Origin of the sequence: Thermohalobaculum sediminis (genome assembly GCF_023487995.1) — a bacterium.
Classification (GTDB): Bacteria; Pseudomonadota; Alphaproteobacteria; order Rhodobacterales; family Rhodobacteraceae; genus Thermohalobaculum; species Thermohalobaculum sediminis.
Genome location: NZ_JAMFKN010000011.1, coordinates 1 through 111375, shown reverse-complemented (window position 1 = coordinate 111375; position 111375 = coordinate 1). Strand labels below are relative to the sequence as shown.

General features: G+C 68.2%; 114 protein-coding genes, 2 tRNA genes and 5 pseudogenes. 67 read left to right on the top strand and 54 right to left on the bottom strand.

Annotated features, from left to right (window positions below; translation table 11 throughout):
* Both M1105_RS18560 and M1105_RS18555 read left to right on the top strand, forming a co-directional pair.
* Positions 1-117, top strand: a 117-nt coding sequence (locus M1105_RS18560) for a transposase (protein WP_249581878.1), incomplete at its 5' end; no start/stop codon positions are given.
* A gap of 112 nt (positions 118-229) precedes the next feature.
* On the top strand, positions 230-649 hold the full coding sequence (locus tag M1105_RS18555; RefSeq protein WP_249581870.1) for a nuclear transport factor 2 family protein: 420 nt from the start codon (positions 230-232) through the stop codon (positions 647-649).
* 117 nt (positions 650-766) lie between these two features.
* Here M1105_RS18555 and M1105_RS18550 read toward each other — a convergent pair whose 3' ends face one another.
* The gene (locus tag M1105_RS18550) at positions 767-2383 is read right to left on the bottom strand and encodes an adenylate/guanylate cyclase domain-containing protein (RefSeq protein WP_249581869.1); all 1617 of its coding nucleotides are present in this window, start codon (positions 2381-2383) and stop codon (positions 767-769) included.
* Between the two features lie 875 nt (positions 2384-3258).
* Between M1105_RS18550 and M1105_RS18545 the strand changes: the two genes are divergently transcribed.
* Positions 3259-4149: a methyltransferase domain-containing protein gene (locus M1105_RS18545; protein WP_264759719.1), complete on the top strand. Its 891-nt coding sequence runs from the start codon at positions 3259-3261 to the stop codon at positions 4147-4149.
* A gap of 240 nt (positions 4150-4389) precedes the next feature.
* On the top strand, positions 4390-5232 hold the full coding sequence (locus tag M1105_RS18540; RefSeq protein WP_249581868.1) for a HalD/BesD family halogenase: 843 nt from the start codon (positions 4390-4392) through the stop codon (positions 5230-5232).
* A gap of 199 nt (positions 5233-5431) precedes the next feature.
* Here the strand turns inward: M1105_RS18540 and M1105_RS18535 are convergent, their stop codons facing one another.
* Positions 5432-6112 carry an IS6 family transposase gene (locus M1105_RS18535; protein ID WP_249581867.1) on the bottom strand — a complete coding sequence of 227 codons (681 nt, stop codon included), beginning with the start codon at positions 6110-6112 and terminating at the stop codon, positions 5432-5434.
* Positions 6113-6562: 450 nt separating this feature from the next.
* Between M1105_RS18535 and M1105_RS18530 the strand changes: the two genes are divergently transcribed.
* From M1105_RS18530 to M1105_RS18500, 8 genes and pseudogenes are all read left to right on the top strand, one after another.
* Positions 6563-6760, top strand: coding sequence for a hypothetical protein (locus M1105_RS18530; protein ID WP_249581866.1), 198 nt, complete (start codon positions 6563-6565; stop codon positions 6758-6760).
* A 177-nt stretch (positions 6761-6937) separates the two neighbouring features.
* Positions 6938-7495 carry a dTDP-4-dehydrorhamnose 3,5-epimerase gene (rfbC, locus tag M1105_RS18525; protein WP_249581865.1) on the top strand — a complete coding sequence of 186 codons (558 nt, stop codon included), beginning with the start codon at positions 6938-6940 and terminating at the stop codon, positions 7493-7495.
* A complete protein-coding gene (rfbB, locus tag M1105_RS18520) occupies positions 7495-8538 on the top strand; it encodes a dTDP-glucose 4,6-dehydratase (RefSeq protein ID WP_249581864.1) in 1044 nt (347 codons plus the stop codon). Before rfbC ends, rfbB begins: the two co-directional genes overlap by 1 nt.
* A pseudogene (locus M1105_RS21015) lies at positions 8535-8747 on the top strand (sugar nucleotide-binding protein); the annotation flags it as partial. The gene rfbB and the pseudogene M1105_RS21015, both read left to right, overlap by 4 nt.
* A 4-nt stretch (positions 8748-8751) precedes the next feature.
* A pseudogene (locus M1105_RS18515) lies at positions 8752-9420 on the top strand (SDR family oxidoreductase).
* The gene (gene rfbA / locus M1105_RS18510) at positions 9417-10307 is read left to right on the top strand and encodes a glucose-1-phosphate thymidylyltransferase RfbA (protein WP_249581863.1); all 891 of its coding nucleotides are present in this window, start codon (positions 9417-9419) and stop codon (positions 10305-10307) included. Before M1105_RS18515 ends, rfbA begins: the two are co-directional and overlap by 4 nt.
* Positions 10308-10326: 19 nt before the next feature.
* Positions 10327-11841 carry a flippase gene (locus M1105_RS18505; protein ID WP_249581862.1) on the top strand — a complete coding sequence of 505 codons (1515 nt, stop codon included), beginning with the start codon at positions 10327-10329 and terminating at the stop codon, positions 11839-11841.
* A gap of 7 nt (positions 11842-11848) precedes the next feature.
* Positions 11849-12898 carry a class I SAM-dependent methyltransferase gene (locus tag M1105_RS18500; protein ID WP_249581861.1) on the top strand — a complete coding sequence of 350 codons (1050 nt, stop codon included), beginning with the start codon at positions 11849-11851 and terminating at the stop codon, positions 12896-12898.
* A gap of 43 nt (positions 12899-12941) precedes the next feature.
* Here M1105_RS18500 and M1105_RS18495 read toward each other — a convergent pair whose 3' ends face one another.
* The 6 genes from M1105_RS18495 to M1105_RS18470 all read right to left on the bottom strand — a co-directional run bounded on the left by M1105_RS18495 (position 12942) and on the right by M1105_RS18470 (position 18488).
* The gene (locus M1105_RS18495; protein ID WP_249581860.1) at positions 12942-13748 is read right to left on the bottom strand and encodes a rhamnan synthesis F family protein; all 807 of its coding nucleotides are present in this window, start codon (positions 13746-13748) and stop codon (positions 12942-12944) included.
* A gap of 77 nt (positions 13749-13825) precedes the next feature.
* Complete coding sequence (locus tag M1105_RS18490) at positions 13826-14905, bottom strand: glycosyltransferase (protein ID WP_249581859.1); 1080 nt, start codon at positions 14903-14905, stop codon at positions 13826-13828.
* A 428-nt stretch (positions 14906-15333) separates the two neighbouring features.
* Complete coding sequence (locus M1105_RS21010; RefSeq protein WP_406600643.1) at positions 15334-16272, bottom strand: glycosyltransferase; 939 nt, start codon at positions 16270-16272, stop codon at positions 15334-15336.
* 651 nt (positions 16273-16923) lie between these two features.
* Positions 16924-17628, bottom strand: coding sequence for an IS6 family transposase (locus M1105_RS18480; RefSeq protein WP_249581858.1), 705 nt, complete (start codon positions 17626-17628; stop codon positions 16924-16926).
* A 31-nt stretch (positions 17629-17659) separates the two neighbouring features.
* Complete coding sequence (locus tag M1105_RS18475) at positions 17660-18016, bottom strand: hemerythrin domain-containing protein (protein WP_249581857.1); 357 nt, start codon at positions 18014-18016, stop codon at positions 17660-17662.
* Between the two features lie 16 nt (positions 18017-18032).
* Positions 18033-18488, bottom strand: coding sequence for a group III truncated hemoglobin (locus M1105_RS18470; protein ID WP_319936806.1), 456 nt, complete (start codon positions 18486-18488; stop codon positions 18033-18035).
* Between the two features lie 87 nt (positions 18489-18575).
* Between M1105_RS18470 and M1105_RS18465 the strand changes: the two genes are divergently transcribed.
* The 10 genes from M1105_RS18465 (at position 18576) to M1105_RS18420 (ending at position 26268) form a co-directional block, all read left to right on the top strand.
* A complete protein-coding gene (locus M1105_RS18465; protein ID WP_249581856.1) occupies positions 18576-18995 on the top strand; it encodes an RrF2 family transcriptional regulator in 420 nt (139 codons plus the stop codon).
* 12 nt (positions 18996-19007) lie between these two features.
* A complete protein-coding gene (locus tag M1105_RS18460) occupies positions 19008-19181 on the top strand; it encodes a DUF6522 family protein (RefSeq protein WP_249581855.1) in 174 nt (57 codons plus the stop codon).
* A 363-nt stretch (positions 19182-19544) separates the two neighbouring features.
* Positions 19545-19724, top strand: a complete 180-nt coding sequence (locus M1105_RS18455) for a hypothetical protein (protein WP_249581854.1) — start codon at positions 19545-19547, stop codon at positions 19722-19724.
* A 16-nt stretch (positions 19725-19740) separates the two neighbouring features.
* A complete protein-coding gene (locus M1105_RS18450) occupies positions 19741-20295 on the top strand; it encodes a cupredoxin domain-containing protein (protein ID WP_249581853.1) in 555 nt (184 codons plus the stop codon).
* A gap of 12 nt (positions 20296-20307) precedes the next feature.
* The gene (locus M1105_RS18445) at positions 20308-22038 is read left to right on the top strand and encodes a cbb3-type cytochrome c oxidase subunit I (RefSeq protein WP_249581852.1); all 1731 of its coding nucleotides are present in this window, start codon (positions 20308-20310) and stop codon (positions 22036-22038) included.
* 15 nt (positions 22039-22053) lie between these two features.
* Positions 22054-22938 carry a heme o synthase gene (gene cyoE, locus M1105_RS18440; RefSeq protein WP_249581851.1) on the top strand — a complete coding sequence of 295 codons (885 nt, stop codon included), beginning with the start codon at positions 22054-22056 and terminating at the stop codon, positions 22936-22938.
* Positions 22926-23756: an SCO family protein gene (locus M1105_RS18435; protein ID WP_249581850.1), complete on the top strand. Its 831-nt coding sequence runs from the start codon at positions 22926-22928 to the stop codon at positions 23754-23756. The genes cyoE and M1105_RS18435 overlap by 13 nt, the downstream gene beginning before the upstream one ends.
* Complete coding sequence (locus M1105_RS18430) at positions 23753-25330, top strand: cytochrome b N-terminal domain-containing protein (RefSeq protein ID WP_249581849.1); 1578 nt, start codon at positions 23753-23755, stop codon at positions 25328-25330. Before M1105_RS18435 ends, M1105_RS18430 begins: the two co-directional genes overlap by 4 nt.
* Positions 25327-25848: a hypothetical protein gene (locus M1105_RS18425; protein ID WP_249581848.1), complete on the top strand. Its 522-nt coding sequence runs from the start codon at positions 25327-25329 to the stop codon at positions 25846-25848. Before M1105_RS18430 ends, M1105_RS18425 begins: the two co-directional genes overlap by 4 nt.
* 15 nt (positions 25849-25863) lie before the next feature.
* A complete protein-coding gene (locus M1105_RS18420; protein WP_249581847.1) occupies positions 25864-26268 on the top strand; it encodes a bacteriohemerythrin in 405 nt (134 codons plus the stop codon).
* 126 nt (positions 26269-26394) lie between these two features.
* Here the strand turns inward: M1105_RS18420 and M1105_RS18415 are convergent, their stop codons facing one another.
* From M1105_RS18415 to M1105_RS18405, 3 genes are all read right to left on the bottom strand, one after another.
* Positions 26395-26559, bottom strand: a complete 165-nt coding sequence (locus M1105_RS18415; RefSeq protein WP_319936807.1) for a helix-turn-helix domain-containing protein — start codon at positions 26557-26559, stop codon at positions 26395-26397.
* Positions 26560-26895: 336 nt separating this feature from the next.
* Positions 26896-27603, bottom strand: coding sequence for an IS6 family transposase (locus M1105_RS18410; protein WP_249581845.1), 708 nt, complete (start codon positions 27601-27603; stop codon positions 26896-26898).
* Positions 27604-27916: 313 nt separating this feature from the next.
* Positions 27917-28279, bottom strand: a complete 363-nt coding sequence (locus tag M1105_RS18405) for a nuclear transport factor 2 family protein (protein WP_249581844.1) — start codon at positions 28277-28279, stop codon at positions 27917-27919.
* Positions 28280-28584: 305 nt separating this feature from the next.
* Between M1105_RS18405 and M1105_RS18400 the strand changes: the two genes are divergently transcribed.
* Positions 28585-30441, top strand: coding sequence for a tetratricopeptide repeat protein (locus tag M1105_RS18400; protein WP_249581843.1), 1857 nt, complete (start codon positions 28585-28587; stop codon positions 30439-30441).
* 412 nt (positions 30442-30853) lie between these two features.
* Here M1105_RS18400 and M1105_RS18395 read toward each other — a convergent pair.
* Positions 30854-31366 (bottom strand): annotated as a pseudogene (locus M1105_RS18395) (IS6 family transposase); the annotation flags it as partial.
* Between the two features lie 160 nt (positions 31367-31526).
* A tRNA-Ser gene (locus tag M1105_RS18390) sits at positions 31527-31617 on the bottom strand.
* A 473-nt stretch (positions 31618-32090) separates the two neighbouring features.
* On the opposite strand from M1105_RS18390, the gene M1105_RS18385 reads away from it, so the two are divergent.
* The gene (locus tag M1105_RS18385; RefSeq protein ID WP_249581842.1) at positions 32091-32360 is read left to right on the top strand and encodes an acylphosphatase; all 270 of its coding nucleotides are present in this window, start codon (positions 32091-32093) and stop codon (positions 32358-32360) included.
* Between the two features lie 66 nt (positions 32361-32426).
* Here M1105_RS18385 and M1105_RS18380 read toward each other — a convergent pair whose 3' ends face one another.
* From M1105_RS18380 to metC, 3 genes are all read right to left on the bottom strand, one after another.
* Positions 32427-32981: a copper chaperone PCu(A)C gene (locus M1105_RS18380; protein WP_249581841.1), complete on the bottom strand. Its 555-nt coding sequence runs from the start codon at positions 32979-32981 to the stop codon at positions 32427-32429.
* 125 nt (positions 32982-33106) lie between these two features.
* Positions 33107-33439, bottom strand: coding sequence for a hypothetical protein (locus M1105_RS18375; RefSeq protein ID WP_249581840.1), 333 nt, complete (start codon positions 33437-33439; stop codon positions 33107-33109).
* 105 nt (positions 33440-33544) lie between these two features.
* Complete coding sequence (metC, locus tag M1105_RS18370) at positions 33545-34723, bottom strand: cystathionine beta-lyase (protein ID WP_249581839.1); 1179 nt, start codon at positions 34721-34723, stop codon at positions 33545-33547.
* A 493-nt stretch (positions 34724-35216) separates the two neighbouring features.
* Between metC and M1105_RS18365 the strand changes: the two genes are divergently transcribed.
* The 4 genes from M1105_RS18365 (at position 35217) to M1105_RS18350 (ending at position 40022) form a co-directional block, all read left to right on the top strand.
* On the top strand, positions 35217-36236 hold the full coding sequence (locus tag M1105_RS18365; RefSeq protein ID WP_249581838.1) for an amino acid ABC transporter substrate-binding protein: 1020 nt from the start codon (positions 35217-35219) through the stop codon (positions 36234-36236).
* 122 nt (positions 36237-36358) lie between these two features.
* Entirely contained in the window at positions 36359-38080 is a 1722-nt protein-coding gene (locus tag M1105_RS18360; protein ID WP_319936805.1) for an amino acid ABC transporter permease, read from the top strand.
* A 3-nt stretch (positions 38081-38083) separates the two neighbouring features.
* A complete protein-coding gene (locus tag M1105_RS18355) occupies positions 38084-39202 on the top strand; it encodes an amino acid ABC transporter permease (RefSeq protein WP_249581837.1) in 1119 nt (372 codons plus the stop codon).
* 28 nt (positions 39203-39230) lie between these two features.
* Positions 39231-40022 (top strand): amino acid ABC transporter ATP-binding protein, encoded by a 792-nt coding sequence (locus M1105_RS18350; RefSeq protein ID WP_319936804.1) that lies wholly within the window; start codon positions 39231-39233, stop codon positions 40020-40022.
* A gap of 339 nt (positions 40023-40361) precedes the next feature.
* On the opposite strand, the gene M1105_RS18345 is transcribed toward M1105_RS18350, so the two are convergent.
* From M1105_RS18345 to M1105_RS18310, 8 genes are all read right to left on the bottom strand, one after another.
* Positions 40362-40883 (bottom strand): SixA phosphatase family protein, encoded by a 522-nt coding sequence (locus M1105_RS18345; RefSeq protein ID WP_249581836.1) that lies wholly within the window; start codon positions 40881-40883, stop codon positions 40362-40364.
* A 32-nt stretch (positions 40884-40915) separates the two neighbouring features.
* On the bottom strand, positions 40916-41611 hold the full coding sequence (locus M1105_RS18340) for a ferredoxin (protein WP_249581835.1): 696 nt from the start codon (positions 41609-41611) through the stop codon (positions 40916-40918).
* A gap of 61 nt (positions 41612-41672) precedes the next feature.
* Positions 41673-42578: an acetylglutamate kinase gene (gene argB, locus M1105_RS18335; RefSeq protein ID WP_249581834.1), complete on the bottom strand. Its 906-nt coding sequence runs from the start codon at positions 42576-42578 to the stop codon at positions 41673-41675.
* Between the two features lie 83 nt (positions 42579-42661).
* The gene (gene yihA / locus M1105_RS18330; RefSeq protein ID WP_249581833.1) at positions 42662-43327 is read right to left on the bottom strand and encodes a ribosome biogenesis GTP-binding protein YihA/YsxC; all 666 of its coding nucleotides are present in this window, start codon (positions 43325-43327) and stop codon (positions 42662-42664) included.
* Positions 43324-44082 (bottom strand): MOSC domain-containing protein, encoded by a 759-nt coding sequence (locus M1105_RS18325; RefSeq protein WP_249581832.1) that lies wholly within the window; start codon positions 44080-44082, stop codon positions 43324-43326. The genes yihA and M1105_RS18325 overlap by 4 nt, the downstream gene beginning before the upstream one ends.
* 24 nt (positions 44083-44106) lie before the next feature.
* Positions 44107-46170, bottom strand: coding sequence for a membrane protein insertase YidC (yidC, locus tag M1105_RS18320; protein WP_249581831.1), 2064 nt, complete (start codon positions 46168-46170; stop codon positions 44107-44109).
* A 54-nt stretch (positions 46171-46224) separates the two neighbouring features.
* Positions 46225-47118, bottom strand: a complete 894-nt coding sequence (ttcA, locus tag M1105_RS18315) for a tRNA 2-thiocytidine(32) synthetase TtcA (RefSeq protein WP_249581874.1) — start codon at positions 47116-47118, stop codon at positions 46225-46227.
* Between the two features lie 104 nt (positions 47119-47222).
* On the bottom strand, positions 47223-49094 hold the full coding sequence (locus M1105_RS18310; protein WP_249581830.1) for an AAA family ATPase: 1872 nt from the start codon (positions 49092-49094) through the stop codon (positions 47223-47225).
* 203 nt (positions 49095-49297) lie between these two features.
* On the opposite strand from M1105_RS18310, the gene M1105_RS18305 reads away from it, so the two are divergent.
* The 3 genes from M1105_RS18305 to M1105_RS18295 all read left to right on the top strand — a co-directional run bounded on the left by M1105_RS18305 (position 49298) and on the right by M1105_RS18295 (position 52427).
* Positions 49298-49702 carry a DUF2177 family protein gene (locus tag M1105_RS18305; RefSeq protein WP_249581829.1) on the top strand — a complete coding sequence of 135 codons (405 nt, stop codon included), beginning with the start codon at positions 49298-49300 and terminating at the stop codon, positions 49700-49702.
* Positions 49703-49794: 92 nt separating this feature from the next.
* A complete protein-coding gene (glpK, locus tag M1105_RS18300) occupies positions 49795-51279 on the top strand; it encodes a glycerol kinase GlpK (RefSeq protein WP_249581828.1) in 1485 nt (494 codons plus the stop codon).
* Positions 51276-52427 carry an iron-containing alcohol dehydrogenase gene (locus tag M1105_RS18295; protein ID WP_249581827.1) on the top strand — a complete coding sequence of 384 codons (1152 nt, stop codon included), beginning with the start codon at positions 51276-51278 and terminating at the stop codon, positions 52425-52427. The genes glpK and M1105_RS18295 overlap by 4 nt, the downstream gene beginning before the upstream one ends.
* A gap of 21 nt (positions 52428-52448) precedes the next feature.
* Here the strand turns inward: M1105_RS18295 and M1105_RS18290 are convergent, their stop codons facing one another.
* The gene (locus M1105_RS18290; protein ID WP_249581826.1) at positions 52449-53138 is read right to left on the bottom strand and encodes a sugar transferase; all 690 of its coding nucleotides are present in this window, start codon (positions 53136-53138) and stop codon (positions 52449-52451) included.
* Positions 53139-53875: 737 nt separating this feature from the next.
* On the opposite strand from M1105_RS18290, the gene flgA reads away from it, so the two are divergent.
* The 4 genes from flgA to M1105_RS18270 all read left to right on the top strand — a co-directional run bounded on the left by flgA (position 53876) and on the right by M1105_RS18270 (position 57114).
* Positions 53876-54262, top strand: coding sequence for a flagellar basal body P-ring formation chaperone FlgA (flgA, locus tag M1105_RS18285; RefSeq protein ID WP_249581825.1), 387 nt, complete (start codon positions 53876-53878; stop codon positions 54260-54262).
* Positions 54259-55002, top strand: coding sequence for a flagellar basal body L-ring protein FlgH (gene flgH, locus M1105_RS18280; RefSeq protein ID WP_249581824.1), 744 nt, complete (start codon positions 54259-54261; stop codon positions 55000-55002). Before flgA ends, flgH begins: the two co-directional genes overlap by 4 nt.
* 14 nt (positions 55003-55016) lie before the next feature.
* Complete coding sequence (locus tag M1105_RS18275) at positions 55017-55664, top strand: hypothetical protein (RefSeq protein ID WP_249581823.1); 648 nt, start codon at positions 55017-55019, stop codon at positions 55662-55664.
* 280 nt (positions 55665-55944) lie between these two features.
* A complete protein-coding gene (locus M1105_RS18270) occupies positions 55945-57114 on the top strand; it encodes a nucleotidyltransferase family protein (RefSeq protein WP_249581822.1) in 1170 nt (389 codons plus the stop codon).
* Positions 57115-57141: 27 nt separating this feature from the next.
* On the opposite strand, the gene M1105_RS18265 is transcribed toward M1105_RS18270, so the two are convergent.
* Together M1105_RS18265 and M1105_RS18260 are read right to left on the bottom strand one after the other, a co-directional pair.
* Positions 57142-58188, bottom strand: coding sequence for an NAD-dependent epimerase (locus M1105_RS18265; protein WP_249581821.1), 1047 nt, complete (start codon positions 58186-58188; stop codon positions 57142-57144).
* Positions 58189-58200: 12 nt separating this feature from the next.
* A complete protein-coding gene (locus M1105_RS18260; RefSeq protein WP_249581820.1) occupies positions 58201-59505 on the bottom strand; it encodes a UDP-glucose dehydrogenase family protein in 1305 nt (434 codons plus the stop codon).
* 273 nt (positions 59506-59778) lie between these two features.
* Between M1105_RS18260 and M1105_RS18255 the strand changes: the two genes are divergently transcribed.
* Together M1105_RS18255 and M1105_RS18250 are read left to right on the top strand one after the other, a co-directional pair.
* The gene (locus M1105_RS18255; RefSeq protein WP_249581819.1) at positions 59779-60609 is read left to right on the top strand and encodes a cobalamin B12-binding domain-containing protein; all 831 of its coding nucleotides are present in this window, start codon (positions 59779-59781) and stop codon (positions 60607-60609) included.
* A 225-nt stretch (positions 60610-60834) separates the two neighbouring features.
* The gene (locus M1105_RS18250; protein WP_249581818.1) at positions 60835-62079 is read left to right on the top strand and encodes a Coenzyme F420 hydrogenase/dehydrogenase, beta subunit C-terminal domain; all 1245 of its coding nucleotides are present in this window, start codon (positions 60835-60837) and stop codon (positions 62077-62079) included.
* 102 nt (positions 62080-62181) lie between these two features.
* Here M1105_RS18250 and M1105_RS18245 read toward each other — a convergent pair whose 3' ends face one another.
* On the bottom strand, positions 62182-62883 hold the full coding sequence (locus tag M1105_RS18245) for a flagellar hook assembly protein FlgD (RefSeq protein ID WP_249581817.1): 702 nt from the start codon (positions 62881-62883) through the stop codon (positions 62182-62184).
* Between the two features lie 18 nt (positions 62884-62901).
* The gene (locus M1105_RS18240; protein ID WP_249581816.1) at positions 62902-63450 is read right to left on the bottom strand and encodes a flagellar hook-length control protein FliK; all 549 of its coding nucleotides are present in this window, start codon (positions 63448-63450) and stop codon (positions 62902-62904) included.
* Positions 63451-64626: 1176 nt separating this feature from the next.
* Between M1105_RS18240 and M1105_RS18235 the strand changes: the two genes are divergently transcribed.
* The 6 genes from M1105_RS18235 (at position 64627) to M1105_RS18210 (ending at position 68526) form a co-directional block, all read left to right on the top strand.
* The gene (locus tag M1105_RS18235) at positions 64627-64902 is read left to right on the top strand and encodes a hypothetical protein (RefSeq protein WP_249581815.1); all 276 of its coding nucleotides are present in this window, start codon (positions 64627-64629) and stop codon (positions 64900-64902) included.
* Positions 64886-65272 carry a hypothetical protein gene (locus M1105_RS18230; protein WP_249581814.1) on the top strand — a complete coding sequence of 129 codons (387 nt, stop codon included), beginning with the start codon at positions 64886-64888 and terminating at the stop codon, positions 65270-65272. The genes M1105_RS18235 and M1105_RS18230 overlap by 17 nt, the downstream gene beginning before the upstream one ends.
* A 207-nt stretch (positions 65273-65479) precedes the next feature.
* Positions 65480-66772 carry a flagellin N-terminal helical domain-containing protein gene (locus M1105_RS18225; protein ID WP_249581813.1) on the top strand — a complete coding sequence of 431 codons (1293 nt, stop codon included), beginning with the start codon at positions 65480-65482 and terminating at the stop codon, positions 66770-66772.
* Positions 66773-66864: 92 nt separating this feature from the next.
* On the top strand, positions 66865-67236 hold the full coding sequence (gene flaF / locus M1105_RS18220; RefSeq protein WP_249581812.1) for a flagellar biosynthesis regulator FlaF: 372 nt from the start codon (positions 66865-66867) through the stop codon (positions 67234-67236).
* Between the two features lie 13 nt (positions 67237-67249).
* A complete protein-coding gene (locus M1105_RS18215) occupies positions 67250-67690 on the top strand; it encodes a flagellar biosynthesis repressor FlbT (protein ID WP_249581811.1) in 441 nt (146 codons plus the stop codon).
* Entirely contained in the window at positions 67690-68526 is an 837-nt protein-coding gene (locus M1105_RS18210) for a DUF1217 domain-containing protein (RefSeq protein WP_249581810.1), read from the top strand. The genes M1105_RS18215 and M1105_RS18210 overlap by 1 nt, the downstream gene beginning before the upstream one ends.
* A 249-nt stretch (positions 68527-68775) precedes the next feature.
* Here the strand turns inward: M1105_RS18210 and M1105_RS18205 are convergent, their stop codons facing one another.
* Positions 68776-70098, bottom strand: a complete 1323-nt coding sequence (locus M1105_RS18205) for a FliI/YscN family ATPase (protein ID WP_249581809.1) — start codon at positions 70096-70098, stop codon at positions 68776-68778.
* 93 nt (positions 70099-70191) lie between these two features.
* On the opposite strand from M1105_RS18205, the gene M1105_RS18200 reads away from it, so the two are divergent.
* From M1105_RS18200 to M1105_RS18160, 9 genes are all read left to right on the top strand, one after another.
* Complete coding sequence (locus tag M1105_RS18200; RefSeq protein WP_249581808.1) at positions 70192-70575, top strand: FlgB family protein; 384 nt, start codon at positions 70192-70194, stop codon at positions 70573-70575.
* Between the two features lie 11 nt (positions 70576-70586).
* Positions 70587-70979 (top strand): flagellar basal body rod C-terminal domain-containing protein, encoded by a 393-nt coding sequence (locus tag M1105_RS18195; protein WP_249581807.1) that lies wholly within the window; start codon positions 70587-70589, stop codon positions 70977-70979.
* 58 nt (positions 70980-71037) lie between these two features.
* Positions 71038-71346 carry a flagellar hook-basal body complex protein FliE gene (locus M1105_RS18190; RefSeq protein ID WP_249581806.1) on the top strand — a complete coding sequence of 103 codons (309 nt, stop codon included), beginning with the start codon at positions 71038-71040 and terminating at the stop codon, positions 71344-71346.
* A 10-nt stretch (positions 71347-71356) separates the two neighbouring features.
* A complete protein-coding gene (locus M1105_RS18185) occupies positions 71357-71623 on the top strand; it encodes a flagellar biosynthetic protein FliQ (RefSeq protein ID WP_249581805.1) in 267 nt (88 codons plus the stop codon).
* Positions 71623-72534 (top strand): lytic transglycosylase domain-containing protein, encoded by a 912-nt coding sequence (locus M1105_RS18180; protein WP_249581804.1) that lies wholly within the window; start codon positions 71623-71625, stop codon positions 72532-72534. The genes M1105_RS18185 and M1105_RS18180 overlap by 1 nt, the downstream gene beginning before the upstream one ends.
* A 9-nt stretch (positions 72535-72543) precedes the next feature.
* Positions 72544-74622 carry a flagellar biosynthesis protein FlhA gene (locus M1105_RS18175; RefSeq protein WP_249581803.1) on the top strand — a complete coding sequence of 693 codons (2079 nt, stop codon included), beginning with the start codon at positions 72544-72546 and terminating at the stop codon, positions 74620-74622.
* Positions 74623-74625: 3 nt separating this feature from the next.
* Positions 74626-75405 carry a flagellar biosynthetic protein FliR gene (locus tag M1105_RS18170; protein WP_249581802.1) on the top strand — a complete coding sequence of 260 codons (780 nt, stop codon included), beginning with the start codon at positions 74626-74628 and terminating at the stop codon, positions 75403-75405.
* The gene (locus M1105_RS18165; RefSeq protein WP_249581801.1) at positions 75402-76529 is read left to right on the top strand and encodes an EscU/YscU/HrcU family type III secretion system export apparatus switch protein; all 1128 of its coding nucleotides are present in this window, start codon (positions 75402-75404) and stop codon (positions 76527-76529) included. The genes M1105_RS18170 and M1105_RS18165 overlap by 4 nt, the downstream gene beginning before the upstream one ends.
* Positions 76530-76635: 106 nt before the next feature.
* Positions 76636-77055: a hypothetical protein gene (locus M1105_RS18160; protein ID WP_249581800.1), complete on the top strand. Its 420-nt coding sequence runs from the start codon at positions 76636-76638 to the stop codon at positions 77053-77055.
* Between the two features lie 219 nt (positions 77056-77274).
* Here the strand turns inward: M1105_RS18160 and M1105_RS18155 are convergent, their stop codons facing one another.
* The gene (locus M1105_RS18155) at positions 77275-77484 is read right to left on the bottom strand and encodes a DNA gyrase inhibitor YacG (protein ID WP_249581799.1); all 210 of its coding nucleotides are present in this window, start codon (positions 77482-77484) and stop codon (positions 77275-77277) included.
* A 131-nt stretch (positions 77485-77615) separates the two neighbouring features.
* Here M1105_RS18155 and M1105_RS18150 point away from each other — a divergent pair, with 131 nt between their 5' ends.
* Together M1105_RS18150 and M1105_RS18145 are read left to right on the top strand one after the other, a co-directional pair.
* Positions 77616-78878 (top strand): efflux RND transporter periplasmic adaptor subunit, encoded by a 1263-nt coding sequence (locus M1105_RS18150; protein ID WP_249581798.1) that lies wholly within the window; start codon positions 77616-77618, stop codon positions 78876-78878.
* Entirely contained in the window at positions 78875-82003 is a 3129-nt protein-coding gene (locus M1105_RS18145) for an efflux RND transporter permease subunit (RefSeq protein WP_249581797.1), read from the top strand. The genes M1105_RS18150 and M1105_RS18145 overlap by 4 nt, the downstream gene beginning before the upstream one ends.
* A 106-nt stretch (positions 82004-82109) precedes the next feature.
* On the opposite strand, the gene M1105_RS18140 is transcribed toward M1105_RS18145, so the two are convergent.
* The 6 genes from M1105_RS18140 to hisD form a co-directional block, all read right to left on the bottom strand.
* On the bottom strand, positions 82110-83141 hold the full coding sequence (locus tag M1105_RS18140) for a ribonuclease E/G (protein WP_249581796.1): 1032 nt from the start codon (positions 83139-83141) through the stop codon (positions 82110-82112).
* Positions 83138-83722: a Maf family protein gene (locus M1105_RS18135; protein ID WP_249581873.1), complete on the bottom strand. Its 585-nt coding sequence runs from the start codon at positions 83720-83722 to the stop codon at positions 83138-83140. Before M1105_RS18135 ends, M1105_RS18140 begins: the two co-directional genes overlap by 4 nt.
* Positions 83723-83829: 107 nt before the next feature.
* The gene (gene infA / locus M1105_RS18130; RefSeq protein ID WP_200606710.1) at positions 83830-84048 is read right to left on the bottom strand and encodes a translation initiation factor IF-1; all 219 of its coding nucleotides are present in this window, start codon (positions 84046-84048) and stop codon (positions 83830-83832) included.
* 192 nt (positions 84049-84240) lie between these two features.
* The gene (locus M1105_RS18125; protein ID WP_249581795.1) at positions 84241-84705 is read right to left on the bottom strand and encodes an arsenate-mycothiol transferase ArsC; all 465 of its coding nucleotides are present in this window, start codon (positions 84703-84705) and stop codon (positions 84241-84243) included.
* Between the two features lie 8 nt (positions 84706-84713).
* Positions 84714-85211, bottom strand: coding sequence for a UPF0262 family protein (locus tag M1105_RS18120; protein ID WP_249581794.1), 498 nt, complete (start codon positions 85209-85211; stop codon positions 84714-84716).
* Positions 85208-86515: a histidinol dehydrogenase gene (hisD, locus tag M1105_RS18115; RefSeq protein WP_249581793.1), complete on the bottom strand. Its 1308-nt coding sequence runs from the start codon at positions 86513-86515 to the stop codon at positions 85208-85210. Before hisD ends, M1105_RS18120 begins: the two co-directional genes overlap by 4 nt.
* A gap of 153 nt (positions 86516-86668) precedes the next feature.
* On the opposite strand from hisD, the gene cysQ reads away from it, so the two are divergent.
* From cysQ to M1105_RS18095, 4 genes are all read left to right on the top strand, one after another.
* Positions 86669-87469 carry a 3'(2'),5'-bisphosphate nucleotidase CysQ gene (gene cysQ / locus M1105_RS18110; RefSeq protein WP_249581792.1) on the top strand — a complete coding sequence of 267 codons (801 nt, stop codon included), beginning with the start codon at positions 86669-86671 and terminating at the stop codon, positions 87467-87469.
* Positions 87466-88263, top strand: coding sequence for a 3-deoxy-manno-octulosonate cytidylyltransferase (locus tag M1105_RS18105; RefSeq protein ID WP_249581791.1), 798 nt, complete (start codon positions 87466-87468; stop codon positions 88261-88263). The genes cysQ and M1105_RS18105 overlap by 4 nt, the downstream gene beginning before the upstream one ends.
* Positions 88264-88383: 120 nt before the next feature.
* Entirely contained in the window at positions 88384-89283 is a 900-nt protein-coding gene (locus M1105_RS18100) for a UTP--glucose-1-phosphate uridylyltransferase (RefSeq protein ID WP_249581790.1), read from the top strand.
* Positions 89284-89396: 113 nt separating this feature from the next.
* The gene (locus M1105_RS18095) at positions 89397-90614 is read left to right on the top strand and encodes a glycosyltransferase (protein ID WP_249581789.1); all 1218 of its coding nucleotides are present in this window, start codon (positions 89397-89399) and stop codon (positions 90612-90614) included.
* 145 nt (positions 90615-90759) lie between these two features.
* Here M1105_RS18095 and M1105_RS18090 read toward each other — a convergent pair whose 3' ends face one another.
* Entirely contained in the window at positions 90760-92256 is a 1497-nt protein-coding gene (locus M1105_RS18090) for a phosphomannomutase/phosphoglucomutase (protein ID WP_249581872.1), read from the bottom strand.
* 32 nt (positions 92257-92288) lie between these two features.
* A complete protein-coding gene (gene kdsA, locus M1105_RS18085; RefSeq protein ID WP_406600642.1) occupies positions 92289-93152 on the bottom strand; it encodes a 3-deoxy-8-phosphooctulonate synthase in 864 nt (287 codons plus the stop codon).
* A 126-nt stretch (positions 93153-93278) separates the two neighbouring features.
* Here kdsA and M1105_RS18080 point away from each other — a divergent pair, with 126 nt between their 5' ends.
* The gene (locus M1105_RS18080) at positions 93279-93722 is read left to right on the top strand and encodes a tellurite resistance TerB family protein (RefSeq protein WP_249581788.1); all 444 of its coding nucleotides are present in this window, start codon (positions 93279-93281) and stop codon (positions 93720-93722) included.
* A 17-nt stretch (positions 93723-93739) separates the two neighbouring features.
* Here the strand turns inward: M1105_RS18080 and M1105_RS18075 are convergent, their stop codons facing one another.
* The 10 genes from M1105_RS18075 to M1105_RS18030 are packed head-to-tail and all read right to left on the bottom strand — an operon-like array spanning position 93740 to position 101407.
* Positions 93740-95422 (bottom strand): Na(+)/H(+) antiporter subunit D, encoded by a 1683-nt coding sequence (locus tag M1105_RS18075; protein ID WP_249581787.1) that lies wholly within the window; start codon positions 95420-95422, stop codon positions 93740-93742.
* Positions 95415-95738 carry a hypothetical protein gene (locus M1105_RS18070; protein ID WP_249581786.1) on the bottom strand — a complete coding sequence of 108 codons (324 nt, stop codon included), beginning with the start codon at positions 95736-95738 and terminating at the stop codon, positions 95415-95417. The genes M1105_RS18075 and M1105_RS18070 overlap by 8 nt, the downstream gene beginning before the upstream one ends.
* Positions 95735-97252, bottom strand: coding sequence for a monovalent cation/H+ antiporter subunit D family protein (locus M1105_RS18065; protein ID WP_249581785.1), 1518 nt, complete (start codon positions 97250-97252; stop codon positions 95735-95737). The genes M1105_RS18070 and M1105_RS18065 overlap by 4 nt, the downstream gene beginning before the upstream one ends.
* Positions 97249-98751, bottom strand: coding sequence for a monovalent cation/H+ antiporter subunit D family protein (locus tag M1105_RS18060; protein ID WP_249581784.1), 1503 nt, complete (start codon positions 98749-98751; stop codon positions 97249-97251). Before M1105_RS18060 ends, M1105_RS18065 begins: the two co-directional genes overlap by 4 nt.
* Positions 98748-99125: a cation:proton antiporter subunit C gene (locus M1105_RS18055; protein WP_249581783.1), complete on the bottom strand. Its 378-nt coding sequence runs from the start codon at positions 99123-99125 to the stop codon at positions 98748-98750. The genes M1105_RS18060 and M1105_RS18055 overlap by 4 nt, the downstream gene beginning before the upstream one ends.
* The gene (locus M1105_RS18050; protein ID WP_249581782.1) at positions 99122-99544 is read right to left on the bottom strand and encodes a Na(+)/H(+) antiporter subunit B; all 423 of its coding nucleotides are present in this window, start codon (positions 99542-99544) and stop codon (positions 99122-99124) included. The genes M1105_RS18055 and M1105_RS18050 overlap by 4 nt, the downstream gene beginning before the upstream one ends.
* A 3-nt stretch (positions 99545-99547) precedes the next feature.
* Positions 99548-100090, bottom strand: a complete 543-nt coding sequence (locus M1105_RS18045; protein WP_249581781.1) for a DUF4040 domain-containing protein — start codon at positions 100088-100090, stop codon at positions 99548-99550.
* The gene (mnhG, locus tag M1105_RS18040) at positions 100090-100614 is read right to left on the bottom strand and encodes a monovalent cation/H(+) antiporter subunit G (RefSeq protein ID WP_249581780.1); all 525 of its coding nucleotides are present in this window, start codon (positions 100612-100614) and stop codon (positions 100090-100092) included. The genes M1105_RS18045 and mnhG overlap by 1 nt, the downstream gene beginning before the upstream one ends.
* Entirely contained in the window at positions 100611-100904 is a 294-nt protein-coding gene (locus tag M1105_RS18035) for a monovalent cation/H+ antiporter complex subunit F (protein WP_249581779.1), read from the bottom strand. Before M1105_RS18035 ends, mnhG begins: the two co-directional genes overlap by 4 nt.
* Positions 100901-101407: a Na+/H+ antiporter subunit E gene (locus M1105_RS18030; RefSeq protein WP_249581778.1), complete on the bottom strand. Its 507-nt coding sequence runs from the start codon at positions 101405-101407 to the stop codon at positions 100901-100903. Before M1105_RS18030 ends, M1105_RS18035 begins: the two co-directional genes overlap by 4 nt.
* A 190-nt stretch (positions 101408-101597) precedes the next feature.
* Here M1105_RS18030 and M1105_RS18025 point away from each other — a divergent pair, with 190 nt between their 5' ends.
* From M1105_RS18025 to M1105_RS18000, 6 genes are all read left to right on the top strand, one after another.
* The gene (locus M1105_RS18025) at positions 101598-102197 is read left to right on the top strand and encodes a uracil-DNA glycosylase family protein (protein WP_249581777.1); all 600 of its coding nucleotides are present in this window, start codon (positions 101598-101600) and stop codon (positions 102195-102197) included.
* Positions 102194-103225, top strand: a complete 1032-nt coding sequence (locus M1105_RS18020) for an alpha/beta fold hydrolase (protein ID WP_249581776.1) — start codon at positions 102194-102196, stop codon at positions 103223-103225. Before M1105_RS18025 ends, M1105_RS18020 begins: the two co-directional genes overlap by 4 nt.
* 13 nt (positions 103226-103238) lie before the next feature.
* Positions 103239-103955 carry an SseB family protein gene (locus M1105_RS18015; RefSeq protein WP_249581775.1) on the top strand — a complete coding sequence of 239 codons (717 nt, stop codon included), beginning with the start codon at positions 103239-103241 and terminating at the stop codon, positions 103953-103955.
* A 127-nt stretch (positions 103956-104082) separates the two neighbouring features.
* Entirely contained in the window at positions 104083-105300 is a 1218-nt protein-coding gene (locus M1105_RS18010) for an argininosuccinate synthase (RefSeq protein ID WP_249581774.1), read from the top strand.
* Between the two features lie 87 nt (positions 105301-105387).
* Positions 105388-106278 carry a hypothetical protein gene (locus tag M1105_RS18005; RefSeq protein ID WP_249581773.1) on the top strand — a complete coding sequence of 297 codons (891 nt, stop codon included), beginning with the start codon at positions 105388-105390 and terminating at the stop codon, positions 106276-106278.
* Positions 106271-106912 carry a VOC family protein gene (locus M1105_RS18000; RefSeq protein ID WP_249581772.1) on the top strand — a complete coding sequence of 214 codons (642 nt, stop codon included), beginning with the start codon at positions 106271-106273 and terminating at the stop codon, positions 106910-106912. Before M1105_RS18005 ends, M1105_RS18000 begins: the two co-directional genes overlap by 8 nt.
* Before the next feature lie 33 nt (positions 106913-106945).
* Here M1105_RS18000 and M1105_RS17995 read toward each other — a convergent pair whose 3' ends face one another.
* Together M1105_RS17995 and M1105_RS17990 are read right to left on the bottom strand one after the other, a co-directional pair.
* Positions 106946-107266 carry a DUF167 family protein gene (locus tag M1105_RS17995; protein ID WP_249581771.1) on the bottom strand — a complete coding sequence of 107 codons (321 nt, stop codon included), beginning with the start codon at positions 107264-107266 and terminating at the stop codon, positions 106946-106948.
* A 4-nt stretch (positions 107267-107270) separates the two neighbouring features.
* Complete coding sequence (locus M1105_RS17990; protein WP_249581770.1) at positions 107271-107564, bottom strand: YggT family protein; 294 nt, start codon at positions 107562-107564, stop codon at positions 107271-107273.
* A 138-nt stretch (positions 107565-107702) separates the two neighbouring features.
* On the opposite strand from M1105_RS17990, the gene M1105_RS17985 reads away from it, so the two are divergent.
* A tRNA-Ala gene (locus tag M1105_RS17985) sits at positions 107703-107778 on the top strand.
* A 1-nt stretch (position 107779) separates the two neighbouring features.
* Here the strand turns inward: M1105_RS17985 and M1105_RS17980 are convergent.
* Together M1105_RS17980 and M1105_RS17975 are read right to left on the bottom strand one after the other, a co-directional pair.
* Entirely contained in the window at positions 107780-108373 is a 594-nt protein-coding gene (locus M1105_RS17980) for a site-specific integrase (RefSeq protein ID WP_249581769.1), read from the bottom strand.
* Between the two features lie 8 nt (positions 108374-108381).
* A pseudogene (locus tag M1105_RS17975) lies at positions 108382-108675 on the bottom strand (integrase core domain-containing protein); the annotation flags it as partial.
* A 137-nt stretch (positions 108676-108812) separates the two neighbouring features.
* Between M1105_RS17975 and M1105_RS17970 the strand changes: the two are divergent.
* Positions 108813-110072 carry an IS110 family RNA-guided transposase gene (locus M1105_RS17970; RefSeq protein WP_249581768.1) on the top strand — a complete coding sequence of 420 codons (1260 nt, stop codon included), beginning with the start codon at positions 108813-108815 and terminating at the stop codon, positions 110070-110072.
* 233 nt (positions 110073-110305) lie between these two features.
* Here M1105_RS17970 and M1105_RS17965 read toward each other — a convergent pair.
* Positions 110306-111156, bottom strand: a pseudogene (locus tag M1105_RS17965) (IS3 family transposase); the annotation flags it as partial.
* Positions 111157-111375 lie beyond the last annotated feature (219 nt).

Here is a 111375-nt window from a genome sequence, read left to right as displayed (position 1 = left end):
CTGATCGAACAATGGCGCCGCCACTACAACACCGTCCGGCCGCATAGCACTCTCGCATACCGGCCGCCAGCGCCGGAAGTCATCACTTCAATCGACCGAGCGCCTGCCATGCACTAACAATCAACTTGGACCGACCAATCTGGGTCACTCACAGGCGTTGGAAACTGCAAAGTAACGGATAAGGGATTCCAAGAACTTCGGCACGAACTCTCACAGGGGGGAAAATGATATGGATGATGACGCGGAAATCCGTGCGCTTATTGGGTCGCATTTCGAGGCAATGAAATGGGGAAGCGAGGCGGCGCCAGACTGGGACCGCTTTCGGGCGGATTTCCTTCGAGACGCCATTCTGTTGGGAGCCGCGCGTCCTGTCACGGCGAGATCGTTGGAAGCCTTCATCGACCGTATGGAGACTGTCGCGCGAAAGAACCTTCATTCGTTTGAAGAACACACCCGCGGCATGAAGATCCTTCGCTTCGGCAACGTGGCGGTAGTGCTTGCCATGTCAGAATTGCTTGAGAACGGCGAGGACGTGAACCACGATATAAGCGGATACCTTTTGGTGAAATCGGAGGGGCGCTGGTCGATCGCCGCGCACGCATGGGATCAGGCCGGGGACGAAAACCCGGTTCCGGACGACCTGCGCTGACTAATGAAAGGCGTTTGGGGCAGCGTTATCGGGACGCAAGCGTTTGGGTCAGGCCACTAGGAGTGGGTCTTCGCTGCCATCTGGCGAACTCTTAATTCAGCGCATCAATTCCGCACTTCATGGTTTTGGTGTCAGAAGGTCGTGCAGCCTCTCTTCACGCCCTCGCACCGGAACGCGCAGAGCCAAGATCGACGGTGCGGGCGATAGTTTCTCGGCATGGGCTTCACACTCGATAGCGGCCTGATTTTCCCTAAGACGCCTCAGACAGTCTGCCCGCAATCGATGGTAAGCCCAGACCGATGGACGGATCTGGATCGCTTCATTGATCGCGCGGAGTGAGGAGTGTGCGTCGCCTGCACTCAGATGTGCGATGGAAAGAAGGAAATATCTGTAAGGCAGGATCGGATCTGTGTCCGTCAGTTCTATCGAACGCGCGAAGTGATCGATCGCTGCCGCGACATTGCCCTCCGCGAGTTCGACGAGGCCGATCAGGTCGATCCCGTGCGTGTAGGACGGGCTGAGGGAGAGCACGCGCCGCAGATCTCCACGTGCTCTCGCAAAGTCCCGCGTCACATAGAGGTCGAAGAATGCCCGAGCCCAGATGACATAGTCGCTGCGCGGTGCGGCCTCCACCGCGCGATCGAGGTCTTCGGCGAGCCGAGACGCAACATCCGGCGGAACGTCGGTGTAGTACGCCTGAGCAAGCGCGACGATGGTCTCCGCATGCATCGCGTTGGCCATCGGATCGTCCGGCGCGAGCATCCGCGCTCGCGCCATGAGCCTTCGTGCCTCGTCCCAAGCTTCGACCGTGTAGCCGTGGAGAACGGTCGCCGCACGCGATCGCAACTCGGAAACACTCAGTTGATCCTCGGGCAAGTGCGCGACGCGGTTACCATCGAAATAGTTGATCTGAACACGAAGATCCGTGTCCGCCCTATCGATCACGCCATCGCAGAACGCGAAGATGTCGCTAGGGTCGCCGTCATACGCTTTCGACCAGAACGGCTCCGCCGAGTCACGGAGGATCATCGAAAGACTGACCCTACCCTTCCTGCCAGCGAGGCGGATGCGCCCTTTCAGTCGATAGACCGCGCCTCCTGCCCCGCCCACAGCGTCGTCAAAAACGCGGATGCCCGTGCGTCTGATAAGACGCTGGATCAGTTGATCCCGCAGATCTTCGGCCGCAGCGCGCGTTTCACGATCGTCAGGTGCTGCCACGAAAGTCTCAACGCCGATCGTGGGAACTTCGTCCTCCGCGCTGTCCCGGCGCTCGGGGCGCCAGTGCAGCAGCTTGACCGGCAGTGCGATGTTTTTCAGTCGAAAGCTTCCGGCATCGCCGAACAACTGCGCGACGGGCGTTGGCAACAGTCGCGCAAGCGCTTCGGAGATCATCACTCCGCCCGGAGGCGCCTCGACCTGAATGCGGCTCGCGAGGTTGATCGCAGCCCCATAAACGTCCGCATCGTCCTGAACGAGTTCGCCGTGATGAATGCCAATTCGCAAACTCAATCTGCTCTCGGCGGCAAGCTGAGACTGAATGCGCAGCGCGGCTTCAATAGCCTTGCCGGGCGCATCGAAGACGATGATCCAGCCGTCCCCAAGTCGCTTCAGGACGCGGCCGCCATGATCCCGCACGACTGGTTCGAGCCAGATATCACGAAATGAGCGGACTGCTTCGATCGCAGCGTCACGGTTGCTCTCCATCAAACTGGAAAAGCCAACCATGTCAGCCATGAAAACAACCGACGAAGTCTCTTTCACAACTCTGCCCATGAATGTCCGGACGCGACGGGAGCTTATTTAGTCAATTCGGGAATGCAAGCGCGTGTGCTTGATTTGATTGGCATCGACTTGGCAACGAATTGCGCCAGCGGGTCCGCTTTGGGTCAGGCGTCGTCATTTGAGCAGAACAGTCTGATGACTGGTTCGTCCGCGTTCCGGACCGAATGTGCATGCGCAGCGGACGGCCGCTTCCGATCAGGCCGATCGAGGCCCACGCGAATGACCGGTAACGGGAAAGCGTGCGGCATCGCAGCATGAGCGTTCCCGATCACCTGCCTTCTACTGTCGCTGGTGCGGCTGTTCGTGCTGCGCGTGCACGGGTCCGGAAAGTCCCGCATCTGAGACACCCTGCGGCGGCGCAACGAATGGCCGGTGCTGAACAGGCCCTTCGGAGGTGCTGGGAACGGCCGCTTCTGGAGCGGCCCGCGGCAGTGCAGCAAAAATGACGCTCGTCGCGTCGGCCCCGCATTCGGTTTGGGGCGGATCGTGCCGCATCTGCTAACGGCGGCTTGGTCCGCATCTGAGACACCCTGCGGCGGCGCAACGAATGGCCGGTGCTGAACAGGCCATTCGGAGGTGCTGGGAACGGCCGCTTCCGGAGCGGCCCGCGGCAGTGCAGCAAAAATGACGCTCGTCGCGTCGGCCCCGCATTCGGTTTGGGGCGGATCGTGCCGCATCTGCTAACGGTGGCTTGGTCCGCATCTGAGACACCCTGCGGCGGAGCAACGAATGGCCGGTGCTGAACAGGCCCTTCGGAGGTGCTGGGAACCCGGCCCCGCCGCGACCGTCCAGCGGATAAGACATGTACAGAAGACACCTTCATCGACATGATTCAGCGGAGTTGCGAGGGCGTGAAGTTCCGGCACGGCCTGCCCTTGGACACACTTGCCCCAGCTGCTACCGTTTGGGATCTCGAGCGCCATCGGGCCTTTCAGGCGGCCGTTATGTCGAAGGACTTCTACGACGAGGAGATGAGCCGAAAGCAGGAGGCTCTTGCCGCTACGCCCGACATGAGGGGGCAACGGCGGGCCATCCTAGCAGCGATGGAGCTTGGTCCCGGAGAAGCTGTGCTCGACCTCGGCGCCGGCAATGGCATCATGGCCCGGGAAATGCTGGAAATTGTTGACCCCTCCGGTTCAGTCACCGGCCTTGACGCAGCGGCACCCATGGTTGCGATGGCCCGCGAGGTGTGCCCGAGGGCTTCATTCGTCCAGGGTGATGCGTCTGAGCTGCCGTTCGAAGATGCATCTTTCGACGTCGTGACAGCCGCACAACTCCTGTGCTTCCTGCCCGAGCAGGACAGGGCCCTTAAGGAGATTCACCGCGTGCTGCGACCTGGCGGGCGGATTGTTGTTCTCGACACCGACTGGGGTTCGCTGGTCTGGAACTCCTACAAGCCCGATCTGATGGCGAAGGCCGTGGACATCTATACTCGACCATATGCGGATGCCTATGTCCCGCGGACCCTGTCGCGGCGCCTTAGAGCAGCAGGTTTCGGAAACATATCCTGCAACACGATGACCGTGCTCAACTGGACGCCGGGCCCGGATAACTATGCCGAGTTGACGACAAGTTTTCTGCAATCGATCGCAGCCGCCTCCGATGACTTTTCGGATGACGATTGGCAACGCTGGGTCGCGGACCAGGAGGCAGTGGCGGCTGCCGGCGAGTATATGTTTTCCCTCAACCGTTATATCTTCAGCGCCCAAAGACGCTGATGAAATCGGCGTTCCTCAGAGGCGTTCGCGTTTCCATCCGACCATGACCATCCAGTGTAGACCGTTCTGCCCGCTCGCCGTTCGGCCGGGACGGGTGAAGAGTAGGTCTGGCGAAGCCGGGACAAGAACGCCTTCGGCGGCGTTCGGCTCGTTTCGACCTCGTCTGCGTCGCATCCGCGAAAGACGGGATCGCGAAAATATACTCTCGTGGGGCCAAAGGCTGAATGAAGGGGCGGCGCGATGCATTACAGGGACCTCATTGACCTTGGACGCTATCCGATCGACCGCCCGGGTCCGGACCTCGACGAGAGGATTGCCGTGGTGCGGGAGGCGTTGGAGCGGGACGGCTGCGCCGTGCTTCGCGGTTTTCTGACGGAGCGCGGCGTCGCGGCCCTCGCCGAGGAAGCGGAGCGCAACGCCGTCCACGCCCACCGGAACTTCACGCGCACGAACGCCTATTTCACTGGTGACGATCCCGGCCTGCCCGTCTCTCACCCCAAACGGCGCTTCTTTGATCGCTCGAACGCATTCGTGCCAGCCGATCATTTTGCGCGCAGCGGCGCGCTGAGAACGGTCTACGACGCACCAGGCTTCGACGCCTTCGTCCGCGACTGCCTGCAGGAGGACGCGTTCTTCCGATACGCTGATCCTCTGGCCGATGCCATCGTCAACGTTGCCGAGGAGGGGCCGGGCTTTCCCTGGCATTTTGACACGAACAATTTCACGGTGACGCTCGCCATCCAGAACGCGGAGGATGGAGGCGCGTTCGAATACGTGCCCGGCATCCGGGATGCCGGAGGTAACGAAAACTTCGACGAGGTCGGGCGCGTTCTCGACGGCGTTTCGGATCGGGTACGGACGCTTCACCTTCAGCCCGGGGACCTCCAGCTCTTTCGCGGACGCTACAGCCTGCATCGGGTCGCGCCGCTCTCCGGGCCCCGCCCGCGCTACGTCGCGATCCTGTCCTATGTCGACAAACCGGGCATGGTGGCGACGCCGGAGCGTGCGAAGCAGCTCTATGGCCGGGTCCTGCCGATCCACTTCGAACGGGCCGGACAGCGGTCCGACACCCTGCTGGATTGAAGATCAATGATCGCGGGCGAGCACTGATCGATGTGAGCGCCTGTACGGTCCATTACGCTGAGCGGCCTGATCTGACTGTTCCATGTTGTTTGTTAGTGCATGACCGGGTCACTCCGCGGCGGGGTGGTGTCAGACGAATGCGAACCAGTCTCAGTTTGGCTGGGGCAGGGGTCTTTCAGGCCTCGCCGAGCTGACGCCACTACTCGAGAGCAGCGGCTCTGTTGACCTTGAAGATGTGCCGGCTTGAAAGGCTGCGTTCCTGATTGAAGTGGTTCGAGACGGAGGCGTGGACGGCGGCGAACTTCTGCAGACTTCGCATGCGCCGGAACCGGAGCATGGCCCTCTCCCGTCGTCGCAAAGGCAGGTGTGAGTTCTCCGCCCGATTGTTGCGCCAGCGACCGGTGTCCTGTCGGCCGGCAGCACCGACCGCCTTGAGGGCGGCACCGTAAGATCGCAGTCTGTCAGTGGCGATCACCTCAGGCGGGCCGTGGCGCCGCATTGCTTTCCTGAGGAATTTCAACGCGGCCTTCCTGTCGCGGGTCTTCGTGACGAAGCTTTCCAGGACCTCACCTTCATGATCCACCGCTCGCCACAGATAGTGCATCTCGCCGTTGATCTTCACGAACATCTCGTCGAGGTGCCACCGCCAGCGGCTTGACCGCATGCCCTCGACGCGTCGTTTCCGGATCTCGGCGGCGAACATCGGGCCAAATCGGTGCCACCAGAACCGCACTGTTTCATGGCTGATGTCGATGCCCCGCTCGTGCAGCAAGTCCTCCACATTTCGAAGCGACAGAGGGAACCGCACATACATCATCACCGCCAGGCGGATGATCTCGGGTGACGTCTTGAAGTTGCGGAAAGGGCTGCGTCTGCTCATGCCGCGAGGGTAGGGAGGGCGGCATCCCGCCTCAAGCGGGATTGCCCTGACAGAACCGCCTACCAGGACAAGCGGAACCTCGTTCCGATGCACAAGCGATGCAACAGCAGCAAGGGCGGAACCCAGGGCAACGACACGATCACCCCGATCAAGGTCGGGGTGTGCTTCGGAAACTGTTCCCTCGAGAAGGCGACCTGACGCCCGGAGATGCCCGTTCTGTGATCGGCTGCCAGACGCCAGCGGCGTATGCCGCCCGTTGCTCCGTCGGCGCGACAGCTCCAGAGTGACGCCCCGGGTTCGGCTTCGGCTGGATGATCTTCGGGGGTCACAACAAAGAAGCGTTGAACCTCTCTAATCGTTGTGACGTAAATGGGGATCAAAAGTGAGAATCGTCCTTCCGGTCGCACTTAGGAAGCGTGCGACTCTAAGACGCTCGGTGGGGAAGAGGCTTTGAGCGTATTAATTATAGATCCAGAAATCCACAGAATCTTCCACGATGAAATTGGTTGGAAGGTTGCTCAGCTTTCTGGGGCGTTATCCGAGTCTGCCGAGGAAGAAAAAATATTAAAAATCAAAATATCAGATGGATCTAAGCTGGAGGTAAAAATTTCCGACGGGATGATACTTGTATCATATAATAATGATTGAATAATTCGATAGAGAAGGATTCGATCGTGATAAATCCATTATATGACTCTGGATTCAAATGAAGATGAGGCGGACGGCGCCGCTTCAACGGCACGACCCCATCTGGTAGGCTTCGCGACGCTGTAGCAAGGGGAGCTCCAAGGCTTGGGTGGGCGAATATGGGCGGACGAGCAGGCAATGTTCGAGGCATTGCCGCTGGGTGGGCTTGTTTTGATCCATCCGATTCGCCTCGAGGACGAGCGAGGCTTCTTTTCGGAGGTCTGGTCGCGTCGACTGTTCCGCGAGGCGGGTATCGACTTCGATTGGTGCCAGGACAACCACTCACTCTCCCGAGAAGCGGGGACGCTACGTGGACTGCACTACCAGGCGCCTCCGGTCGGGCAGGCAAAACTGGTGCGCTGCACGCGCGGGCGCATCTGGGATGTTGCGGTAGATGTGCGGCGTGGTTCGCCGACCGAGGGGCAGTGGTACGGCGTCGAGCTTTCGGCGGAGAACTGGGCTCAACTTCTGGTGCCGCAGGGGTTTCTCCATGGCTTTCTTACGCTCGAACCCGACTGCGAGGTGGTCTACAAGGTCGATCGCCCCTATGACGCCGTGGCCGACGGAGCAATCGCCTGGAACGACCCAGAGCTGGCGATCACGTGGCCGCTCGACGGAGCGCCGCGGTTGTCGGAGAAGGATCGTAAGGCGCCAACGCTCGCGGACTGGTCGAGCCCGTTCAAGTGGGAGACGTGATGCGCATTCTGGTGACAGGAGGCGCGGGCTTCATCGGCTCCGCATTCATTCGGCGGCTCATCCGCGAGACCGACGCCGACATCGTGAATCTCGACAAGCTGACCTATGCCGCGACCCCGGACGCTCTGGGGGAGGCCGCCGAGAGCCCGCGTTATCGGTTCGTCAGGGGCGACATTTGTGATCGACCCCTTGTGGACGCCCTGATCGAGGAGACGACGCCCGACGCGGTCGTGCACCTCGCCGCTGAGAGCCATGTTGATCGCTCGATTGATGGACCAGCCGCGTTCCTCGAGACGAACGTGCACGGGACATTCACATTGCTCGAGGCCGTGCGGCGATGGAGGGCGGGCCGTCGGAACGAATTTCGCTTTCACCACGTTTCGACGGACGAGGTCTATGGCAGCCTCGGGCCTGACGAGCCCGCCTTCACCGAAGACTCGCCTTATCGGCCCAATAGCCCGTACGCGGCGTCGAAGGCGGCGTCGGATCATTTGGTCCGCTCATGGGGAGAGACATACGGCCTGCCGGTCATCGTCACGAACACCTCGAACAACTACGGCCCCTGGCAATTTCCCGAGAAGTTGATCCCGGTCATGGTGATCGCGGCTCGCTTGGGGCATCCGATGCTCGTCTACGGCGCGGGCGAAAATGTGCGGGATTGGCTGCATGTAAGCGATCACGCGGCCGCGCTCTGGCGAGTGCTGACGCGCGGCACCCCCGGGCGCTCCTACAACATTGGGGGCAATTCCGAACGGCGCAACATTGACCTCGTCCGTCACATCGCGGCAATCATGGACCGCCTCAATCCTGGCGGAGCGCCCCATGACCGGCTGATCACTTTCGTCGCCGATCGTCCTGGCCATGACAAGCGATATGCCATAAATGGTGACCGCATATACCGGGAACTCGGGTGGCGGCCGGAACTCACTTTCGAGGAGGGTCTGGACAGCACCATCGCATGGTATCTCGAGCACGAGACGTGGTGGCGGGCGATCCGTGAGCGTCGCTACGGCGGCGAACGTCTCGGAGTGCTTGGCTCGTGACGGTGCTGGTGATCGGCAAGACCGGCCAGCTTGCCGTGGCATTGTCGGACCTCTTCAGGTGGCGCTTCGTCGATCGTGCCGAGGCTGATCTTACCGCGCCGGGAATGGCGTCCCGCGTTGTGGCACGCGTTCGGCCTTCTTGGGTCGTCAACGCGGCCGCCTATACCGCCGTCGATCGCGCCGAGACCGAGGCGGCGCTGGCCGAACGCATCAATGCGGACGCCGTCGAGGAACTCTCTGCCGCCGCTGCGGATGTGGGAGCAGCTTTTTTTGCACGTCTCGACGGACTACGTCTTCGATGGGGTCGGCATGCACGCAAGGCGGGAGAACGACCCCACAAGCCCCCTCGGCGTCTATGGTTCGACCAAGCTGAACGGAGAGCGCCTCGCGCTTTCGGCCAATCCGCGCACCGTCATCATTCGCACTGCCTGGCTCTACGCGCCTTGGGGAAAAAACTTCTTGCGCACCATGTTGCGCCTCGCCGCAGGGAAGCAGAAACTTCGGGTCGTCGACGATCAACGCGGCAATCCGACCTCTGTGCTCGATCTCGCCCGCGCGTGCGGTCGGGTGGTTGCGACACTCGATGGGGCATCGGCGAATGATAGCCGATAGGGGATCTACCATTATGCGGGGCACGGGGACGTGAGCTGGGCGGGATTTGCAGGCGAGATACTGGCAGGTGCGGAAGCACGACGGCTGATCGGCGGGACACCCGAGATCGAAAAGATAGGCACCGCGGACTACCCGACCGCGGCGCGCCGCCCAGCGAACTCAAGTCTCGATTTCACCAAGTTTGAAGCGACCTTCGGTTTCCCGGCGCGCCCCTGGCGCGAGGCGCTGGCCGAGGTCCTGGACCGGATCGGCAAGGAGGCCGCGCAGTGAAGGGCATCATTCTTGCCGGCGGCTCCGGCACGCGCTTGCACCCTCTGACCCTCGCGGTTTCGAAGCAGCTCCTGCCGGTCTATGACAAACCGATGATCTACTATCCGCTCTCGGCCCTGATGCTGGCCGGGATCCGGGATATCCTGGTGATCACCACGCCGCATGACGCGCCGCTCTTCCGGCAGCTGCTCGACGATGGCGCGCAGTGGGGCATCAGGCTCACCTATGCAGAGCAGCCGCGCCCTGAGGGGCTGGCGCAAGCATTCATCATCGGCCGCGAGTTCGTTGGCGGCGACCGCGTCGCGCTGATCCTCGGCGACAACATCTTTTTCGGCGAGGGCCTCTACGATCTTCTGGCCACCGCGATGGCGCGCGAGCAGGGGGCGACGATTTTCGCTTACCAGGTGCGCGACCCCGAGCGGTATGGTGTGGTCAGTTTCGACGATGACGGACGCGCCACTGCAATCGAGGAGAAGCCAGAGCGGCCCCGGTCCCGCTTTGCCGTGACGGGGCTCTACTTCTACGACAACGACGTCCTCGACATCGCTGCCGCGGTCCGCCCCTCGGGGCGGGGCGAGCTGGAGATCACGGATGTTAATCGCGCCTATCTCGAGCGTGGTCGCCTACACGTCGAGCAGATGGGCCGGGGTTTCGCCTGGCTGGACACGGGCACGTTCCACTCGCTCCTCGAGGCCGCGCAGTTCGTGCAGACGCTAGAGGCGCGCCAGGGCCTGAAGATCGCTGCGCCAGAGGAGATCGCCTGGCGCAAAGGCTGGATCGACGACGCGGAATTGACCCGGGCAGCCGAGCGATTGGCGAAGTCGGGCTACGGGGAATACCTGCTGGGCCTGCTCGGCGAAGGGCCATCCCGGGCCTCGGTGCGGTAAGGGGGGAGGCCGCCCACCGATGGAGCGCGCGCCCGACGAAGCTACGGACACCACCGCCAGCAGGCCCGTGCTCGCCGCGGGGGCGCTATGGAGCTTTCTCGGTCAGGGTGTGCCGCTACTCGTCGCCCTTGTCACAATCCCGGTTCTCGTGGCCGAATATGGCACTGAGAGATTCGGCGTCCTTGCGCTCGTATGGGCGGCAGTGGGCTACTTCACACTTTTCGATCTTGGCTTGAGCCGCGCACTAACACAGTGGGTGGCTGGTCGAACCGATCGGGCCGAAGGCTCGAGCCTAGGGTCTACCATCTGGACCGCGCTTCTCCTGATGGGGCTGCTTGGCCTCCTGGGCGGCGTCGCGCTCGCAGCCGCGACCCCCTGGCTTGTCGAGACGGTTCTGACCATGCCGCAGGAGCTCGTCGGCGAAGCCCGGACAAGCTTCCTTCTCGTCGCGGCCTCGGTCCCGTTCCTCACTTTCAGCCAAGCCCTCAGAGGTATCCTTGAAGCTCACCTCAAGTTCGCGATTGTCAACGCGGTCAGGATCCCACTGGGTTCCTTGACGATGCTCGGCCCGCTCTTCCTCCTTCTATTCTCCGACAGCCTCGTTCCAGCGGTGGTGGTGGTCGTTCTGAGCCGCGTGGCCGACGGCGCGCTTTATCTTTGGTTCTGCCTTGGGGTGCAGCCCGAGCTCCGCGAAAGGATCCGCATTCAGATTCCGGCGGTGGTCCCGTTGATGCGGTTTGGGGGCTGGATGACCGTCTCGAATATCGTAGGCCCCATGATGCTGTTCCTCGACCGCTTCCTAATTGGGTCGCTCGTGTCTGTTGCAGCGACGGCATTCTACGCGACGCCTTACGACATCGTGACCCGCCTCCTGATCGTACCGGCCGCCATTTCCGCCGTGCTCTTTCCTGCGTTCGCGGCCGCTGCAAAGTCCTCCGATCCGCGCCGGACGCTACGTCTCTTCGTCAGCGGCCTCAAATATGCGTTTGCCGCGCTTTTCCCTTTTGTCTTCCTGATTGTCGTCTTTGCAACTGAGCTGCTGGACGTCTGGATCGGCGAAGAATTCGCGCGCGAGAGTGCAACGGTTCTTCGCATTCTCGCTATCGGCGTTCTGGTTAATTGCTTGGCGCAGATTGCTTTTGCCTTAATCCAGGGGTTGGGTCGCGCCGACATCACGGCCAAGTTCCACCTTGCCGAGGCCCCGTTCTACCTGGTCCTGTTATGGTGGAGTGTCTCCCGCTTCGGGATTGAGGGCGCTGCCGCTGCATGGACAATTCGCGTGACTGCAGATGCGGTCCTCCTGGCAATAGCCGCAGCGCGTGTGGCCGACTGTCCAGCAGCACCGCTCGTCCGCGCCGCCGCAATTCTCGCGTTTGGAACAACATTGGCCGTGCTCGTCGCAAGCGTTGACAGCGGCAGCATTCGGATCGTTCTTTCCGGGGCTGTCGTCGGGCTTTGCGTCGTGCTGACATGGATGTTCGCCCTGTCGGTCGAGGACCGGCGATTCCTGAGCTTTCGACAGGCGCTGAGATGAGAAGCCAATGCCCACCTGCGACGCTGAGTTGAGCGTTCCGGCAGATAGCGCCGGATCAGTTCGCACGCACTCCGAGCCCAGGTGCCACGTTTGCGACAGCGTAGGCGATATCCTTTATTCAGGACTGCGCGACAGACTGTTCGGGGCGCCGGGAGAATGGACGCTCCGACGATGCCAGAACGCAGGATGCGGCCTCCTCTGGCTCGATCCCATGCCGGTCGTGGAGGATCTGCCCAAGCTTTACCAGACCTATTACACGCACTCGACTGGTGATCAGCCGACGCTGACTGGCTCAGTGCGCGAGGCGATGAAGCGCGCGTACTGGCGCGCTACCTATGGTCCCAACGGCTCGCGGCTGCCGGCGATGCTTCTGACGCTTGCGCCCGGTTTTCGCGCGCAACTCGCGCTCCAAGTGTTCGATCTGCAACATGTCGAAGGCGGCCGGCTCCTCGATGTCGGATGCGGCAGCGGCGCAGCACTTGAGCGGATGGCGAGACTTGGATGGGAATGCGAGGGAATCGACTTCGACGAAAAGGCCGTCGACGCGGGTCGCGCGCGCGGACTGACGATCCAGGTAGGGAGTCTCGAGCACCAACGTTATCCCGACCAATCATTTGATGCTGTCGTCATGAACCATGTCCTCGAACACGTTCCCGACCCGCGCTTACTGATCCGCGAGTGCTATCGGATCCTGAAACCGGAAGGGCAGTTCGTTTGCATCACGCCGAACGCGGCGAGTTGGTGTCATTCACTATTCGGTACTGACTGGCGCGGCTTGGAGCCGCCGCGGCATCTGCACATCTTCACGCAAAGCTCTGCACTGCGTCTAATGCGCGAGATCGGCTGGGATAATGTCGAAGCTCGATCGAGCATCGCGAACTCCCACGGAATTGGCTTGGCGAGCTGGAATTTGAAGCGCTACAGTCGCTTGGACATGCTGCCGAAGCGGAATGTGTGGCAAAGTATTTTGGCAAGGCTGTTTCAGATTTCTGCATCTCTGCGTCTTTCGATTATTTCGACTACGGGCGAGGAGATATTGTTGCGAGCTAAAAGATGATTTTCGACGTCATTCCAATTTATTTTCTATAAATATTAATTTTTTAAAATACAATTTCGCTCCACGGGTATTTTATTCCCGAAATTTCCTTAATTCTATTGATGCATTTCATCCGATAGATGTCTTTTCCCCAGAGCAGCGACGCCTTGAGATACGGCATGCCGGCCTTGATCATTTCTTCATGCAGTTCCACGGTCTTGTTCACATAGTTCACGTTCATCGGCACACGCAGTCTGCTCCTGAGGCGGTCGATATGAACCAGCCTAAGCGACTTCGGAAACTGCGGATCATCGATTAGATGGCCGAAGGAGAAGCCGGCGTCGCGCAGCATGGGGGTCAGTCCGACCTCGTAGCGGCGGATCACCTGCCGCTTGTCCCGCAAGTCCTCGACGCCTTCCCAGAACCTTCGCCACGTCTCCGACCGGATTACTTGCGGGCTGAAGGCGAGAAAGTAGCTCTGCAGATGCGAGCCCATATGGCGTGAATGAACCATTCCCCAGAAGTCGCTCCCGCGCGCCTCCATTGCCTCGACAATCGGATCAAGCGGGAACAACGGGCCGACGATGCTGGAATTGGTGAGAATCACGCCATCCCATGCCTGCATGTCCTCGGTCGTGAGTGCATCGCGCCAGCCGGCAAAATCCCACCCGATGTTATCGCGCAAGATCACCTTGTCGCAGATGCTCTCGGCACGTAGCCGGGCGTCGCTAGTCATTGGCGAATTCGACACCAGGACAAGGCGAGAGGCGACGGGCCGCAATCCCTCGAGATGAATCCTGACGAAGGCAGGAAGCCCGCCCCCGGGGTCGTACTGCACCAGAATGACGAGGCGTCGCTTTGGGCTCAACATTCATGCTCCTTCCGGAAATCGGGGCGCGCCTAGCTAACTCACCATGCCAGGTTCCTGCGCGATAACCGCTCGCCGCCTCATGCCTCCGCAGGTTCGCGGCCGACCTCCTGCAGGATCGACAGCCACGCCGCGCCCAGCGCCGGCAACGCGAACCGCTCGCGTGCGGTGGCGTGCAGTTCCCCGCCCGCAGCGGCGATCGCCGACCGATCTGCGCGGAACCGCTCGATCGCATCGAGCAGCGCCTGCGGGTCGGCCGGCGGCACAAGGTAGACGCCCGGAATGGGTTCTGACAGCAGCTCGCGGATCGCGGGCGAGTCCCGCGTCACCAGCGGTTGGCCGGCCGACAGGATCTGGAAGACCTTGTTCGGAATGACGCGGGACGCCTTGCCCGTGTCGCCGAAAATCCCGAGACATAGGTCTGATCCAGTGATCCAGTTGATGAGATCGCCATAGGGAACCCAGGAGATCCACTCGAGGTTCAACCTTGGACCCGTATCGATCAGGGCGCGAATCCTCGCTTCCTCCTGGCCACGGCCGATCAGCACCCACCGGTACGGTCGACCTATAGCGCGCTGCGCCGCCCTGACGATCGTGTCGATCCCGTGGAGCGGGATGAATTGACCATAGAACAGGATCGTCAGCTCATCCCCGGCAGATGGCCGTTGAATCGCGACGCCGGCGCCTTGGGCGGCCTCCCTGTCAAAGGAGAGCGTCTCGGCGCCGACCAGCGCCACGGCGGTCCGTCGAGCCGGAAGCCTGTAGAGCCCCGTGAAAAGCGCCGCATGGGCGGCGGTATCGAGGACCACTCGGGTGGAGGCGCGGCATGCCAGCCATTCCCAGGCCCACACGAACCAAGCGATAGGATGCCCTGGGCCGACCAGTTTCCGGTCCTGGACGATCGTGTCGTAGAGCGAAAGGAAGGCATCCCAAACGATCGGCTTTCCCTTGAGTCGGGCCAACGGCCAAAGGATCAACACGTCAAGGTGGCCGAGATAGCCAACGACGACGGCATCGTGCTCTGGTGCCCGCGAATACCGCAGCACGAGACGCGGATAGGAGCCGATCCAGGTCAAGAGCGACTTCAGCTTCGCTCCAAGCCCTTTGACTTGACTCTTGTCCTCGATGCCGCTCCAGATATCTGAGTGTATCTCGATCACTTCGATGCCGCCCTCGCTCAGTGCCGCCCTAAGTATGCGGTTTCGCGGCTTTCCCGTGTCGTAGGTGCCCCACAGTATTACTCTCAATTTTTCACTCCCGGCGTGGAGATATATTTTTTGAACCGATAAATAATGTAATTAAGATAATTAACTTCTTTTCCATTCAGAATTGTGCAACAGTCTTCACTCCCATCATGAATTCGCATAGTGGATTGACGAGCGAGTGGCGCGCTCTTGGCGCTCAAAAATCGCATATCTGTGACAATGCCGGTTATTTGGTGACGATACTGGCCAAGCCTTGCCATAAGCGTTTCTCTCTCAGATCCGCAATTTGAGTAGCCATTTCAGCCGCGGCATTGCGGCTCACTTTATCCTCCAATAGCCGGCTCAGTGCCTCCGGATCGCCAGCTGAAAACAGCCATCCTGTTCTACCGGGGATCACCGCCTGTGCGAGGGTCGGCAGATCGCATGCGAGCACCGGTCGCCGATGGTTGTGGCTCAGCGTGACTATTGCCAATCCTCCCCCCGGATGGTTCCGGGGTGAAAACCGCATCGCAGCGCTCAAAGTGGTCGGTGACCTCAGTGCTGGACAGTTGGCGCGGCACGAACTCGACCCGGCTTGTGATTCCGAGCTCGGAAATCAAGGTGTCAGTGGCCTCCCTTGCCCACTGCAAGTCGCCAACGATCGAAAGATGGATGTCCGTTGAACGCATGCCCGCTATGGCTCGCAGAAGTACGTCAAGCCCGTTGGGTGTATGTTTCGACCCGAAGGCAAGGATCTCGCGATATGCCCTCCGCGGAAGAGCGCCACGTGGCTGTGGGAAATGGTCATGTGTGGGAAGCGGCGCGATCATCGCCGGTATACCCGGAAAGCGACGCCCCAATTCGACCGCCAGCGCGGCTGTGTGGGTAACGAAGCGCGTCAACGGCCGTGCCTGCATTGCACTCAATAGTGCTCGCACCGCCCCAGCGCCGAGGTCGTCAAGATTGTGGACGATCGTGACGACTGGGATCCCCCGCCGACGAAGTGCTCGCGTGACATGACCCAGAGCCGGGGCAGCGCGAAAAGAGCACAGTGGAATAATCGCAAGATCAGGCCGGTCGTTTAGCGCCCTTCTTGCTGCGCGAAGCCAGCTGAACGGATTTGCCACGTCCAAGCAATATGACGTCCGGATGCCTTTAGGCGCAGTGCACGCTAGATCGCCGCTGCTCTGAGCGCCATAGGTCGAGTTCGGAGTTCGCTTTGAGAACGAAACGATTGAGACATTGATCCCTTGGCGTGATGCGAGTTCCAGTGCAAGAGCAGTCGTATGACGCGCGATATCGCCCCAAAGGGGCGAAACAGGACCGATGATGCAGATATTCATTCTAAGGCCTGGCAGCGTTCCATGGATCCCTATAACCCATTGATATGATGCGTAGGCGTAAGAGACGTCGTTCGCAAGCAAGCTTTTGACTGTATTGGGCGGGTTCACTCCTGCCAGGGTCGCCATGAAATGTTTCTAAGCGCAATGCCTTGTGCCCAGAAATTGTTATGTGCCATGCACCCGGGCTAGGGACTCTCCGGTTTGGCTCCCGGGCATGAGCACAACAGCGTCTGTGCCATGGATCTACTCAGAGGTTTGCCCGAAAATCGGATGCTGCTGGCCGACAAGGCATGTGACGCGGATGCTATCCGTAAATCGGTATCGTTAGCGGGGGGGGCTGAGCGAACATTCCGCCCCGGCGAAACCGGCGAGATCCGATCTGCTTTAGCCCGGTCCTCTATCGGGATCGGAACTTGCTCGAACGGTTCTTCAACCGAATCAAGCGCTGCATCCGTATCGCGACCCGATACGAGAAGCGAGCCGCGAACTTCCTCGCCTTCGTCAAACTCGCATCGATCCGCCTGTGGCTCGGTGTTTACGAGTCCACGGCCTAGAACGCGAACGGCAGATTAGGCCGAGGCCCGATAGAACGCGGGACGGTGGTGTCAGACGAATGCGAACCAGTCTCAGATTGGCTGTCAACGTCGGCCTTCAGGCTGCGCCGAGCTGACGCCACTCCTCAAGTGCGGCGGTTCTGTTGACCTTGAACATGTGCCGGCTTGAAAGGCTGCGTTCCTGATTGAAGTGGTTCGAGACGGAGGCGTGGACGGTGGCGAACTTCTGCAGACTTCGCATGCGTCGGAACCGGAGCATCGCCCGCTCGCGTCGTCGAAGTGGCTGGTGTGAGTTCTCCACCCTGTTGTTCGCCCAGCGACCGGTGTCCTGTCGGCCGGCAGCACCGACCGCCTTGAGGGCGGCACCGTAAGATCGCAGTCTGTCAGTGACGATCACCTCAGGCGGGCCGTGGCGCCGCATTGCTTTCCTGAGGAATTTCAATGCGGCTTTCCTGTCGCGGGTCTTCGTGACGAAGCTTTCCAGGACCTCACCTTCATGATCCACCGCTCGCCACAGATAGTGCATCTCGCCGTTGATCTTCACGAACATCTCGTCGAGGTGCCACCGCCAGCGGCTTGACCGCATGCCCTCGACGCGTCGTTTCCGGATCTCGGCGGCGAACATCGGGCCAAATCGGTGCCACCAGAACCGCACTGTTTCATGGCTGATGTCGATGCCCCGCTCGTGCAGCAAGTCCTCCACATTTCGAAGCGACAGAGGGAACCGCACATACATCATCACCGCCAGGCGGATGATCTCGGGTGACGTCTTGAAGTAGCGGAAAGGGCTGCGTCTGCTCATGCTGCGAGGGTAGGGAGGGCGGCATCCCGCCTCAAGCGGGATTGCCCTGACAGAACCGGCGGCGGATCTCGGCCACGTCGGCGGCATGGTCGTCGTGATTGGCGCGCATCACCGCGATCGGATGCTCGATGCCGGGCATGCCGCCCTTGCGAATGGCGGGAAAGAGGATCAGTTCCTCCTTCTTCATATGTACCTCCAGCTCGCCGATCATTCGGCGCAGGATTCCGGACAGGCCGGCTGGCACGTCGGCGTCGCCGGCGTGGACGCTCTCGACCCTTTCGGCCATCGCCGCGAGTTGGGGCAGCTGCTCGCGGTGGAGCGCGTGGTAGCGCGTCTCGATGTACTGGGTCAGCGCAGCGGTATCGTGGATGGGCGCGGCGTCGGTCATGATCGGCATCCTTTCGTCAGCGAAGAGCCGGGATCGTGCCGGCGTCGGCGCGGGCCTCGGTGACCGCGAACTGCAGCGAGCGCGCGATCCGCTCGGCCCGTTCGATGACGAGCGCGGCGCCTTCGGGTGTGCAGATTTCGTGCGCCGTCTCGCGGAACAGGGCGAGCCAGCGCTCGAAATGCTCCGCCGTGAGCGGCAGGGGCGTGTGCGCGGGCACGGGGCGGCCGTGATACCGCCCGGTCATAAGCGCGACCGACGACCAGAAGGCGATCATCCGGTCCAGATGCGGCGCCCAGTCGTTGATCTGGGCCGCGAAGATCGGCCCCAGCATCGTGTCGGCGCGCACGCGGGTATAGAAACGGTGCACCAGCTCGCGCAGGATATCCTCGTCGAGGCCTGTCGCGTCGGCGATGGCGGCCGTCATGCCAGGCCTTGCCGAGGCGATGCGCGGTGGCTCGTTCGGGGCGGTCACGCCAGTCTCCCGGTTTCGTCCTTGCAATCGGGTCTAACGCTGTTAATAGGTATTGTAAATACCAATTCAAAGGAACCCCCGGCGACCATGCGTCTCACCTCCTTCACCGATTACGGCCTGCGCATGCTGATGCGCATGGCGAGTGCCCCCGGACGCGCCTTTTCGACGGCCGAGCTGGCAGAGGAGTTCCGCTTGTCGCGCAATCACCTCGCCAAGATCATGCAGCACCTCGCCCGCGCCGGGCTGATCGAGACGCGCCGCGGGGGCGGGGGCGGGGCGATCCTTGCCCGGCCGGCCGACGAGATCCGGCTGGGTGCTGTCGTTCGCCTGCTTGAGGAGGGCCAGCCGCTCGTGGAATGTCTGGGCGCCGACGGCGGAGCCTGCATTATCGACGGGCACTGCCGGCTCAAGGGACGGTTGCGCATCGCCGAGGCGGCGTTTCTCGCCGTGCTCGACCGCTCGACGCTGGCCGACGTCGCGCTCCAGCCGGGGCAGGGCGGGGTCTGAGGGCGGTACAAGATGCCGGATGTGACCATCGGGCCCGAAGGGTTCCTGATCGACGCCGGCCTGATCGACGACGCCTTTGGCCTCGATCCGGGCGCCGTGCTTTGCCTGATGCGGCAGGGCGTCATCTCGGGCCGCACCGAGATGTGCGTGGGCGATGACGAAGGTCGCTTTCGGCTGACGCTCTAACATTACGGCCGCGCCTGACGGGCTGACGATGATTCTTCCGCGTGCCTTGACTTAGATCAAATAAGTATTCTCGATACCAATATACCGTGCCTCCGGGAGGGTCTATTTCATGACCGGTCCGGCGGCGTCACGCAGAAAGACTGAGATCGCGAACCGCACCGAACCGCGGCGACGCCGGCGCACCGATCTCCCGGACCAACAGCCCGAAGTATCCCGGCGCGGCACGGCAAAGCCCCTTGGCAACGCCGCTGGCCCGGCAAGTTCACGCGACGAAAGCCACGCCATGAGCGGTGGGGACGAAGCGGGCAGGGACCCGCTGCGCCGATCGCCGCCATTTTGGAAACCTGGGGAGGAGCATCCAGAATGAGCGAAGTCGACAACGGACCGAAGCGCGATGAGGCCACACGGCCCGAGCGCGTGCCATTCATGCAGCAGGTTCTCGACAATCCCTTCCTGCTGCTCTTCCTCGGGATCACCATACCCACGGTTCTGTATCTGGTCTGGGGCGTGATGGAGATCGCCTCGGTCCCCGTGGCCAACTGATCGGGGAGACAGAGCCATGGCCATTTCCCCTCCGTCCAACCGCCTCTGGTGGAAGGAGCCGATCCACGGCATCGAGCTTGGCTGGATCGTGATCGCGTTCCTCTGGGGCCTGTTCATGTTCTTCTTCATGATCGCCTGGCATTTTATCGGCGAGCAGAACCTGTCTTCCGAGACCTACAAGATCCAGCCGGACGCCTATTCCGAGAAGGTCGAGGCCTTCGCCAGCGAGTTCCAGGCAGTGGACGCCGCAGGCAACCCGATCGAGGAGGATGGCGTGCCGGTGGTCCGCCCGCCGGCGGGGGGCGACGCCTATATCCTCGCGCGGCTGTGGGAGTTCTGGCCGATCCTCGAGCTGAAGCGCGGCGAGAGCTATCGCATCCACCTGTCGTCGGCCGATTGGCAGCACGGCTTCTCTCTGCAACCGACGAACATCAACATCTCGGTCCACCCGGGATACGAGCACGTCGTCACACTGACACCCACCGGCAGCGGCGTGTTCGGCATCATCTGCAACGAGTTCTGCGGGATCGGCCATCATACGATGACCGGGCGCATCCGCGTCGTGGACTGAGGGAGGACACCCATGACCACCATAGATCACGGCGCGGCTCCGACCTATGCCGACACCGCGTCCTACCGGACCTGCCGCTTCTCGGGTCTTCGGATCGAGGCCAATGCCGAGCTTCTCATCAAGGTCAATGCGGTCGCCGCGGTCATATTCCTCGCGCTCGGCGGGTTGATGGGGCTGCTGGTGGCGCTGACCCGCTGGCCTGCGGTCCAGCTTCTGCCGGCCGAGTGGTTCTATCTTGTCCTGACCGGGCACGGCGCGAACGTGCTGCTGTTCTGGATCATCTTCTTCGAGATCGCGGTGCTCTACTTCGCCTCGGCGGTGGTGCTGGGCAGCAGGCTCGCGGCGCCGAAGCTCGCGTGGCTCGGCTTCGTGCTGATGGTGGTCGGCGCCGCGATGGCGAACTACGCGGTGCTTCGTGGCGACTCGTCGGTGATGTTCACCTCCTACCCGCCGATGATGGCCTCGCAGTGGTTCTATCTCTCGCTGATCATCTTCGCGGTCGGCGCGCTGATCGCGGTGTTCGTGTTCTTCGGCACGCTGGTCGTGGCGAAGGCCGAGGGCACCTATGACGGCTCGGTGCCGCTGGTCACGTTTGGCGCGATCACCGCGGGGATCATCGCGGTCTTCACGCTGGCGTCCGGGGCGATCATCCTGATCCCGACCTGGCTGTGGTCGATTGGCCTGATCTCGAACATCGACACGCTGATGTACAAGGTCGTCTGGTGGGGCATGGGGCATTCCAGCCAGCAGATCAACGTCTCGGCCCATGTCTCGATCTGGTATGCGATCGGCGCGATGGTCGTGGGTGCCAAGCCGCTGTCCGAGAAGGTCAGCCGCATGGCCTTCTTCATGTACATCCTGTTCCTGCAACTCGCTTCGGCGCACCACATCCTGGCCGAGCCGGGAATGTCGTCCACCTGGAAGATCGTGAACACCTCGTACATGATGTACCTGGCCGTCATGGGCTCGATGATCCACGGCCTCACGGTGCCGGGCGCCATCGAGGCGGCGCAGCGGCGCAACGGCTTCACCCGCGGCGCCTTCGAGTGGCTGACCAAGGCGCCTTGGGGCAACCCGGCCTTCGCGGGGATGTTCCTCAGTCTCGTGATGTTCGGCTTCATCGGCGGGATCTCGGGCGTCGTGCTGGGCACCGAGCAGCTCAACGTGCTGATGCACAACACGATCTACGTTCCCGGCCACTTCCACGGCACGGTCGTCGCGGGCACCACGCTTGCCTTCATGGCGATGACTTACCTCGTCGTTCCGCTGATCTTCCAGCGTGACATCATTTGGCCTGGGGTTGCGAGATGGCAGCCCTTCGTCTTTGGCATCGGCGCGGGCGGGATCTCGCTGTTCATGATGGGGGCGGGTACGCTGGGGGTGGCGCGGCGGCACTGGGACATCTCGCTGACCGATGCGGCGCATGCCTTCGAATTCCCGGCGGCCGCCTACCTGATGATGGGGCTGAATGGGATCTTCGCGATCCTCGCGGCGGCGGGCGGGATCATGTTCATCCTAGTCGTGGTCGCCTCGATCCTGGGCGGGCCGCGGCTCGACGTGGCGGGCGCGAAGCTGGTCTTCCCGCTGCATGACCGCAGCCGCGAGGCGGTCAGCGAGTATGGCAGCCACGGCACGCTGAAGCTGCCGGGCACGATGATCCTGGTCGGCATCTTCTTCGCCTGCTTCGTGCTCTACTACTTCGTCAACTGGAAATACCTCTCTGAACTCTGGCTGTTCCGCTGAGATCGGGGACTTTCGATGCGCGCCGCTCTCATCGCAACGGTCTCGATCCTGAAGCTCCGGATCGGCACCTTCATCGCGCTCGCCGCCCTGGTGGGCATCCTCACCGGCGGCGGCGCGATGGGCTGGGCCGAGGGCGCGGCCTTCACCCTCGCCGTGCTCGGCGCCTCGGGCGCGGCGGGGGCGTTCAACCAGTATTTCGAGCGTGACATCGACCGGCTGATGGCCCGAACCCACACGCGCCCCTTTGCAAGCGGCGCGCTGCGTGCCGGGGCAATCTGGCCGGTCACGTTCACGGGCCTTCTCGCGGCCTCGCTGATGCTGGGCTGGGCGACGGGGGGAACGCTCGCGGCGCTCCTGCTGTTCGCGGGGGCCGCGACCTACGGCTTCGTCTACACGCTGGTATTGAAGAAGCGCACGGTCTGGAATGTGGTGATCGGTGGGGCGGCGGGCAGCTTCGCGTTGCTCGCCGGCGCCGCTGCGGCCGCGCCCACGTTCGGCCCGGCGATCGGCCCCGTGCCGGCCATTCTCGCCACCGTCCTGTTTCTGTGGACCCCGCCGCATTTCTGGGCGCTTGCAGCGGTGCGGGTCGAGGATTACCGGCGCGCGGGCATCCCCATGCTGCCGGTGTCGCAGCCGCCCGAAGTCTGGGCGGCCGCGATCTTCCTGCATGTGGCGCCCCTTGTGCTGCTGTCGCTCGCACCGCTGATCTTCGGGCTCGGGGCGGTCTACGGGGTGTTCGCGGTGGCGGGTGGGGCGGTCTTCCTGCGCGCGTCGTGGCGGCTTCTGCGCGTCCGGAGCCGGGCGAACGCGATGGCGACGTTCCGGGCCTCGCTGGTGCATTTCGCACTGCTTGCGATGGGCGTCATTCTCGACCGCGGGGTCGCGGCATGGGTCGGCTGATCGCCGCAATCCTCGCGCTGCTGCTGGCGCTTCCCGCCGGGGCGGGGGCGCCGAAGCTCGACGCCGAGATCGCCTTCGAGGAAAGCCAGGCGGCTCTCGGGCGCCAGACGGGCGAGCATGTTCTCACCGATCACCGCGGGCGGCCACTGGCGCTCGCGGAGCTTCGGGGCCGCCCGCTGGTGGTCTCGCTGGTGTTCACCAGCTGCGCGAGCGTCTGCCCGATCACCGCCGACCACCTGCGCGAGAAGATCCTCGAGGCCCGGCGCGCGCTCGGCGAGGACGCCTTCGCGGTTCTGACCTTCGGCTTCGACGCCTCGGGCGACCGGCCGGCGCAGCTCGCGGCCTTCGCCGGCACGCACCGGCTGCTGGGGATCGCCGACTGGTTCGTGGCCAGCGCCGACGCGGCGACCACCGCCGCGTTCCTCTCGGAGATCGGCTTCTCGTTCCGCGCTGCCGCCGGCGGCTTCGACCACGTCACGCAGACCACGATCCTCGATGCCCAAGGTCGCGTCTACCGGCAGGTCTATGGCGAGCGTTTCCCGCTCACGGCCCTGGTCGAGCCGCTGAAGGAGCTCGTCCTCGGCACCGCCACGCGCTCGGTCGCGCCCGCCGATCTGTGGGACCGGATCGTCTTCCTGTGCACGGTCTACAATCCCCTGACGGGGAGCTACCGCTTCGATTACGGCATCTTCTTCGGCATCTTCTTCGGCGCCCTGTCGCTGCTTCTGACAGGGGTCGTCATTCTCCGTCTCTGGCTCGAACGCCGCCGCGCGCTGCGCGCGGAGTATCGCGGGGCGCTCGACCGCGGGGCGTCATGACGGCGGGCCCGCGCGCGGTGCTGCGGCATGGCTTCGACCGGCTCGAGCGCATCCTCGACCGCGCCTTCGGCCCGGACTGGAATCCGCTCGCGCAACTCGGGCCGCTGGGCTGGTTCCTGTTCTGGATCGTCGCCGTCACCGGCATCTACCTGTTCATCTTCTTCGATACCGGCGTGACCGATGCCTATGCGTCGGTCACATGGCTCAGCGCCGACCACTGGTGGCACGCAGGTGTTGCGCGCAGCCTGCACCGCTATGCGTCGGACCTGATGGTGGTCGTGATGTTCACCCACCTGATCCGCGAATGGGCGATGGACCGCTATCGCGGCCGGCGCTGGTTCTCGTGGATCACGGGCGTGCCTGTGATCTGGTTCGTGTATCTGTCGGGCATCACGGGCTACTGGCTGGTTTGGGACGACCTCGCGCAATATGTCGCCCTGACCTCGACCGAGCTTCTGGACAGCCTCGGGATCTTTGCCGAGCCCATCGCGCGCAACTTCCTGGCGCCCGAGCTTCTGTCGTCGCGCTTCTTCACGCTGATGGTGTTCCTGCACATCGCGATCCCGCTGCTCCTGCTCCTGCTGATGTGGATCCACATCCAGCGCATCACCTCGGCGCGCACGAGGCCGCCCCGGGTGCTCGGCGCGATCACGCTCGGTGCCCTGGTCGTGGGCTCGGTCGCGATGCCCGCGCCGCTCGGTCGGGCCGCCGACCTCGCCACCGTGCCCACCCGCGTCGATCTCGACTGGTTTCTGCTCTCGCTCTATCCGGTGATCGAAAGCCTGCCTGCGGGGGCGATCTGGGCGGGCGTTGCCGGCTTCACCGTCCTGCTGGCGGGCCTCCCCTGGCTCCCGCCCCGGCGCGAGGGGGCGGCTGCGGCGGTGTTCCTCGACCACTGCAACGGTTGCGCGCGCTGCGTGGCGGATTGCCCCTATGCCGCGATCACGCTGGTGCCGCGCTCGGACGGGCTGCCCTTCGCTCATGAGGTCGAGGTGAATGCGGCGCGCTGCGTCGCCTGCGGCATCTGCATGGGAGCCTGCCCCTCGTCGACGCCGTTCCGGCGCTCGGGCGAGCTGATCACCGGCATCGACTTGCCGGACCGCCCGCTCGCAGCTCTGCGGGCCGACGCAATTGCGGCGTCGGGCGCGCTCGCGGGCGCGGGGCGGGTGCTGACGCTGGCCTGCGCGCATGGCGCGGCGGGTGCGGCGCCGGGCCGGATCATCCTGCCGTGTGTCGCGATGGCGCCACCGTCGCTGGTCGATTTCATCATCAGCCGCGGGCTGGCGGATGGCGTGGCGGTCGCGGGCTGTGCCGAGCGAGACTGCTTCAACCGCCTTGGCGTGGCTTGGACGCGCGCGCGCTTTGCCCGCGAACGCGACCCCTACCTGCGGGCGCGGGTCCCGCGCGAGCGCGTGCTGACAGTGTGGGCGGGCCCCAGCGAGCGGCCGCGCCTCGAGGCCGAACTGTCCGCCTTTGCGGGGCGCCTCGCGACCCTGCCGGCCTACGAGAACCTGCGCCCCCTCGGGGACGACGAGGCGGCCGCTACCCCAACCCGCGAGGGGGGCGCGCGATGACCGGGCCCCGGGCCTCCTGGCTTGGCCGTCTGCCGCAGATCGCGCTTGGCGGAGTGCTCATACTCGCGTTGGTCCTCGGCGTCGCGACCCTGTCGGCACGGCCTGCATGGCAGAGCCTTGCGCCCGGCATCGCACTGGTGCGGCTGAGCCTCACGCATTCCGGCGCGCGGAACTGCCGCGACCGAACGGCCGACGAACTGGCAAAGCTTCCCAAGAACATGCGCAGCCCTCAGGTCTGCGAGCGCCGCCGCGCCCCCGTGCGTGTGGAAATGGATGTCGACGGGCACAGCGTCCTTGCCGCCGATCTCCCGCCAAGCGGCCTTGCCGGCAGCGGGCCGTCGCGCATCTATCACCGGATCGAACTTCCCGCCGGCAGCTATCGCCTCGATCTGCGGCTGTCCGACGATCCCGCCACCCAAGGGTTCGAATACGTCGCCGCGTTCGATGTCGACCTCCACCCGGCCGAGAGCCTTGCGGTCGATTTCGACGCCGCCTCGGGTGGCTTCTTCCTGCACTGAAACGGAGGGCGCACCATGGCCCCGATCGAATGGAAACCCGAGTTCAGCGTCGGCGATCCCGCCGTGGATCACGAGCACCGCGAACTGGTCGAGCTGGTCAACACCGCTGCCGCGGCGATCCTCGAGGGGCGCCCCGATGCCGATGTGGACCGCTGCCTCGGCGATCTGCTGCGCGCCATCTCGGCGCATTTTGCGCATGAGGAGAAGCAGATGCGTCGCGCGGGCTATGATCAACTCGCGGTCCACAAGGCCGATCACGAGCGGCTGCTGGACGCGCTGCGCGACATCATGGATGAAGCCCCCGGCACGACATCGTCACCGGCCGAACGCCTGACAGCCGTGCTCGAGGCCTGGTTCACCGGGCATTTCAGCACCCATGATGCGCGCTTGCATCACCGCCTCGGGCCGCATGACCACTGATGTGCGGCGGGTCCCCCCGGCGCCGCCGGCTGTCGCACGACCGCGGATCAGGATTTCGGAAGGTGCTGTCAGACCAATGCGACCCAGTCTTAGTTCCGCTGGGGCAAATCTGCAAATTAGCCTTGTCTAAACGCCTTCTTCTTCGCTGAACCGTTCCAGGGCGTCGATGTTGACGATGCTAATGCGCGCCCGCTCGAGTTTGATTGCACCTGCCCGCTCCAGTTCCTTCAAGGAGCGCTGAACCACCTCGCGCACCGAGCCGACCATCGTTGCGATCTCCTGGTGCGTGATCCGGGCGCAAGCTCCGGGCGCAAGCTCCGGGCGCCCCCTCGACCATATGGTCGTGCCGGCCTGCGCACCCTAACAGGAGCGTGGCAACCCGTGCTGTCACATCGCGGGTCGCCAGATCCTTGACCACCTGCCCGAGTGCTCGCTGACGCGCCGCCAGCACGCGCGTCGCCGCCCTGGCGATTTCCGGATAGTGGTCGAGGATGGTTCGGAGTTGGGCGCCGGGTACGAGACCGACGGCTGCCGGACCGAGCGCGATGGCGCCTTCGGCGTTGGGCCCCTCGTCGGTGGTGTCAGACGGATTCGAACTCGTCTCAGTTTTCCCGCCTTGGCCGGAAGTTAGGTCGAACAAAGCTGCCGCCACTCTTCGAGAGCGGCGGTGCGGTTGAGCTTGAAGACGTGTCGGCTGGTAAGGCCGCGTTCCTGGTTGAAGTGGTTATGGACGGAAGAATGAACGGCGGCGAAGGTCTGCAGACTCCGCATCCGCCGGAACCGGAGCATTGCCCGCTCTCGTCGTCGGAATGGCAGGTGTGAATTCTCGACGCGATTGTTCAACCAGCGTCCCGTCGACTGCAGATCCGAGCCCCCGAGCTCGCGCAGTGCAGCGCGGTAGGACGGAAGGCGATCGGTCACGATTTGCTGCGGCCGACCGTAGCGGCGCATCAATTTCCGGAGGAATTTCAATGCCGCCTTCTTGTTCCGGCGCTTGGTAACGACGGCTTCGAGGACTTCTCCTTCGTGATCGACGGCTCGCCAGAGATAATGCCGCTCACCGTTGATCTTCACGAACACCTCATCGACGTGCCACCGCCAGGTCGAGAAGGACCGCATGCGCTCGACTCGCTTGCGCCGGATCTCGGCGGCGAACATCGGCCCAAACCGATGCCACCAGAACCGCACGGTCTCGTGGCTGACGTCGATCCCTCGCTCATGCAGCAGGTCCTCGACGTTCCGGAGCGAGAGCGGGAAACGCACGTACAGCATCACCGCCAGGCGGATGATCTCTGAGCTGCTATGGAAGCCTTTGAACGGGTTGGATGTGCTCATCCCGGGACGCTACGAACCCGCCCCCTCTGGCTCAAGCCAGAAGTTTCTGACAGCGCCCGTTCGGGCGAGGTCCGCGGCTCGCGATGGGAGGAAATCAACCTCGGCGCCGCTGCTACATCTGCTACATCTGCTACATGTACGATCCCTGCGGACCGCATGAAGGCCAGGCATCCGCACCGCGTCCCGCCGCCGCCGAGGGCGGTGGAGATCCCGCGCGAGGCGAAGGCGCTCGAAGATGGCTCCGAGTTGGTCTTTCCCGGGACGAAGCGTGGCCTGCTAAGCTTTGAAAATTCTAAGCCAAGATTAGCCTTTATTAGGATTGTATCCGGTAGGCCTTCGCCATCACGCGCCAAGCGCCATCGTGTTTAAGCATCATCAATATCGTGTCAAATCGCATCCCCGCCCAGTCGTCCTCGACGTGTACGACCGAGATATCGCCGTGAATGGAGATATCGCGGATCATCCACCATGCCGTTCCCGAACTGTCGGCTTCCTCTTCACACATGCGAATGAAAACATCGCGCGAGTTCCATAGGAGTTCGCCGTCGTAATGGCCAACCTCGCAGGAATTTTCGAAGAACACCTGCTCCAACTCAGCGCGGTCACCAGAGGTCATGGCGGTCGCGTAGGTGCGCACGACCTCAGTGATTGCTGCGACGTCAGCTGCATTGGTCATGGTGGGGCGTCCTATCTCCTCGGGGCTTGGCTTCCCCGTTTACACTCCCTGCAAAAATCTTGCTGTCGGCCAATATGTAGATCAAGCTTGGAGAGCTTGAGCCCCCCATTGAAGTGGTTCGCCCCGCGGTATGGGATGATCCCATTGCGAAGATCTCGAATGGCAGCTCAGTAAAAAATTTCCCGCTCTGACGCTGCAAGAGCGGTCCGAAAGCGCCACGAAAAGCGAGGTATGAAGTGACCTCGCGAATGGAACTGGGATAAAATTTTTCGCTGGTTCAACGCTCGGATTGCGAAAGACCCCGCATGGAACGCCGCCTTACGACGATCCTCTCCGCGGATGTGGTGGGCTACAGCCGGCTGATGGGAGAGGACGAAGCAGGAACGCTCGAGGCGCTCAAGGCGCATCGGAGCGAACTGATCGACCCGGCGATAGCGCGGCACGGTGGCAGGACCATCAAGCTCATGGGTGACGGGGCTCTGGTGGAGTTCCCGAGCGTCGTGGAAGCGGTCGCCTGCGCCATCGAGGTCCAGGAGGCGATGGCGGAGCGCAATCGGGATCTTCCCGACAGCCGGGCGATTTGGTTCCGCCTCGGGATCAACATCGGCGACGTGATCGTCGAGGACGGCGACATCTATGGCGACGGCGTGAATGTCGCGGCCCGGCTCGAAGCACTGGCCGATCCCGGGGGCATCTGCATCTCCCGGGCGGTCCGAGACCAGGTCCGGGACAAGCTAAGTCTCGCACTTGAAGATCTTGGCGACCTGACGGTAAAGAATATCGCGCGCCCGGTCCGCGCGTTCAGGATCTCGCCTCGCGACCAGCCGCGCAGCTGCGACGCGGCGCTGCGCCCCGCGCGGTCGCGGTCGATCAAGGCGGCAGCGCTCGCGATCAGCGTCTTGATCCTGATCGGCGGAGTGGCGGCGCTCTGGACGCAGTTCGGCGCGCCGGTCTTTAACGGCGGAGAAACCCGGGCGGCAGCGGTCTCGGGGATCGCCGTGCTGCCGTTCCAGAACATGAGCGGCGACACGGAGCAGGACTATTTCAGCGAAGGCATCACGTCGGATCTGATCAACGACCTATCGCGTGTCTCGGGACTCCTAGTTATCGCCCGGAGTACGATGTTCACCTATCGGGGTGCGACAGTCGGCGCCCGCCAGGTCAGCGACGAGCTCGGGGTGGAATACGTCCTCGAGGGCAGTGTGCAGAAGGTTAGCGACCGGGTCCGCGTGAACGTCCAGCTCGTCGAGGCGACTACCGAGCGCCAGCTCTGGGCGGAACGCTACGACCGGCACCTCTCGGATGTCTTCTCCATGCAGGACGACATCACCGGTCGCATCATCTCCGCGCTCGCAGTTCAGCTGACGGATCAGGAGCAGGCCCGGTTGGCCGAGGCGACGAAGGCGAATCCTGAAGCCTACGACCTCCTGCTGCACGGCCTCGAGCAGTATCGCCGCTACACGCGCGAGACGAACCTTCTGGCGCGGGACTATTTTTTTCGGGCGATCGAGATCGAGCCCGGGTTTGCGCGAGCCTATGCTGACCTCGCGCTGACTTACTATTTCGACGCGCTCTTCAACTGGGCGCCAGTCGACGAGTCGATCGCGCTAGCGGAGAAATGGGCGATGACGGCGCTCACCCTCGATGAGGACCTGCCGCAGGTGCACTTCGCGCTCTGCGACGTTTATCGAATCCAAAGGCGCTTCGACGATGCGATCGCCGCGGCGCGCCGGGCGATAGCCCTCGATCCAAACTATGCGGACGGATATGCAATCCTGGGGCTCACCCTGATCTATGCCGGCGAGGTGGACGAGGGGATTGCTGCGATAGAAACGGCGATCAAGCTCAACCCGCGGGCTCCGTTCTACTACCAGCAAAACCTCGGCCTCGCCTATTATTTATCGGGCCGCTATGAGGACGCCGCCACCGCGCTGGAGAGCGTGCTTGCGCGGAACCCACACTTCCTGCAGGGACATCTGCTCTTGGCTGCGACCTATGCCCAGATAGACCGCCTACCAGATGCGGAATGGGAAATCGCCGAGGCCCAATCGCTCTCGCCCGGCATCTCGATCAGTCACGAGCGATTGACGGGGCAATTCCGCGACTCAGACGACATGTCCCGGTATATCGAGGGTCTGAGGAAGGCGGGGCTGCCTGAATGACGCACGTGATACGGTCGGACTTTTTCTCGAAACAGTGAAAGATAACTGAGGACTGGGCGGCCTATCTGAAATAAAGGATCGAAAAGCCCTTAAGCTGTCGCCGATCAGATTGACTTCATACTAGCGCGAGTGAGGAGTGCCATGAAAGTTAGAAAACCCGAGGCGAAAGAAGCCCGAGAAAATGCATCGAAGCCTGAGCCGGCCACCGACCCGAACGCAGATCAGGATAACAAGGTGCCTGCGGGCGCTGAGAACTTCGAGCACACTCTGAGACGCCTCTACATCCGGAAGGAGGCGCTGCGTCGTTAAATCCCCCGCGATGGCCTATTCCCCATCGGACCTGTACGAAAAGCGGCGAGGGTGGTGTCAGACGAATGCGAACCAGTCTCAGATTGGCTGTCAACGTCGGCCTTCAGGCTGCGCCGAGCTGACGCCACTCCTCAAGTGCGGCGGTTCTGTTGACCTTGAAGATGTGCCGGCTTGAAAGGCTGCGTTCCTGATTGAAGTGGTTCGAGACGGAGGCGTGGACAGCGGCGAACTTCTGCAGACTTCGCATGCGCCGGAACCGGAGCATCGCCCGCTCGCGTCTTCGAAGTGGCTGGTGTGAGTTCTCCACCCTGGTGTTCGCCCATCGACCGGTTTCCTGTAGCGCCTCGGCGCCGAGCTTCTTCAATGCCGCGCCGTACGATCTGAGCCGGTCGGTCACGATCACTTCGGGCGGACCGTGCTTGCGCATTGCTTTCCGGAGGAATTTCAGCGCGGCCTTCCTGTCGCGCGACCTGGTGACGAAGCTTTCGAGGACTTCGCCCTCCTGGTCCACAGCCCGCCACAAGTAGTGCATCTCACCGTTGATCTTCACGAACATCTCGTCGAGATGCCATCGCCAGCGGCTCGAGCGCATGCCCTCGATCCGTCGCTTTCGGATTGAGCCGCAGCGCTCCTGAAGTGCATGCCTATGCGCCACGTTCAGCCAATACTCGCACACAAAGCTGTCCCACGCCCAAGAGGGTGGGGGAATTTTTGGGGGAAATGGGCAGAACGAATAACGATAAGATATTATTATAATTCAATTTTCTCATAAAATGTGGCGGAGTGGATGGGATTCGAACCCACGAGACCCTTTTGAGGTCTACTCCCTTAGCAGGGGAGCGCCTTCGACCACTCGGCCACCACTCCGCCGCCGGGAGTAGCCGTAATGTCAGAGGCTTGTCAATGAAGGAACGTGTTGCGCTTGAAATCTGATCGGGCGGCGTCGCGTGATGTGTCTGGACGGCCTATCCCGGCATTCGCGCGGGTTGTCCGGATTGGCCTTTTTGCTGCTTATGGCGGTGCTCCACCTCGCCGGCCGGTCTGCATCCGCCGGTCCAGACGGGGGCGGGCACGTGGATGTGGCGGGCGGGGGGCAGTGGACTGCCCGCACCGCACGGCAGTCTGTGTCAGGACCGGCTGTGGCCGGATGGGGGGGCACGTTGCGGATTGCGGCTGATCGCCAAGCGGTCTGGCGGTATCTTGCAATGGCATGGGGCGATCGAGGGTCCGGGATCGGCAAGGGCCGCTCGAGCGTCCGGGACCTTGGCGCGCCTGCGCGCGCCAGCCGCGTTGCCGGGGGGGCGCGCAGCGTTTCGTCCGGTGTGGTGAGGGGAGGCATCATGCCCGCGGCAGCATTGCAGATAACGGGGCGCGTGCAGGGCGTGGGCTTCCGCGCGTGGTTCGCCCGAGAAGCGGCTCGGCATGGGCTCTGCGGCTGGGTCAGGAACGAGGTCGACGGCAGCGTCGGCGCGCTCGTCGAGGGGTCGCAGGCGTCGATCGACGCGATGGTCGAGGCCTGCCGTGACGGGCCACCCGCGGCGCATGTCACACATGTCGAGGTTACGCCCGCGACCCTGCAGGGATTGCGCGGCTTTCAGATCGCGTGTTGAGCGCCGTCGATCGCCAAGGAGGTTCCGCGAGCCCCGGATGATCGGGGGCTCGCGGTGGCCGCGGCGTCAGTTCGTCGGTTTCGGCGCACCATGCCCATGGCCCTGCATGGTGTCATGACCGGCGCCATGGCCCGCGCCGTGGTCCATCCCGGCCGGAGCGCCCTCAGGCGGGCGTTTTTGGACGGCGACCTCGATCGCGACCTCGCCTGCCTTCTCGAACTGCAGCGTGACGGGGAAGCGGCCGCCGTCCTCGTAGAGTTCGCTCGCGCCGAACAGCATCAGGTGGTTGCCGCCGGGCATGAGGTCGGCGCGCCCGGATGCCGGCACGTCGAGGGCCTCAAGGGGCTGCATCTTCATCACGTCGCCGTCCTTGACGACGGTGTGCAGTTCGACGGCTTCGAAGCCCGGCGCCGTGGCGGCGATCAGCCGGTCGGCATCGCTGCCGGAGTTGACGATGCCGAAATAAACGCCGAGCGGCCGGCTGGGCAGGTTCGGCCGGGCCCATGGATGCTCGATCGTCAGGTCGCCCGCCTTGATGTCCTGTGCCGGGGCGATCCCGGCGGCGAGGATTGCCGCGCATGTCAGCGCGGCGGCGAAGGATGTGCGCAGGGTCGTCTTCATGTGTCGTGTTCCATCTCGAAGGAATGCCGGTCCGGCCCGATGCCGCCGACAGGGCGGTATCCGGGCTGCAGCGTGGTGCAACGCCCGTGCATCGTCGGCTCGTGCCGAGTCCGCGGGCGCGCTTGTCATGCGATCTCTGCCATGGGTGGCGCGCGCGGGGCCTGAGGCGGATACCGCGGCGCCGGGGTATCGAGGGCCTGGGGCAACGTCGCGCCTCGCGTAGGCACCGGCGCGAGGCGCCGGAGGGGCAGAGGCGTCGGGGGCTGTGCCGGGGCCGCGCTGAGCCCGAGCCAGGGGCAGGGTTCGCGGGTCTGGTCCGCCGGGATGCTGCCGTCGGCCTGGACCCAGACGATCTCGGTGCCCGCGCAGAGCGCGATGAGCCCCGGCGCCACCGTCGCGAAGGCGGGGCCGACGAGGAGCCGCATCGCCATCAGCAGGACAAGCGACACGCCCAGCATGCGGCGCGCCGTCCGGCTTCGGGATGTCCAGACCGATCTCAGCATCGCGCGACGATGCCCGCTGCCCCCGGCCTGCGCAAGCGACGCAGTGTCGCCGGGGCGGCCTCAGACCCGTCGCAGCCGCGCGAAGCCCTCGGCAAGGTCGTCGATCAGGTCGTTGGCATCCTCGAGCCCAGCATGGATGCGGATGAGCTGCCCCCTCGGGCGCCCGGGGCGCGGCCAGGCGGTCGCGGTGCGCCGGGGATTGGTCGGCAGGATCATGCTCTGGAAACCGCCCCAGGAGAAGCCCATTCCGAAAAGCCGGAGATGATCGACCAGAGCCGCGACATGCGCCCGCGACGAGAGGCGTTCATCGAGCGTGAAGGCGAACAGCCCCGTCGTGCCCAGGAAGTCGCGCTTCCAGATCCGGTACCCCGGATCATGCGGCATCGCAGGGTGGATCACCTCGGCCACCTCGGGCCGTCCCATCAGCCACTCGCCCAGCTTCAGGCCGGTCTCGGCGTGCCGGGGCAGGCGGACATGGAGGCTTCGCAATCCACGCAATGCCAGGAAACAGTCGTCGGGCGCACCGCTGAGACCAAGGGCGCGCCAGCCCTGCTGAAGCGCGGGATAGGCCGCCTCCGTGGTGGTCACCGCGCCCATCACCAGATCCGCGTGGCCGCCGACATACTTCGTGACAGCCTGGATCGATACGTCCACGCCATGCTCGAACGGCTTGAAATAGAGCGGCGAGGCCCAAGTGTTGTCCATCATCACGATACAGCCGCGCTTCCTGGCCTCCTCGGCGATGGCCGGGATGTCCTGCACCTCGAATGTCTGGCTGCCGGGGCTCTCGGTGAACACGACACGCGTGTTGTCGCGGATCAGGTCGCGGATCGCGCCACCGATTAACGGATCGTAGAAGCTCGTCTCGATCCCCATCCGGGCCAGAAGCCCGTTCGCGAGGTCGCGGGTGTTGCCGTAGCAGGCGTCGGGGATCAGGACGTGGTCGCCGCTCGACAGATAGCTGAGCAGTGGTCCGCTCAAAGCCTGCGCGCCGGAATTGCAGACCCGCGTGCGGTAGCCGCCCTCGAGCGCACCGAGCGCCTCCTCAAACGCATAGGTGCCGGGCGTCCCGTGAACACCGTAGGTGACGCTGTCACCATCGCGCTTCTTGCCGACCGCCTTGAGATCTTCGAGCGTCTCGAAGAGGACGGTGGAGGCGTGGTAGACGGGTGGGTTGACGATGCGTGCGCTGGTGTCCGGATTGCGCCCTGCGGTAACGGCGCGGGTGGCGTCCTTCATCGGAAATCCTCGGTGCTGGGGCGTCGGTCGTGGGCCCTCAGCATTGCCCGGCGGCGGGTAACTCGGTCAAGCCGGCCACCAACCTCAGCGCCATTCCGCCGCGGCGAAGCGCGGTGACAGATGCTTGACGCGGCGTGAACCGGCCAGCCCCGGGTTGATTCGCGCATGCCCCTGCGCCGTGCAGGGCGGACCGGTCGCCGAGGTCGCGCGCCGCAGGTCTCGCAATCTTGCTCAAACCCGTGTCGGCGGGAAATTTTCTGCTGCCTGCAAGGGCGCCGCGGCGGTGGCTTCGCGTGAAAGCATGTGAACAAGCGGCACGACGGCGTGATCTGCGGCGCGATTTGGCGGGATTCGGGGGGTCTTCGCTTGACGCGGCTTGCAACGGTCGTTCAATTTCCGTGACGGGGATGATCCCAAAAACCGATGGCCGGCTCCCCCGGGCCGGCCCCGCGCTGCACTGGCGCGGAGAACGACAGGGTAAGAGGTAAAAGATATGAAAACTTCGGTATTCCTCGGCACGCTCGCCGTGGCCGGCCTCGCCGCCGGGCTCGCCGGTGCGGCGACGCTCGATGACGTCAAGGCCAAGGGCTTCGTGCAGTGCGGCGTCGCGACGGGCGTGCCGGGCTTCGCCTTCACCGACGCGAGCGGCGAGTGGGACGGCTTTGACGTCTCGATGTGCCGTGCCGTGGCCGCCGCGATCTTCGGCGATCCGAAGGCGATCAAGTTCACGCCGACGACCGGCAAGACGCGCTTCACGGCGCTGGCCTCGGGCGAGGTGGACCTGCTGTTCCGCAACACGACCTGGACGCTGTCGCGCGACACCGACCTCAAGCTCGACTTCGTGGGCGTCAACTACTACGACGGCCAGGGCTTCATGGTGCCGAAGTCGCTGGGGGTTAGCTCGGCCAAGGAGCTCGACGGCGCGACGGTCTGCATCCAGACCGGCACGACGACCGAGCTGAACCTCGCCGACTTCTTCCGCGCGAACAGCATCAGCTACGAGCCGGTTCCGATCGAGACCAACGCCGAGGCCACGCAGAAGTATCTCGCGGGCGCCTGCGACGTGTACACCACGGACGCCTCGGGCCTCGCCGCCACGCGCTCGACCTTCGAGGCACCGGGCGATCACGTGATCCTGCCCGAGATCATTTCGAAGGAGCCGCTCGGGCCGGCCGTCCGTCACGGTGACAGCGAGTGGGCCGACATCGTCCGCTGGACGTTGAACGCGCTCGTCGTGGCCGAGGAGTTCGGCGTGAACTCGGGCAACGTCGATCAGCTCGCCTCGGCGCCCACCGACAACCCCGAGGTCAACCGCCTGCTCGGCACCGAGGGCGAGTATGGCGCGATGATGGGTCTGCCGAAGGACTGGGCGGTGAAGGTCGTCAAGGGCGTGGGCAACTACGGCGAGATCTTCGACCGCACGATCGGCCCGGACACCCCGATCGGCCTGGCGCGCGGCCTGAACGCGCTCTGGACCCAGGGCGGCATCCTCTACGCGCCGCCGTTCCGCTGATCGAAAGCTGATCGGGCGCGCCCCCAACGGGGCGCGCCCTCGGTCTTCTTGTCTCGTGCCGAGCCGGATGACTTGCGTGCAGGGACAACGTTTGCATGACCTTCCCACGGGGGTGAGATCGTATGTCGGACACCGCGCAACCGTCCGGTCCGTCCTTCCGCATCGACATGCTGTGGAACGACAGCCGATACCGGTCCACGTTCATTCAGGTCGTCGCGCTGTTCCTCGTCATCCTCGCGGTGATGTATCTCTTCCAGAACGTCGTCGAGAACCTCGCCGCGCTGGGAAAGACCTTCGGCTTCGACTTCATGACGCAGCCGGCCGGCTATGACATCAACCAGCGGCTGATCGACTACACCTCGCGTTCGACCCATTCGACGGCTGCGGTCGTCGGAATCCTCAACACGCTGATGGTGGCGGTGGTCGGCTGCGTGCTCGCGACCCTGATCGGCGTTACGGCCGGCGTGGCGCGGCTCTCGAAGAACTGGGTCGTTGCGCGGCTGATGACCGTCTACATCGAGGGCGTCCGCAACGTCCCCGTCCTGATCCAGATCCTTCTGTTCGCGGCGATCTTCGACGAGGCGCTGCCCGCGCCGAGTGCGTTTCGCGGCGAGGACGCGACCGCGAGCATGTGGCTCGGCGAAATGGTGGCGGCGACCAACCGCGGCTTCTATTTCCCGATGCCGGTCTGGCTCGAGGGCTCGTTCTGGGTCGTCGTCGCCTTCTTCGCCTCGATCTTGGGCGCCGTCTGGTTCGGTCGCTGGGCCAACGAGCGCCAGCAGGACACGGGAGAGGCGCTGCCCGTGCTGCCGATCCAGGCGGGGATCGTTGCCGGTGGCACGCTTCTGGTGTTCCTCGTGGCGGGGATACCCATCGGGCTCGACTACCCGGCGCTCAAGGGCTTCAACTTCCAGGGCGGGCTCTACGTCCGGAACTCCTACATGGCGCTTACGCTGGCGCTGGCGCTCTATACCGGGGCCTTCATCGCCGAGAACGTGCGCGCGGGCATCCAGGCGGTGTCGAAGGGCCAGACCGAGGCCGCCTTCGCGCTGGGGCTGCGGCCCAACCGGACGATGAACCTGGTGATCCTGCCGCAGGCGCTGCGGGTGATCATCCCGCCGCTGATCTCGCAGTATCTCAACCTGACCAAGAACTCGTCGCTTGCGCTGCTGGTCGGCTACATGGACGTGACCGGCACGTTGATGGGCATCACGCTCAATCAGACCGGCAAGGAGTTCGAGACGCTGTTCCTCGGGATGGCATTCTACCTGTCGGTCTCGCTCTCGGTCGCGGCGATCATGAATCTCTACAACGAGCAGGTGAAGCTGGTCGAGCGGACCTCGGCGGTCGGCATGGGCTTCTCGGTGCTCGACCTTTTCGCCGGTGTCACCGGCAAGTGGGAGGTCCTGAAGAAGGGCGACGCGACCATGAAGCGGGAATACGGGATCAGGGGTCTGCTGAACCTCTTCGTCGTGTTCTATGCCGTCGCGCTCGCGCTCATGGTCGACTACACCTTCCTCGCCGAGATCACCGCGACGCGGCCCAGCTATTTCGAGTGGTCGGGCGCGAAGCAGATCGCGACGCTCCTGATGCTGATCGCGCTCTTCGCGACGCTCGCGACCTGCCTCTTCAAGAACGCCCGCTTCATTGACCTAGCGGTGATGGATCTTCTGGCCTTCATCTTCGCGGTTGCGGTCGGCTGGCCGTTCGGCCAGCTCGTCGAGGGGGTGAGCGGCGCCGCGATCGTGGCGATCGGGCTGGGTGCGCGGCTTGCCATCATCGGCTACACGATCTTCGGCGAGCGGCCGAACCTGACCTTCTTCCATCGCGTGCGGAGGGCCTGAGCCATGAGCAAGACCGACACGCGCGCGCTCGCCTTCGTCTCGTCCGGCACCATCCCGCCATCGCCGCCGCCCTCGAGCGAAGTCGGAGCCGTCCACTGGCTGCGCGAGAACCTGTTCTCCGGCTGGTTCAACACCATTCTCACCCTGGCCTCGATCGCCGTCGTGGTGCTGCTGGTGCCGCCGATCGTGGAATGGGCCTTCCTCGACAGCGTCTGGAACGCCTCGAGCCTCTCGGAGTGCCGCGAGAAGGGCACGGGGGCCTGCTGGGCGGTGATCAACGAGCGCTTCAACCAGTTCATGTTCGGCTTCTATCCGCCCCATCTCTACTGGCGGCCGATCCTGACCTTCGTGCTGCTGTTCGTCGCGCTCGCGCCGGTGCTGTTCGGCTCGCTGCCGCGGCAGATGCTGTGGTTCTCGCTGCTCTTTCCCGTGGTCGCCTATTTCCTGATCTGGGGTGGCCTTGGACTCGAGCCGGTCGAGAGCCGGCAGCTTGGCGGCTTCCTGCTCGCGCTGGTCATCGGGGTCGCCGGCATCGTGCTCTCGCTGCCGATCGGCATCCTGTTGGCGCTTGGGCGCAAGTCGCACCTGATCTTCATCAAGACCATCTGCGTCGTGTTCATCGAGTTTATCCGCGGCGTGCCGCTGATCACGCTCCTGTTCGTCGCGAACTCGGTCCTTGCCTACTTCTTCCCCCCGGGCTCGAACCTCGACCTGATCCTGCGCGTGGTGATCATGGTAACGCTGTTCGCCTCGGCCTACATGGCCGAAGTGATCCGCGGCGGCCTCGCGGCGCTGCCGCAGGGGCAGTACGAAGCGGCAGACGCGCTGGGGCTGAACTACCAGAAGTCGATGCGGCTGATCGTGCTGCCGCAGGCGCTCAAGATCTCGATCCCCGGCATCGTCAACACCTTCATCGGGCTCTTCAAGGACACCACGCTGGTGGTGGTGATCGGTCTTCTCGACCCGATCGGCCTGATTGCCGCGACGCGGGCCGACAGCAACTGGAACGGCATCATCTGGGAATTCTACGTCTTCGTCGGCTTCTTCTTCTTCATCGCCTGCTTCGGCATGTCGCGCTACTCGATGTATCTCGAGCGCAAGCTGAAGACCGATCACCGGTAACGGCCGGGTTCACAGGGAGACAACAACAATGACCGAACTTGCCACCGAACGGACTGCCGACCGGTCGAAGATGTCGATCTCGGACGAGGTTGCCATCCAGATCACCAACATGAACAAGTGGTATGGTGACTTCCACGTCCTGCGCGACATCAATCTCACGGTCTATCGCGGCGAGAGGATCGTGGTCTGCGGTCCGTCGGGCTCGGGCAAGTCCACGATGATCCGGTGCATCAACCGCCTCGAGGAGCACCAGAAGGGCGACATCATCGTCGACGGAATCGAACTCAACTCGGACCTCAAGAACATCGACAAGATCCGCGCCGAAGTCGGCATGGTGTTCCAGCACTTCAACCTGTTCCCTCACCTCACGATCCTCGAGAACTGCACGCTGGCGCCGATCTGGGTGCGCAAGACCCCACGCCGCGAGGCCGAGGAGGTGGCGATGCACTTCCTCAAGAAGGTCAAGATCCCCGAGCAGGCGCACAAGTATCCCGGCCAGCTTTCCGGCGGGCAGCAGCAGCGCGTGGCGATCGCGCGGGCGCTGTGCATGAAGCCGCGCATCATGCTGTTCGACGAGCCGACCTCGGCGCTCGACCCCGAGATGATCAAGGAGGTGCTCGACACCATGATCGAGCTGGCCGAGGAGGGGATGACGATGATCTGCGTCACCCACGAGATGGGCTTCGCGCGGTCGGTGGCGAACCGGGTCATCTTCATGGACCAGGGCCAGATCGTCGAGCAGAACGAGCCCGAGGAGTTCTTCCTCAACCCGAAATCCGACCGCACCAAGCTGTTCCTGAGCCAGATTCTCGGCCACTGATCGAGCGCCCGCGCCGCGCGTTCGCGCCCGTCCCCGCGGCATCCGGGGGCGGGCGACGTCTATTTCGCGGCTGCGTGAGACTCATCACAGAATTCCGTCCCCGAATGAGACAGAACTGACCCAAGGCGGACGGCGCCGCCGCTGCTGCGGTGCCACGCAGGCAGGGAAACGACCGCGGGAGGGAAGACGGTGCATTACCTGATTTATCCGATGGCAATCATCGCGATGATCGGGATTGCGTTTGGCGCACTCGGCATCGCGTGACCTCGCCTCCGCACGGGAGGTGCCGACGAGCACGGGCGGCGGCAGGGACACCTGCCGTCGTTCTTCGTTCGGGGGTCAGTGCTCCGCCACCTCGCGGGGGACCGCGAAGGCAGTGAATCGGGCGGCGTTCGGGCCGAAGGCCGCCCATCCCCCGGTCTCCATCTGGAACACCGCCACCGCGGCAGTCGGAAAATGCGCAAAGGCGCGTGCGCAGCCGGTGGCGGGGTTTGCGTCGCTCAGGTGCTCGGCCAGCGCCGAAAGCCCCGGCTCATGCGCCACCAGCATGACGCGCGAGAGGTCGTCTGTCAGTGCCCGCACCAGGCGCAGCATGGTGGGCGGACCGGCGAGGTAGAGTGCGGGCAGCAGCTCCGGCTCGGGCAGGGCAGGGACGGCGCGGCGCATCCGGTGCACGGTTTCGACGGTTCGCGCGGAGGACGAGCAGAGGATCCGCTCCGGCACCAGCCCCTCGGCCTCCAGCCAGCGCGCCATGACCGGTGCGGCGGCGCGGCCGCGCTTGTTGAGCGGACGGTCGTGATCGGCCTGACCGGGATCGGCCCAGCTCGACTTGGCGTGGCGCAGGAGAATCAGGGTCCGCATCGCGAGATTGGACGCTGCGGTCCATGACAGGGTCAACCGCGCCCTGACGGGGGAGGGTGCGCGGCGAGGAAGGCCGCCATGTGGAAGGCGCATTGAGCGCGTGGCGGCACCGCGTCACGCCCCGCCGGGCAGGCATGGCGCACGCGGCAGCCGCCGTCGCGGCAGGCGGCGCCCTCGGGCGCACGGACATGGGCAGTGCAGGCGGCAATGTCGTAGGCCCTGCCCTCGCCCATCGCGCCCACCGGGCAGGCGGTCAGACAGGGTGCGGGGCAGCCGAGGCAGGGGTCGCCGACCGGGGCGGGCTCGGTCGCGGCCGCCGCGTCCTCGGGCAACGCGATCGCGCCGCGCCACGAGATCCAGAGCCCGCGCCCGGGGCTGACCAGCATGCCCACGGGCGAGGGGCGCGCGCCCTCGGCCTTGCGGCCCCAGGCGAGGAACGGGGCATAGGGTGGGCCGCCGAAGGGAAAAATCGCCGTGGCACCCTGCGCGGCCGCGACGGTGTCAAGCACGCGGCGCGACCAGCGGTCGAGCGGGTGGGGCGCGCCGTCACGGGACTCCGGCGCGGCGCGGAAGGCGTCCCACATCGCGGCGCCATCGGGGCCGACGAGGCAGAGGAGCGAAGCATGCGCGGGCGCGCCGTCGCAGAGCTCGGGGCTGAAGCTGCCAGTGATCCTGAGCCCGTGCGGCGCGAGCCCTGCAGCGAGGCGGATGGTCGGAGCGGCGGTCATGGCCGCCCCGCTACTTCCCCGCAATCCCGGCCCAAGCGCTGCCGCACCGCGTCGCCCGCCGTCACGCGTGGATCAGCGTGCCCGCGCCATGGGCGGTGAAGAGTTCGAGCAGCACGGCGTGGGGCGCGCGTCCATCGAGGATCACGGCGGCCTCGACCCCCTGGTCGATGGCGTCGAGCGAGGTTTCGACCTTGGGGATCATGCCGCCCTTGATCGTGCCCTCGCCGATCATCTCGTGGATGTCGGCGCGGCTGAGATCGGTGATCACCTCGCCGTCGCGGTTCTTCACGCCCTGGACGTCGGTCATAAGCAGCAGGCGCTTGGCCCTGATCGCGCCGGCAATCGCGCCCGCGGCGGTGTCGCCGTTGACGTTGAACGTCTCGGTCGGCGTCGCGCCCGCGCCGACGGGGGCGATCACGGGGATGAAGTCGGATTCGAGGAAGGTGGTCAGGACGCCGGGGTTGACCTTGACCGGCTCGCCCACGAAGCCGAGGTCGAGCACGCGCTCGATGTTGCTGTCGGGGTCCTTCTCGGTCTTGGTGGCCTTGCGGCAGACCATGAGGTTCGCATCCTTGCCCGAGAGGCCGACGGCGCGCCCGCCCTGGGCGTTGATCGCCGCCACGATGCGCTTGTTGATGACGCCCGCGAGGACCATCTCGACCACCTCGACCATCTCGGCGGTGGTCACGCGCAGGCCGCCGCGGAATTCCGAGCGGATCTGGAGCCGGTCCAGCATCTGGTTGATCTGCGGCCCGCCGCCATGGACCACGATGGGCTGCACGCCACACTGCTTCATCAGCACGATGTCGCGGGCGAAGCTGTCCATCGCGTCCGACTCGCCCATGGCGTGGCCGCCGAACTTGACCACGACGACCTGGCCGTCATAGCGCTGGAGATAGGGCAGGGCCTCGCTGAGGGTGCGGGCGGTCGCGAGCCAGTCGCGCTTCATGGCTTTCTGGAGCTCCATCGTCTTCGATCTCCCCGGCATCCCGGTTATGCGGGTGACCCTCATAGCGCGGGACGGCGCGGGCTTCCAGTGGCGCGCCGCACTCAGCCGGGCATTAGCCGGGCGATGGCGGCGCGGAGCGTGGGGATGCCGTCGCCCGTTTCGGCCGAGGTCACGACGATCTCGGGGAAGGCCGCCGGGTGGCGGGCGAGGTCGGACTTCACGCTTGCGATCACCTGGGCGAGCCCCCCGCCGCGCGGCTTGTCGGCCTTGGTCAGCACCGCCTGGAACGAGACGGCCGAGCGGTCGAGCAGCTCCATGATCTCGTGGTCCACCTTCTTCACGCCATGGCGCGCGTCGATCAGCACATAGGCGCGCGCCAGCGTCACCCGGCCCGCGAGATAGGCGCGCAACAGCGCCTGCCAGCCCTCGACCTTGGCCTTCGGCGCCTCTGCGAAGCCATAGCCGGGCAGGTCCACCAGATAGCCGCGCGCACCCAGCGCGAAGAAGTTGATCTCCTGCGTCCGGCCCGGCGTGTTCGAGGCGCGCGCAAGCCCCTTGCGCCCGGTGAGCGCGTTGATCAGCGAGGACTTGCCGACATTCGAGCGCCCGGCGAAGCAGACCTCGGGCCGGTCGGGGGCGGGCAGGCCGTCGATCTGGACCACGCCCTTGACGAAGTCGCAGGGGCCCATGAACAGCTTGCGCGCGGCCTCGGCCTCGTCGGCGTCCGGCTCGGGCATCACGGTGAAGGGGACGGCTGGGACGCTCATGCGATCTCCACGGCCGCGCCCTCGGCGATCTCGCCTCCTTCGAGCACCTCGGCATAGAGGCCGAACCGGGTGTGGCCGCGGGCGGCGCGCAGCGTGTCGAGGATGGCGGCGTCGCGATGGCCGGTTTCGGGGTTCGCCTCGGTCGCGCGGCAGCGGCCGATCGGCTCGACCACGCGCAGCAGGGCGCCGCCGATGCGCAGCGTGCGGCCGACCCAGTCCTCCTCCTCCCACGGCACGACGCCGTCGAGCCAGAGATTGCCGCGAAACCGGCGGGGGTCGGGCGCGATGCCCAGCCGTTCCGAGAGGGCGCGGAGCGAGGCGAGCGACAGGACCGAGATGAAGGGCTCGGCCATGTCGGTCATCGCAGCGTCCGGCGCATGGGCGAGCCGGTAGGGGCCGGGGCGCGCGCCCTCGGCCATCGGCGACACCCAGTCGCAGAGCCGGGCCGCACCGTCGGGCGTGGCGGGGTCGACGGTCAGGCTTTCCCGCGCTGGGTGGGCGAGGGTCAGGCTGCCCGTGGCGGGATCGTAGCGCGCCGACACCGCCGCGAGGCGAGGCGCATGGGTCACGCGCAGGAAGTTGTTACAGCCTTCCCACCCCGGCGCTTCGGCCCGCCAGGACGAGCCGCCATGCGCGACCGCCCACAGGCGGTCATGCGGCATCGGCCGGCCGGCGGCGAGGGTCACGCGCGGCAGCGCCTCGCAGCCGATGCTCTTGACCGGGTGGCGCCAGATCCGGGCGAGGTGCGGGGTCATGCCCGCGCGCCCCGCCGGCGCGGCTCAGGCGCGGTCATCGCCGCCACCGCCGCCTTCGCCGCCCGTGCCGTCGGCGGCCTTGCCGCTGGCAGGCTTGCCGCTGTCGGCGGGCTTCGGCGCACCCTCGGCGCCCGGGCTCGCGTCGCTCATGCCCGGGTTCGCGGTGCCCTTGCGCTTCTTGCCGCGCGGCTTGCCGGGCGTGTTGCCGGGCGCCGGCAGCTCGGCCTTGGCCGGCTGCCCGGCCGTCGCGGCCGCCTTGGCGGGCGCGGGCTTCGCCCCGGCTGCGGGCTTGCGTTTGAAGCTTTTCTTGATGTTGCCGAAGATGTCGACCTCGACCCCCTGGCTGCGCATGATGATGTATTGCTGCGTGAAGGTCAGGATGTTGTTCGCGGTCCAGTAGATCACCAAGCCCGAGGCAAAGCTGCCAAGCATGAACATGAAGACCCAGGGCATCCAGGCGAAGATCATCGCCTGTGTGGGGTCGGCCGGCGCCGGGTTGAGCTTCTGCTGGAGCCACATGGTGATGCCCATCAGGATCGGGAACACGCCGATCGAGATGAACACCGGCGCCCAGGCCACGTCGTAGGGCAGGAGGCCGAACAGGTTGAGCCACGAGGTCGGGTCGGGCGCCGAGAGGTCCCTGATCCAGCCGATGAAGGGGGCGTGGCGCATCTCGATGGTGACGAACAGCACCTTGTAGAGCGCGAAGAAGATCGGGATCTGGATAAGGATCGGCAGGCAGCCCGAGGCGGGATTGACCTTCTCCTTCTTGTAGAGGGCCATCATCTCCATCTGGAGCTTCTGGCGGTCGTCGCCCGCGCGCTCCTTTATCTTCTCCATCTCGGGCTGGAGCTTCTTCATCTTCGACATCGCCACGAAGGACTTGTAGGCGAGCGGGAAGAGCAGCGCCTTGATGATGAAGGTGAGCGCGATGATCGAGAAGCCCATGTTCCCGATCAGCCCCTGCACCCAGTTCAGCATCCAGGCGATCGGCTTGGTGAGGAAATAGAACCAGCCCCAGTCGACCGAGTCGTAGAAACGGTCGATGCCGAGGCTCTCCTCGTAGCCCGCGATGGTGCCAAGTTCCTTGGCGCCGGCGAAGAGGTTGGTGGCGATCTGGGCCGTGCCGCCCGGGGCCACGGTCATGACCGGCAGGCGCATCTCGGTGCGGAATTCGGGCAGCGCGCCGGGCAGGACCTTGTAGACCGCGCTGAAGGCCTGGCCGGGGCGCGGCGCCAGCGTGGTCATCCAATAGTGATCGGTGAAGCCCAGCCAGCCGTTTCCGGTCACCGAATGCGCCTCGACCATCCCGCCCTCGAGCGGGTTCGCCGGAAGCTCCTGCATGTCGCCGTAGCTCACTTCCGACAGCGCGCCGTCGAACATGCCGACCGCGCCCTCGTGCAGGATGAAGAAGCCCATCCCCTTCGGCTCGCCGCGCCGGGCGATGTATCCATAAGGCGCGATCGAGACCGGCTCGGCGCGCGTGTTCTCGACCGTCTGGGTGATCGTGAACATGTAGCGCTCGTCGAGCGCGATGGTCTTGCGGAACACCAGGCCCTCGCCGTTGTCCCAGCGCAGGGTCACGGGGGTCGTGGGCGTCAGCCGCTCGCCGCTCTCGATGGTCCATTCGGTGTTCGCCCCGGGCAGGGGGCCGGGGTCGCCCTCGGCCGTGCGGAGCCAGCCATGGACAATGTAATAGGGGTTCAAAGCGCCCGTGGGGTTCAGGAGGACCACGGTGTCGGAGCCGGGATCGAGCGTCTCGCGGTAGTCGGAAAGGTGCAGATCGTCGATCCGCGCGCCCTTCAGCGAGATCGAGCCTGTCACGGCGCCCGAGGCGATCGGGATGCGCTGGGTCCGGGTGAGCGCGGCGTCGCGCTCGACCACGGCGCCGGGCGCCTCCGCCGTCTCGGTCCCGCTTCCCTCGACCGGAGCCGCCGTGCTGCCCTCGCCTGTGGCGGTCTGCTCGGCGGCGACCTGCTGCGGCGGCTCGGGCTGTGGTGCGAAGAAGGCCTGCCACGTGAAGATCACCGCCATCGACAGCACGGCCGCCAGCAGCAGGTTGCGCGTATCGCTCTTGTCGCCGCCCATCAGGGACTCCGTCTCAGATCACCGGGGCGGTTCAACAGGGAGCCGCGCGCAAGGTCAAGGGGTTTCGGGGTCTCGCCGGGACGGCGCGGTCGGCGCAAGGCCCGCGAAGTCGAAAAGCGCGGGGTCGGCGAGGTGCCCGGGACGCACATTCGTCAGGGCGCGGAACATCACCTGCCGGCGGCCGGGGGTGCGGTGCTCCCACTCGTCCAGCATGGCCTTGACCTGCGCGCGCTGTAGCCCCTCCTGGCTGCCGCAGAGGTCGCAGGGGATGATCGGGAAGCCCATGGCGCGGGCGAAGCGGTCGCAATCGGCCTCGGCAATATGCGCCAGCGGGCGCAGGACCATGATATCGCCCTCCTCGTTCACCAGCTTGGGCGGCATCGCCGCCAGCCGCCCGCCGTGGAACAGGTTGAGCATGAAGGTCTCGAGGATGTCGTCGCGGTGGTGGCCCAGCACGATGGCCTGGCAGCCTTCCTCGCGCGCGATGCGATAGAGATGGCCGCGCCGCAGTCGCGAGCACAGCGCGCAGTAGGTCTTGGTCGAGGGGACCTTCTCGGTGACGATCGAATAGGTGTCGCGATACTCGATGCGGTGCGGGATCTCGTGGCGGGCGAGGAACCCGGGCAGCACGCCCGCGGGAAAGCCTGGCTGGCCCTGGTCGAGATTGCATGCGAGCAGGTCCACGGGCAGGAGGCCGCGCCATTGAAGCTCGATCAGCGCGGCGAGCAGGGTGTAGCTGTCCTTGCCGCCCGACAGGCACACCAGCCAGCGCGCGCCGGGGGTGACCATGCCATAGGCCTCCAGCGCCTCGCGGGTCTGGCGCACGATGCGCTTCCTGAGCTTGCGGAACTCGAGCCCGTCGGGGGCGCCGCGCAGGATCGGGGGGAGGTCGCTCTCCGGCAGGTCGCCCTCGGGGTCCTGCGCGGCGGCGCTGCTGAGGCCTGCCATGTCCTGCATCTGCGGGTCCTGTCTCGCGTTCCGGGCGCCGGACCCTATCACGTCCGGCGCGGCAGGGAAGCCCCGTCCCCGGGGCACGCCGGCGGTCGCCCGTGTCAGGCGCAGACGAGGCGGATCTCGGCGCCGCTGCGATCGAGGCCCGTGATCTTGAGGTGCCGCACCCCCGGCCGGGCGAACAGCGCATGCGCGAGCGGGTTCACGAACACCGTCTCGACCCGGTTTCCGATGCCGCGACCGCCGTCGAACAGGTCGTAGGTGCAAAGCTCCTCGATCGCGGCCAGCGCCTCGGCGGTGAAGTCGATGGTCACGCCATGCTCCTCGCGCGTGGCGATCAGCACGCGTTTCATGATGCTCTCGAAGATCAGAAGCGCGGTGCTCGCGCGGATGAACTCGAAGATGACGATGTTCTGGCCGATGCGGTTGATCAGCTCGGGGCGCTTGAGATCGACGCGGAAATGCTCGCGGATCGCGGTGACGATCTTCTGCTCCATCTCCTCGTAGCTGTCCGACGGCAGCACGTTCATCGCCATGTTGGTCGTGCGGTCGTTGCCGACGATGCCCATGTTCGAGGTGAAGATGATGAGCGATTCCGAGAAGGTCACCGTCTCGCCACGCTGGTCGGTCAGGCGGCCCTCGTCGACAATCTGCAGGAACTTGTCGAGGATGCGGGGATGCGCCTTCTCGACCTCGTCGAACAGGAACACGCTGAACGGGCGCGAGCGGGCGGCGTTGACGAGTTCGCCCCCCGCCTCGTGGCCGACATAGCCCGGCGGCGCACCGATCAGGCGGCTCTCCGAGTTCTCGGAGCTGAACTCGGACATGTCGAAGCGGTGATAGGCGGTCTCGTCGCCGAACAGGAGCTCGGTCACCGCCTTGGCCAGCTCGGTCTTGCCGACCCCGGTGGGCCCGGCGAAGAACAGTACGCCCCGCGGGCGGCTGTGGCGGCTCGAGCTTTGCGAGCCGCTGAGGCCCATCACCGAGCGGGTGAGGATGTCGAGCGTCTTGCGCAGCGCGTTCGGCTGGCCCTTGACGCGGCGGCCGAGGATCTCGGCCCCCTCGGCGATGCGCGCGCGCACGACGCTGGACTTCCAGGGATTGCGCGGGGTGCCGACGCGGTAGGCGCGCACCGCGTCCGAGATCTGACTGAGCCCGATGCCCTCGGCGCGCGCGAGGTCGCAGATCGCCGCGACCGCGCGCAGGGTCATGCCGTCGGTGTCGAGGGCATACTGCTCCAGCGCCTTGGCAAGCGCCGCCGCGGGCAGCGCCGCGTGATCGCGGAAGCGCGGCGCGAGCGCGGTTGCCATGAGGTGGCGTTCCTCGACGTCGGGCAGGTCGGCCGTGAGCCGGCTCACCGCCTCGTTGCCAAGGACGAACCAGTCGGGCAGGTCGTGCGCGCTGTCGAGCAGCCAGATCAGCGGGTTGCGCGGCGGGGGCGTGCCGTCGGGGCGGCTGTCGCGCGGGGCCGGCTGGTCGTGCGCCAGCTTGTCGAGCGCGATGAAGAAATCCTCGCGCGCCGTGTCGCCGGCCTCGCGATGCGGAAAGAGGCGCGAGGCGTAGTCGAACAGCACCGCCACCGGCTCGGCGAGGCGGGCGATCCTGGGAAGGTCCCGGGCGAGCCGCGCGATGTCGCGCCCCGGGCCGCCGAGCTCGACCCCCGCCGCGCCCAGCGCGCCGGCAAGGTCCCGCCGCGAGCCGGGATGGAGTTGCAGCCCCGTCAGCGGGTCGTGCACCACCAGCCCCGCGAATCCCCGCGCCGCGAGCCTCGCCCAGATCGCATCCGGCGCTGGCAGGAACAGCGGGGTTGCGCCCCCCTCGACCGGAAAGAGATCGCGGATGTTGCCCGAGACCGCGAACTGCGAGCGCACGGCAAGATCCTGATCGAGCCGCCGCAGCCACAAGGGGGCCGGGAAGCCTGCGCTCCCGCGCGCAGACGCGTCGGCGCCTGCCGTCATCTCGTCGCGTCGCATCGGGCAACCCGCTCCGCTCGCGGGGCCGCGCCCGGCCCCTCCACACCCACCGATACCATGAGCGCAAGCATCGGGCGGCGCCTTGACGCAGGTCAAGGGGATGCGTGCAAGCGCCCGGAATTGCCCGGATGCGACGTGGGCCCTCGATCCGGCGGCGATCCGCGCTAGCTCCCCGGCAGCCGGGAAGAACCAGGGAGCCAGCCGTGCCGTATCTCGTCCTCTACCTCTCGACCGCGGTCATCTTTCTCGTGGTCGACGCGATCTGGCTCAAGCTGGTGATGCGCCCGCTGTTCGAACGCAACGTGGGCGACCTGCTGGCCGACGAGATCCGGCTCGCGCCAGCGGCGGGGTTCTACCTGCTCTACGTGATCGGCATCCTGTGGTTCGCCTCGGCCCCCGCATGGCGCAGCGGCGACTGGGGCGGGGCGGCGCTCAATGCCGCGCTGTTCGGCTTCTTCGCTTACGGCACCTACGAGGCCACGAACTTCGCCACCCTGCGCGGCTGGACCTGGGAGATGGTGGCGACCGACGTCGCCTGGGGCACGGCGCTGACGGCGGGCGCGGCGCTGGCGGGGCTTGCGATCACGCGCGCGATCCTTGGCGAGTGAGCCGCGCGGGCGGTCGCGCGCGGGGGCGTTGACATCGACGCGGCCGGGCCTGCACGCTCCGGGCCAACCACAAGCCGGGGGAGGCCGCAGCCGTGTCAGACCATATCCTTGCCATCGACCAGGGCACGACCTCGAGCCGCGCGATCCTGTTCGACGGACGGCTGTCGCCCATCGCCACGGGGCAGGAGGAGTTCGCGCAGCACTTCCCGAATTCCGGCTGGGTCGAGCACGACCCGGCCGATATCTGGTCCACCACCGCCGCCACCTGCCGCGCGGCCATCGAGCGCGCCGAGATCGGCGCGGGGCGGATCGCGGCCATCGGCATCACCAACCAGCGCGAGACGACGCTGCTGTGGGAGCGCGGGAGCGGGCGGCCGGTGCATCGCGCCATCGTCTGGCAGGACCGGCGGACCTCGGAATTCTGCCAGCGGCTGAAGGCCGAGGGCCACGAGCCCATGGTCACGCAAAAGACCGGGCTGCTGCTCGACCCCTATTTCTCGGCCACCAAGCTTGCCTGGCTGCTGGACCAGGACGACAACCGCGCCCGGGCGCGGCGGGGCGAGCTGATGTTCGGCACCGTCGACTGCTACCTGATCTGGCGCCTGACCGGGGGCGCGGTGCATGCGACCGACGCCACCAACGCCGCGCGCACGATGCTCTACAACATCCGCGAGGGGCGGTGGGACGACGACCTGTTGCGCCTTCTCGGCATCCCGCCCGAGGTGCTGCCCGAGGTGCGCGACAGCGCCGCCGACTTCGGCGCGACGCGTGCCGACCTGTTCGGCCGGCCGATCCCCATCCTGGGCGTCGCCGGCGACCAGCAGGCGGCGACGGTGGGGCAGGCGTGTTTCCGGCCGGGGATGCTGAAATCGACCTACGGCACGGGCTGCTTCGCACTCCTGAACACCGGGGCCGAGCCGGTGGAGTCGCGCAACCGGCTGCTCACGACCATCGCCTACCAGCTCGACGGCAAGCCCACCTATGCGCTCGAGGGGTCGATCTTCATCGCCGGGGCCGTGGTGCAGTGGCTGCGCGACGGGCTGAAGATCATCCGCGAGGCGCGCGAGACGCAAGGGCTGGCCGAGGCCGCGGATCCGATGCAGTCGGTCTACCTCGTGCCCGCCTTCACCGGGCTGGGCGCGCCCTACTGGGACGCCGACTGCCGCGGCGCGATCTTCGGTATCACCCGCGGCACCGGGCCGGCCGAGCTTGCGCGCGCGGCGCTCGAGAGCGTGGGCTACCAGACGCGCGACCTGCTCGACGCCATGCGGCGCGACTGGACGGGGGCCTCGGACACCGTGCTGCGGGTCGATGGCGGGATGTCTGCGTCGGATTTCACCATGCAGTTCCTGGCCGACATCCTGGGCTCGCCGGTCGACCGGCCGAAGGTGGCCGAGACGACGGCGCTGGGCGCGGCCTGGCTCGCGGGGATGAGGGCGGGGGTCTACCCCGGCATGGAGGATTTCGCCGCCGATTGGGCGCTGGAGCGCCGCTTCGAGCCGTCGATGGGGGCGGAGGCGCGCGAGGTGAAATACGCGGGCTGGCAGGATGCGGTGCGCCGCACGCTGAGCCGGTGACGCCCTGGGCGTTCTCCACCGCCGGCGAGATCCGCTTCGGGGCGGGCGTCTCGCGCGAGGCGGTGGCGGCAGCGCGGGCCGCGGGGCGGCGCGTGCTGGTGGTGACCGGTGCCGATCCCGCGCGCGCGGGCTGGCTGACCGGAGCGCTGGCGGCCGCGGGGATGGAGGTCGCGACCGCCGCGACGGCGGGCGAGCCCGAGCTCGCCGGCATCGAGGCGGCGCTGGCCGAGGCGCGTGCCTTCCGGCCGGACGTGGTGATCGGCATCGGCGGCGGCTCGGCCATCGACGCGGCCAAGGCGCTGGCGGGGCTGATGCGCGAGCCGGGCGCGGTGCTCGATCATCTCGAGGTGATCGGCCGCGGCCTGCCGCTGACGACCGACCCGCCGGCGATGATCGCGGTGCCCACCACTGCGGGAACCGGCGCCGAGGTCACCCGCAACGCGGTGATCGGCGTGAAAGGCGAGGGCCGCAAGGTGTCGCTGCGCGATCGGCGCCTGCTGCCGCGGCTCGCGCTGATCGACCCGGAACTGACGCTGGGCCTGCCCCGCGGGGTGACGGCGGCGACCGGGCTCGACGCGCTGACGCAGGTGATCGAGCCGTGGCTGTCGCCCTTCGCGACACCGATGACGGACGCGCTGTGCCGCGACGCAATCCCGCGGGGTCTGGCGGCGCTGCCACGTGTGCTGGAGGTGCCCGGCGACCGCGAGGCGCGAACCGAGATGGCATGGGTCAGCCTGTGCGGTGGCCTCGCGCTCGCGAACGCGAAGCTGGGGGCGGTGCATGGCCTGGCCGGCGTGATCGGAGGGCGAACGGGCGCGGCGCATGGCGCGATCTGCGGCCGGCTGTTGCCGCGGGTGCTGGCGGCGAACGAGGCGGCACTCGCGGCGCGGTCGCCATCGCATCCCGCGCGGGCAAGGCTCGCGGCGCTGCGGGGGATGATCGCGGGGGCCTTCGGCGTGGCCGAGGGCGAGGCGCTGGACGCGCTCGCGGGCTTCGTCGACGGTGCGGGCGTGCCGGGGACCGGCGAGCTCGGGATCGGGCCGGGCGATGTCACGGCGATCGCCGAGGCCGCAACGCTGTCGTCGTCGATGAAGGGCAATCCGGTCGAACTGACCGCAGCCGAACTGGCCGGTGTGCTGTCGGACTGAGTCGCGAGCGCGGCGCGCGAGTCAGCGCGCGCCGAACCCGGTCGTCACCACGACGACGGTGCGCCACAGGATCGCGAGTTCGAGCGAAGGGCGCATGCGCCGGATGTAGTCGAGGTCGTGGCGAACCTTGCGGAACGTTGCCTCGACCCCCTCGGCATAGCCGAGATGGACCTGGGCGAGGCCGGTCAGGCCGGGCTTGACCACGTGCCGTTCGCGATATCCGGGCACGCTGTCGACGAAGTGGACCGCGTGCTCCCAGAAGTCGGGCCGGGGGCCGATAAGGCTCATCTCGCCGCGGATGATGTTGAAGAACTGCGGCAGCTCGTCGATCCGGTTGCGGCGCAGGAAGCGGCCGAGCGGCGTGATGCGATGCTTCTCGACCGGATCGCCGGGGCCGCGGCTCTGCCCTCCCGCGCAGCGCATCGAGCGGAACTTGATCGCGGTGAAGGGCTTGCAGTCCTTACCCATCCGCGTCTGGCGGTAGAGCAGGGGGCCGGGGTTCCAGACCGGGTTCAGGGCCGCGAGGAAGACACCCGCGACGACGATGAAAGGGATGGCGATGATGGACGCCGCGATGTCGCAGGCACGCTTGCATGCGAGCGCAAACGCCCCCGGAGGAGCCACGGAATGCCCCGGCCCGACGGAGAGCTGCCCCCCCCCGACCCCGATGAAGGAGAGCGTTGCAAGGGCGCTATCGAACTTCGTGTTCATCACGAAACATCCCGGGTAAGCGACACACTTGAACGACACCAGAACAATCAGGGGAACTCGACACGGGCCCGAAGTCGGCTCAAAGCACGTTTTTTGCTACCTGCAGGAAGGAGTGCGGTCAAGAAATCATTGAAAATTAAATTGTCTGTGGCGTCGAGTTGGCGGCGCAGAATGCAACGCGACGAAAGCATGGCGGCGTCGTGGCGAAATCGAAGCGACGGGGCGAACGGTAGATGGTTCTTCCGAGCGTGCCACCGGTCGCTGCTGCGGGGGGGCGCCCTGGCAGTTGCCTTTGGCGCTGCGGCGCTCTGCCAGAATGACCGCCGACGGGACCGCCGGCGCCGCCGAGGGCGTGAGACCGGCCGTGGCGATGCGAGCCGCGAGGAGCCTCGGGCCTTGCGGGCCTGCGCGACAATGCGCGTCGCGCGGCGAGGCGTCGGCTCGTCGACGACGCCGGGGAACGGCCCTGGCGCCCCTTGTCCGCTAGACGTTCGGGACGCAGCGGGGCCTCGCGCAGGCCGGCGCAGGCGGCCACGTGATGCCCGGCCCGGCCACGCGGCGCCGGTCAGCTCGCCGCATTTCGGGGCATTCTGCGATCCTGCACCGGGGCGGGGCATTCCAAGAAAGGCACCGCACGAGTCGAGGCGTCCGCCCCGCCGCTTCATGCCATGCCCCGGGGTTACTGGTCCTCCTCGAGCGCGACGAGGCGCAGGCGTCCCTCGGCCTCGAGGGTCCGGATGCCTGCGACCACCTCGGCCTGCGCTGCCTCGCCGTCCTCGCGGACCATCGCGCCCGGTGCGGTCCTGGCGGCGGCGGACCTTCGGGTCGCGGCGAGCGACCCAGAGGCGCTGCGGCTGCGCGACGAGATGATCGGTCTCGAGGCACGCCGCGCGATCTATGCCGGCCGTCCGGTGACGCTGCAGGAGCTGGGTCCGCCGACGCTGGTGCGGCGCAACGATGTCGTGACGCTGCGTTTCATTGGCGGCCGGCTCGAGATCCGCACGGAGGGGCGAGCGCTGGAAGCGGGCGGGCAGGGGGAGCGCATCCGCGTGCTCAACCTCGACTCGCGCCAGCCGGTCGCGGGCCGCGTCATCGCGCCCGCTCAGGTGGAGGTCCGGCGGTGATCCGCGGCTGGCCGCTGATCGTTGCGCTGGCGGCGGCTGGCTGCGCCGGTCAGCTCGACCACCTCGGACGCCCGCCAACCGTCACCCCGCCGGGTGCCGAGGCAAAGATGCATGTCCCGCCTCCCGCCGCGGAGCGTGTGGCGTTGGCGAGCATGCCCGCGGCGCCCGCGCGAATGGCGGCGCCCGCCTCGCTTTGGAATGCGGGGCCGCAATCGTTGTTCGGCGACCGACGGGCGCGGGCGCGTGGCGATATTCTCACCGTCGTTGTCGAGATTGACGATGAGGCAGATCTGTCGAACGAGACCACCCGCGCCCGCACCGGGTCAGACGAGGTCGGCGTGTCCGCACTGTTCGGCCTGCCGGCGGTTGCCGATGTCGTGCTGCCCGGCGCGAACACGCTCGAGCCCGCGGTCTCGGCGAGCGGGTCGTCGAGCTCGAACGGCACGGGAAGCGTCACTCGAAACGAGGAGATCACCCTGCGGCTGGCCGCGACGGTGCAGGAGATACTGCCGAACGGCCACATGATCATCCGCGGCAGCCAGGAAGTGCGGGTGAATTTCGAGCTGCGCGAGCTGCAGGTCAGCGGCATCGTGCGGCCCGAGGACATCTCGCGCCGCAACGAGATCGGCTACGACAAGATCGCCGACGCGCGCATCGTCTATGGCGGCAGGGGCCAGATCACGGATGTGCAGCAGCCCCGCATCGGGCAGCAGCTCGTCGATCTGATCGTGCCGTTCTGAGGCCGGGGGCGGGCGTGCCAAGAATTCTGCTCCTGCTCGCACTCCTCGGTCTCGGGGCTCTTGGCGGAGGCGTCTCGGCCGCGCTGATCGCGCCGGCCGAGGTGCAGTCCGCCGCACCGCCGCAGGGCGAATCGGCACCGGGTGAAGGGCGAGCTGTCCCGCCGGACGATGCGGCAGGCGAGGGGCAGCCCGGGGCCGCATCCTCGACACTGCCGCCGCCCGATCGCTCCAAAACGCAACGAGGCGGCGGGGACGCGTTGGGAGGCTCATCCGGGCACGGCGTCGGCGGTCCCGCGCAGGCGTCCACACGCCATGAGCAGCCGGGATACGGCTCGGGGGCACGCAGCTTCATCGCCGTCGGGCGGCAGCTCATCATACCCGTGGTGCGCGGCCGGAACACGCGCGCGCTGATCCTGTTCGAGCTGGCCGTCGACGTGCCCGCGGCGATAAGCGAGGCCACGCACAAGATGCTACCTCGTCTGCGGGACGCCTTCCTGCGCGAGCTTTTTGCGATGTCCTACACAGGCGCGTTCGACGAAACCTACACCGATGGTCGCGTGCTCGACGAGATGCGGCGCAACCTGCGCCTTGCGGCACGGCGCGTCCTGGGTGACGAGGTCGCCGATGTGTTGGTACTGGACGTGATGCGGCAGGAACTATGACCGAACCACCGCGGCGCCCTGGCGGCGGTTTGGCCGTGTAGCGCCGTTCGGGCTTCGGTCTGTTTCCGCCTGGCACCAGAGAAGGGGTGTCCGCCACATGGGCCGCCGCGCGCCTTCGGCGTCCCGCTTGTTGCATGGGTCGCGGGCCTGCCATGTTGTGCCTTGCCAGACCCCGCGGCGCGGGTTTCGTGTCCGCAGGGCGTTTCCCAGTGGCGCGATCTTGGCTAAAGCTCGTCGTGGGGGCCGCCCGGTGCTTTGCGGGCGGGAAGGGCCGGAGAATATGGCACCGCATGAGCGCGAGAACATGCCGGACCGGGGCGCAGGGCCCTGTCGCGGGACGACCGAGTCGTTCCGGGCGCTGCCGCATTCCTGGCCGCGCGAGCTGAGGCTGCTTGTGCGCTGCATTGCGGTCGGCGTCGCGGCCGAGAATGCTCGCGCCGAGGTCGTTGGCCTTGCAGCGGCGCTTCGGGCGGAGGAGTGGGAGCGCTTCGGCGATCTCGCGATCGACCGCCATCGCGTCGCGCCCGTGGTCCTGAGGCAGGTTGCCGCGCTAGCGCCGCCCGCCAAAACGCTCGCGCGCCTGCAGGTGGCGGCGATGGATGCGGCGCTGTCCGGGTTGCGGCAGAAGGCCGAAACGCTTCGGATGCTGGACGCACTGGGTGCCGCGGGCATCGAGCCACTGCTGCTCAAGGGCTGGGCGCTCGCCGAGCGGCTCCACGGCTCGGCCGCGCTTCGGCAAAGCCGCGATATCGACCTTCTTGTCGGGGACGCCGAGTTCGAGACTGCCGCGGGCATCGTCGCCGGCCTGGGCTATCGCCCCGCGCAATCACCGGCGGCCGGGGCGGCGCGCCGGCGTCCCAGCGAGCGGGCGGTGAAGGATATCGAATTCACGATCCCTGGAAATGACTTCACGCTTGAGCTGCATGCCCGCAGCATTGCTTATCGGGGCTGGCCGGGACTCGCGGCGCTCAAGGCAGGCACATGCGTGCACGAAATCGACGACACCGGCCGGCGGATCGCCGTCCCCAGCGCGCGCGGCGACCTCGTGTTCCTGTCGGTCCACGGCATGCAGCACGTCTTCAGCCGCCTGCGTTGGCTGCACGACATCGCCACGCTGGTCGAGATGCGCAGCGACGCCGACCTTGCCGGGGACCTCGCGGCCGCCCGGCGCATTGCGGCGGGGCGCTTCGTGCGGATCGCGGTGGCGCTGGCTGGAACCGTCTTCGGCAGCCGCTGGCCCGAGCCCTGGCCTCGGCCGACCTTCTCGGAGCGTATGGCGGCCCGGCTCATCCTCGCCGCGGTCGCGCGCGAGGATTTCGCGGGCCCCCAGCGGCGTGCCGCAATGCGGCGCGTAGCGCTGAAGTTCGTGGTGGCCGGGACCTTGCGTCAGCGCCTCTCGCTGCTCGATCGCTCACGCCGGGTGCTCATGGCGGGTCACAAGCCCGGATAGGGCAGCCTAGGGCGGCAGCGGGTGCGATCAGATTCCGTGGTGGTCGCGATACCAGCGCACGAAACGCGCGATCCCATCGGCGAGCGGGGTCGCCGGCCGGAACACGATGGCGGCTTCCAGCTCGGCGGTGTCGGCCGAGGTGGTCACCACCTCGCCCGGCGGAAGCGGGCGCATCTCTAGGATGCCCTTGCGCCCCGTCTCGGCCTCGATCAGCCCGATCAGCTCCATCAGCGCTTCGGGCTTGCGGTTGCCGATGTTGTAGACGCGGTGCGGTGCGAAGCTCGACCCCGGATCGGGCGCCATCCGGTCGAAGTCTGGATTGGCCTCGGCCGGGCGGTCGAGGAGCCGGACCACCGCCTCGGCGATGTCGTCGATATAGGTGAAATCGCGCCACATCCGGCCGTGATTGTTCACGCGGATCGGTTCGCCCGCGAGGATCGCGCGGGTGAACTTCCAGACCGCCATGTCCGGCCGTCCCCAGGGCCCGTAGACGGTGAAGAAGCGAAGACCCGTCATCGGCAGCCCGTAGAGCGCCGCATAGCTGTGCGCCATCAGCTCGTTCGCCTTCTTGGTCGCGGCATAGAGGCTGACGGGGTGGTCGACGCTGTCATGGATGCTGAAGGGAACCCTTGCATTGCCGCCATAGACCGAACTCGACGAGGCATAGACGAGATGCCGCGTCGCGACCGCGCGGCAGCCTTCAAGGACGTTGAGGAAGCCCGCGAGGTTCGAGGCGCCATAGGCCTGCGGGTTCTCCATCGAATAGCCCACGCCCGCCTGCGCCGCCATGTGGGCCACGATGGCGGGTCGGAGCCGCGCGAACAGGTCCTGCATGTCGCGCTGGTCGGCGATGTCTATCCGCTCGAAGCGGAAGCCGGGATGCTGGCGCAGCCGGTCGAGCCGGGCTTCCTTGAGGGCGGGGTCGTAATAGTCGTTGAGGTTGTCGATGCCGACCACCGGCCGGCCGGCCTGAAGCAGCCTCTCGGCCAGGTAATAGCCGATGAACCCGGCCGCCCCGGTCACCAAGACCGGCGGCTCGTGGCCGGGATGCGGCGGCTGAGGGCTAATCGACATCGCACAGCCCCGTCAGGGACGCCCGATCGAGCAGTACCGGAAGCCCGCGGATCGGGCGTCTTGGGGCAGGTAAACGTTGCGCAGGTCGACCATCACGTCCGAGCGCATGAGCCCGTGCAGTCGTCCGAGGTCGAGGGCGCGGAACTCGTTCCATTCGGTCAGGATCACCACCGCGTCGGCTTCGCGTGCCGCGTCGTAGGCGCTGTCGTGCCAGGTTGCGCCGGGCAGTAGCGCCTCGCCTTCCTTGCGGCCCTGCGGATCGGTCACGCGGACCTCGGCGCCCGCGCCGATCAGGGCGGGGACGATGGTCAGCGAGGGCGCGTCGCGCATGTCGTCGGTGTTGGGCTTGAAGGTGACGCCAAGAACGGCGATCCGGCGCCCGGCAAGCCGGTCGTCGAGCGCCTCGGAGATGCGCCCGACCATGCGGCGCTTGCGCGCCTCGTTCACCTCGATCACCGTCTCGACGATCCGCATGGGCGAGGCGACCTCGCGGCCCGTGCGGGCGAGCGCCGAGGTGTCCTTGGGAAAGCACGAGCCGCCATAGCCCGGCCCCGGATGCAGGAACTTCGAGCCGATCCGCCCGTCGAGGCCGATCCCCTTCGCGACCTGCTGCACGTCGGCCCCCACCCTCTCGCACAGGTCGGCGATCTCGTTGATGAAGGTGATCTTGGTGGCGAGGAAGGCGTTGGCCGCGTACTTGATCATCTCGGCCGATTCGGGCGTGGTCCAGACGATCGGCGTCTCGCGCAGGAAGAGGGGGCGATAGATCTCGGCCATCACGGCGCGCGCGCGGTCGGACGCGACGCCGACGACGACGCGGTCGGGGCGCATGAAGTCCTCGATCGCAGCGCCCTCGCGCAGGAATTCGGGGTTCGAGGCGATGTCGAACGGAGCCTCGGGCGCCACCGACCGGATTCGCCGCGCGACCTCGGCATTGGTGCCGACGGGGACGGTCGATTTCGTCACGACGATGGTGTAGCGCGAGATGAGCGGCGCAAGCTCCTCAGCCGCGCCGAAGACGTAGCTGAGATCGGCGTGCCCGTCGCCGCGGCGCGTGGGCGTGCCGACTGCGATGAACACCGCATCGGCGCCCTGCATCGCCGCCACGAGATCGGTGGTGAAGCGCAGTCGGCCAGCCGCCACGTTGCGCGCGAGCAGGTCTTCGAGACCCGGCTCGTAGATCGGGATCTCGCCGGCTTCGAGCCGCGCGATCTTGCCCGCGTCTCGGTCGACGCAGACGACCTCATGCCCGAAATCCGAGAGGCAGACGCCCGAAACCAGGCCGACATAGCCCGTCCCGATCATCGTGATACGCATCGCATTCCCCGCTGAACCAGAAACCGGCGCCCCGACGATCCGGCGGACTGCGCCCCATGCCGACGGTTTCATTAACAAGCCGCGCCCGGGAAGGCGAGGCGGAAAATTTCAGGCGTGACGGGTATCGGCGCGCCTCACTTCATCCAGCGCGCGAGGGCAGGAGGTGGCGCCAAGGGGCGTCGACCGGGCTTGAAGGCTGATTGCTTTTCATGTGAAACTGATTTCAAAAAGAAATGAACGGAGCCGCATCGCGGCCCGCCGCGGGGAGAAAACATGGACCGGGGAGCGCCGCCCGCGCTCGAGGGGTCGCCGTTGGAAGAGGATGCCATGCTGGCGTCCCGCTCTATCGATGTGCTCAAGCGCGTCTTGGATCAGTACATCGTTCCGCGGCTGGTGCTGTCTCACCCCCATGCGGTTCGCCCGCCGATCGAAGAGGCCGCAGTCGCGGGCCGGGTGGCGGACATGACCGAACTGGCCCTGCAGTCCGAGGACGCGCTGTCACGCGAGGTGCTGTTGCGGCTCAAGGACGATGGCATTCCGCACGACACGCTGCAGCTTGGCCTGCTCGCGCCGGTCGCCGACTGTCTCGGCCGACTGTGGCGCGAGGACCAGATCGACATTCTCGACGTCACGATCGCCACGAACAGCCTGATCCGCTCGATGCGGTTCGTCAGCATCGAGCTCGACCGCCTTCCCCGGGCGCATGAGGGCGGCGTCTCGATCCTGCTGGCGCCGGCGCCGGGCGAGATCCACAACTTTGGCGCCGCCATGGCCGCGGAGTTCTTTCGCCGAGGCGGATGGCAGGTCACCTACCTGCCAGGGCCGGATCATGACGAGCTGATCGCGAGCGTCGCGGCCCAGCCCTTCGAGGTGATCGGGCTGTCCCTGACCAGCGCCGCCGGCCTGGGCGCGCTCACGCAATCGATTGCTGCGCTGCGGCGTCAATCGCGAAACCCCGACATCGTCGTGATCGTCGGTGGTCCCGTGTTCGCGGCGGACCCCGCCCTCGTGACCGCGGTCGGCGCTGATGCGGCAATCGCCGCGGTCGAGGCCGCGCCGGCCGCCACGCGGCGTGTCCTGCGCCAGATCAGCGAGTTGCGCTGACGTCCCGCCGGCGGCGCCAGGCCGGCGCGAACGCGGCCGATCGAGGCCTGTGCGGCGCGCGGGGCTCGCCGGGTTCAGCGATCGGCGCGGCTTGACGGTGGACACGGGGTCGGGATTCCGGTCAGTTTGTCAGGAAAGACTGACATCTGGCGCGTCATCATGGCTGATGATCCGGCGGCCCTCGATCCGCCATCCCCTGACCCGGCCCACCGGTTAGCCCTCGGCATGCGGCCCCCGGTGCCGCGCCCGCTGTGCACGGACTGCGGCATCTCGCGCAGCAGTGCGCCCGGCCGCTGCGGCAAGGCATGCCAGTTCATCCGACCCGATTATCCCGGGCTCGAGAGGCGCGTTCATGGCCGGACGGCCGAGCCGGGGCGGGGCGACGAGGATTTCTTCGGCCCCTACCGGCAGATGTGGCGCGCGCGGCTGGAACCTGCCCGCGACGGCGCCCAATGGACCGGCATCACGACCCGGCTGGCCGAGCGGTTGCTGGAGACCGGCGCGGTCGATGCCGTGCTGACGGTAGCGCCCGACCCGGATGACCGCTGGCGCCCGGTCCCGGTGCTGGTGACGCGGCCCGAGGAGCTGGCCGCCTGCCGCGGGATGCGGATGGGCTACGCCCCGCTCCTCGCCCTGCTCGAGCCCGCCCGCGCGGCGGGGTACCGCCGGCTCGCGGTGATCGGCATCCCGTGCCAGGTCTATGCGCTGCGAGCGCTCGAGGCCGAACTCGGTTTCGAGCGGCTCTACGTCATTGGCACGCCATGCTCGGACAACACGACGACCGAGCGGTTCCACGACTTCCTCGCGCTGCTCGCGGAGCGCCCCGAGACCGTCACCTATCTCGAATTCCGCGCGGACTTCCATGTCGAGCTGAGGTTCGACGACGGCACGTGCCGCGAGATTCCGTTCCTGAAGCTTCCGATCTCGCGACTGCCGCCGGATTTCTTCCCGCTCACCTGCCGGACCTGCGTGGACTACACCAACCGGCTTGCCGACATCACGGTGGGATACATGGGTGGCGAGGGGGAGCAGTGGCTGCTGGTCCGCAACGCCCGTGGCGCCGAGATTCTGGGTCTCCTTGGCGGCGAGATCCACCTGTCGGCGCCGGACAGCAAGGGGCGCCGGCGGGGCGCCGTGACCGGATTCCTGAAGAACACCCAGCGGGCAGCGGGTGGGCTGCCGCTGCGCCCGATGCCGCGCTGGCTTCGGCCGTTGGTGGGCTGGCTTATGCCCCGAATCGGTCCGCGAGGGCTGGAATTCGCGCGAGCGCGCGTCGAGATGAAGGCGATCGAGGCCGTGCTGCATCTGCGCCGGTCTGCGCCGCGGCGGATGCGGGCGATGGTGCCCCCGCATGTCTGGCGGCTGGTCGAGCCCTACGGGCTTGAGCCACGGGACGGCGAACGCGGCCCAGTGGGGCGGGCCCGCGCGTCGCGACCTTCGCCCGAACCGCCGAGCGGGCCGTGCGGCTGACCGCAATGCGCCGCAAGGGCGACCTCTTCGGCATTGCGGGACAGGTGCCGCTCGCGGCGCGCTGTCCGCGGCGGCGTCTCGCGGCCATCGGGGACGTCGCCCTCACGATCCGATGGGCGCCGTCTGGGTGCGCGGGTCGCGAAGCTGGCCGACGCGCGAGGTGTCGATCGCCCCGCCATCCGCAAGGTCGAGCGCGACGCCGTTGGTGGTTGCCCGGATGCCGACCACCTCGCGATACACGGCCGCCGGCTTCTGGGCGATGACCGTGTCGCCGACCTTGTAGTCGATCACGATGCGAAGATCCGCCCCGCGCAGGAAAGTGCCCTCGCTGTCGCGCCCGTTCCACGCCGCGGTTCCGGCGGCGGGGTCGTCGATCTCGAAGCCCGCGACCTCGGTGCCGGCGGCGTCGAGCACGCGCGCGCTCAGCCGGTCGGATTCGGGGCCGTCGGGCAGGCCGATCACCATCGGACCGCCGGGCGCGCGGAAGCTGCCATCCGTCGCCGCGACCTCCTTGCCGACCCAGCTTCCGAGCGCCGCGATCTCGGCCGAGATCCCTTGGGCGCGGATCGTGTCGAGCCGGTCATTCACCGCAATAAGCTGCTCGGCCGACGTGAAGCTGGCGAGCTGGGCCACGAACTCGGTCGAATCGATCGGCTGCATCGGGTCCTGGTTGCGCAGCTGCGCCGTCAGGAGGGTCAGGAAGGTCTGGAAATCGGCGTTGGCGGCGGGACCCTGCGCGCTTGCCGCCGACGGCCGGGCTCCGATGCCGGAAGGGAACAGGGCGGGGCTCTCAATCACGTTCATGGCGGCATCCGTTTCTGGTCAGACTTTCATGTCGAAGGCTCGATCGGCGGATCGCGCGCGGCCCGCAGCGAATGCGTCGGCGGCGCGCCATGGCGGCTCATGCCGGGCGTCCTCCTCGGCGCCACCGGGCCGTGGCGCCGGAAGGTAGATACCCTGCGCCTGATCCTTCGTGCGGCCGTCGCCGCCGAAGTTGCCGAAGCGGAGGTCGACATCGCCGAACCCGGCTTCGCGCAGGTGCTGGGTGAGCACATCGCCGTGGCGTCGCAGCAGGTCTGCCGTGCTGCCGCGCTCGGCCGCGACGATGGCGCGCAGGCCGTCGTCCGCGAACTCGAGGCGGATCTCAACCCGGCCGAGCTCGGGCGGGTCGAGCCGCAGCTCGATGCGATCCGCCTGGGGGTCGGCGATCGCGGCGGCCGCGATCTGCCGGCTCGCCGACACCGCGGCGCTTGCCGGATCCACGCCCGGTACCGGGGCGGCAGGTGCGGCTGGCGCCGGGGTGCCCGATGCCACGGCGGCGTTCGCCTGACCTGCGGCGCTTGGAGCGGGAGAGGCTGGCTCGATCGCCATGGCAATCCCCCTTCGGCCGCCGCTGTCTGGATGCTCTGTCGCGGGGGCCGGGCCGGGACGGGCATGCTCAGGCGCGGCGTCGGTGGGCGCCGCGGCACGGGCCTCGCCAGGTGGCATCTCCGGCTGCTCGCCGGGCGCGGCCGGAACCGCCAATGGCCGCCAGTCGGCGGGCGGCTCGGTTGGCCTAGCCCCCCCGACCCGGCGTGCTGTGACCGTCACGCCCACCTCCGGCAAAGGCGTCGCGGCCGGGGGCGTTCTGTCGGCCTTCACCCCATCGGCCGGGTGGGCGGGCAGGGGGGTCGCATCCAGTGCCACCGGTGGCCGTCCCGCCGCCACTTGCGGCTGGGTCGATCCGATGCGACCGGCCCGAGCGTCGCGGTCGGGGTCGCCATCACCGGGCTGGCCAAATCGCTGCGACGCCCTGAGTGGCGCGCCGGCAGAGCGCGGATCGCTTGACGCCACACGCGTGGCTGCCCCGACGGCGATGTCCCTATGCTCCGCGCCCGCCCCGGTCGCAACCGCGTCACGGGCTGGATCGGACCCCGGGGTGGCGGACGCGACCGCCGCTGGCATGCCGACGGAACTGGCGGAGAGAGGTATCGGCGCTTCTCCAGCGGTTCCGGGAGTGGCTGGTGGCATCAGATCGGCGCCTGCTTTCGGGGCCAAGTCAGCGGGAGCGGACGCGGCGGCGGGCGCGCCGGGTGCGGCGTCCAAAAGATCGGGCCCGCGCGGCGCCTGGGCGCGTGTGGCTTCGTCGCCCCTTGCAGGGTGCGCCGCGAGCGGCGTGGGGTCCACCCCGGCGTCGGCCTGCTCCCCGCCGGCACGCAGCCGTCTCGCGCCGCCACCATCGGCTGGACCCTTGTGGGACGCGGTTGGGCGGGTCTCGGCTCCGCCCATCTGGGCGGCGAAGTCGGCGCGCGCTTCCCGCCCGGCGGCTTGATTCCGCTCGGCCGGGACGCGGGCGTCTGCGGCACCGACTGGAACGGCCCGCGAGCGCGGGGCCGCGGCGTCCGGGAGGGGGATCGTCAGAGCATGCATGGCGCATCCTGCGGCCGTTGTCTCCAGCCAGTCATAGACGCCACAGCTTACCGATTCTTTACGCGCCTCCGCTCCAATTGGCGGCGAAGCGACGAGGCGGCGGAGGTTGCGATGACCGATCTTGCGAGACCAGGCTCCATGGCTGCAGCGGCGCCTGCCGCCACGCCGCGAACGCCGGCCGGGGCACCGCCGGCCCGACCCGACGCGGACGTAGCGACCGCCTTCGAGGCCGCGTTCCTGACCGAGATGCTGAAGCAGTCCGGCCTCACGCGCAGCCTCGGCGCGCTGGCCGGCAATGGCGGGGAGAGCGGCTTCTCCGACCTTCTGACCCGCGAGATTGCCGCCGATATCGCGCGCAGCCGCCCGCTCGGCATCGGTGCGATCCTGATGCGGAAACTTGCTGGCGAGGGCTGACATAGAGAGTTCCGACAGCCTGCTGGCCGAGGGGCGGGAGCTGCTCGCGCGCGAGCGCAGGATGCTGGCGGCCGGCGCGCTCGGCGACGCCGAGGCGCTCGCACGCGACAAGACGGCCTTTCTCGCGCGGCTCGAATCGGCCTGGCCCGGGCTGGAGAGGGTGGCGGCGCTGCGCGAGGGCCTGACGGGCCTGATCGAGGACGCGCGCCGCAACGAGCGCCTGCTTCATGCCGTGCGCGATGGATTCGCGGCCGCGCGGCGCCGGATCGAGGCGCTCGAGGCGACGCGCGCGGGCGCGGTCGCCTATGCGCGCGATGGCTCGCGCATCACCAGCCCGGCCGATGCGTGCGGCAGGACGAAATGCGCCTGATGCGCTTTACCGGGGCTTAGGGTTTTTGGTGTTCTGCTTGCTCCCGACGCGGATGCAGACACCGCGCACCATCGAAGATGGCTCCTCCTGTCAGAAGACACGTCACCGGACCCGGGCGCACGCCCGGTCCAGATGTCCCGGTCCGTCGCGTCCGGGGATGTGTTCAAGCGGCGTGAACCGCGCCGCACAGTCAAGGGAATGATGACCATGGCCGCAAGCGTCCTGACCAACAACAGCGCGATGATCGCGCTGCAGAACCTGCGCAGTACGAACCAGAACCTGGCCGAGATCAACAGCCAGATCTCGACCGGCAAGAAGGTCGCCACCGCCAAGGACAACGCCGCCGTCTTCGCGATCTCGTCGGTGATGGAATCGGATGTGGCGGGCTTCAAGGCGATCTCCGAGTCGCTCTCGCTCGGTGGCTCGACCCTCGCGGTGGCGTCGAACGGCGCCAAGCAGGTCGGCCAACTCCTCAACGAGATCAAGGGCAAGATTGTCGCCGCCAACGAGGGCAACGTCGATCGCCAGAAGCTGCAGGACGAGGTCTCGTCGCTGCGCAGCCAGATCGAGGGGATCGTCAACGCCGCCCAGTTCAACGGCCTGAACCTGCTCAGCAACACCGACAAGACCGCGGGCTCGAGCACCGTCGACATCCTGTCCTCGCTCGACCGGGCGTCGGACGGCACCGTGACGGCGAGCCAGATCTCGGTCGGCAAGCAGGACCTCTCGACCCAGCAGCAGAACATCACCGGTACCGCGCTCGTGGCGGCGGCTGACAACCTGACCGGTGCTGCGGCCGGCACCGCGACCGCGATCGCGGGTGCCGCGACCCCGGCCACGCAGGCCGTGACGATCGACGCGGTCAGCGCGGGCTTCGGCTTCAGCATCGCGATCAGCGGCGGCGCCGTCGGCGCGGCCGGGCTGAACACCGGCGGCAGCAACGACATCAGCTACGTCGCGCGCGACGGTGACACGGCGGAGGATGCGGCTCGCGGCCTTGCCGACGCCTTCAACCAGTTCATCGCGGAGAAGGACGGATCGGACCCCACCGTCGTCCCCTCGACGATCCGGGCGACAGCCACCGGCGGCACGGTCACGATCACCGGATCGAGCGTCGCGGGCGACAACTTCTCGGTCAACTTCCAAAGCTTCGCGGCTACCGGGAACACGATCGGCGGGGGCCTCTCGGGTCTGGCGAACATCGACGTCTCGACCGAAGCCGGCGCCGAGTCCGCGCTCGGCGAGATCGAAGGGCTTATCCAGACGACGATCAATGCCCAGGCCGCGTTCGGGACCGCCGAGAAGCGCGTCGAGCTCCAGAACGAGTTCATGTCGTCGCTGGTCGACAGCTTCAAGTCGGGCATCGGCGCGCTGGTCGATGCCGATCTTGAGGAAGCCTCGGCGCGGCTGCAGGCGCTGCAGGTGCAGCAGCAGCTTGGCGTGCAGGCGCTCTCGATCGCCAACCAGGCGCCGCAGAACATCCTGGCGCTGTTCCGGTAACAGACGGCCGGGCCGGGCGCATCGCGCGTCCCGGCCCGCTTGCCGCCGGTCCGAAGCCGGCGATTCATCGGCCCAACTCGAAAGGATGAGCCATGACGGCGATGGCCATGCCGGTATCCGGCTATGCGCAGGCAGCGCGCGCTCTGGGGACGCCGCGATCGATCGAGCACCGGGTGTTCGGGTCGGTCACCGGGCGCATGTCACGCGCGGCGCGGCCCGATGGCAGCTTTCCCGATCTGGTCGCTGCGCTGCACGACAACCTCTCGCTCTGGACCACCATCATGGCGGATGTCGCCGACAGCCGGAACGCCCTGCCGGTGCCGCTGCGTGCGCAGCTGGTCTATCTCGGCGAGTTCACGCGCGCCCATACCCAGAAGGTTCTGCGTGGGGAGGCAGACCCCGCGCCCCTGATCGACATCAACAGCGCCATCATTCGGGGGCTCCGCGCCCCGGCGCCGGCTTGAAAGGGCCAGAACCATGGCTGGACTGATCCTGAAGTTGCGCGCGCACGAGCAAATCCTCGTCAACGGCGTGGTCATGCAGAACGGCGACCGCAACGCCCGGCTGATCGTCAAGACGCCGGACGCTAAGATCCTGCGGCTGCGCGATGCGATCCATCCCGACGCCGTCGACACGCCCGTGAAGCGCGCCTGCTACGCCGCTCAGCTCGCCGTGGCCGGAGAGGCGCCGGTCGAGGCGTCGGCCCGGCAGCTTCGGCACCAGCTCGCGGATCTGCGCGACGCGCTTGGCGGGCTCGAGAGTTGCGACACAGCGCTGACCGAGGCCGACGACGCGCTGGACGACAGAAACTTCTACTGCGTTCTCAAATCGTTGCGCCGGCTGCTCCCGGTCGAGGAGCGGTTGCTCGCCCTCGCCGCCGCGGCACCCGGCCCGGCCGTCAGCGCCGCACGCGTCTGATGCCCTTCGCCCCGGCGATTCCCGCGGGAGGACTGGCCGGCTTCCGGTTCCTCACGCGCACCTTCGAGGCGCAGCTCGCGCAGTTCTCGCGCAGCCCCGACATCGACCGTGACGTGCAGGACTTCATCGCGCGCGCCGGCCAGATCGGCAGCGCCGAGGAGCTGGTGCGGGACACCCGGCTTCTTCGGGTTGCACTGGGCGCGTTCGGCCTCGAGGACGAGATCGGCAAGCGCGCGCTGGTCCGCCGGGTTCTGGAGGAGGGCACGCTCGACCCCGACGCCTTCGCCAACCGGCTCGCGAATCCGGTGTGGCGCGAGTTCAGCGCGGCGCTCGGGTTCGGCGACCTCGGCTCGTTCCTGGGAAGCGAGACCACCCGGCGCGAGATCGCCGACCGCTACCGGGTGCGGCAGTTCGAGCGTGCCGTCGGCGACGTCGATGTCGATCTGCGTCTCACGCTGAACTTTCGCCGCGAGATCGGCGCCGTCGCGGCGGGGGCGCAATCTGACGCCGCGATCTGGTTCCGCATCCTCGGCTCGCCGCCGCTGCGCGAGGTGATCGAGGGAGTGTTCGCCCTGCCGTCCGGCTTCAGCCGGCTCGACCTCGACGCGCAGCGCCAGATCCTCGCGGATCGCAGCCGAGCGGCCTTCGGCAGCGCCTCGCCGAAGGTCTTCCGGTCGAGTGAGGTGGCGGAGCGCGCGGCCACCCGGTTCCTGCTCAACGCGCAGATCCGGCAGGGACAGGCTGCGATCGGACCGGGCGCCACGGCGCTCGCGCTGCTGGGCTCGGCCGGGCTGGGCGTGGGTGCTCGCGCCAATCTTCTCCGCTCGGGGGTCTGACGCCCTTGGTCCGGTGTAGCAGGGGGTGCCGCCGTGCACCCGCCGACGCTGTCGCCGGGCCGGCGGCGACCCGGTGTCGGCCAGTCCGTGACGAAGGACCCGGAACGAGACTGGTCCGGCGTCCCGGAGGGTTGCCCCGGCGGGGCAAGTGCGGGGCGGCTATCTCCCGGAACGACGGTCATCGGCGGTATCACCCGATGCCCATGAGGATCGTACGCGTGGCTGGAAGCCATGTTCGGCGGCAAGTCGTCAGCCAAGGATCGAGTTCAGCCGCCGGAACGACCACGAACGGTCCCGCGCGAGCGCCGGTTCGCCGATGAATTCATCCAGCGCCGGATAAAGCCGGATCGCCTCGTCCAGCGCGGCATCGCTGCCGGGGCTGTAGAGCCCCGAGCGGATCAGCGGCGCCGCGTCCTCGTAGGCCGCGACAATGGCGCGCGCCCGGCGGCAGAGGTCGGCCTCGAGATCGGTCCACGCATCCGGCGCCGAGCGCGAGACCGACCGGCGCAGGTCGATCGCCGGGAACCTGCCGCGCTCGGCGATCGCCCGGTCGAGCACCACATGCCCGTCGAGCACGCCGCGAAGCATGTCTGCCACCGGCTCCTCCATGTCCGAGCCGGCGACGAGGACCGTGAAGACGGCCGTGATGTCGCCTCCGCGGTCACCGACGATGCCGGGCCCCGCACGCTCGCACAGCTCGGCCACGGCGGGGCTGGTCGAGGGTGGGAAGGCCCGCGGCCCAGCGGTCTCGCCCGATGCCAGCGCGATTTCGCGATGCGCCTCGGCGAAGCGCGTCACGGAATCGAACAACAGCATCACATGCCGACCCTGTTCGCGGAAATGCTCGGCGCAGGCCATCGCGAGCAGTCCGGCGCGACGCTTCACCAGTGCCGGCTGGTCCGAGGTCGCAGCCACGATGACCGTTCGCGCGCCGTTCGGCCCGTCGAGCAGGGCGCGCGCGAAGGCCGACACCTCGCGCCCGCGCTCGCCGATCAGGCCGACCACGATCACCTCGGCGTTGGCGCCGCACGCGATCGTGTCGAGCAGCATCGACTTGCCCACGCCGCTGCCCGCGAAAACTCCGATCCGCTGGCCCCGGCACAGCGGCAGGAGGGTGTCGAGCGCGGCCACCCCCGTCGAGAGTGGCCCACCCAGCGGGCGACGCAGGTCGCCCGGCGGCGCGGCCACCCTGAGCGTCGCGCCATGCGGGACCTGCGGCGGCGCCGGCGCCTCGCCATCCGTGAGGCGCAGGTTGCCGAAGGCGTCGACGACCCGGCCCAGCCAGGCGCAGGAGGGAACGGGGTCGGGCAGGGGCTCGAGGCAGGCGCGCAGGCCCGCGGCGATGCCCGCGGATGGCCCCAGCAGCATGGCGACCGCAACCGAGCGGTCGATCGCGACGATTTCCGCCATCGCCTGCCGCCCGTCGCCCAGCTCGATCCTGAGCTGGTCGCCGATGCGCGCGAGCTGCGCGAGGCCGCTGACCCGCACGCGCGCCCCGTCCGAGCCACAGACGCGCCCCCAGATCATCGCCGACGCGGGCAGGCCCGGCATGTCCCGGCCTTGGTAGATCATGCGGCTCCGCCCGGGACGCCGGGTGCGAACCCTCTGTTAAGGCGAATCGCGCTAGGCAGTCCGCGATGGCACCAAGAAGTGGTGGAAATCGTCATGATGAATGACCTTGCAGTGCTCGAACTCGCGTCCTCCATGGCGCGGCACGCAGCGCAGCGACACAAGCTGATCGCCGAGAACATGGCGAATGCTGACACGCCGGGCTACCGCGCCCGCGACCTGAACAGTTTCTCGAAAGTGGTTAACGACACGTTTACGCCGCGCGCGACCCGCGCCGGGCACACGGTGTTTGCGGGTCTCGCGGTCCGCCCGGCCGAGGCGATCGAGCCAGACCTGCCGGCCGAGCCGAACGGGAACACCGTGAACATCGAGGACCAGACGCTGCGCGCGGTCGAGGCGCAGGGCCAGCACCGCCTGGCGCTGACGGTCTACGAGAAGACCCTCGATCTTCTCCGCCTCGGCCTCGGCCGCGTCCGCTAAGGGAGGGCGAGATGCACGATCTGAAACGCGCGATGCTGAGCGCCGCGAGCGGCATGAACGCCCAGAGCCACCGCCTGCGGCTGATCGGCGAGAACGTCGCGAATGCCGACACGCCCGGCTATCGGCGCAAGACGATTGCCTTCGAGGCGGAGCTCGACCGCGCGAGCCAGGCCGCGACCGTCCGGCCGGGGCAGCTGGCGCTCGACGCCTCGGCGCCACGCGAGGTCTACGAGCCCGGGCACCCGCTGGCTGACGGGCGCGGAATGGTGACCTTCTCGAATGTCGATCCGCTGATCGAACTCGCCGACGCGCGAGAGGCGCAGCGCTCCTACCAGGCCAATCTCAACATCTTCGACCAGGCGCGGCGGATGAGCGGGAGCATTCTCGACCTCCTCCGCCGCTGACACCTCGCCCCAGCATGTAGGGGGCGCGCCCATCACGGGCATACGCAGGGAGAACCCGATGAACATCGACGCGAGGCTGGCGCTCCAGTCCTATGACTCGACGAAGAAACTGGGCATCGGCAAACCGCCCGAGGACGACGCCCGCGCGGGTCTCAACTTCTCGGACGCGCTCGCCGAGGCCGCCCGCATGATGGAGACGAGCCTGCGCGACGGCGAGGCCGCGAGCGCCGAGGCGGTGACCGGCAGCGGCGACATCCAGACCCTGGTCGAGGCGCTCAGCTCGGCCGAGATGGCGCTCGAGACGGCGGTGACGGTCCGCGACCGCGTGGTCGAGGCCTATCAGGAAATCCTGCGGATGCCGGTCTGAGTTCCGGGCGATGCGCGAGGAGATGCTGATCGCCCTGATGCGCGAAGCCGCATGGACGGGGCTGGTGATCTCGGCGCCGATCCTCGGCGTCGCGCTGGTGGTGGGGCTGGTCATCGGTCTGGTGCAGGCCCTCACCTCGATCCAGGAGCTGACGCTGACCTTCGTCCCCAAGATGGCCGCGATCCTGGTTGTCTTCTGGGCGACGCTGGGCTTCACGACGCAGGGGCTTGTGGGGTTCTTCCAGAACACCATCATCGGCCTCGTCGCGGGCCGGTGATGGGCGGGTCGGCTCTCCGCGCGGGGGCGCTCGCGACCGCTCTGCTGGGCGCGCTGATCGGCACCGTGCCGCATGGCGCCGGCGCCCATGGCGATGCGACTGCCGCCACGTCCCCGCATGGAACGTCCTGCATCGAGGCCGCCGAAGCGGCCTCGCGACGTCACGGCGTCCCGCGGGGGGTTCTGTCCGCAATCGCCCTCGCCGAGAGCGGCACGCGACGCACGGGGGCGTTCGCACCCTGGCCCTGGACGCTGAATGTCGATGGCCGCGGCCTGCGGTTCGATATGGCCGGGGCCGCCCGCGACCATGCCCGCGAGGCGCTGCGGCAGGGCGCGCGCGCGGTCGATCTCGGCTGCTTCCAGATCAATTTCCAATGGCATGGCGCGGCGTTCGCGTCATTGGGCGCCATGCTCGACCCGCGCGAGAGCGCCGATTACGCCGCGCGTTTCCTGCGCAGGCTGTTCGACGAAAGCGGCGACTGGCTCGTCGCTGTTGGCCACTACCACTCGCGCACGCCGGGCAATGCCGCGCGCTACCGCGCCCGCGTCGAGGGGCTGCTGCCGGTCGCGGCCGCGGCAATCGGCGAAGCAGCGGGTGGGGCTGGCGTGCCGCTGGCGAGGCTCGACGGCGCCGGGGCGCCACGCCTGCCAAGCGTTGGGGCCGCGCCCCCCGGCGCCGGGTTCCGCGCGGGGCAACAACCGGCGCCGCGCACCGCACGTGCCGCGACCGGCCCCGCGGCCAACAGTTCCGTCGACGGCCCGGCTGGCGTCGCGGCCACGCCGGGGATGGCGGGCTCGCTGTTCGCGGCGGCCGCTTGGCCGTCCGCGCGCCCGGCGCAGGCGGGCCTGCCGGGGCGTCGCCTTCCGCTGATCGCGGCGACCATGCGGCCGCTCGTCGGCGGTGGTTCCTGAGGGGTTTCAATGTTTTCGATCCGCCAGCTGTACCAGCCCACCGTCCTTCTGACCCTCGCGCTGATGGCGGTGATCTGCATGATGATCCTGCCGATGCCGGCATGGCTCCTCGACATCGGCCTCGCGGTGTCCTTCGGCCTCGCGATCCTAATCTTCACGATCACGCTCTTCATCGAGCGCCCGCTCGACTTCTCGGCCTTTCCGACGGTGCTGCTCGCCTCGCTGATGCTGCGGCTCTCGCTCAACGTGTCATCGACCAAGCTGATCATCGGGCAGGGGCACACCGGGACCGACGCGGCAGGCGGCGTGATCGAGGGCTTCGCCATGTTTATCATGGGCGGCAGCCTGTTTCTCGGCCTCGTCGTGTTCTGCGTGCTGCTGATCGTCAACTTCATCGTCATCACCAAGGGCGCCGGGCGCATGGCCGAGGTCGGCGCGCGCTTCGCGCTCGACGGGATGCCGGGCAAGCAGCTTGCCATCGACTCGGACGTGGCCTCGGGCGCGATCAGCCATGCCGAGGCGAAGGAGCGCCGCCGGATCGAGCAGGAGGAGACGACCTTCTTCGGCTTGCTCGACGGTGCCTCGAAATTCGTCAAGGGCGATGCCATCGCGGGGCTGCTGATCACGCTCCTCAACATCGTCATGGGCCTCGGCATGGGCGTGGCGGCGCATGGCATGTCGTTCGGCGCGGTGCTCGAGACCTACGCGATCCTGACGGTGGGCGACGGGCTGGTGAGCCAGATCCCGTCGGTCATCACCTCGATCGCGGCGGCGTTTCTGCTCTCGAAGGGCGGCGTGGCGGGCTCGGCCGACCGGGCGCTGCTGGGCCAGCTTGGCGGCCATCCGGCGGCGCTTGGCACGGTAGGCGCGCTGATGGCGGTGTTCGCCTTCCTGCCGGGGTTGCCCTTCCTGCCCTTCATCGCCGGCGCGGCGTGCCTCGGCGCCGCGGCCTGGTTCGCCGCGGGTCTGCGCGAGCGGCGCGCGCTCGCCGCCATCTCGCCCCCGCCCGAGGACGAGGCCGCGCCCGCGGCGGGCCGGCCGATCGGCGATCTCCTCGACACCGACGAGGTCCATGTGCGCTTCCATCCCTCGATCATCGGCGCGGTGATGGAGCCCGGCTCGGGCCTCGACAAGCGCATCGGCAACATGCGCCGCCACATCGCCCAGGAGCTCGGCTTCGTGATGCCCGAGGTGCGCCTGACGGACGACCCGCTCCTGCCGCTCAAGGGATATGCGATCCTCGTCCAGGGCATCGAGGTGGCGTCGGCGACCCTCGATCCCGGCCATGTGCTGGTGCTGCTCGACCCCGACAACCCGGCCGACCTGCCGGGGCGCGAGGCGACAGAGCCGGTCTACGGCGCCTCCGCCCGCTGGATCGAGGAGCGCCGCGCGGACGAGGCCGCGGCGCTCGGCCTGCCGGTCATCACGCCGGGCGAGGCGGTGGCGACCCATCTGCTCGAGACCATCAAGGCGAATGCCGGCCGGCTCCTGACCAGGCGCGCGCTGCGCAAGCTGATGGACGAGTTCACGCGCCCCTCCGATCCCGCGCGAGCGGAGGCGAACCGGCGGCTGCTCGACGAGTTCGTGCCCGACAAGGTGCCGCTCGACCTGCTCCAGGCGCTCCTGCGCGCGCTGCTCGACGAACGGGTGCCGGTCCGCAACCTGCCGCTGATCCTCGAGGCTGCAGCCGAGGCGCGGGCCGCCGGCCTCGGTCTCGACGACGTGGTCGAGCATGTGCGCCGGCGCATCGCCTTCCTCATTGTCGCCCGCCTCGGCGACCGCGAGGGGCGCCTGCCGCTGATCCAGCTCGCGCCGGAATGGGAGACGCTCTTCGCCAGCCACGAGCGGGGCGAGGGGGGCCTTGCCGACGTTGTCCTGCCGCCCGACGAGTTCAACCGCCTCGCCGCAGCGGTGCGGGGGGCGCTGGCCGAGCCGATGCGCCGCGGCCTTGCCCCGATCGTCGCGACCTCGGGGCGGCGGCGGCGCTTCCTGCGCAGCGTCCTCGAGGCCAAGGGCATCGAGGTGCCGGTGCTTTCCTTCGAGGAGATCGGCACCAGGACGCGCCTCACCCTGGTCGGCACGGCCTGAGCGGTGGAGGCGGCGCCCGCAAACATCGTCGCCACGCTCGAGGCGTTGGTGCTGCTCCATGCCGGGGTGTTCGCCCGCGTCTCGGCCGCGGTCGCCGTGATGCCGGGGATCGGAGAGCGCGCGGTGCCGATGCGAGTCAAGCTCGGCCTCGCGCTCGGCATCACGCTGCTGCTTGCGCCGATGGTGCGCGAGGTCGCGGGCCTCGCGCCGCAGACGCCGCTCGGGCTGGGGGCAGTGCTGGCCGCCGAGGCCGCGGCGGGGCTGGTGATCGGCATGGCCTTCCGCTTCCTCGTCATCGCGCTGCAAGTCGCCGGCAGCATCGCGGCGCAGAGCGTTGGCCTCTCGCAGCTTTTCGGCGGCGTGAGCGCCGAGGCCGAGCCCAGCTTCGCCACCTTCCTGATGCTGGGCGGCATCGTGCTGGCGATGGCGGCCGGCCTCCATGTGGCGCTGGTGGCGGGGCTCGCCGATCTCTACCGGCTGATCCCGTTCGGCCGCCCCCCTGCCGCGGACGAGCTGGCACAGTGGGGCATCGGACGTGTCGGCGCGACCTTTGCGCTGGGTCTGTCGCTGGCGCTGCCCTTCGTTGCCGTGGGCTTTGCCTACAACCTCGCGCTCGGGGCGCTCAGCCGGGCGATGCCGCAGCTTCTGGTCGCGCTGGTCGGTGCGCCGCTGTTGGTGGGGGCGGGGCTCGTCGTGCTGTGGCTGTCGCTGCCCGAGCTCCTTGCGCGCTGGGCCGGGGCGCTTGCCCCCGTGCTCATCGCGCCGCTGGAAGCGGGGCCGTGAACGGCGAGGATGACGCGCAGGAAAAGAGCCACGAGGCCACCCAGCGCCGGATCGACCAGGCCCGAGAACGCGGCGACGTCGCGCAGTCGCAGGACGCCCAGGCGGCGGTGGCCTATCTGGGCTTCGCGCTCGCAGCCGCGCTTGCCGCCGGGTGGTCGTCGACCCGGCTCGGCGAGGCGCTGATGCCCCTGCTGGCGCATCCCGCCGACCTCGCCCGACAGGCGCTGTCGGGCGGGGGCCGGGACCTCGTGTCGGGGCTGGCGCGTGAGGCCGGAGCGGCGGCGCTGCCCTTCCTCCTCCTTCCGGGCGCGCTGGTGCTGGCGCTGCTGGTCGGCCTGCGGCGCGTGATCGTCGCCCCCGACAAGATCGTGCCCAAGCTCTCGCGCATCTCGCCTCTGGCCAACGCAAAGCAGAAATACGGCCCGCATGGCCTGGTCGAGTTCCTCAAGAGCGCGGTGAAGCTCGCGGCCGTGGCGGCTGTCCTGTGGCTCGCGCTGTCGGGCGAGGCCGAGCGGCTCGCCGGCTACACCCGGATCGAGGCGCGCCTGATGGGCGGTCTGCTCGAGGCGCAGCTCTGGTCGGTGCTGACGGGCGTCACGGTCGTTGCCGTCGCGATCGGGCTTGCCGATGCGCTGTGGCAGCAGCACCGCCATCTCGGCCAGCTCCGCATGTCGCACGAGGAGATGAAGGAGGAGAGCAAGGAGAGCGAGGGCGATCCCCACATACGCGCCTCGCGCCGCCAGCGCGCGCGCGACATCGCCACCAACCGGATGCTCGCCGATGTCCCGAAGGCCGATGTCGTCATCACCAACCCCACGCATTACGCCGTGGCGCTCAGCTGGACGCGTGCGCCGGGGGCGGCACCTGTCTGCGTGGCCAAGGGCGTGGACGAGATCGCCGCCGTGATCCGCCAGCGCGCTGCCGAGGCGGGCGTGCCGATCCACCCCGACCCGTCCACCGCGCGCGCCCTGCACGCCGTGGTGGGCATTGGCGAGGAGATCCGCCCCGAGCACTTCCGCGCCGTCGCTGCCGCCATCGTCTTCGCGGACGAGATGCGCCGCCGCGGGCGCGGTGCCGACGTGGCGCCGCGCGCGCGGGCGGACGAGGACGGAGGACGCCGATGAGGCCGGTGGATGGGTGCTGCCGGACATCGCACGACGCGGCACAGCCGGTGCATGGGGCCTGCCGAACATCCCGCGACGCGGCGCGGCGGGCGCATGTGGCAGGGCGATGAGCGGAGCCGAAGCGCCGTCGGGCTTCGCGGCGGTCCTGCGCGCACTCGCGGCCCGGCGCATGGTGGCCGAGGCTCGCCACGCCCGCGCCGCCGCGGGACTTCGTGCCGCCGAGGCCGAGCGCGACGCGATCGCCGCCGCGCTGACGGCCCTCGCGCCAAGCGGCGATGCGCAGGACCTGGCCCGCCAAGCGGCGTGGCAGGCAGCGCTGATCGTCCGGCACAGGGCCGCGGCCGCAGTGGTCAGCCATGCCCGGTCATCGGTTTCTGCCCTGCGCGAGGCCCTTGCCGCCGAGCAGGCACGCGAGGAGATGGCCCATGCGCTGGCCGAGCGCCAGCGGCAGGAGGCGCGCCGCCTCGCCGAGCGCCGTGCCGCGGCACGACCCGAACCTCCGCGCGGCTTGCCCGGGCAGGGCTGATGCCGCCTCGGCGCGACCGGTCCGGCCGCCGCGCGCGCCATGCGTTCGCGCGACCTGCGCGGGGTCTCGGCGGGCGCGGCCCGGCCCCGGCACTGGCCTCCGGTGGAATGTTCATGGCATCGGATGCCGGCGCGCGGCCCGGCTGTTCCGCGCGACTCGGCCCCGCGCCCGATCGCGCTTCCGCGGCGGGACGGGCTGGGCGTCGCCGGCCCGCGCCCCTCAGTCGTCGCGGGGGCCGGGCGCCGCGTCCTCGTCCCTGCTGTCCGTCGGTTCGCCGGGGATGGAGTAGCTGCCGGTCAGCCACCGCCCGAGGTCGACATCGGCGCAGCGGCGCGAGCAGAACGGCCGCCAGCGCGCCTCGGCCGCCGCGCCGCAGACCGGGCAGCCTTTCGCCGGCTTCCCGGCCGCTCCGCTCGTTCTGCCCGCCATCTCCCTGCCTCCCCCGTGCCGCCGGCCCGATCGTCTGATCGCCGGTCTACCAATCTCCGGGCGATCGGGGAATACTGCGCCGATCGCGCCGGCGCCGCCGGAATGCGCGCCGTGATGCGTGCGAAGGTGACATGACCCGGATCGAGCCCATCGAGATCCCGACACAGCCGCCGGCCGAGGCCCCCGCCGCGCGCCGCGCGCCGCTCTGGCATCGCGCGCTCGCGGCCACGCTCAAGACTGTGCTGCCGCTCGCGATCCTCGCGGCCGGGGCCCTGGTCGCGTGGCGCATGATCGAGACCGCCCCCGTCGCCGAGCGGGTCGAGCGCCCCCGCCTTGCCCGGCTCGTCGAGGCGGTCCCCGCCATCCCCACCGCCCGCGGCCCTCTGATCGAGGTCTGGGGCGATGTCGCGGCGCCGCGGACCCTGACCCTGCGGCCCGAGATCGGCGGGCGGGTGACCGCCCTCTCGCCCGCGCTGGTCACCGGGGGCGAGGTCGCGGCGGGCGAGCGTCTCGTGTCGATCGACGACCGCACCGCCCGCCACGCTCTCGCCGAGGCCGAGGCCCAGATCATCGGCATCGACGCCCGGATCGCCGTCGAGCGCGGGCAGGCGGCGCGTGCCGCGCTCGATCTCGCCCGCCGCCCCGGTGGCGAGCGGCTGACCGAGGAGCAGCGGGCCCTTGTCCTTCGCGAGCCGCAGATGCAGGAGCTGATGGCCGAGCGCGCCGCCGCCGAGGCCGCGCGCGAGCGCGCCGCCCTCGACCTCGCGCGCACCGGGATCGCCGCCCCCTTCGACGCGCTGGTGGTCTCGGCCGGCCTCGCCCCCGGCACTTACCTCACGCCGGGGGCCGAGATCGCGACGCTGGTGCCCGTGGACCGGTTCGAGATCCACCTCGCCGTCCCCGTCGCCGCGCTGCGCTGGATCGACCCCAGTGAAGGCGCGACGGTGCGGCTGACCCAGCCGGGCGTCTGGCCCGAGGGCGCGTTCCGCGAGGGCCGCATCCTGCGCGTCGCCCCCGGCCTCAACCCGGCCGCCCGCATGGCCGAGGTGATCGCCGAAGTCGAGGACCCGCTGGCCCGTGCCCCCGGAAACGCCGGCAAGCCGCGGTTGCTGATCGGCAGCTTCCTGCGCGCCTCGATCGAGGGACACGAGATCCCCGGCGCGATCGCGCTCGACCGCGCGGCATTGCGCGACGGCGACACCGTCTGGGTGATGACCCCCGAGAACCGGCTCGCGATCCGCCCCGTGGAGGTCGCCTACCGCGGCTCCGCGGAGGTGCTGATCGCCGACGGCCTCGCGCCGGGCGAGCGCGTGGTGACCTCGCCGCTCGCCAGCGTCGCGGACGGCATGGCGCTACGCCTGCCCGATGAAACGCCCGCCGGGGCGCGCCCGTGACCACGCGGCTGCGCCAGTCGGGACCGATCGCGTGGATGGCGCGCCACGCGGTTGCCTCGAACCTCCTGATGCTGTTCCTCATCCTCGGTGGCCTCGGCTTCACCACCGTGATCCGGCAGGAGGTGTTCCCCTCGTTCGAGACCGACACGGTGACCATCACCGTCCTGCTGCCCGGCGCCACGCCCGCCGAGGTCGAGGAGGGAATCGTCCTCGTGGTCGAGGAGGAGCTCCGCGCCATCCAGGGCATCGACAAGCTCACCGCAACCGCCAGCGAAGGCTCTGCCCGCGTCGTCGCCGAGCTTGGCACCGGGCGCGACCGCCGGCTGGTCTATGACGAGATCCGCCAGGCGGTGGACCGCATCACCACCTTCCCCGAGGACGCCGAGGAGCCGGTCGTCTCGCTCGACATCCGCCGGCGCAACGTGGTCGAGATACAGCTTCACGGCAACGTGGACGAGCGCTCGCTGAGGATGGCGGCCGAGGACGTGCGCAACCGCCTGCTCGATGAGCCCGGTATCAGCCAGGTCGAGCTGTCGGGTGCGCGCGATCTCGAGATCGCCGTGCCGGTCCCGCGCGCTGCACTGCGCGCCTACGGCCTGACGCTGCCCGAGGTCGCCGACACCATCCGGCGCACTGCCCTCGACCGTGCCGGCGGACGGCTCGAGACCGCGGGCGGCGACATCCTGGTGCGCGTCCACGATCGGCGCGACCTGCCCGCCGAGTTCGCCGAGATCCCGCTGATCGCCGACCCGCGCGGCACCGTGCTGCGGCTGGGTGACGTGGCCGAGGTCCGGCACGGCTTCGAGGACGCGAACATCGCCGCGAGCTACAATGGCCGGCCCTCGATCCGGGTCGATGTCTACCGCGTGGGCGAGGAGACCCCGATCGGCGTGTCCGACGCCGTGCGCCGCGCGCTGCCCGAGGCGATGGCGGCGCTGCCCGCAGGCATCGACGCGGCCATCGTCGACGACGACAGCGACATCTACCGGGCGCGTATGGAACTCCTGGTCAAGAACGGCTTCATGGGGCTGGTGCTGGTGCTGCTGGTGCTGAGCCTGTTCCTCGAGTTCAAGCTGGCATTCTGGGTGGCGATGGGTATCCCGACGGCCTTCCTCGGCACGCTGATCTTCCTGCCGGTGATGGACGTCTCGATCAACATGGTGTCGATGTTCGCCTTCATCCTCGCGCTCGGCATCGTCGTCGATGACGCCATCGTGGTGGGCGAGAACATCTATGAATACCTCCAGCGCGGCATGAGCCGGATCGACGCGGCCATCCAGGGCGCGCGCGACATCGCGGTGCCGCTGGCCTTCTCGATCCTCACCAACATCATCGCCTTCCTGCCACTTGCCATGGTGCCGGGCGCCTTCGGCAAGTTCTGGCTGGTCATCCCGCTTGTCGTGGCCACCGCCTTCCTTCTGAGCTGGATCGAGGCGCTGTTCGTGCTGCCCGCACATCTGGCGAACGTTGCCCGGCGCGACCCGAACCGCCGGCCATGGATCGGCGCGCGGGTGCAGATGGCGTTCGCGAGCGGGCTGGAGTGGTTCGTCGCGCGCCTCTACGGCCCCGCGTTGCGCGCCGCCATGGTCTGGCGCTACACCACGGTCGCCCTTATGGCCGCGCTTCTGGCCATCGCCATCGCCTGGCCGGTGTCGGGGCGCATGGGCTTCAGTCTGTTCCCCGCCGTGCCGCGCGACTATGCCAGCGCCGCCGTCACCATGCCGGTGGACGCGTCCTTCGCCACCACGCTCGCCGTGCGCGACCGGATGATCGAGGCGGCGCGCGAGGTGGTCGCAGCGCATGGGGGCGAGACGCTGTCGACCGGCATCTCGGCGCTGGTCAACGGTACGCGCATCGACCTGCGCATCTATCTCCAGCCGCCCGGCGTGCGGCCCATCCCCACGGCCGAGGTCGCGGCATTGTGGCGCGAGGCGGCGGGCGAGATACCGGCCGCGCGCTCGATGCGCTTCGAGTCGGCCTTCGGCGGCCCCGGCGGCCAGTCGGGCATCGAGATCCAGCTTGCGCATTCGGACGTCGCCACGCTCGCCCGCGCGGCCGCGGCCTTCACCGCCCGGCTCGAGGAATTTGGCGCGATCCGCGACGCCGAGGACGGCTTCACCCCCGGCAAGGCCGAGCTCGCCTTCCGCCTGACCGAAGCGGGTCGCGCCGCGGGCTTCACCGCCGAGTCGGTGGCGGCCCAGGTGCGCGGCGCCTTCCTCGGCCTCGAGGCGCTGCGCCAGCAGGAGGGGCGCAACGAGGTCACCGTCCGCGTTCGCCTGCCCGAGGACGAGCGCCGGTCCGAGCACGATGCCGAGAGCCTGATCCTGATCGCCCCCGACGGCTCCGAGGCACCGCTCTACGAGGTCGCCCGCGTCGAGCGCGGCCGCGCCGACAGCATCATCAACCGCGAGGACGGCAAGCGCGTCGTCACCGTCAGCGCCAATGTCGAGCCGGTGGAGGAGACGATCCGCATCGTCGCCGCCGCGACGGGCGAGATCCTGCCCGCGCTCCAGCGCGACTTCCCCGGCCTCGGATGGCGCCTCGCCGGGCGGCAGGACACGCAGGCGGACGTGATGGGCAGCTTCGTCACCTCGATGAGCGTGGCGCTCGTGCTCATCTATGTCTGCCTCGCGATCCCGTTCCGCTCGTACCTGCAACCAGCCATCGTGATGACGGCGATCCCCTTCGGCTTTGCCGGCGCGATCGCCGGGCATCTGATCATGGGGGTGTCGCTCTCGATCGTGTCGGTGTTCGGGATCATCGCGCTCTCGGGCGTCGTCATCAACGCGGCGCTGGTGATGATCGACTACGCCAACCGGCTGCGTGCGACCGGGGCCGGGCCCTTCGAGGCGATGTGGCGCGCCGGCCTGCGCCGCTTCCGGCCGATCCTGCTCACGACGCTCACCACCTTCGGGGGCCTCGCGCCAATGATCTTCGAGACCTCGCGCCAGGCCCAGTTCCTGATCCCCATGGCGGTGTCGCTGGGCTATGGCATCGTGTTTGCGACGACCATCGTGCTGTTCCTGATCCCCGCGCTCTACATGATCCTCGAGGATCTGCGCTGGCTGATGAACCCGGCGCCTCGGCCGGGCGCGCGGGGCGAAGGGACGGTCGCGGGCGAGTGATCGCGGTCCATGGCAAGGCGGAGGCGGTGCGGCGAGGATGAAAATTTACTTATAGATCTATACGACTGAACAATTTTCTCGCGCAATGTCCGAGGCGGATCGCGCGTCAGTCCAGCAGTCCCGAGATCGGCATACGCTCGCGCTTGCGCTGGATCTCGTAGAGCCCCATCGCCGTCCAGCCCGCCAGCGACGTCTCGATGGGGTCGCGGCGGAACGCCGATTTCAGCGCGTCCTCGAGCCGCTTGCGGTCCTTCTTGGGCATCGGCGCGAAGTCCACGACGATCTGCCCGCCCAGGCCCCGCAGGCGAAGCTGGCGCGGCAGTTCGCGGGCCGCCTCGATGTTCGCCTTGAGCCCCGCCGCCGGGGTGAAGTCCCCTCCGGTGTTCACGTCCACGGCCACCAGCGCCGCCGTCGGCTCGACGGTCATCGAGCCGCCCGAGGGCAAGCCCAATCGCGGCCCCGCAAGCCGGTCGATCTCGTCGAGCACGCCGTCCCGCTCGAACAGGCCCGGGCCTTCCTCGACCGGCCCCTCCCACTCGCGCAAGGCGACGGCGCGCGCCGTCGCGCGCGTGGCGTCCACCAGCCCCGCGGGCGCGGCCTCGGCCCTGTCGCGCAGCGCCCGCAACGCCGCGATGTCGGCGCCGATCGCCTCCGCCTCGACCCCTTCGGCAAGGCTGCGCAGGATCAGCCCGGCGCCGTCATCGCCCATCGCCGCGGCCGCGATGGCGGCAAGGCGGGCGCGCTCCTCCTCGTCGCGGATCTGGCGCGAGACATTGATGCCGGGCGTGTCGGGCGTGAGGATCGCGTGGCGCGCCTTGTAGAGCACGCGCGTGGTCACGGGGGTGGCCTTGTGCGCCTCGGCATGGCCGGTCGCCATGACCAGCAGCATCTGCCCCTCGCGCAGCCCCTTCGTCTCGCGCAGGTAGCCCTGCCAGTCGCGGGTCAGCCGCACGAATGCGCCGCCCGCATTGGGCACCATGCGGTCGACCCGGGCGCGGAACACTTCGCCGGGCCGTGGGCCGGCCTCGTCCGGTTGGGGGTCGACCAGCAGGTCATCGAGCCGCCCGTCGACGATCAGCGCTGCGCGGGTGCGCCCGTCCTCGGGATGCGTCTCGACCAGGATGCGCCGGCCCTTCATGCGGCAGGTCCCTCCAGCGGCACCGGATAGCCCGCGCCGGTCAGCAGGTTCATCGTCTCGGTCAGCGGCAGGCCGACGACATTGGTATAGCTTCCCATGATCTCGGGGATGAAGGCCGCTGCGAGGCCCTGGATCGCGTAGCCCCCGGCCTTGCCCTCCCACTCGCCCGAGCGCAGATAGGCCGAGATCTCGGTGTCCGAGAGGCGCTTCACCTTCACCCGCGTCTCGACCGCGCGGCAGGCGAGGCGCCCGGCCGCCATCAGGCAGACGGCGGTCGTGACCCGGTGCGCGCGGCCCGAGAGGAGCATCAGGAACCGCGCGGCCTCGGCCGCATCGGCGGGCTTGCCGAGCAGGCGGCGCCCGACGGCGACCACCGTGTCGGCGGCCAGGACGAAGGCGCCCGCCGGCGCGTCGGCCGCCACGGCGGCGGCTTTCTCGCGCGCAAGGCGCAGGGCATGGGGGCGGGGAAGCTCGCCCTTCGCGGGCGTCTCGTCGATCCCGGCCACGCGGATCGCGTCAGGAACCACCCCGATGCGCGCCAGCAACTCGCGCCGCCTTGGCGAGCCCGAGGCGAGGATCAGGAGCGGCCGACCTTCGGGCGCTGCATCCGGGGCGGGGTGCGCGGCGGCATCGCCGCCGCCGGGCCGGGCGGGGCTCGATGCCCCGGACGGGCCGGCCTTGGGCAGGGTCACTTGAAGCGGTAGGTGATGCGGCCCTTGGTCAGGTCGTAGGGCGTCATCTCGACCTGCACCTTGTCTCCGGCGAGCACGCGGATGCGGTTCTTGCGCATCTTGCCGGCGGTATGGGCGATGATCTCATGGCCGTTCTCGAGCTTCACCCGGAAAGTCGCGTTGGGCAGAAGTTCGGTCACGACCCCGGGGAACTCGAGCGTTTCTTCCTTGGCCATGCAGTCTCCGTGGGGCTGGGCACCGCCGGAGGAGGCCCGGCGGCGGTCGGCGCGGAACATGGACCCTCGACGGCAAAAATGCAAGACCGCGCGGCCATGTGGCAACAGGGCGGTAGGCGCGCGCCGGGGCGGCCCCGGCTCGGGGGCCGGGGCGCGGCACGCCACTCGTGCCGGCCCGAACGCGGCCCGGTCTCAGGATCCCGCCTCGTCCTCGGGTGCGCCGAACTGCTGGAGGATCCGCGCGCGGATCTGGTCGCGCGCCTCGCGATACGCGTCGAGCCGCTGTTCGCGGCGCTCGCCCATGCCGCTGGGGTCGAGGATCGGCCAGTAGACCACTTCGACCGAGGCATGGCGCGTCAGCTCGAGCGCCTGCCTCTGGGCGGCGGGCGAGAGCGCGACGATCACGTCGAAGGCCGCGATGTCGTCGCCCCATTCCAGCATCTCGGCAAAGCTCTTCGGCCGGTGGCGGCTCAGATCGACGCCGACCTCGGACGAGACCTCGACGGTGAAGGGGTCGGTCTCCATCTCGTGGCGCACGCCGCAGGACTGCACGAAGACCTGCCGGCCGTAGAGCTGCTTCATCATCCCCTCGGCCATCGGCGAGCGGATGACGTTGTAGTTGCAGCAGAACAGCACCGATCCCGGCAGCTCGGCCATGCCCGGCCTCAGCCCCTGAACTGCAGCGCGCAGACGACCGTGAAGAGGCGGCGGGCGGTGTCGTGGTCGGTCGCGACCTTGCCCTCGAGCCGCTCGGCAAGGATGCGGGCGCCTTCGTCATGGATGCCGCGCCGGCCCATGTCGATGGCCTCGATGCGTGAGGGGGGCAGGCGCTTGACGGCGTCGAAATAGCTCTCGCAGATCGCGAAATAGTCCTTGATGACACCCCTCAGCGGCGTGAGCGACAGGTGCAGGTCGGCCACCACCTCGCCGCCCGTGTCGCGCACCTCCATGCGCAGCATCCGCTCGGCCATGCCGATGCCGAGGCGGTAGGGGCCGGGCGGCACGCTCTCGCCTTCGCGTGGCGCGACGCGGAAGTGGTTCTCCTCCACGAGGTCGAAGATCGCGACGTCAAGCTCCTGCTGGATCTCGGGCGTGCGGGCGCGCGGGCGGTCCTCGATCAGCTCGACGCGCGCGAGACGGTCGGTCGGGGCGAAGTCCCTCATGCGTCGCCCCCCGCGGCGTCGAGCCGTAGGCGCACCGATAGCGCATGCGCCTCGAGGCTTTCCGAGCGGGCCAGCGTTTCGGCAGCCGGCCCGATGGCGGCAAGCCCGCGGGGGCTCACGCGCGCGATCGTCGTGCGCTTCATGTAGTCGAGCACCGAGAGGCCCGAGGAGAACCGCGCCGAGCGCGCGGTCGGCAGCACGTGGTTGGGCCCGCCCACATAGTCGCCGATCGCCTCGGGCGTGTGGCGACCGAGGAAGATGGCGCCCGCGTGCCGGATCTCGCCCATCAGGCGCTCCGGGTCGGCGATGCAGAGTTCCAGATGCTCGGGGGCGATGCGGTTGGCAAGCTCGGCCGCGTGCCGCAGATCCTTCGCCACCACCACCGCGCCGAAGTCGCGCCAGCTTGCGCCGGCGATGGCGGTGCGCTCCAACCGCTGCAGCAGGCGCTCGACGGCGCGGGCGACGGCCTCGCCGAACCCGGCGTCGGTGGTGATCAGGATCGACTGCGCGCTCTCGTCATGCTCGGCCTGGCTCATCAGGTCGGTGGCGACCCAGTCTGGGTCGTTGTAGGCGTCGGCGATGACGAGGATCTCGGAGGGGCCTGCGATCATGTCGATGCCGACCCGCCCGAACACCCGGCGCTTGGCCGCCGCCACAAAGGCGTTGCCGGGGCCTGTGATCTTGTCTACCGGCCGGATCGGCCCGGCGCCATGGGCCATCGCCGCGATCGCCTGCGCGCCGCCCACGCGCCAGACCCGGCCCACGCCGGCGAGCCGCGCGGCCGCCAGCACCAGCGGGTTGAAGCGGCCCTCGGGCGTCGGCGCGCAGATCTCGATGCGGCCGACCCCTGCCACCTGCGCGGGGATCGCGTTCATCAGCACCGAGGACGGATAGCTCGCCAGCCCGCCGGGGACGTAGAGCCCGGCCGCGTCGACGGCGGTCCAGCGCCAGCCCAGGGTGACACCGGCCGCGTCCTCCCACATCTCGTCCTCGGGCAACTGGCGGGCGTGGTAGGCGGTGATGCGCTCGGCCGCGAGTTCCAGCGCCGTCATCTCGGCCGCGGGGACGGTGGCGATGGCGGCGTCGATCTCGGCCTCGGTGAAGGCAAGCGTCGCCTCGGTCACGTCCCAGCGGTCGAAGCGCCGCGTGAGGGCGATCACCGCGTCGAGGCCGCGGGTCGCCACGTCCTCGATGATCGCGGCGACGGCCGTATCCACGTCCGCGCTCGACTCGCGCTTCATGTCGATAAGGGCTGCGAAGCGGCGCTCGAAATCAGGCGCCTCATGGCTCAAGGTCACGGGCATCGGCAGTCTCGCTCGGGAATGGCTGATCGGCTCGCCACTCCTTACCCCGCCCGGCTTGGCGGCGGCAAGGCGCGCATCGCTGCTGCCCCTGTTGCAAAGCCGCGCGCGATCCCGTCTATACGGAGGCCGGATGCGCTGCGCGAGGGAGAGACGATGACCGCGACGCCCGAGAGGATCGAGGCCGAGTTCCGCCGGCTGGCGCTCGAGGCCGGCCGCGCGATCATGGCGGTCTATCGCGCGCCCGATTTCGAGGCGCGCGCCAAGGCCGACAATTCGCCGGTGACGGATGCCGATCTGGCGGCGGACCGGATCATCGCGGACGGACTGCGCGCGGCCTTTCCTGACATCCCAGTGGTGACCGAGGAGCAGGCCGTCACTCATGGGGCCACGGGACATGCGCGCTTCTTCCTGGTCGACCCGCTGGACGGCACCAAGGAATTCGTGCAGCGCCGCGGCGATTTCACCGTCAACATTGCGCTGATCGAGGCCGGGCGCCCGGTGATGGGCATCGTCCACGCCCCCGCCAAGGGCCGCATGTTCCGCAGCCTCGCCGCGGGGGGGGCGGTCGAGGAGGCGGTGGACGAGGCAGGCCAGCCCGTGTCCGGCAGCGCGCGGCCCATCGCCGTGGCAGTGCCGGATCCCGGGGCGCTTTCGGTCGTGGCGTCCAAATCGCACCGCGACAAGGCGACCGATGATTTCATCGCGCGCTTTCCGGTGGCCGAGTTCAAGAGCGCGGGCTCCTCGCTCAAGTTCTGCCTGCTGGCGGCGGGCGAGGCCGATTTCTACCCGCGGCTCGGCCGCACCATGGAGTGGGACACCGCCGCCGGCCATGCCGTACTGCTGGCGGCGGGCGGCGAGGTGCTGCGCTTCGACGACCACGCCCCGCTCGCCTATGGCAAGCCGGGCTACGAGAACCCCTTCTTCCTCGCCCGAGTCCCGGGGGTAGCGCTGTGACCGACGCCTGGATCATCATCCCCGCCCGCTATGCCTCGACCCGATATCCGGCCAAGCCCCTGGCCGAGTTGCGCGGCGCGACCGGCGAGGCGCGCAGTCTCATCCGCCGGTCGTGGGACGCGGCGATGGCGGTGCGCGGGGTGGCGCGGGTTCTGGTCGCGACCGATGACGCCCGCATCGCCGATCACGCGCGGGCCTTCGGCGCCGAGGTCGCGATGACCTCGCCCGACTGCGCGAACGGCACCGAGCGCTGCGCCGAGGCGGTGGCGGGGCTCGCCCCACCCCCCGGCATCGTCGTCAACCTGCAGGGCGATGCGCCGCTGACGCCGCCATGGTTCGTCGAGGCGCTGGTGGACGCGATGCGCGTCGACCCTGGCATGGAGGTCGCGACGCCGGTGCTGCGCTGCGACGCCGAGGCGCTCGACGGCTTCGTCGCCGACCGGCGCGCGGGGCGCGTGGGCGGCACCACGGCGGTGATGGACCGCGCGGGCCGGGCGCTCTACTTCTCGAAGGAGGTGCTGCCCTATGCCGACCCGGCCAAGCGCCACGCCGTGCCGGTGTTCCACCATGTCGGCGTCTATGCCTATCGGCCCGCGGCGCTGGCGCGCTATGTCGGCCTCGCGCCGGGCGTGCTGGAGCAGAGCGAGGGGCTCGAGCAGTTGCGCTTCCTCGAGCACGGCATCGGGATCGCCTGCGTCGAGGTCGAGGCGCGCGGCGCGTCGTTCTGGGAACTGAACAACCCCGAGGACGTTCCACGGATCGAGAAGGTGCTGGCCGCGCGCGGCACAATCTGAGCCCTGGCCGCGTCCGCGCCGCGCGGGGACGCGCCCGTCTGTCGCCGGGGCAGGCCCCGAGGCTCGCCTTCCGTGCCGAAATCTCCCACACTGTGGCGACTTCAACCCGCGAGATACATCATGACGCAACGCGTGCGCACTGCCGTCTTTCCCGTTGCCGGCCTTGGCACCCGGTTCCTCCCCGCCACCAAGTCGATGCCGAAGGAGATGCTGCCGCTGGTCGATCGGCCGCTGATCCAGTACGCGATCGACGAGGCGCGCGAGGCCGGGATCGAGGACTTCATCTTCGTGACCGCGCGCGGCAAGTCGGCGCTCGAGGACTATTTCGACGCGGCGCCGACGCTCGAGCGGACCCTGAAGGCCGCGGGCAAGGCCGACCTGCTGGCCGAGGTCGAGCGCGCCACCATGCCGTCGGGTGCCATCGCCTATATCCGCCAGCAGGAGGCGCTGGGCCTGGGCCATGCCGTCTGGTGCGCGCGGCGGCTGGTGGGCGCGCAGCCTTTCGCCGTGATCCTGCCCGACGACGTGATCGCGGGCGGCGGGCGCGGCTGCCTCGCGCAGATGGTCGAGGCCTACGAGGCGCGCGGGCAGGGGGGCTGCATGGTCGCCGCTGTCGATGTCGCGCCCGAGCAGGTGTCGTCCTATGGCATCCTCGATGTCGCGCGCGACGACGGTCGCGTGGTCGAGGCGCGAGGCATGGTCGAGAAGCCCAAGCCCGCCGACGCGCCCTCGCGCGTCGCGGTGATCGGGCGCTATATCCTCGCGCCTTCGGTCATGGAGACGCTGGAGGCCCGCAAGCGCGGCGCGGGGGGCGAGATCCAGTTGACCGACGCCATTGCCGAGCAGGTTGACGCGCCGGGCGGCGTGCTCGGCTTCCGGTTCGAGGGCACGCGCTACGACTGCGGCTCAAAGGCTGGCTACCTTCAGGCGACCGTGGCGTTTGCGTTGGCGCGGCCGGATCTTGGCCCGGGCTTCGCGCGGTATCTGAGGTCGGTCGAGGCGGATCTCGCGGCGGAGTGAGGGATGCGCGCGGCGGCTTTCCAGTCACTGGCCGCTGGCGGGGCACGCCGTGAGCGGAAGTCGGGCAGGGCGCTGCCGCCCTGCTCGCCGGCCGTGGCCGGGTGGTCGGGCCGATGACGCGGGCGCCCTTCGCGCTCGATGTCACGCGCTCGGTCCAACGCCTGCGCCATTCGACGCCGAGCGGCATCGACCGCGTCGAGCGCGCCTATCTCGACCACGCGATCGCGCGCGGGGGTACACTGATCTGCAGGATCGGGCGGCGCCATCACGTCATCGCGCCGGGTGCCGCCGCGGCGGTCGCGGCGGTGCTGGACGGCGCGGCGGCGGCGCCTGACCTCAGGGCGCGGCTCGAGCTCTGGCGCGAGGCGCCGGTGCGCCGGGCCGAGGCCGAGTTGCGGCGCCTGACGGCGGGGGCCACGTCCGCGAAGGGGCTCGGCCGCCTGCTGTGCGATCACCTGGCGCCCGGCGCGGCGGTGCTGAATGTGGGCCACGACAACCTCTCGCCCGAGACCATCGCGTCGCTGACGGCGGCCGGGCTTCGCCCGGTGGTGATGCTGCACGACACCATCCCGCTCGACTGGCCCGAATATGCCCGTCCCGAGTCGGTGCCGCGGTTCCGCCGCCGGCTCGCGGCGATGGCCGGGGCGGCGCATCTGTTGTTCACGACGCGCGCGGCCGAGACCGCCGCGCGGGCCTCAGCCGCGCGCGAGGGGATCTTGCTGCCGGGTGGCCGCGTGATCGCGCTGGGAGTGAGCGTGGGGGCGTCGCAGGCCGCTGCAAGGGCGGGCGCGCCCTGCTTCGTCTGTCTCGGCACCATCGAGGGACGGAAGAACCACCTGCTGCTGCTCAACGTCTGGCGGCGGTTCCACGACACGCGCCCGCCCGAGGCCACGCCCCATCTGCACATCGTCGGCCGGCGCGGCTGGGAGGCCGGGCAGGCGATCGCCATGCTCGACCGCGCGCCGGTGATGGGACGCACGGTGTTCGAGCACGCCGGCCTGCGCGATGGCGAGGTCGCGAGCCTCGTCGCCGGGGCGAGGGCGGTCCTGTTCCCGAGCTTCGCCGAGGGCTTCGGCCTGCCGCTGGCTGAGGCGCTCGCGGCGCGTGTCCCGGTGATCGCCTCGGACCTGCCCGCGCTGCGCGAGGTTGGGGGCGACGTGCCGGAATGGCTCGACCCGCTGGACGGGCCGGGCTGGATGGCGGCGATCGGGGATTACGCCACCGACGCCTCGCCCCGTCGCGCGGCCCAGATGACGCGGATGGCGGCATGGCGGCCGCCAACATGGGAGGCGCATTTCGCGGCGCTGGAGGAGGTTCTGGCTGGGCTTTGAGGCGGTGCCGGCCATGAACCATGCGCCGCGAGGTCCCGGGTCGAGCCCGGGACGGCGAGATTCTTGGCCGCGGTCCGGAGGCCCGCCCCAGCGCGAGAGCCCAAGCCCCTGCTGCCCCGGGCTCGACCCGGGGTCTCGCGCGTTCTCAGAACGTCTGGTCGTAGTCCCCCACCGAAGGCTCGGTGCGGATGACGGCATCGAGCGCCTCGAAGATCGCGCGCAGCTCGTCGCGCGAGGCGGGGCTCTCGCAGACCACCACGAGATTCGGGGTGTTCGAGGACGCCCGCACCAGCGCCCAGGCGCCGCCTTCCAGCATCACGCGGGCGCCGTTGACGGTGACGACGCGCTCGATCTTCAGCGGGCCCAGCCTGTCGCCAGCCTCGGCCATCGCCACCAGCTTCGCCTGCAAGCGCTCGATGACCTTGTATTTCTCCTCGTCGGCGCAATGCGGCGACATGGTCGGCGTGGAATAGGTCACCGGGAGCGCCCGGCGCAGGTCGGACATCGACTTGCCGGGGTTGCGGTCCATCAGCTTGCAGATCTCGACCGCCACGCGGATTCCGTCGTCATAGCCCTTGCCGATGGGGGGCGCGAGGAAGTAGTGGCCCGACTTCTCGAAGCCTGCGAGCGCGCCGATCTCGTGGACCCTTCGCTTCATGTGACTGTGGCCGGTCTTCCAGTAATCGGCCTTGGCACCGCCCGCGATCAGCTCGGGGTCGGACGCGAACAGGCCGGTGGATTTCACGTCCGCCACGAAGGTCGCGCCGGGGTAGAGCTTGATCAGGTCGCGCGCCATGATGACGCCGACCTTGTCGGCGAAGATCTCCTCGCCCTCGTCGTCCACCACGCCGCAGCGGTCGCCGTCGCCGTCGAAGCCGAGCGCGATGTCGGCCCCCGTGGCCTTCAGCGTGCGGGCCATGTCGTGCAGCATCTCCATGGCCTCGGGGTTGGGGTTGTAGTGGGGGAAGGTGTAGTCGGGGGTCGCGTGGCTCTCGACGACCTGCGCGCCGATGCGGCGCAGCACCTCGGGCGCGAAGGCGCCGGCCGTGCCGTTGCCGGTGGCGCAGACGACCTTGAGAGGCCGCGACAGGCGAAAGTCCCCGACCAGGTCGTCGATATACTGCTTGCGCACGCCGTCCACCCGGACATAGCGCCCGCCGTCGCGCGCGACGCCCTCGCCGCCCATCACGATCTCGCGCAGGCGCCCCATCTCGTCGGGGCCGTGCGTCAGCGGGCGGTTGAACCCGATCTTCACGCCGGTCCAGCCGTTCGGGTTGTGGCTTGCAGTGACCATCGCCACCGCCTGCGCGTCGAGCGCGAACGAGGCGAAATAGCACATCGGCGTGATGGCGGGGCCGATGTCGCGCACCTCGGCGCCGCCCATCATCAGGCCGAGCGTCAGCGCCTGCTTGATGGCGATGGAATACGAGCGGTAGTCGTTGCCGACCGCCACCACCGCCGGCAGGCCCATCTCGTGCAGTTGCGTCGCGATGCCAAGGCCCAGCGCCTGCATGCCGATCAGGTTGATCTCCTGCGGATAGCGCCAGCGGGCATCGTATTCGCGGAAGCCCGTGGGCTTGATCATCGGCACGCTGAGGCTGGCCCAGGTGTTTTCCTCGACCTCGGTCAGCGGCTTCGGCATGGCGCTCATGGTCTGTCCTCGTGTGCGGGTGTTCAGAGCCGGACCGGATCGGCCTTGGCCACGCGGTCGAAGGCCGCGAGGGTATCCAGCAAGCCCGCCATCCGGTCGAGCGGGATCATGTTCGGCCCGTCCGACGGCGCGCGGTCGGGGTCGGGGTGGGTCTCGATGAAGAAGCCCGCGACCCCCACGGCGGCGGCCGCCCGCGCCAGCACCGGCGCGAACTCGCGCTGCCCGCCCGAGGCGCCGCCCAGCCCCCCCGGTTGCTGCACCGAATGGGTCGCGTCGAAGATCACCGGGTATCCGGTCGCCGCCATCTGAGGCAGGCCGCGCATGTCGGTCACCAGCGTGTTGTAGCCGAAACTCGTCCCCCGCTCGCAAAGCATGATGGCATTGTTGCCGGTCGAGGCAACCTTGTCGGCGACATTCGGCATGTCCCAGGGCGCGAGGAACTGGCCCTTCTTGACGTTCACGGGCTTGCCGGTCTCGCCCGCGGCGATCAAGAGGTCGGTCTGGCGGCACAGGAAGGCGGGGATCTGGAGGGCGTCGACCACCGCGCCCGCCGCGCGGCACTGCTCGGCGGTGTGGACGTCCGTGATCACCGGGACGCCGACCTGCCGGCGGACCTCGGCCAGCACTTCGAGGCCCTTGTCGATGCCCAGCCCGCGCTGGCCCGTGAGCGACGTGCGGTTCGCCTTGTCGAAGCTCGCCTTGAACACGAAGGGAATGCCGCGCGCGGCGCAGACCTCGCGCATGTGGCCGGCGATGGCGACCGAATGCTCGACGCTCTCGGCCTGGCAGGGGCCGGCGATCAGGCCGAAGGGCAGGTCGTTCGCGAAGGCCGCTTGGGCGACATCGCCGCCGCCGATGACGACGCGGAGGCTGGGAGTGTGGGTCACGGGGGTCGGGCTCCGATGGCTGCTCAGCCGGGGGATAGCCGATCGCGGCGCCGTCGTCACGGGGGATCGGGCGCACGAGGTGGTCGAGGGGTGGCATCGACGGCGCGATCCCATATATCGGGGGGCATGTTCGACCGTCTTGCCAGCCTGTTCGCCCCGCCGCGCGAGCGCCCCGCGCCCGACGGGCGCGAGGCGCTGGCCGCAGTCCTGGTGCGCGCGGCCGAGGCGGACGGGCGGATCGACGCCGACGAGCGCAGCCTGATCGGCACGCTGCTGGCGCGGCGCTACGGGCTAGACGCCGCCGAGGCACGGGCGCTGGTCGTGGCGGGCGAGGCTGCTGCCCACCGCGCACCCGACCTCGTGAGCCTGACGCGCGCGATCAAGGACAGCGTGCCCCACGCCGAGCGCGTGGGCGTGATCGAGGTGGTCTGGGAGGTCGCCTACGCCGACGGCGCGCGCTGCCATGCCGAGGCCGCGCTGGTCCGCAAGCTGTGCGGGCTCCTCTATGTCGAGGACCGCGACGCGGGGCTTGCGCGCCAGCGGGTGGCGCAGCGTCTCGGCCACGACTGAGGCGGCATGCGCCCGCCTCAGATGTAGGAAAACAGCAGGAACCCGGTCAGCAGCAGCGACACCCACAGCGCCATGGCGCCCGAGGGGCGGGTGCGCGACCACGGGCCGTCGGGGCCGTAATTCACGTAAAGCCCCTCGATCACCAGGCGCAGCTTGCGCCAGAAGCCCTCGACGATCACGCCATAGGCGCGCAGCCACTGGAACTCGAACTCCTCGGCGATGGCCCGCCCGCCGCGGCGCCAGAACCAGTCCACGTCGAGCGTGATGGTCAGCGTGCGCTTCAGCGCCCCCAGCATCAGGAAGAACGCGAGCCCCGAGAACAGCAGGAGCTGCAGGTAGAAGATCACGTGCGACGCGTCGTAGGGCACGTAGTCGACCGGGTAGGGCAGGATCGCGTAGAAGGGCGAATACCAGACGCCGAGCCCGATGCAGAGCACCGCGCAGAAGATCATCGCCGCCCGCATGTTCCAGGGCGGGTCCTGCGGGCGCAGGCCGGAGTCCTTCTGGAAGAACACGAACCAGGGGAACTTGATGCCCGCATGCAGGAACACGCCCGCCGAGGCCGCGGCCAGCAGGAAGTAGACGACCACCATCTTCTCGGCGCCGGCCGCGTCCGAGATCATCGACTTGGCGACGAAGCCGGATGTCAGCGGGAAGGCCGAGATCGCCAGCGCACCGACGATGCCGCAGATGCAGCTCACCGGCATGGTGCGGAACAGCCCGCCCAGATCGGTGCATTTCGACTTGCCTGTCATGTAGAGCACCGAGCCCGCCGACATCAGCAGCAGCGCCTTGTAGATAATGTGCGCGAAGGCGTGCCCGGCCGCGCCGTTCAGCGCCAGCGGCGTGCCGATGCCGACCGCGCAGACCATGAAGCCAACCTGGTTGACGATGGAATAGGCGAGGATGCGGCGCATGTCGTTCTCGAGGATCGCATAGACGATCCCGTAGAACACCATGTAGAGCCCGATCCAGATCAGGATCTCCTCGCCCGGATAGCCGCGGATCAGGGTGTAGACCGCCGTCTTGGTGGTGAAGGCCGAGAGGAACACGGTCCCCGACCACGAGGCGCGGGGATAGGCATCCGGCAGCCAGGCCGCGAGCGGCGGCGCGCCCGCGTTGATCAGGAAGGCCGCGAGGATCAGGATGGTGGGGAACGACGTCGCCTCCATGGGCCCGAAGGCGGTCGAGCCGGTCTCGGCCACGACGCCCGCAATGCCAGCCATCAGGAAGACGCCGCCCAGGAAGTGGATCGCGGCATAGCGCAGGCCCGAGCCGCGCGCCTCGGGGCCGCCCGACCAGACGACGATGGTCGAGGCGATGGCCATCACCTCCCAGAAGATGAAGACGGTGACGAGATCGCCGGCAAGCGTCACACCGATGGCCGATCCCGCATAGACGAAGGCGGCGGCAAGCTCCCTGGCGTTCTGCTGGTTCAGTGCGAACAGTCCGCCCGCGAAGGCCATCAGCGCGAACACCGTGGCGAAGAGGCGCGACAGCGCGTCGACCTTCACCGGCTCGAGCGTGAGCCCGAGATAGTCGAGCGTCAGCGAGGTGCCGTCGGGCAGCGCCCAGACCGCGAGCAGCACCATCAGGGGCGCCGCGATCATCAGGATCTGGCGCGCTGTGTGCCGTACGAAGGGCAGCGCGAGGCCCGCGAGGATCAGGATCACGCCGGGCGGCAGGACGAGGTCAGTCATCGTAGTAGTCGTCCTTGCGCTTCAGGAAGATGCCCAGGAACTTCGAGCCGAACACCAGCACGACGCAGGCGAGGAAGCCGAAGATCGCGGCGAAGCCGGGGATCGCGTCGGCGTGGAACTTGAGGTGGTAGTCGACCGCGAACTCGACCGCGACGGTCCCGGCAAGCACGGCGAGCGAGACGATCCAGATCAGGCGGATCGTCTCGGGCAGCACCAGCCAGTGGCGGTTGGTGCACGGGGTCACCTCGAACACCGGGATGCCGGAAGGGGGCAGGGCGGGCGGCGTGCCCGGCGCGTCGGTGGGGCGGTCGCTCACTTCGTCACCTCCGTCAGGGCGGTGGGCTCGGGGGCGGGCACGGGCTGATCGGCGATCATCGCCTCGGCCAGCCCCAGCGGCACATCGGGGAAGAAGAACAGCGCAAGCGTGCCAAGGGCCGTGATGGTCAGTGCCAGCACCACCGGGGCCGGCCCCTCGCCGTGATGCGGGTGGTGGGCGTCCGCCGGTGGCGGCGCGCGCCAGAAGGCGCGGTAGACGATCGGCAGGAAATAGGCGGCATTCAGCACGGTCGAGAGGAAGATCACCCCGATCGCCACCCAGTTCTCCGCCGCCATCCCGCCTTGCAGCATGAACCATTTCGACACGAAGCCCGCGGTTGGCGGAACCCCGATCATGCTGAGCGCGCCGACCGCGAAGGCGCCCATTGTCCAGGGCATCAGCCGACCGATGCCGTCGAGCTGGCTGATCTCGGTCTTGTGGGCGGCGGTGTAGATCGAGCCCGCCGCGAAGAAGAGCGTGATCTTCGAGACCGCATGCGCCGCGATGTGGAGCATCGCCCCCATCACCGAGATCGGCGTCAGGATCGCCGTCGCCAGAACGACGTAGGAGAGCTGGCTGACCGTCGAATAGGCGAGGCGCTTCTTGAGGTTGTCCTGCATCAGCGCGATCACCGAGGCGCAGACCACGGTGAAGCCCGCCGCATAGGTCAGCCACGCCCCGGCGCCCGAGCTCGACAGGTAGTCCACGCCGAAGACGTAGACCACGACCTTCACGACGCTGAACACGCCGGCCTTGACCACCGCCACCGCGTGCAACAGCGCCGACACCGGCGTCGGCGCGACCATCGCCGCCGGCAGCCAGAAATGCACTGGCATCACCGCGGCCTTGCCGATGCCGAAGATGAACAGCGCGAGCAGCAGCGAGACCTGCCATGTCGGCATCCCGGTGCCCGAAAGCAGGCCGCCGGCGGTAAACTCGGTGGTGCCGGCGGCCGCCAGCACCCAGATGATCGCCGGCAGCAGGAACACCATCGAGGTGCCCATCAGCAGCAGCAGGTAGACGCGGCCCTTGGCCTTGGCCTCGTCGTTGCCCTTGTGCGTGACCAGCGGGTAGGTCGAGATGGTGAGCAGCTCGTAATAGAGGAAAAGCGTCAGCAGGTTGCCCGCGAAGGCCACGCCGATTGCGCCGCCGATGGCGATGGCGAAGCAGATGTAGAAGGGCGTCTGCCGCGGCTCGTCGTTCCCGCGCATGTAGCCGATCGAGTAGATCGAGTTCACGATCCACAGCGTCGAGGCCACGGTCGCGAACAGCATGCCCAGCGGCTCGAGCACGAAGTCGATCTCGACGCCGGGGAACAGCTGCACCGGGTGAATCTCGGGGCGCTCGCCGCCCAGCACGCGCGCAAGAAGCGTGATGACCACCGCGAACAGCGCGCCCGCCGTGACCAGCGTCACTGCCTCGCGCAGGTTCGGCCAGCGGCCGGCCAGCCAGATTGCGACCGCGCCGGCGAACGGCAGCAAAAGCGCGATGTCCATCAGAAGGGTGCTGGTCATCGCGCGTAACCCTCGATCAGGATGCGCGCCGCGTCGGCCGCGACGCCGGCGGAGAAGTCGGTGTTGAGGCCGAAGACCAGGACGGCGGCGGCAAGCGCCACGGTCGCGGCCACCAGCTCGATTGGCGCCTCGCGCGGGGCGCGCTGCGCGGGCGCTCGAAACCACGCGACCTCGACGATCCGCCCGACATAGACGACCGCCATGAGCGACGAGACGACGATCACGGCGACGATCCACCACATGCCCTGCTCGGCGGCTCCCTGGATCAGGTACCACTTCGAGACGAAGCCCGCCGTGCCGGGGACGCCGATCAGGCCGAGGCCCGCGATCACGAAGGCGCCCATGGTGATGGGCATGGTGCGCCCCAGGCCCGCCATGTCCTCGATGCGGACGGCGCCGGTTGCGAACACGGCCGACGCGACGGCGAGGAACAGGCAGCCCTTGATCAGTGCGTGGTTGAACAGGTGGCTGATGCCGCCGGTGAGGCCGGTCTCGCTGACCATCGCGATGCCGAGGATGATGTAGCCGATCTGGCTGACCGACGAATAGGCCAGCATCCGCTTGACGTTCGTCTGGAAGATCGCCGAAAGCGAGCCTGCGATCATCGCGAGCGCCGCCAGCGTCATCAGCATCACCCCGGCGGGCGTGTTCGCCAGCATGAAGTCGATGCCGAACACCGAGAAGGCGAAGCGCAGCAGCAGGTAGACCGCAACCTTGGTGGCCGTCGATGCGAGGAACGCCGAGGCTGTGGAGGGCGCATAGGCATAGGCGTTCGGCAACCACAGATGCATCGGGAACAGCGCGAGCTTGAGGCCGAGGCCCACCACGATGAACGCCGCGGCGGCGATCAGCGGGCGCGTCGCCTCGACCTCGGGCAGGCTTGCCGCGAGGTCGACCAGGTTGAGCGTCCCGGTCATGGCGAGCAGCAGGCCCACGCCGATGACGTAGAACGTGGCGCCGACTGTGCCGATGATCAGGTACTGGTAGCTGGCCAACAGAGCCCGTCGGTCGCGGCCCATGGCGATCAGCACATAGGTGGCGAGCGACGAGATCTCCATGAACACGAAGACGTTGAAGGCGTCGCCGGTGACGATCATGCCCATCAGGCCGCACAGGCACAGCAGGAACACCGCGTAGTACCAGGCACGGTTCGCCGGCTCGATCTCGTCGGCGATCGAGCGCGGCGCGCCCGTCAGCACCACCGCCGCCATGACCGAGACCAGGATCGCGAGATAGGCGTTGGCCTGATCGACGCGGAACTCGATCCCCGCCGGCGGCGCCCAGCCGCCTAGCGCGTAGGAGATCGGGCCGCTTGCCTCGACCTGTCCCAGCATCAGGATCGAGATGACCGGCAGCGACCAGGCGACGGCGACCGCGACCAGCCACGCGGCCACGCCGTTGCGCACCAGCGCGGCGGCGACGGCACCGATCAGCGGCACGACCGCGGCGAGCGCGGGCAGGTGCTCGGTCACATGGAAGGCGTGGTGCTCGACGCTCATGCGGAGTGGTCTTCCCTGTCGATGACGGGCACGATCTCGTCCTCCTCGATCGAGCCGAAGGCCTCGTTGATCCGGACCGCGAGCGCGAGGCCGAGCGCCAGCGTCGCCACGCCCACCACTATCGCGGTGAGGATCAGCACATGGGGCAGCGGGTTCGAGTAGACCGCGTAGCCGGGTGCCAGAATGGGCGGCGTGCCGCCGAGGATCTTGCCCGGGCTCAGATACAGCAGGTAGACCGACGTCTGGAACACCGAAAGACCAAGCAACCGCTTGATCATGTTGGATTTCGCCACGACGATATAGAGGCCCGCGACCATCAGCAGGATGGTCACCCAGTAGTTGTAGTGGCGCGCGATCTCGTCGAACAGCGTCATTCGCGGCCCCTCCCGGCGAACGCGTAGAAGATGGCGAGCATGGTCGAGGAGACGGTGACGAGGACGCCGATCTCGACCAGGAACACGCCCCAGTGCTGGCCATGGACCATGTCGCCATGCATCAGGTTCGAGTAGTCGAGGAAGTTGCGCCCGGTCACGAAGCCCGCGATGCCCACGCCGGCGAAGATCGCGACGCCGAGCGGCATCATCACCTCGACGAGCCCCGGCGGGACGGCGCGCTGCGCAGCCGCGATGCCATAGATGATCGCGTAGAGGATGATCCCCGCCGCGACGATGACGCCCGCCTGGAACCCGCCGCCCGGCCCGTAATCGCCGTGCAACTGCACATAGAGGCCGAACATCAGGATGAAGGGGATGAAGATCTTGGCGATGACGCGCAGGATGGTGTCGAGCCGCATGGATCAGTCCTCCCGCCGCGCGGCCTTGCGCCAGCGCTTGAGCAGCATCAGCACGCCGATCCCGGCGGTGAAGACCACTGTGGTCTCGCCCAGCGTGTCGAAGCCGCGGTAGGAGGCCAGCACGGCTGTGACGACGTTCGGGATGTCGGTCTCGGCCATGTTCCGCGCGAGGTAGTCGGCTCCCACATCGGTGTTGAGGGGCGTGTCCGCGCGGCCGAAGGGCGGCAGGTCCAGCGTGCCGAAGACCAGCACGGCCCCGGTGCCCACCGCGACCAGCGCCGGCAACAGCGGGGAATAGCGCGGCTCGGCCTCCTCGGTCTTGGTGAGGTAGAGCGCGCCGAGCGCCAGCACAGTCGAGATGCCGGCGCCGACCGAGGCCTCGGTCATCGCGACATCGACCGCGTCGAGCACGATCATCACGCTCGCCATCAGGAACGAGTAGGCGCTGGTCAGCACGACCACCGCGAACAGGTTCCGCACCCGGATGATGCCGAAGGTGATCGCCGCGAGCAGCGTCAGCAGCACCATGTTGATGAGCTGTTCCATCAGCGGCCCTCGCGCGTGGGGTCGGGTTCGGCATCGGGATTGGCGCCGGTGTTCCCGGCCGGGCCATAGCCGGGCGCGGGCTCGGCGATCACCGCGCCGTCCTCGGGCAGCGGCGTGCCGCGCTCCTCGGGCGTCTCCGAACTGAGCGGCTGCGCGAGGCGCACGCCAAGCTCGGGGAAGAGGTCGACGCAGTCCGTCGCCACCAGCCGCCCGTCGGGACCCGCGAGCAGGGGCTTCACGCCGTCATGCAGCGCCGCGCGCGACAGCGCGTGCGTCGCCACGGCGCCCGTCGCCCACAGCACCAGCACGACGAAGGCGATCTTGATGGCGAGCAGGCTGGGGCCCGCCTGCAGGATCATGCCCAGCGCCATCAGCCCCACGCCCATCGTCTCGGACACCGAGACCGCGTGCATCCGCGTGAACACATCCGGCATGCGCGTCATGCCGATGGCGCCGATCAGATAGAAGGCGGCGCCCGCGGTCAGCGCGGCCCCGCTGAGAATGTCGACCAGCAGCGCGATCATTCCGGTTCGCGCTCCTTCACCGCGTCCTGGGCATGGCCGAGCGCGCCATAGCGGAAGAACTTGAGCACGGCGAGGGTGCCGATCATGTTCAGCAGCGCATAGGTGATGCCGATGTCGAGGAATTCGGGCCGCCCCGTCATGAAGCCGAACAGAGCCAGGAGCACGATCGCCGAGGTGCCGATGGCGTTCGCCGCCAGCAGCCGGTCGAAGGCGGTGGGGCCCTTGAGCGCGCGGATCACCGCGAGCGACAGGGCGGCGAGAACGCCGAGGATCGCGACCGCGAACATCATGTCTTGTCCTCCGCCGGCGTTGGCAGCACCGCCCCGTCGAACCAGCCGACCCAGCGGTCCATCGGGTCGTCGGCAAAGCCCTCGGCGCCCTCGCGGGTGATGGCGTGGACCCAGATCGCGCGGCCGCCCTCGGACACCTCGACCGAGATGGTCCCCGGCGTCAGCGTGATCGAGTTGGCATAGGTCGTGATGCCGACGGCGCTGCCGGCGGTCGAGCGGACCTTCACCATGGTGGGCGAGATCGGCAGCTTGGGATCGAGAATGATCCGCGTGACGTTGAGAGCCGAGAGGATCATCTGCCAGCCCAGCCACGGCCAGTAGATCATGGCGCGCGGCAGGCGCTCGATCGGGAAGGATTCGACGTCGGTGATGCCCTTGAACAGGCTGAACAGCACGACCGCGACCGCCAGCACGCCACCCGAGGCGACCAGCCATGTGTCGTAATGGCCGGACAGCAGCAACCAGTAGCCGAAGAGCGTCAGCGTGATGAGGATCAGGCGCATCGGCGGCTCCCCCGGGTCATGCGTGTCGTTCCCCCCTTGCATCGTCGCCGGCTGTGTCGCCGGTTCTCGCGCCCTGCGTCAAGCGTCGGGCGCGGCATTCAAATCTGGTATACCACGGATTGTCAACCGCCGTCCGGGGCGATCGGCGATCATCTCGCCACGCCGCGAAGCTGCCGGTAGAGTGCGCCGGATGCACGATCCCGATACCCCGCTCGCCCGCCGAATCGCCGCATGCAGCCTGTGCGCCGAGGAATTCGCGGCCACAGCAAGCGCGCACGCGCCGCGCTCGGTGCTGCGTGCCGCGCCCGGCGCGCGGCTGCTGATCGCGGGGCAGGCGCCTGGGATGCGGGTGCATCGCAGCGGGCTGCCGTTCGACGACCCGTCGGGCGACAGGCTGCGGGACTGGATGGGAATCGACCGCGAGGTCTTCTACGACCGCAGCCGAATCGCCATTGTCCCGATGGCCTTCTGCTTTCCCGGCTACGATGCGAAGGGTGCCGACCTGCCACCGCCGCGCCGCTGCGCGCAAACCTGGCGGGCCGAGGTGCTGGCGACCCTGCCGAGCATCGAGCTGACCCTCGTGATTGGGCAATACGCGCAAGCCTGGCACCTGCCGGGGCCGCGGCGCGGCGTGACCGAGACCGTCGCGGACTGGCGCTCGGGCGTGCCGAGCGTGTTGGCCCTGCCGCATCCGAGCTGGCGCAACACAGCCTGGCTGAGGCGAAACCCCTGGTTCGAGGCCGAGGTGGTCCCATGGCTGCGGGCCGAGGTCGCGAGGCTGGTCGGATGAGGGCGCCGCATCTCGTTACGCTCGCGGCGGGGCTCGCGCTCGGCGCGTGCGCCGTCGGCGGCCCCGTCGACGCGCCGCGCGGCGGGCTTCCGGCGGCGGGAGCGGCGGACGACACCGAGGCGGGGCTGCCGCGGGCGGGTGGGGTGTCGCCCGCGCCCTATGCCGGGCCGACACTGGCCGGCGCGGACGGGCTGGGCCTTCCGGTCACCGTCTGGCCGGCCGAGGCGCCGCGCGCGGTGGTCCTTGCTCTGCACGGCTTCGGCGATTACGGGCCGCTGACCTTCGGGATGGCCGCGCCGCACTGGGCCGCGGCCGGGATCACGACCTATGCCTATGACCAGCGCGGCTTCGGCCGGGGAGAGACGCGCGCGCACTGGCCGGGCGCCGAGGCGCTCGCGGCCGACGTGGTGGCCGCCGCGGCCGACCTCCGCGCCCGGCACCCCTGCCTGCCGCTGGTCGTGGTCGGGCATTCCATGGGCGGCGGCGTGGCGCTCGCCGCGGCGGGTGAGGGGCTCGACGCCGACGTGCTGGTGCTGGCGGCGCCCGCGATCTGGGGCGGGGCCGAGCTCAACCCGATCCACCGGCTCGCCGCCTGGCTGGCCGCCGCGACGATGCCCGAGACGCGGTTCACCGGCGAGGGGGTGGTGCGCATCCAGGCCTCGGACAACATCGAGATGCTGCGCCGCATGGCGCGCGACCCCTATTACCTGCGTCCGCCCAGCGCGCGCGAGATGATGGGGCTGGTGCGCGTGGCCGACATGGCCGCCGAGGCCGCGCCCGGAGTGGCGCTCCCGGCGTTGCTGCTGCTGGGCGAAAAGGACGAGATCGTGCCAGAGGCCGCGGCGCGGCGCGTCTTCGACAGGATGTCGGGGCCGCGGCGCACGATCGTCTATGCCGAGGGCTGGCACCTCCTGTTCCGCGACCTGCAGGCCGAGGCGGTGTGGCGCGACGTCGCCGGCTACGTGCTGGAACAGGCGGATGCTGCGAGGTATGGCGGTCCGGGTTGCGGCGGGGCCGACGCGGGCTGAGAGGGGTGGCGGGATGGTGGAGACGAGGCTCGACCGGCTGTGGGCGGCGGTGCAGGCCGAGCCGGATGCCGAGGGCGGATGGCTCGCCTTCTACGAGAGCCTCGCCACGGCACGCTTGCATCTCGCGCTCGAAAGCGCCGGCGCCACGCGCATGCGCCCCCTGCTGGTGACGCTGGAAGCCGGGCCCGCGGCGCTTGCCTTCGACAGCGAGGACCGCTTCGCCGCGGCGATCGCGCGGCCGACCGAGACGGCCGTGCTGACGGGCGCCGAGCTTGCCGCGCTGCTGGCGGGGCAGGGGATCGCGCTCGCGCTCAACCCCGGCGCCGACGCCGGCTGCGAGACGGTGCTGGAGCCCGGCACGCTCGGCTGGATCGCCGAGCACCTGGGCGCCGAGCCGGGCCAGGCCGCGGCGAGCGGGCGGATCGGGCCGCCCCCAGCGCCCGATCCCGCGCTGCTCGGGGCGCTGGCGCAGCGCATCGCCGATCTGGGCGGCGCGCTGGCCGAGGCCTGGCTCGTGGCGCTTGCCGCGCCGGGCGGGGCGGAGGCGGCCGAGCTCGTGCTGGTGGTGCGTCTCGCGGATGGCTTCGCGTCCTTCGAGCGCGACGTCGTGGCGACGCTGGCGCGCACGGGGCAGATCTCGACGTCGCTGCCCTTCGCCGTCGCACCCTCGGCCGAAGGCGACGCGCTCCTCGGAGCGGCGCGGCGGCATGGCATCGGCATCGCGGGCTGACGCGGCAGCGGCCTTGCGCCGCCCTCGCCGGCCCTTGCCGCAGCGCGCGGAAGTCCCTAGAAACCGCGCGAGTTTTGCGCCCCGGCCCAGCGCACGAGCGCGCGAGCCGCAGTCAGGAGCCCAGCCGATGCAGAAGCCCAGGAAAGTCGTCCTCGCCTATTCCGGTGGTCTCGATACCTCGATCATCCTCAAGTGGCTGATGGTCGAATACGGCTGCGAGGTCGTGACCTTCACCGCCGATCTCGGCCAGGGCGAGGAGCTGGAGCCCGCGCGCAAGAAGGCCGAGATGATGGGCGCCAAGGCCATCTATATCGAGGACCTGCGCGAGGAATTCGTGCGCGACTTCGTGATGCCGATGTTCCGCGCCAACGCGCTCTACGAGGGGCAGTACCTGCTGGGTACCTCGATCGCGCGGCCGCTGATCTCGAAGCGCCTGGTCGAGATCGCCCGCGCCGAAGGGGCCGACGCGATCGCGCATGGCGCCACCGGCAAGGGCAACGACCAGGTGCGCTTCGAGCTCTCGGCCTATGCGCTCGAGCCCGGCATCCGGGTGGTCGCCCCGTGGCGCGAGTGGGACCTCACCAGCCGCACCCGCCTGATCGAGTGGGCCGAGCAGCACCAGGTGCAGGTGCCCAAGGACAAGCGCGGCGAGGCGCCGTTCTCGGTCGACGCGAACCTTCTGCATACCTCGTCCGAGGGCAAGGTGCTGGAAAACCCCGCCGAGGAGGCGCCCGACTACGTCTACCAGCGCACGGTGAACCCCGAGGACGCGCCCGACACGCCCGAATACATCGAGATCGGCTTCGCGAAGGGCGACCCCGTTTCGATCAATGACGAGGCGATGAGCCCGGCCACCATCCTGACCGCGCTGAACGAGTATGGCCGCCGGCACGGCATCGGGCGGCTCGACCTCGTCGAGGGGCGCTATGTCGGCATGAAGTCGCGCGGGATCTATGAAACCCCGGGCGGCACGATCTGGCTCGCGGCCCATCGTGGCATCGAGTCGATCTGCCTCGACCGGGGGGCGGCGCATCTCAAGGACGAGTTGATGCCGAAATACGCCGAGCTGATCTACAACGGCTACTGGTTCAGCCCCGAGCGCGAGATGCTGCAGGCGCTGATCGACCGCAGCCAGGAGCACGTGAGCGGCACGGTGCGGATGAAGCTCTACAAGGGGCAGGCGTCCTGCGTCGGCCGCAGGTCCGAGCAGTCGCTCTATTCCGAGGCGCATGTGACCTTCGAGGAGGACGCGGGCGCCTACGACCAGAAGGACGCCGAGGGTTTCATCAAGCTCAACGCCCTGCGCCTCCGGCTCCTGGCCATGCGCAACCGCCGCGGCGGCTGAGGGCGCATCCCCGCGCGCCCCTTCGGTCACGGGACCTTCCGGCCCCGGCAGGTTGACATTACGCTCCTCCCATTGCGGGGAGGAGCCATGTCGATTCGGATTGACGCATATGTCCTTCTCCGGCGCTCGTGGCGGCCGGATTTCGACGCCGTGGCCGCCGAGTTCGAGTGGCGCTACCCGCAGATCGGCCGGCCCCGCCTCCGGCGCTCGCAGGGGTCCGAGACGCAGGCGACGATGGTGGTCGAGGGCGCGCCGGTCGAGATCTCGGTCGTCGGGGCGCCCTATCCGCCGGAGCAGCTCCATCCGCCGCTGCGCACGCTCGGCCACGATGCCGAGGCGGTTGAGCGGCTCACGGCGGGCCATGCCGCCTATGTCGTGATCTCGACATTCTGCGAGGCCGAGGGGCTGGAACTGGCCTGCGCCCATGCCGCGCTGGTCACGCTGGTCGCGAGCGTCGTCGCGGCCAAGGCCGAGGCGATGGCGGTGATGTGGCCCGACAGCTGGGCCTGCATGGACCCCGAGGCGTTCGAGGAGGCGGCCGCCTCGGTGCTGCGCGGCCAGCCGCCGCTGAACCTCTGGCTCGCCTTCGCGCATTCGAACCCGGCTGCGGTCGGCGGGGCCGAGATGACCGGCATCGCCTCGCTGGGCCTGCGGACCTTCCTGGGCCGCGAGCTGGAACTGGCGCCCATGCCCTCGATCTCGGGCGAGGCGATCGGCTGCATGCGCGAGGCGGCCCGTCGGCTCCTGTCGGGCGAGTGGCTGCCGCATGATTTCGGCGAGATCGCGCTTCGCAGCTTTGCCACTCCCCTTGGCGTGCGGCTGGCCGAGGAGGGGTTCCTGCGCCGCGGCGTGCCGGCAATCGTGCTGGTCGCGCCCGACGCGGCGGTCGAGCTCCGCACCCTGCAGCGCAAGACGGCGCAGCCTGCCGCGGCGGCGGGCAATGGCGGCCTGTTCAAGCGGATCTTCAAGCGTGGTTGACGCGCCGGGCAGCGGGATGATCGACCACATCGTGGTGGGGGCGCGGTCGCTCGACGAAGGGCGCCGCTGGGCCGAGGCGCGCCTTGGGGCCGCGCCGGGCGGCGGCGGCACGCATCCCACCATGGGCACGGTGAACCTGCTCTGGAGCCTCGGGTCGTGCTATCTCGAGGTCATCGCCATCGACCCCGCGGCACCGCATCCGGGGCGCCTCCGCTGGTTCGGTCTCGACGACCCCGGGGTGCAGGCGCGCCTTGCCGCGCGCCCGTGCCTGCTGACCTGGGTGGCGCGGCCGGCCATGCCGCTGGCCGAGGCCGCCTCGCCGGTCAGCCCCGGCCGCATCGAGCGCCACCACAGGGGCGAGCTGTTCTGGCACCTGACCGTGCCGGGCGACGGGCGCCCGCCGCTCGGCGGCGCCATGCCGGGGCTGATCGCCTGGCCCGAGGGCGTTTCACCGCCGCCCGAGCGCCTGCCGCAATGCGGCCTGCGGCTCCTGCGCCTTACCCTGCCCGACGCGCCGGGACTTGCCGCGTCGCTGGACGCGTTGGGTCTGCGCCACTGCGTGACCCTCGATGCGGGGGCGGCCGGAATGCACGCCGAGATCGCGACACCGCGCGGCGCCGTGGTGCTCGACTGAGGGACGGCGGCAGGGCAGGGCGCGGCCCGCGGCTCAGCCGCTCACGAGGTCCTCGAGGCGCCGGGCGAGCGTGTCGGGCGGCCCCTCGACATGAAGTGTCTTGATCCGGGCGCTCGCGCCGGATGCGATCATCACGGCGGATCGGGGAAGCCCCAGGGCCTTGGCCATGAGCGCCACCACGGCGGCATTGGCCGCGCCCTCGGCCGGCGGCGCCGTAACCTTCACCACCAGCAAGGGCCGTCCATCGGCGTCCGGCGTCACCCCCTCGATCCCCGGATGACGCGACCGCGGCGTCACGCGCAGCCGCAGCCGCAGGCCGCCGTCACGGGGCTCCCACGGCCGGGTTTCGGACATGGCCTCAGCCGTAGGCCATCGGCGCGAGGTTGTTGTTCACGACCACCTGCAGGGCAAAGAGCGCGAACAGCACGAACAGCGGCGCGAGGTCGATGCCGCCCATATTGGGCAGGAAGCGTCGAACCGGGCGGTAGAGCGGCTCGGTCAGCCGGTTCAGCCCGTTCCAGACCTGCCAGACGAACTGCTGGCGCGTGTTGAGCACGTTGAAGGCGATGAGCCAGCTCATGATCGCCTGGATGATGATCACCCAGAACAGCAGGTCGCAGGCAAGGTTGAAGATGGCGAGGAACGAGGCCATGGGGCTCTCCGGCACAGGTCAAGGAACAACGGCTGCGGCCAGAGGTAGCCCGCCGCTCGCTGCCGCGCAACCCGCGCCGCCCGAACAGCTTTTCCCCATTGACACCCGGCGCCCCCGGATTTAATTCCCCTCCCCGTCGGGGCCGTAGCTCAGCTGGGAGAGCGTCGCGTTCGCAATGCGAAGGTCAGGGGTTCGATCCCCCTCGGCTCCACCAATTAAATCAAGGGGTTGGCGGGCGATCGCTGACTCCTTTCTTTTTTGGGCTCCGGTTTCGGCCCCGGAAACGACTTCCTCTCCATCGCTTCGACTGCAGATCTTCGGTGATCCGGGTGGTGGTGCAGGTAAGCTCGGCTCAGCATCTGGAGGCTGACCCTGAATAAGGAGCCGGCCGCCACTGGATCGGCACGGTTGTTCATCGCCCAGGTGATCGCCGTGTGGCGTGTGGTGTGGGGCTTGGCGTAGTCGACGCCCGCACGCTCGTGGATCTCTCGCCAGGCGGTCTTGATGTCGCCGAGCGGCATGCCATCGAAGTTCTCGACGACATATTGCCGCGAGAGCCCCCGCCAGAGGTGGAGATGGCCGAGGCGTTGGCGCGGGATCCGCACTGGCGGCTGGCTCTTCGACGACTCCCTGGTGAAGGCGCTGCGTCCGTAGATCAGGCCTCGAGCGAGATCGACATGGCCGCCTTCGGTGTTGGGCTGCGATTGCAGCCTGGGGACGGCCTCCTTGCGTATGCCGTTGTAGACCGACAGCTGGGTGAAGCGGGCCACATGCTTGGTGTCTTGAGCGGCCTGATCTGACTGGTCCATGTTGATTGTTAGTGCATGACCGGCCTCTGATCCACCGGGGTGATGGTTTCCGGGGCTGGTGGTCGATAGCCAGGGGCGCTGTGTGGCCGCTTGGTGTTGTAGTGCTGCCGCCATGTTTCGATGACGATCCGCACTTCCCGGAGCGAGTAGAAGGTCTCTTCGTTCAGCAGCTCATCACGGAACCGGGCATTGAAGCTCTCCACATAGCCGTTCTCCCACGGTGATCCCGGCTCAATGTAGGCCGTCCTGGCGCCGACGGCGGCGACCCAGTCTCTCACGGCCTGCGCTATGAACTCCGGTCCGTAGCACATTGGGAAGCGGTCGATTGAGGAGGCAATGGCCGACTGCGGAGCCCCCACGTAGCGCAGCAGTCTGCCATGGCCGGGCTCGAGGTCTCTTACGGTGATGAGGCCAAACGCCACCGAAGTGGAGACCGACCATGACCTTGTCCGAGGATCTGCCGCATCGCACCGTGCTGGTAGCGATCGATGTCGCCAAGCATCGCAACGAAGTTCTCATCGAGGTGCCCGGCCGGGCCCGGCGCCGGCGCCTTACGGTGCTGAACACGCGCGCCGAGCATGACCGGTTCGTCGAGACGCTCGCGGCGTTCGAGATCCCGGTTGTCGCCGGCTTCGAGGCAACTGGGAACTACCATCGCCCGCTCGCGCATCGGCTGCTCTCGGCCGGCATCGAGCTGCGGCTGATCTCGTCGCTCGCCTTGGCCCGGACCCGCGAGGCGATCACGAACGGCTGGGACAAGAACGATCCGAAGGACGCGCAGATCATCTTGCACATGCTCCGGATCGGCCACGTGCAGCGCTACTGCGATCCGCTCGCGCACGGGCTCGTCGATATCCAGGAGCTCTCCAAAACCCACGAGGCGATCTCCCGGTCAAAAACCGAGCTCTGGCACCGGCTGCTGACCCACTACCTGCCGCTCTACTTTCCCGAAGCCGAGCGGTTCCGCGGCAACACGCGGAGCGACTGGTTCTTCGCCTTTCTCGAGATGTTCCCGATCCCGGCAATGATCACCGCGCTCGAGAAAGAGGCCTTCATCGCGGCGGCCTGGGAGGTGGTGGGGCGCAAAGTCTCCAAACATCGCCTGCTCTCAGACATTTACGAGACGGCGCAGGCCTCGATCGGCCTGCCGGTCGATCCGTCCTCGGACGCCGTCGTCATGTTCCGGATGGTGCTCGCGGAAGGCCGCAGTCTGATCCGGCAGCGCACCGAGATCGAGCGCCGCGCCGAGGCGATGCTCACCGATGACCCCGACTGCCGGCTGCTCCGAACCATCCCGGGCGTCGGGCCGATCAACGCGCTGACCATCCTCGCAGAGGCGGGCGACCTCCGGCGCTTTGCGCATCACCGGCAGTTCCTAAAGTACTGCGGCCTCGATCTCTCGACCCAGCAGTCCGGTCAATTCCGCGGCCAGACCAAGCTCTCGAAGTTCGGCAACGCGCGTCTTCGTCGCGCGCTCTGGCTGGCCGGGCAGGTCGCGATCCGCCAGCGCGACAACAGCTTCAGGTCCAAGTTCGAGCGCTACGTTGCGCGCGATCGGGACAATCCCGATCTCCGCCGCAAGGCGCTTTCGGCGATCGCCGCCAAGATGGCACGCACCGCGCATGCCGTCGTCAAGCGTGGCGTCGACTACCGCCCCTTCCTCGAGGAGGCGGTGCCAGGCGGGAGGACCTCTCTCTGACAGGGCCGTCGGGACGCATCGCGATCCCGTAGATAATGTTCGGGTCTTTCGCCTGGATCTGGATCTCGTGTTGAGGACGGTCGGGGCCGGTTCATCGGACCCCGGGTTTGCTATGGTCGAGACCGCTTCCTTGACGGCGGAAGCCGCCTGGATCACGCTGCGAGACGTGCCGGAGAACTCCGGCGCGGAGAGATCTCTTGTCCCCGCCTCCCGTGCTCGCCCCGACATAGGACGTTGTCGGGGCGGATGTGAGCCGGGCACGCCGCGCGGGATGAACAGGTCGCTGAGTGCGTCGACAACGTCGGTCGAGTTGAGTTTGCGCGCGACCTTGATCGCAAGGCACTCCCTGCTGAACTCGTCGAGGATGTTCAGCGTCCGGAAAGCCCTGCCGTCATCGGTCCGGCAATGGACGACGTCATAGCTCCGGACATGGTTGGGATGCTCGGGCCTGAGACGAACGCATGACCCGTCGTTCAGCCAGAGCCGGCTCTTCTTCGGTTGCTTCGATGGCACCTTCAGCCCCTCCCGGCGCCAAAGCCGCTCGACCCGGCCATCGCAGACCTGCCAGCCAGCGTCCCGCGGCAGAGCCGCGATCCGCCGATAGCCGTAGCGGCCGTATTGCCGGGCCAACTCGATCATATCCGCCACCAGGCGCTCCTCGTCAGCGCGCCCGCGCGGCTGGTGGCGCTGTGTGGAGCGATGCTGGCCCAGCACGCGGCACACGCGCCGCTCCAAGACCGCCATTTGTGTGCGGATAGGTCAGCAGGCCCGACGACGGAAAGGGCCCAGAAGTAGCGCTTCGCTGGCCTGCGGCACCCCGGGCGGCCTCGCTGAGGATGACCTTGTCCAGCGTCAGGTCCGACACCGCCTTCCTCAGCCGCTCGTTCTCCTTCTGGAGACGCTTCAGTTCCCTGACCTGGTCGGCCCCCATCCCGCCATACTGTCACCTCCAGCGGTAGTAGGTCTGCTCTGTTATGCGCAGCTCGCGGATCGTATCCACCCGCGCCACGCCTTGCCCGACGAGCACGTCAACCTGTCGAAGCTTCGTGACAATCTCCTCAGGCTTGTGTCGCTTGTTCGCCATTCCTGATCCTCAGTCTACTAACCATAGCGGTGGACCAATTCAGTTGGGGAGGCTCCTCATCACTTCAATCGACCGAGCGCCTGCCATGCACTAACAATCAACTTGGACCGACCAATCTGGGCCACTCACGTTGACCGACTTGATGCCGAGCAAGGCCAAGACGGCTCGGAGTGCGCGTTCGCCGCGCAGAGCGCGGAGTTCTGGAGATCGGGACAAACT

Coding starts and splice junctions, on each gene's coding strand:
- M1105_RS18555 (WP_249581870.1), top strand. CDS start 230: ATGGATGATGACGCGGAAATCCGTGCGCTTATTGGGTCGCATTTCGAG.
- M1105_RS18550 (WP_249581869.1), bottom strand. CDS start 2,383: ATGGCTGACATGGTTGGCTTTTCCAGTTTGATGGAGAGCAACCGTGAC.
- M1105_RS18545 (WP_264759719.1), top strand. CDS start 3,259: ATGATTCAGCGGAGTTGCGAGGGCGTGAAGTTCCGGCACGGCCTGCCC.
- M1105_RS18540 (WP_249581868.1), top strand. CDS start 4,390: ATGCATTACAGGGACCTCATTGACCTTGGACGCTATCCGATCGACCGC.
- M1105_RS18535 (WP_249581867.1), bottom strand. CDS start 6,112: ATGAGCAGACGCAGCCCTTTCCGCAACTTCAAGACGTCACCCGAGATC.
- rfbC (WP_249581865.1), top strand. CDS start 6,938: ATGTTCGAGGCATTGCCGCTGGGTGGGCTTGTTTTGATCCATCCGATT.
- rfbB (WP_249581864.1), top strand. CDS start 7,495: ATGCGCATTCTGGTGACAGGAGGCGCGGGCTTCATCGGCTCCGCATTC.
- M1105_RS18505 (WP_249581862.1), top strand. CDS start 10,327: ATGGAGCGCGCGCCCGACGAAGCTACGGACACCACCGCCAGCAGGCCC.
- M1105_RS18500 (WP_249581861.1), top strand. CDS start 11,849: ATGCCCACCTGCGACGCTGAGTTGAGCGTTCCGGCAGATAGCGCCGGA.
- M1105_RS18495 (WP_249581860.1), bottom strand. CDS start 13,748: ATGTTGAGCCCAAAGCGACGCCTCGTCATTCTGGTGCAGTACGACCCC.
- M1105_RS21010 (WP_406600643.1), bottom strand. CDS start 16,272: ATGAATATCTGCATCATCGGTCCTGTTTCGCCCCTTTGGGGCGATATC.
- M1105_RS18480 (WP_249581858.1), bottom strand. CDS start 17,628: ATGAGCAGACGCAGCCCTTTCCGCTACTTCAAGACGTCACCCGAGATC.
- M1105_RS18475 (WP_249581857.1), bottom strand. CDS start 18,016: ATGACCGACGCCGCGCCCATCCACGATACCGCTGCGCTGACCCAGTAC.
- M1105_RS18465 (WP_249581856.1), top strand. CDS start 18,576: ATGCGTCTCACCTCCTTCACCGATTACGGCCTGCGCATGCTGATGCGC.
- M1105_RS18460 (WP_249581855.1), top strand. CDS start 19,008: ATGCCGGATGTGACCATCGGGCCCGAAGGGTTCCTGATCGACGCCGGC.
- M1105_RS18455 (WP_249581854.1), top strand. CDS start 19,545: ATGAGCGAAGTCGACAACGGACCGAAGCGCGATGAGGCCACACGGCCC.
- M1105_RS18450 (WP_249581853.1), top strand. CDS start 19,741: ATGGCCATTTCCCCTCCGTCCAACCGCCTCTGGTGGAAGGAGCCGATC.
- M1105_RS18445 (WP_249581852.1), top strand. CDS start 20,308: ATGACCACCATAGATCACGGCGCGGCTCCGACCTATGCCGACACCGCG.
- cyoE (WP_249581851.1), top strand. CDS start 22,054: ATGCGCGCCGCTCTCATCGCAACGGTCTCGATCCTGAAGCTCCGGATC.
- M1105_RS18435 (WP_249581850.1), top strand. CDS start 22,926: ATGGGTCGGCTGATCGCCGCAATCCTCGCGCTGCTGCTGGCGCTTCCC.
- M1105_RS18430 (WP_249581849.1), top strand. CDS start 23,753: ATGACGGCGGGCCCGCGCGCGGTGCTGCGGCATGGCTTCGACCGGCTC.
- M1105_RS18425 (WP_249581848.1), top strand. CDS start 25,327: ATGACCGGGCCCCGGGCCTCCTGGCTTGGCCGTCTGCCGCAGATCGCG.
- M1105_RS18420 (WP_249581847.1), top strand. CDS start 25,864: ATGGCCCCGATCGAATGGAAACCCGAGTTCAGCGTCGGCGATCCCGCC.
- M1105_RS18410 (WP_249581845.1), bottom strand. CDS start 27,603: ATGAGCACATCCAACCCGTTCAAAGGCTTCCATAGCAGCTCAGAGATC.
- M1105_RS18405 (WP_249581844.1), bottom strand. CDS start 28,279: ATGACCAATGCAGCTGACGTCGCAGCAATCACTGAGGTCGTGCGCACC.
- M1105_RS18400 (WP_249581843.1), top strand. CDS start 28,585: ATGGAACGCCGCCTTACGACGATCCTCTCCGCGGATGTGGTGGGCTAC.
- M1105_RS18385 (WP_249581842.1), top strand. CDS start 32,091: ATGCCCGCGGCAGCATTGCAGATAACGGGGCGCGTGCAGGGCGTGGGC.
- M1105_RS18380 (WP_249581841.1), bottom strand. CDS start 32,981: ATGAAGACGACCCTGCGCACATCCTTCGCCGCCGCGCTGACATGCGCG.
- M1105_RS18375 (WP_249581840.1), bottom strand. CDS start 33,439: ATGCTGGGCGTGTCGCTTGTCCTGCTGATGGCGATGCGGCTCCTCGTC.
- metC (WP_249581839.1), bottom strand. CDS start 34,723: ATGAAGGACGCCACCCGCGCCGTTACCGCAGGGCGCAATCCGGACACC.
- M1105_RS18365 (WP_249581838.1), top strand. CDS start 35,217: ATGAAAACTTCGGTATTCCTCGGCACGCTCGCCGTGGCCGGCCTCGCC.
- M1105_RS18360 (WP_319936805.1), top strand. CDS start 36,359: ATGTCGGACACCGCGCAACCGTCCGGTCCGTCCTTCCGCATCGACATG.
- M1105_RS18355 (WP_249581837.1), top strand. CDS start 38,084: ATGAGCAAGACCGACACGCGCGCGCTCGCCTTCGTCTCGTCCGGCACC.
- M1105_RS18350 (WP_319936804.1), top strand. CDS start 39,231: ATGACCGAACTTGCCACCGAACGGACTGCCGACCGGTCGAAGATGTCG.
- M1105_RS18345 (WP_249581836.1), bottom strand. CDS start 40,883: ATGCGGACCCTGATTCTCCTGCGCCACGCCAAGTCGAGCTGGGCCGAT.
- M1105_RS18340 (WP_249581835.1), bottom strand. CDS start 41,611: ATGACCGCCGCTCCGACCATCCGCCTCGCTGCAGGGCTCGCGCCGCAC.
- argB (WP_249581834.1), bottom strand. CDS start 42,578: ATGGAGCTCCAGAAAGCCATGAAGCGCGACTGGCTCGCGACCGCCCGC.
- yihA (WP_249581833.1), bottom strand. CDS start 43,327: ATGAGCGTCCCAGCCGTCCCCTTCACCGTGATGCCCGAGCCGGACGCC.
- M1105_RS18325 (WP_249581832.1), bottom strand. CDS start 44,082: ATGACCCCGCACCTCGCCCGGATCTGGCGCCACCCGGTCAAGAGCATC.
- yidC (WP_249581831.1), bottom strand. CDS start 46,170: ATGGGCGGCGACAAGAGCGATACGCGCAACCTGCTGCTGGCGGCCGTG.
- ttcA (WP_249581874.1), bottom strand. CDS start 47,118: ATGGCAGGCCTCAGCAGCGCCGCCGCGCAGGACCCCGAGGGCGACCTG.
- M1105_RS18310 (WP_249581830.1), bottom strand. CDS start 49,094: ATGCGACGCGACGAGATGACGGCAGGCGCCGACGCGTCTGCGCGCGGG.
- M1105_RS18290 (WP_249581826.1), bottom strand. CDS start 53,138: ATGAACACGAAGTTCGATAGCGCCCTTGCAACGCTCTCCTTCATCGGG.
- flgA (WP_249581825.1), top strand. CDS start 53,876: ATGCCTGCGACCACCTCGGCCTGCGCTGCCTCGCCGTCCTCGCGGACC.
- M1105_RS18270 (WP_249581822.1), top strand. CDS start 55,945: ATGGCACCGCATGAGCGCGAGAACATGCCGGACCGGGGCGCAGGGCCC.
- M1105_RS18265 (WP_249581821.1), bottom strand. CDS start 58,188: ATGTCGATTAGCCCTCAGCCGCCGCATCCCGGCCACGAGCCGCCGGTC.
- M1105_RS18260 (WP_249581820.1), bottom strand. CDS start 59,505: ATGCGTATCACGATGATCGGGACGGGCTATGTCGGCCTGGTTTCGGGC.
- M1105_RS18255 (WP_249581819.1), top strand. CDS start 59,779: ATGGACCGGGGAGCGCCGCCCGCGCTCGAGGGGTCGCCGTTGGAAGAG.
- M1105_RS18250 (WP_249581818.1), top strand. CDS start 60,835: ATGCGGCCCCCGGTGCCGCGCCCGCTGTGCACGGACTGCGGCATCTCG.
- M1105_RS18245 (WP_249581817.1), bottom strand. CDS start 62,883: ATGAACGTGATTGAGAGCCCCGCCCTGTTCCCTTCCGGCATCGGAGCC.
- M1105_RS18240 (WP_249581816.1), bottom strand. CDS start 63,450: ATGGCGATCGAGCCAGCCTCTCCCGCTCCAAGCGCCGCAGGTCAGGCG.
- M1105_RS18235 (WP_249581815.1), top strand. CDS start 64,627: ATGGCTGCAGCGGCGCCTGCCGCCACGCCGCGAACGCCGGCCGGGGCA.
- M1105_RS18225 (WP_249581813.1), top strand. CDS start 65,480: ATGGCCGCAAGCGTCCTGACCAACAACAGCGCGATGATCGCGCTGCAG.
- flaF (WP_249581812.1), top strand. CDS start 66,865: ATGACGGCGATGGCCATGCCGGTATCCGGCTATGCGCAGGCAGCGCGC.
- M1105_RS18215 (WP_249581811.1), top strand. CDS start 67,250: ATGGCTGGACTGATCCTGAAGTTGCGCGCGCACGAGCAAATCCTCGTC.
- M1105_RS18210 (WP_249581810.1), top strand. CDS start 67,690: ATGCCCTTCGCCCCGGCGATTCCCGCGGGAGGACTGGCCGGCTTCCGG.
- M1105_RS18205 (WP_249581809.1), bottom strand. CDS start 70,098: ATGATCTACCAAGGCCGGGACATGCCGGGCCTGCCCGCGTCGGCGATG.
- M1105_RS18200 (WP_249581808.1), top strand. CDS start 70,192: ATGATGAATGACCTTGCAGTGCTCGAACTCGCGTCCTCCATGGCGCGG.
- M1105_RS18195 (WP_249581807.1), top strand. CDS start 70,587: ATGCACGATCTGAAACGCGCGATGCTGAGCGCCGCGAGCGGCATGAAC.
- M1105_RS18190 (WP_249581806.1), top strand. CDS start 71,038: ATGAACATCGACGCGAGGCTGGCGCTCCAGTCCTATGACTCGACGAAG.
- M1105_RS18185 (WP_249581805.1), top strand. CDS start 71,357: ATGCGCGAGGAGATGCTGATCGCCCTGATGCGCGAAGCCGCATGGACG.
- M1105_RS18180 (WP_249581804.1), top strand. CDS start 71,623: ATGGGCGGGTCGGCTCTCCGCGCGGGGGCGCTCGCGACCGCTCTGCTG.
- M1105_RS18175 (WP_249581803.1), top strand. CDS start 72,544: ATGTTTTCGATCCGCCAGCTGTACCAGCCCACCGTCCTTCTGACCCTC.
- M1105_RS18160 (WP_249581800.1), top strand. CDS start 76,636: ATGAGCGGAGCCGAAGCGCCGTCGGGCTTCGCGGCGGTCCTGCGCGCA.
- M1105_RS18155 (WP_249581799.1), bottom strand. CDS start 77,484: ATGGCGGGCAGAACGAGCGGAGCGGCCGGGAAGCCGGCGAAAGGCTGC.
- M1105_RS18150 (WP_249581798.1), top strand. CDS start 77,616: ATGACCCGGATCGAGCCCATCGAGATCCCGACACAGCCGCCGGCCGAG.
- M1105_RS18140 (WP_249581796.1), bottom strand. CDS start 83,141: ATGAAGGGCCGGCGCATCCTGGTCGAGACGCATCCCGAGGACGGGCGC.
- infA (WP_200606710.1), bottom strand. CDS start 84,048: ATGGCCAAGGAAGAAACGCTCGAGTTCCCCGGGGTCGTGACCGAACTT.
- M1105_RS18125 (WP_249581795.1), bottom strand. CDS start 84,705: ATGGCCGAGCTGCCGGGATCGGTGCTGTTCTGCTGCAACTACAACGTC.
- M1105_RS18120 (WP_249581794.1), bottom strand. CDS start 85,211: ATGAGGGACTTCGCCCCGACCGACCGTCTCGCGCGCGTCGAGCTGATC.
- hisD (WP_249581793.1), bottom strand. CDS start 86,515: ATGCCCGTGACCTTGAGCCATGAGGCGCCTGATTTCGAGCGCCGCTTC.
- cysQ (WP_249581792.1), top strand. CDS start 86,669: ATGACCGCGACGCCCGAGAGGATCGAGGCCGAGTTCCGCCGGCTGGCG.
- M1105_RS18100 (WP_249581790.1), top strand. CDS start 88,384: ATGACGCAACGCGTGCGCACTGCCGTCTTTCCCGTTGCCGGCCTTGGC.
- M1105_RS18095 (WP_249581789.1), top strand. CDS start 89,397: ATGACGCGGGCGCCCTTCGCGCTCGATGTCACGCGCTCGGTCCAACGC.
- M1105_RS18090 (WP_249581872.1), bottom strand. CDS start 92,256: ATGCCGAAGCCGCTGACCGAGGTCGAGGAAAACACCTGGGCCAGCCTC.
- M1105_RS18080 (WP_249581788.1), top strand. CDS start 93,279: ATGTTCGACCGTCTTGCCAGCCTGTTCGCCCCGCCGCGCGAGCGCCCC.
- M1105_RS18075 (WP_249581787.1), bottom strand. CDS start 95,422: ATGACTGACCTCGTCCTGCCGCCCGGCGTGATCCTGATCCTCGCGGGC.
- M1105_RS18065 (WP_249581785.1), bottom strand. CDS start 97,252: ATGACCAGCACCCTTCTGATGGACATCGCGCTTTTGCTGCCGTTCGCC.
- M1105_RS18060 (WP_249581784.1), bottom strand. CDS start 98,751: ATGAGCGTCGAGCACCACGCCTTCCATGTGACCGAGCACCTGCCCGCG.
- M1105_RS18055 (WP_249581783.1), bottom strand. CDS start 99,125: ATGACGCTGTTCGACGAGATCGCGCGCCACTACAACTACTGGGTGACC.
- M1105_RS18050 (WP_249581782.1), bottom strand. CDS start 99,544: ATGCGGCTCGACACCATCCTGCGCGTCATCGCCAAGATCTTCATCCCC.
- M1105_RS18045 (WP_249581781.1), bottom strand. CDS start 100,090: ATGGAACAGCTCATCAACATGGTGCTGCTGACGCTGCTCGCGGCGATC.
- mnhG (WP_249581780.1), bottom strand. CDS start 100,614: ATGATCGCGCTGCTGGTCGACATTCTCAGCGGGGCCGCGCTGACCGCG.
- M1105_RS18035 (WP_249581779.1), bottom strand. CDS start 100,904: ATGATGTTCGCGGTCGCGATCCTCGGCGTTCTCGCCGCCCTGTCGCTC.
- M1105_RS18030 (WP_249581778.1), bottom strand. CDS start 101,407: ATGCGCCTGATCCTCATCACGCTGACGCTCTTCGGCTACTGGTTGCTG.
- M1105_RS18025 (WP_249581777.1), top strand. CDS start 101,598: ATGCACGATCCCGATACCCCGCTCGCCCGCCGAATCGCCGCATGCAGC.
- M1105_RS18020 (WP_249581776.1), top strand. CDS start 102,194: ATGAGGGCGCCGCATCTCGTTACGCTCGCGGCGGGGCTCGCGCTCGGC.
- M1105_RS18015 (WP_249581775.1), top strand. CDS start 103,239: ATGGTGGAGACGAGGCTCGACCGGCTGTGGGCGGCGGTGCAGGCCGAG.
- M1105_RS18010 (WP_249581774.1), top strand. CDS start 104,083: ATGCAGAAGCCCAGGAAAGTCGTCCTCGCCTATTCCGGTGGTCTCGAT.
- M1105_RS18005 (WP_249581773.1), top strand. CDS start 105,388: ATGTCGATTCGGATTGACGCATATGTCCTTCTCCGGCGCTCGTGGCGG.
- M1105_RS17995 (WP_249581771.1), bottom strand. CDS start 107,266: ATGTCCGAAACCCGGCCGTGGGAGCCCCGTGACGGCGGCCTGCGGCTG.
- M1105_RS17990 (WP_249581770.1), bottom strand. CDS start 107,564: ATGGCCTCGTTCCTCGCCATCTTCAACCTTGCCTGCGACCTGCTGTTC.
- M1105_RS17980 (WP_249581769.1), bottom strand. CDS start 108,373: ATGGACCAGTCAGATCAGGCCGCTCAAGACACCAAGCATGTGGCCCGC.
- M1105_RS17970 (WP_249581768.1), top strand. CDS start 108,813: ATGACCTTGTCCGAGGATCTGCCGCATCGCACCGTGCTGGTAGCGATC.